Source organism: Kocuria sp. CPCC 205258 (assembly GCF_040981005.1).
Lineage (GTDB): Bacteria > Actinomycetota > Actinomycetes > Actinomycetales > Micrococcaceae > Kocuria > Kocuria rosea.
The window spans coordinates 56,785-168,869 of record NZ_JAVKPS010000001.1 but is presented as its reverse complement, the minus strand read 5'-3'; the positions used below and the strand labels follow the sequence as shown (position 1 = coordinate 168,869).

Below are 112,085 nucleotides of genomic sequence, written 5' to 3'. Positions count from 1 at the left end.
GCCTGGCCGAGAACCGCATCGTCGCGATCATGTGCGCGGAGGCCGTCTGGTGGCGCTGCCACCGCTCGCTCGTGGCCGAGGCCCTGCTGGTGCGCGGGCACGACGTGCAGCACATCATGGGCCCCGGCAAGCTGACCCCCGCGACGCTGCGGGACTTCGCCGTGGTCGACGGAGACCGGATCACCTACCCAGGAGGAGAACCATGCAGCACCTGAACGAGATCGCCCTGCAGCACCTGAACGAGGCACGCCACGCCCCGCACGGGCGCAGCGCCGAGCAGCTCCTGCACCAGAAGGTGCTGCGCCAGACCCTCCTGGCCCTCAAGGAGGGGGCGGTGCTCGCGGAGCACAACGCCCCCTACGCCGGGAGCCTGCAGGTGCTGCACGGGCGGATCCGGGTCTCCTCGAGCGAGGACCTGGTGCTCGGGGCCGGACACCTGCACGTGATCCCCGCGGAGCGGCACTCCGTGGTGGCCCTGGAGGACTCGGTGTTCATCCTCACCGCCGTGACCGGCATCGAGGACGCCGCCGAGTAGACCCGCAGCGGCCCGGGGGAGGAGCGGGGCGCTCAGCGCCGGCCCAGGTGCTTCTCCCGGCGGTAGGCGATGAACACGCCGGACACCGCGATCATCAGCATCATGGCGGCGATGAGCGCGAGCGTCCACGCGCCGTCGATCAGGGCGACGACCAGCAGGACGAGGGCGATCGCGGTCAGCAGGAGCTGGAAGATCAGCACGGGGCAGCCTCCGGTCGGGAACACGGGTCCCGTCGAGGCTACCCGAGGCGTCCGCGGCGCCGGACGCCGGGGCCGGGCGCATTCCCGGTTTCGCCCTCCGCGTGAGCCGTGTCCCTGCGGCCGGGAGGGGGCTAGCGTCGGGGGAGAACACCACGTCCCCTCACCACCCCAAGGAGCACATCCATGTCCCGCACAGCCATCATCGGCGGCCACGGCAAGGTCGCCCTCGTCCTCGCCCAGCTGCTCAAGACCGGCGGCAACGACGTCACGAGCATCTTCCGCAACCCCGACCACACGGACGACGTCGAGAACACCGGCGCGTCCCCCGTGGTGGCCGACGTGGAGCAGCTGTCGGTCGCCCAGCTCGCGGACCTGCTCGAGGGCCAGGACGCCGTCGTGTGGAGCGCCGGCGCCGGCGGCGGCAGCCCCGAGCGCACCTACGCCGTGGACCGGGACGCGGCGATCCGCGCGATGGACGCGGCCGTGATGGCCGGTGCCAAGCGCTTCGTCATGGTCTCCTACTTCGGCGCCGGCCAGGACCACGGCGTCCCCGAGGACGACCCCTTCCACGCCTACGCCCAGGCCAAGGCCGACGCCGACGACCACCTGCGCGCCTCCTCGCTCGACTGGACGATCGTGGGCCCCGGCGCCCTCACGGAGGACGAGGCGACCGGCAGGATCGACGTGTCCGCGGGCGAGCGGGACGGCGAGCACCGGACCTCGCGGGCCAACGTGGCGCTCGTGGTCGCGGCCGTGCTGGACGACCCCTCGACCATCGGGAAGACCATCGAGTTCTCCGACGGGCACACGCTCATCACCGAGGCGCTCGAGGTGCAGCCGTGACCGCCTGAGCGCACCGCACGAGGGGCGGCCGCCGCGCACCGGGACCCCGGGCACGGCGGCCGCCCCTCGTCGCAGGGCCCCTGACCAGCAACGGCGCAGGGTTCCTAGGCCAGGAAGTCGGCCGTCCCCAGGACGCGTGCGGTCGCGCCGGGCGCGGTCGTGCCGGGTCCGGGCGCGTCCAGGGCGGCGATGCGGCGCTCGGCGATCCGCCAGCCGTCCGGGGTGCGCACGAACAGGTCCAGCTGGTCCCCGCCCAGCGCGGTCCCGTCGGCGCACACCACCAGCCACTTGCTCCAGGCCCGCACCCGGTCCGGGGCGAGCCGGCGCAGCACCGTGTCGGTGACCAGGTGGGGGTCCCGGGTCTCGGCCAGGGTCCGCTCGGCGATCTCCGCGGGCCCGCGCGCGGTCCCGCCCGGGGAGACGACGACGGCGTCCCCGGTGAACACCCGGTCCAGGTCCGGCCAGGCGCGGGCGTCCACCACCCGGGCGCACCGGCTCAGGACGGTGCCGATCTCGAGCGCGTCGGCGGCGGGCACCCGGTCCCATCCCGCGCCCGGTGCGGGGCTCACCGGCGGGCCCGGTCGGCGGCCGCGAGCACGGCGTCGTCGAACATCGCGTAGGCGTACGGGGCCGGTGCGTAGCCGCCCTCGGCGAGCGCCGCGGAGGCGGAGTCGTTGCGGGGCGCCACGGTGCGCCGCTCGATCCGCCACCCGTCGGCGGTGCGCCGGAACGTGTCGATGTAGTCGCCGCAGGCCACCCTCCGGTCCCACGTCAGCAGCAGCATCCTGGACCAGCACACGGCGGTGTCCGCGTCCACGGCCTCCACGATCGAGTTCAGGGTGTGTGTGGCGGGGAAGCGGGCGAGATCGACGGACTCGACGAAGCGCCGCACGCCCGCCGGGCCGTCGAACTCCCCCTGCGGTGCGCTGAGGCGGACTCCCGGCACGAACACCTCCCCGAACATGTCCCACTGGCGGTTGTCCAGCAGGTGCGAGGAGAAGCTCAGGATCTCGGCGATCTCGATCCGGTCCTGGGCGCTGAGCGCCCCGGTGGTGCTCTCCGTCGTGCTCTCCGCGGTCTGCTCCGAGACCTGTGTGTCGTCCATGGTCCTGCTCTCGTCCTCTCGTCCTTCTCGTGGGCCGACCGGCCGGGCCGTTCCGGCGCGCCGGCGCACGACAAGCGGTTCCGCCCATGATGAATTCCCGGGCCCGGCCGTGCCACGAGGCCCGGTCGTTCCCTAATCTGACCACATGAGCACCCACCAGGATGACATCCAGCACATCGTCGAGTTCGTGAACCGCACCCGCGTCGGCATGCTCAGCACCCGCGAGGCCACCGGCAAGCTCGTCAGCCGCCCGATGACCGTGGTCGACGTGGCCCCGGGGGAGGACCTCAACTTCTTCACCAGCCGGGACACCTCCTCGGTCCGGGACGTGGCGGCCAACGACGCCGTCAACGTCGCATTCGTGGGGGACCACGAATGGGTCTCGATCTCCGGCGCCGCCGAGGTGGTCGAGGACCGGCAGGTGCTCGAGGGGCTGTGGTCCGACGCGCTGAAGGCGTACTACCCGGACGGGCCCGCCACCCCCGGGCTCGTGGTGCTGCGCGTGCGCACGGAGACCGCCGAGCACTGGCGCAGCCCCGGGACGGTCGCCACCGCGCTGCGCTGGGCCAGGGCCCGCGCCACCGGGGAGCAGATCGACCCCGGCCAGTCCACGGTGGTGGACCTGTGAGCCTGCCCCCGATCCACCAGGGAGCCACCGCCGGCCGGGACCCCGAACGGCTGGACCTCGAGGAGGTCCTGCGCCTGACCGCCGTGGTGCACGGCTCCGTGCAGGGCGTCGGGTTCCGCTGGTGGACCGCGCGCCACGCGGAGCGGCTGGGCCTGCACGGCTCGGCGGTGAACAACGCGGACGGCACCGTGGGGGTGATCGCCGAGGGCCCCCGGCACGCCGTGCGGGACCTGCTCAAGGCCCTCAACGGCGGCGGCACGCCCGGCGCCGTGATGAAGGTGGACTCCCACTACGGCCCCGCCACCGGGGAGTTCCGCGGGTTCGTCACCGGCTGAGCCGCGACGCCGCGCCCCCGCCCGCGTTCTACGATGGGGGCATGGCTCACGACCACGCCGGGGACCGCGGACGCGCGGAGCACGACCACGGGCCCGGGCACTCGCACGCCGGCCCCGGGACCGACCGGTGGCGGATCGCCACCGCCCTCGGGATCACCGCGGCGCTGTTCGTCGTCCAGCTGGTCGGCGCCCTGTGGACGGGCTCCCTGGCGCTCCTTATCGACACCGCCCACGTGCTCACGGACGCGGGCGGGCTGCTGCTCGCGCTGATCGCCGCGCAGCTGACCCTGCGCCCGCCCAGCGCCCGGCGCACGTGGGGCTGGCGCCGCGCGGAGATCGTGGCCGCGGCCCTGCAGGCCGGGGTGCTGCTGGCCGTCGGGCTGTTCGTCCTCGTGGAGGGCGTGCGCCGGTTCCTCGAGCCGCACCCGGTGGCCTCGGCCGAGATGCTGGTCTTCGGCGCCCTGGGCCTGGCCGGCAACCTCGTGGCGATGGCCGTGCTCTTCGGGGGCCGGCGCTCGAACCTGAACCTGCGCGCGGCGATGCTCGAGGTGCTCAACGACGCACTGGGCTCGGTCGCCGTGATCGTCGCGGCCGTGGTCATCACCCTCACCGGCTGGGTGCAGGCGGACGCCGTGGTGGCGCTGCTCATCGGGGCGCTCATCGTGCCCCGCACCATCCGGCTGCTCGTGGAGTCCCTGTCCGTGCTCATGGAGAGCGTGCCCCCCGGGCTCGACATGGACGAGGTCCGCGGGCACATCCTCGAGCTCCCGCACGTGGTGGAGGTCCACGACCTGCACGCGACCCGGATCTCCTCGGACCTGCCCGTGCTCACCGCCCACGTGGTGCTCGAGGAGGAGTACTTCTACTCCGGCGGCTCCGCGGAGGCGCTGGGCCGGATCCAGCAGTGCGTGGCCGAGCACTTCCCCGTGTCCGTCCAGCACTCCACGATCCAGCTGGAGCCCGCGGACCACGACGAACCGGAGGTCTGCGCCCCCCATGAGCACTGAGCCCCCGAGCGGCGAGCAGCACTGCCTGGTCGTCTTCGTCCCCGCCACCCACGCCGAGCAGGTCCTGCAGGCCCTGGGCGAGGCCGGGGCGGGACGGGCCGGGAACTACTCCCACACCGCGTTCGTGAGCCGCGGCACCGGGCGGTTCACGCCGCTGCCGGGGGCGCACCCCGTGATCGGGGAGGTCGGCCGGCCCCAGGAGGTCGACGAGGTCCGCATCGAGACGCTGTATCCGGCCGCCGAGCGCGAGCGCGTGCTGCGGGCGATGGCCGGGGCCCACCCCTACGAGGTCCCGGCCTTCACCACCTTCCCGGTCCACGACCGGGGCCCGTCCTTCGACGAGCAGGGCCGGCTCAGGAGCCGGCCGGATCCTGCATGAGCGCCGAGCGGATCAGGAAGCGCTTGCCCTCCGGCGCCTCCACCGAGAACCCGGAGCCGCGGCCCTCCACCACGTCCACCGTGAGGAGGGTGTGCTTCCAGTACTCGAACTGCTCGCGGGACATCCAGAACTCGAGCTCGGCCGTGGCCGGGTCACCGGGCAGCGTGAACACGCCCAGCAGCACGTCCGCCGGGCCGGTGAGGAAGTCCCCGGCCGGGTAGCACATGGGCGCGGAGCCGTCGCAGCACCCGCCGGACTGGTGGAACATCAGCCGCCCGTGGATCCCCCGCAGCGTCCCGAGCAGCTCCACGGCGGCCGGCGTCAGGGCCACCCGGGAGAACGTCTCGCCCTCGACGGCGGGGACGGACTCCAGGACGGCGGTGTCCCCGGCGGCGCCCCCAGCGGTGTTCCCGGGGATGTTCGCGGTGGCATTCGCGGTGGTGCTCTCTGCGGTGTTCTCGGCGGTGCTCACAGCACGCTCCTCGGCTCGGCGGTGTGATCCACGCTACAGGCGGTGGAGCAGTTCCTCCAGGCCGAGGCCGTCCAGCACGCCCGCCGGGTGCGGTCCGGCGGCGGCGAAGGCGTCCGCCCACTCCCGGGGCAGGGCCCGGCACCCGCCCACGAGGACCAGGTTGCCCGGGTAGCGTCCCGTGAGCAGCCGCTCCTCGGCCAGGCACCACACGTCGGCCAGCGCCTCCCGCATCGCCCGCGCCTGCCCGGCGAAGAACGCCAGCCCGGGGTCGTCGCCCACGTTGACGACCAGCACCCCGCCGGGCGCCAGCAGCCCGGCGGCCTCGGCGTAGAAGGACGGCTCCGTGAGGTGGGCGGGGGCGTCCCGGCCCGAGAAGACGTCGAGGACCACGAGGTCCGCGGTCCCGGGGGCGACGACGTCCGGCAGGGCCGCCCGGGCGTCGTCGATCACGACGCGCACGTCCGCCCCCGCGGGCAGGGGCAGCGCCTCGAGCACGAACGCGGGCAGCTCCCGCTCGAGCTCCACGGCGACCTGCGCGGAGCCGGGCCGGGTCGCGGCCACGTACCGGGCGAGCGTCAGGGCCCCGGCGCCCAGATGGACCGCGGTGACCGGCGCACCCGGCGCCGCCACCACGTCGACGACGCCGCCGATCCGCCGCAGGTACTCGTAGAAGATCTCCCCGGGGCGGGCAAGGTCCACGTGGGACTGCTCGGCCCCGCCGATGGAGAGCACGAACCCGCCCTCGGTGAAGCCGTCCGGGGTGATCTCGGCGTGCACGCCGGCGTCCTTGAGGTATCTGCGCATGAGCCCATTGTCACTTCCTGGACGGGAATGAAGCGGGGGCCGGGACGGCTCTACCGGTGAACCACTGCTGCGTCCCGAAGGATCCCCCGCCCATGGCACCCGACGTCCCCGTGTCCGAGACCCCTCCCGTCCCCGCCCCCGCGCCCTCCACCGGGCTCCCGGACACCGGCCCCCCGGCCGTCGTCGCGGACACCGACCACTCCGCCCGCAACCGCCTGGTCATCGGGCTGCTGCTGGTCTCCACGTTCGTGGTGATCCTCAACGAGACGATCATGGGCGTGGCGCTGCCCCGCCTCATGGCCGACCTCTCCGTCACGGCGGTCGCCGGCCAGTGGCTCACCACCGCCTACATGCTGACCATGGCCGTGGTCATCCCGGTGACGGGGTTCCTGCTCCAGCGCCTGCACACCCGGCCCGTGTTCCTGACCGCCATGACCCTGTTCAGCCTCGGCACCCTCGTCTGCGCGGCCGCGCCCGGGTTCGGGACGCTGCTCGCGGGGCGGGTGGTGCAGGCCGGCGGCACGGCCATCATGATGCCGCTGCTGATGACCACGGTGCTGACCCTGGTGCCGCCGGCCGGGCGCGGGCGGGTCATGGGCAACATCTCGATCGTCATCTCGGTCGCCCCGGCCGTGGGGCCCACCATCTCGGGCGTCATCCTCAGCGTGCTCGAGTGGCGGTGGATGTTCATCCTGGTGCTGCCGATCGCGGTGGGCTCCCTGCTGCTCGGCGCGTGGCGGATGCAGAACGTCACCGAGCCCCGCCCGGCGCCGCTGGACGTGGTCTCGGTGGTGCTCTCGGCCCTGGGCTTCGGCGGCCTCGTCTACGGCCTGAGCACCCTCGGCGAGGGCGGGGACGCCGCGCTCCCGGCGTGGGTGCCGCTCGTGCTGGGCGTGGCCGCGCTGGCCGTGTTCGTGCGGCGCCAGACGCGGCTGCAGCGCGCGGACCGCGCGCTGCTGGACCTGCGGACCTTCCGGTCCCGGGTGTTCACGATGTCCACGGCGGTGCTCGCCGTCAGCATGATGGCCCTCTTCGGCACGCTGATCGTCCTGCCCATCTACCTGCAGACCGTGCACGGCCTCGACCCCCTGGGCACGGGCCTGCTGCTGCTGCCCGGCGGGCTCGTCATGGGACTGCTGGCGCCCTTCGTGGGGCGGGTCTACGACCGCTCGGGTCCCACCGTGCTGCTCGTGCCGGGCTCGATCCTGCTGAGCGCGTCCCTGTGGTACCTCGCCTCCACCACGGGGGCCACGCCCGTCCCGATGGTGCTGCTCGCCCACGTGGTGCTCAGCACGGGTCTGGCCCTGATGTTCACCCCGCTGTTCACCGCGGGCCTGGGCGCCCTGCCGACACGGCTGTACTCGCACGGCTCCGCCATGGTGGGCACCCTGCAGCAGGTGGCGGGCGCGGCGGGCACGGCCCTGTTCGTCACCGTGCTGACCCTCTCCGCCGCCGGCGCGGCGGCCGCCGGGGCCTCGGCTCCCGAGGCCACCGAGGCGGGCGTGCGGAGCGCCTTCCTGTGCGGCGGGATCATCTCGCTGCTCGCCGTCGTCGGCTCCTTCGGGGTGCGCCGCCCCGCGGGCACGGCGGGCACGGAGAGCGCCGCGGGCGCGGAGGACTGAGGCCCGCGGGCCCGGTCCTCAGCCCCGGACGCGCTCGCGGATCAACCGCGTGAGCTCCGCGGCGTCCTCGACGGCCCGCTCGCCCTCGGCCAGCCCCGCACGCAGCTCCTCCCGGGTCGCGGCGTCCTTGAGGGCGCGGACGTTGATCTCGAGCGTGACCATGGCCGTGGCCACCGCGGCCCGGGCCGCCTCGGAGGCCGCCGCCACGTCGCTGAGGACGTTGGGGTTGCACCAGCCGGTCAGCTCGCGCGCGAGCCCGACCACCTCGGTGCCCACGCCGATCAGCTCCCGCGGGGGACGCGCGGCGCCGGCCGTGGCCTCCTGGACCGCCCGCGAGCGCTCCGCCTTCTCCTCGGCGGTGTCCTTCGGCAGGGTGTAGGCGGCCGAGAGCGCGCCGAAGGCCTCGGCGTCGGCGTCCGCCAGGCCCAGCGCGCGCGGGATCAGCTCCTCGGCCCGGTCGGCCGCGCGCCGGGCACGATCCGCGTGCTCGGACGCCGTGGAGTAGCGGGCGGACATCGCGATCAGGGCCGCGCCCAGCGCCGCCTGCAGGGCGCCCGCGGCGCCGCCGCCGGGGGCGGGCTCGTCCGAGGCCATGCGCTCCACGTAGGCCCTGACGTTCTCCGAGCTGATCACAGCGGCTCCTTCCGGTGGCGGGACCTGCCGCCCGCCGCGGGGCGGGCGCAGGCGGTGGCGTCCGCACGAGCCTAGCCCTCCGCCGGTCCCCGTGGTGAGTCTCACAGCCCCCGCGGGACGAATGCACGGCCCGTCCATCGGACGGAAACGTGCCGGCCACATCCGCGGACGATCCTGGAGGTGTCCGAGGGCTCCCTCCCCGGACGCCGACCCCCGAGAGGACGTGCCGCCATGACGACCCTCCGAGCGACGACCGTCGACGCGACCACCGATGACACCTGGGTCCAGGACCCCGCCCGGATCCGCCCCGGCGACCGGATCGAGGTGTGGGAGCAGGACCACCTCCGCCACGTCGGCACGGTGGGCCAGTGCGCGCCCCACCTGCGGCTGCTCTGGATCCTGGAGGCCGGCACCGGCTCCCGCCGGCTGATCCCCGTCCACGGCTACCGCCTGCGCCGCTCCCCGTTCGCCCGCCCCGCCTGAGGCCCCGTCGCCTCGTGTTCAGCCGCTGTTCGCCCGGGGCGGGTACGGTCGGCGCTGACAGCCGGGCGGACGAGGAGGATCATGGGGAGTCAGCAGGTCGACGGCGGTCGCGGCGGGGCAGCTCCCGGCCGGGACCGCAGGAGGGAGCACGGCATGGCGGCGACCGCCCGGCAGGAGTGCGCCGCGCGGCTGCACGACCGGGTCGCGGCGCTCGTCGACGTGGTGCTCCGGGCCCGCCGGGCGGCCGTGCCGCAGCTCGAGCGCGTGAACCCCCGCCACCGCGGGTCCGCGCTCAACCTCGTGGACTACGTGGCCGTGCGCAGCCAGGACGTGCGGGACCTGCAGCGGGACCTCAGCGGCCTGGGCGTGTCCTCCCTGGGGCGGATGGAGGCCGGGGTCATGAGCCACCTCGGCGCCGTGCTGGAGACCCTCCGCGTGCTCGCCGGCCGGCCGGAAAAGGACATCGGGGCGCCCGGCCCCGACGAGCCCGGCGAGCCCGGTGCGGAGGTGCTGCGCCGCAACACCGCGGCCCTGCTCGGCCCGGGCCGGGAAGGGCGCAGCACCCGGATCATGGTCACCTTCCCCTCGGAGGCCGCCGCGGACCCCCGGCTCGTCCAGGACATGGTCCGCGCCGGGATGGACGTGGCCCGGATCAACTGCGCGCACGACGGCCCCGAGCAGTGGGCGGCCATGATCGGGCACGTCCGGGCGGCCGGGCAGGCGCTCGGCCGCGAGGTCCGCGTGGCCATGGACCTCGCGGGGCCCAAGCTGCGCACCGGGCCGATCGAGCCCGGTCCGCAGGTCGAGAAGATCAAGCCCACCCGGGACAGCGGCGGCCGGGTGACCGCCCCGGCCCGCCTCTGGCTGGGCGAGGCGGACCCGGCGGTCGACGACGACGCCCCGGCCGTCCCCGTGGCCGGCGCCGCCTGGACCGCGGCCCGCACCCCGGGGGAGCGGCTGCGGCTCAAGGACGCGCGCGGCTCCGGACGGACCCTGCGGGTGATCGAGGCCACCGGGCCCGGCGTGCTCGTCGAGTGCGCCAAGACCGTGTACTTCGCCACGGGCCTGGCCGTGCGGGCCGAGGACGGCACGGAGGGCGTGCTCGGCGAGCTGCCCGCCGTCGAGCAGTCCCTGCGCGTGCGCGCGGGGGACACCGTGGTGCTGACCCGGGACCTCGCACCCGCCCCGGTCCGGTCCGAGAGCCCCTTCCGGATCGGCTGCTCCCTGCCCGAGGTGTTCACGGACGCCCGGGAGGGGCAGCCGGCCTGGATCGACGACGGGAGGATCCGCTGCCGGATCACCTCCGTGGGGCCCGACGAGATCGTGCTGGAGGTGCTGCAGGCGGGCCCCGGCGGCACCAAGCTCAAAGCGGGGAAGGGCATCAACCTGCCCGAGACGGACCTGCGCATCTCCTCGCTCACCGACGAGGACCGCTCGCATTTGCCGTTCGTGGCCGAGCACGCCGACATCGTCAACATGTCCTTCGTGCGCTCGCGGGAGGACGTGACCGACCTGCTGCGGGAGCTCGAGCGGATCGGCAACACCGCCCTGGACGTCACCCTCAAGATCGAGACCGTGGGCGGCTTCGAGTCCCTGCCCGCGATGCTGCTGGAGGCCATGCGATGGCAGGACGTGGGCGTCATGATCGCGCGCGGGGACCTCGCGGTCGAGGCCGGGTTCGAGCGGATGGCCGAGGTGCAGGAGGAGATCCTGTGGCTGTGCGAGGCCGGGCACGTGCCCGTGGTCTGGGCCACCCAGGTCCTGGAGTCCCTCGCCAAGAAGGGCCTGCCCTCCCGGGCGGAGGTCACGGACGCGGCGATGGGCCAGCGCGCCGAGTGCGTGATGCTCAACAAGGGACCGTTCGTGGTGGACGCGATCGAGGCCCTCGACGACATCCTCGTGCGGATGGAGGGGCACACCCGCAAGAAGTCGGACATGCTCCGCCGGCTCAACGCGTGGGCGCCCGTCGTCGAGTGAGCGGGCGAGCGGTCGGGTGAGCCGCGGGGCGGACCGCGCGGTGACCCGTGCCACACTGGGGGCATGGCCGCACGCGACACCGCCGTTCTCCGCTTCCTCGCCGCCCCGACCGACGCCGGGCGCACCGGCACCGTGGACGGCGGGCGCGTCCTCGAGTGGATCGACAAGGCCGCCTACGCGTGCGCCGTGGGCTGGTCCCGGGCCTACTGCGTGACGGCGTACGTGGGCAACATCCACTTCGACCGCCCGGTGTGCGTGGGGGACATGGTGGAGGTCTCCGCGAAGATCGTGCACACCGGACGGTCCTCGATGCACATCCGGGTGGAGGTCGCCTCCGCGGACCCCCGCGAGCACGGGGTGACCCTCAAGGACACGTGCCTGATCATCATGGTGGCCGTGGACGGGGACGGCCGCCCCACCCCCGTCCCGCAGTGGGCGCCCGAGACGGAGCACGAGCGCCAGCAGTCGGCCGTCACGCAGCGGCGGATCGAGCTGCGCAACAGCATCGAGGAGCTGATGGCGGAGCAGCGGTACACGGACGAGGGCACCGCCGAGGAGACCGTGCTGCGCTTCCTCGCCGCGCCCACGGACATCAACTGGGGCGGGAAGGTGCACGGGGGCACGGCCATGCGCTGGATCGACGAGGCCGCGTACGTGTGCGGGGCCCGGTGGGCGGGCCGGCCGGTCATCGCCGTCTACGCCGGGGGCGTCCGGTTCTACCGGCCCATGCACATCGGCCACCTCGTGGAGGTCCGGGCGCGACTCATCCACACCGCGGCCCGCGGCCTGCACATCTCCGTGAACTGCTGGTCGGGAGACCCCGCAACCGGGGAGCTCGCGCTGACCACCAACTGCCTCATGGTCATGGTCGCCCTCGACGACCAGGGCCACGCCCTGCCGGCCCGGCAGTGGCAGCCGGTCAGCCAGGAGGACCGGGACCTGGACGCCTTCGCCCGGGAGCTGGTCCGGCTGCGCGCCGAGTTCCCGGACTCCTTCCAGCAGGTCGACCCGTCCGTCTCCCGGCTGCCCGGGAGCTGACCGCGACCCCTCCTCAGCCGTCGGCGAATCCCGGGACCCGATCAGCCTGCTGTGCATATAGTGGGCCGAGACCCACCGTCCCGGCACCCCACAAGGAGAGCACGCCATGGACCTGAATCCCCTGAACAACGCGTTCGACGACGAGGGCAAGCCCAAGCCCGCCATGAACAAGCTCCTCGACACCGTGCTGCGCGTGCAGCGGCCCGTGGTCCTTGGCTTCGTGAAGAAGGAGCGCGCCGACCACCCCGACGAGACGCCCGAGCAGATCGCCAGGCGGCTCGAGAAGATCTACGTCCGGTCCGTGACCATGGGCGGCGGGGCCGTCGGCGCCACCGCGGTGGTCCCCGGCATCGGCACCGTCGCGTCCCTCGGCCTGTCCTCCTTCGCGGTCGTCGGCTACCTCGAGGCCACCGCCCTGTACGCCCAGGCGATCGCCGAGCTGCACGGGGTGCACACGGAGGACCCGGAGAAGACCCGCACCATGGTCATGGCCCTGATGCTCGGCGAGGACGGCCGCCAGGTCATGAACCAGATCCTGGCCAGCGGCACCAAGGGCCGCGGCATGATGTCCTCCTGGGGCCTGATGATGGGCAAGGACGACTCGAAGACCTTCGACGTCAGCAGGATCATCCGCAACATGTTCGTCAAGCGCTTCCTGCTCAAGCAGACCGGCGCCGTGTTCGGCCGCGCCCTGCCGTTCGGCGTGGGCGCGATCGTCGGTGGGGGAGCAAACCTGGCCATGTCCAAGCAGGTCATCGCCGCGACGCACGAGGCGTTCGGGCCGCTGCCCACCACGTTCCCGGCCGAGCTCGGGCCCGAGGAGCGGGCCCCCCGGTTCGGCGACGGCACGTCCCGGAAGGGCAGGCGGGGCCGGAAGGCCGACACGGCCGCCGCGGCCCGCGGCGAGATCACCGGCGAGCAGTAGACCCCGCGCCGCGCTCCCGCGCTGACGTTCGACGACGCCCCGCGCCCGGCGGGGCGTCGTCGTCGTTCACGACAGGTCCGCCGGGGCGTGGCCCCGCGTTCACCGCGTCTCCCTAGCCTGGTGCACGAGCGGGGCGCACCGCGCCCCGACCGACAGCCGAGGGAGCGCCGTGCGGCCGATCGTCTACGCGCACCGGGGGGCCAGCGCGGACCTCCCCGAGCACACCCGGGCCGCCTACGTGCAGGCGCTGCTGGACGGCGCCGACGGGGTGGAGTGCGACGTCCACCTCAGCCGCGACGGCCACCTCGTCCTGCACCACGACGCCCAGCTGGGCCGCACGAGCGACGGCCGGGGCCCCGTCTCCGCCCGCACGCTCGCCGAGCTGCGCCGCCTCGACTGGACCTCCTGGAAGGGCGTGCGCATCCCGCCGGGCCACGGGGCGCCGGACCGTCAGCTGCTCACCCTGCCCGAGCTGCTGGACCTGCTGCGGGGAGCGGGCCGGCCCGTGGGCCTGGCCGTGGAGACGAAGCACCCCAGCCCGTTCGGCCACCGGCTCGAGGAGGAGGTCCTCGGTCTGCTGATGCGGGAGGGCTGGGACCCCGAGACCGGGCGGCTGGACGACGTCACGGTCTCGCTGATGAGCTTCCACCCCGACGCCGTCCGGCACTTCCTGGAGACGGTGCCCGCCCGGCACGTGTGCCAGCTGGTCGGGACGACCACCCGCCGCACGGTCGGGGACAGCCTGCGCGTCGGCCGCACGGCCGCGGCGGTGCTCCACGCCGGGATGCGGTTCGTGGTGCCGCCGGCGCTGCCCGTGATCTCGGCGGGCCTCGTGGACCTGGTGGGCCCGGGGCTGGACTTCGTCCGGGCCCGCCCCGACCTCGTGCGGCAGTGGCGGGCGGAGGGACGCGTGCTGCGGGTCTGGACGGTCGACACCGCACGGGACGTGGACCTGTGCCGCGCGCTGGGCGTCCAGCAGTTCACCACGAACCGCCCGGCCGACGTGCTGCGCTGGGTGCGGGCGCCCTCCGGGGCCCCGCTCGGCGTCCCGGCCGGCGGCCCGGCGGCCGTCACGGGCCGGTCCCGGTGCGCGAGCACGACGGTCGGGTAACGGGGGGTCACGTCACCGCCGGCCGGGCCCGGCGCGCGTATGCTCGACAGCAGCTGTCCGTGTCCCCCCGCACGCCGTCGTCGCCCGCCTCTCCCCCCACCACCAGGAGACGGTCATGCCCACCCCGATCCCGCCCCGCGCCCCGGACGCCGGCGCCGTGCGCGCCCCCGCCCCGGACCTCCAGGCCGAGGCCGTCCGGCTCGCCGAGCACGTGCGCCGCGAGACCGCCCGCGCCGTCGCGCCCGAGCGCATCGACTCGGAGCTGTCCCTGCTGAACCGGTTCGCCGAGCACGAGGACGTCGACGTCGTCCTCGGGCCCGTGCTCGCCGGGATCGTCGCGGCCGCCCTGCTCTCCGCCCGCCTCACGAGCGGGCTCACCGATCCCACCACCGGCGGGGCGGCCTGGCGGGCCCTGGACGGGCTCGAGCCGCACCCGGCGCCCGGGATCGGACGCCTCGACCTGGACGTGGCCACCCGGCGGCTGCGCATGGGCCGCGGCACGGTCCTGGACCTCGCGCCGGTCGCGGACGCGTGGGCGGCGGACCGCATCGTCCGGGTCTTCACGGAGACGCACCCCGGCGTTGCGCTGGTCGCCGAGGTCGGCGCGGCGTGCGCCGTGGGCGGGCCGGCCGCCGCGGCCGCCGCCCTCGTGGGCGCCGCCCCGGCGGCACGGAGCGCGGACCCCCGGACCGCCGCACCCCGGGCCGGTGTGGAGCCCGGGGTGCGGGCGGCCCTCGTCGAGCGCGGCCGGCGGGGCCTCGCGGTGGTGGAGAGCCCCGGGAGCGTCCTGGTCAACCCGGTGACCGGCGCCGCCGCGGCGAGCCCGTGGGACCGGGTCGTGGTCGCCGCGCAGAGCGCGGTGGAGGCCCAGGCCTACGCCCGCGCGGCGCACGTGCTGGGACGGGACGCGCCCGGCTGGGTCGCGGCGTGCGGGGCCGACGGCGAGTTCACCGGTTCCCGGCCCGGCAGCACCCTCCGGCGCCGCCTCAGGACACCGGGCTGGCCGGAGCGGGCGGGCCGCGCGGCGGCCTGAGCGGCGCCGGTAGCATGACCGCATGAGAATCGTCATCGTGGGCGGCGTCGCCGGCGGAATGTCCGCGGCCACCCGTCTGCGCCGCCTGCTGGAGGACGCCGAGATCACGGTGTACGAGCGCAGCGGCCACGTGTCCTTCGCCAACTGCGGCCTGCCCTACCACGTGGGCGGCGTCATCGAGGAGCGCTCCGCGCTGCTGCTGCAGACCCCGCAGTCCCTGGGCGCCCGGTTCGGCCTCGACGTCCGGGTGGGGCACGAGGTCGTCGGCGTCGACCGGGACCGGCACGTGCTGCGCGTCCGGGACCTCGCCTCCGGCCGGGAGGAGGAGCGGGGCTACGACGTCCTCGTCCTCTCCCCGGGGGCCGTCCCCGTCCGCCCGCCCGTGCCCGGCATCGAGCGCGCCCTGGTCCTGCGCGACATCGAGGACACCGACGCGGTCGTGGCCGCGGTCGAGGGCGCCCGCTCCGCCGTGGTCGTCGGCGGCGGCTACGTCGGCCTCGAGGTCGCCGAGCAGCTCGTCCACCGCGGCCTGCAGGTCTCCCTCGTCGAGGCCGCCCCCCAGGTCATGGCCCCGCTCGACCCCGAGATGGTCGAGCCCGTGCACACCCTGATGCGCGAGCGCGGGCTCGACCTGCGGCTGGGGACCACGGTCACCGAGGTGGGGGAGCGCACCGTGACGCTCGACGACGGCACCGAGCTGCCGGCCGACGTGGTCCTCGCCGCGGTCGGCGTCCACCCCGACAGCACGCTGGCCCGGGCCGCGGGGCTGGAGGTCGGGGCGCGCGGCGGCATCGTCGTCGACGAGCACCTGCGGACCTCCGACCCGGACGTCTACGCCGTGGGGGACGCCGTGGAGAAGCGCGACGCCCTCGACGGGTCCGCCACGCTCGTCGCGCTGGCCAACACGGCCAACCTCCAGGGCCGGCTCGTCGCCGACGTGATCGCCGGCATGGACGTCTCCGACCGGCCGGTGCTGGGCACCTCCGTGGTCGGCGTCTTCGGCCTCACGGCCGCGGCCACGGGCTGGAACGAGAAGCGGCTGCGCGCCGCGGGCCGGTCCTACCGCGCGATCCACACGCACCCCGCGAACCACGCCGGCTACTACCCCGGGGCGGAGGGGATGACCCTCAAGCTGCTCGTGGACCCGGAGGACGACGCGATCCTCGGCGCCCAGGGCGTGGGCGGGGCGGGCGTGGACAAGCGCATCGACGTCCTCGCCACGGCCATCACCGGCGGCATCGCGGCCGCCGACCTCGCCGAGCTCGCGCTGGCCTACTCCCCGCTCTACGGCTCCGCCAAGGACCCCGTGAACATGCTCGGCTACATCGACCGCAACCACCGGGACGGGCTCGTCGAGACCGTCCAGTGGCACGAGCTCGACGACCGCCTCGCCTCCGGCGCCACCCTGCTGGACGTCCGCACCCCGGGCGAGCACACGGCGATGCCGATCCCCGGCGGGATCAACATCGAGCTGGACCAGCTGCGGGACCGCCTCGACGAGCTGCCGGAGGGCGAGCTCGTGGTGCACTGCCAGGCCGGCCTGCGCGGCTACCTCGCGGCCCGGGTCCTGGCGCAGCACGGACGGGACGTCGTCAACCTCGACGGCGGCTACCTCACCTGGGCGGCCCGGCCGGACGGCGCCGCGGCGACGCCCTCCGGCGACGACGAGGACCGGGGCTCCCCGGCCGGCTGAGCGGCACCCGGGGCGCGGCGCAGCACGAGGCCCCCGCACGGGAACAGGGACGAGACGGTCCTGTTCCCGTGCGGGGGCCTCGTGCGTGCCGGGACGGCCCGACGCTCGTTCACGAAAGGTAACACGGGGAATTCTCCTGTCCCCGGAGCTGTGGCCGGGACGGGCGACCGGCCACCCAGCTCCCGGCGCCCGGCGCGCCCCGGGGGAGCGTCCCCGACCGTCGACCCCCGGCCCGGGAACCGCACGATTGCAGTCGAAAACGTCTCGCAGAGCGAGATGCGAGCTGTGATCTTTACCACTGGAAACCCATCGGGCGGTCGGCATCGCCCCTGGCAGCTCCACCGACGAACGCATCGATAACGGAGGAATAACGCCGCCGTGACGGATCCGTGAGGAGGCCATAACACCCCGCTCCGTAGAACGGACGTGCCGGTAACACCGGTGTTACGTGCATCGAAAGGAGTTGGACATGACCTCAGTGCCACATCGCTCTCACCGCCGCGAGGAGACTGCGGCGGCAGAGCGAGTGCTGTGGGACGAGGCCGCCGCGAAGGGAGGCCCCGCCGGAGCAGCTCCGTGGACGGAGCCCTCGACCCGGGGCGTCCGGAGCACGGAGACCAAGCCCACCCGGCTGCACCACTTCTTCGAGCGCAGCTGCGACCTGACCCCCGACGCCCAGGCGCTGCACGCCGACGGCCGGGCCTACACCTACGCGGAGCTCGACGAGCTCGCCAACCGCCTGGCCCACCTGATCACCGGCTACGGCCTGAGCGCGGGCGACCGCGTCGGGATCCTGCTCCAGCGCTCCACGATGCTCTACGCGTCCCTCCTGGCGATCCTCAAGACGGGCGCCACCTTCGTCCCGATCGACCCGAACCTGCCCGCGGACCGCGTGCAGTTCATCGCCGAGGACTCCGACCTGTCCCTCATGCTGACCTCCGCCGAGTTCGTGGCCCTGGTCGAGGACGCGCCCGCCGACGTCGTCGACGTCGGCCGGATCGGCGAGCGGCTCGAGGAGGCGCCCGCGCACCGCCCGGTCGTCCGCCACGAGGGCGACCCCACGTGCTACATCATCTACACCTCGGGCTCGACCGGCCGCCCCAAGGGCGTCGAGGTCGCGCACTCGAGCATCTGCAACTTCATCGAGATCGTGCCCGAGGTCTACGACGTCCGCGCCGAGGACCGCGTCTACCAGGGCATGACCATCGCGTTCGACTTCTCCATCGAGGAGATCTGGCCGACCTGGGCCGTGGGCGCCTCCCTGGTCGCCGGCCCCACCGACGACGCCCGCCTGGGACAGGGGCTCGCCGAGTTCCTGCAGCGCATGGAGATCTCCGTGCTCTACTGCGTGCCGACCGTCCTGGCCACCCTGGAGCACGACCTGCCCCGCATCCGCAGCATCCTGGTGGGCGGCGAGGCCTGCCCCGCCGACCTCGTGGAGCGGTGGTCCACCCCCGAGCGCCGGATGCTCAACACCTACGGCCCCACCGAGGGCACCGTGACCGCCACGTGGGGCGAGCTCGCCCCCGGGCGGCCCGTGACCATCGGCAAGCCCCTGCCCACCTACGAGGTGCGGATCCTCGACGAGGAGATGAACGAGGTCGCCGACGGCGAGCCCGGCGAGATCTGCATCGCCGGCCCCGGCGTGGCCCGCGGCTACGTCAACCTGCCGCACGTCACCGAGGAGCGCTTCCGCCCCCACCCGGACGGACCCCGGGCCGGACGGATCTACCGCACCGGCGACCTGGGCCGGTTCATGCCCGACGGCGAGATCGAGTACCTCGGCCGCGCCGACAGCGAGGTGAAGATCCGCGGTCACCGCGCGGACCTGCAGGAGATCGAGAACGTGCTCCGCCGGGAGGACGCGGTGGCGGACGCCGCCGTGAAGCTCACCTCCGGCGGCGACGACGTCGCGGCGTTCCTCACCCTGCGCGCCCCGGTGCGCGACGAGCGCGCCCTCTTCGAGCTGCTCCACGACTCCGTGGTCGCGGCGCTGCCGCCGTACATGGTGCCGTCCTTCTACGAGATCCTGCCCGCGATGCCGATGATGGTCAGCGGCAAGGTGGACCGGAAGAACCTGCCGGACCCCAGCACGCCCCGCTTCGTGACCACGATGGGGCTGGTCCCGCCGGCGACGGACGCCGAGTGGGGGATCACGGAGGTGTGGTCGAAGGTCTTCCGCATCCCCGAGGACCAGCTCTCCGTGGAGGCGGACTTCTTCATGGAGCTCGGCGGGCACTCGCTGCTCGCCGCGACCGCCACGTCCGAGCTGCGCCGCGCGCACCCGGACCAGGACATCTCCATCGCGGACATCTACACCTACCCGACCGTCCGGGACCTGGCGCGCCACCTGGACGCCGCCCCGGCGTACGTCCCCGCCGCGGCCGCCCCGGACGACCGCCCCGCGCCGCTGCACCACACCAGCGGCCGCGTGGCGCTGTGCGGCCTCGCGCAGGTGACGACGATGGTCCTGGCGGCCATGCTCGTCGGCTCCCCGCTCGCCGCGGTCCTGTACTCCTACGGCGGTCAGTTCAGCTACGCCCTGATGTGGGACATGCTCCTGGTGGGCGTCCTGGTCTCCGTGCTCGCCCGCGTCCTCCTGCCGTTCCTCGGCTCCCGCGTGCTGGGACGCTTTGTCAGACCGGGGCACCACGCCCTCTGGGGCCGGCAGTACTACCTGCTCTGGTGCATCGACGGGCTGACCCGGCTCTCGCCGCTCAACCTCCTGACCGGCACCCCGATGGCCGCCGTCTACCTGCGCCTGCTGGGCGCCAGGATCGGTCCGGACGCCCACGTGGGCACCGCCGCCATCGGCCTGCCCTCGCTCGTCACCGTCGGCGCCCGCGCCAGCATCGGCTACAACTCCTCCGTGCAGACCGCCCAGGTCGAGGAGGGGTGGGTGACCATCGCGCCGGTGCACATCGGCGACGACGCGTTCGTGGGGGCCAACGCCCTCCTGCAGCCGGGCACCCGGATCGAGGACGGTGCCCGCCTGGCCGAGCAGTCCCTGGCCTCCCGCAACCAGACGATCCCCGCCGGCGAGCACTGGCTGGGCTCCCCGGCCCGGCCCGGTGACGGGGACGACGAGCTGCTCGAGCGGATGGAGCGGCGCCCGCTGCCCAGCGGCCGCTGGCCCGCCCCGCTGGCGGCCGGCCTGCTCCTGGGCTGGCTGGTCCTCGAGCTGATGCCCTTCGTCCTGGTGCTCCCGTCCTTCCTGATGATCTGGGCCGCGGCCCTGGAGTTCGGCCTCCCCGTGGGGCTCGCCCTCACCCCGGCGGTCGGCGTCGTCTACGTGCTCACGGTCTGCGCCGTGGTCGCGGGCGGCCGGAAGATCGTCCTGCGCCGCACGCCCACCGGCATCCACCCCGTGCGCAGCGGGCTCGGCGTGCGCAAGTGGATGGCGGACCAGCTGCTCTCCACCAGCCTGGAGAGCACCAACGCCCTGTACGCCACGATGTACACGGTCCCCTGGCTGCGCGCCCTGGGCGCCAAGGTCGGCCCCCGCTCCGAGGTCTCCACGGTCGGCCACATCGACCCGGACCTCCTCACCCTCGGCGAGGGGAGCTTCGTCGCGGACATGGCCAGCGTGGGCAGCGCCGTCTACCACCACGGTCACCTGTACATGGAGCGCACCGTGGTGGGCGACCGCTCGTTCGTGGGCAACGCCGCGTTCGTGCCCTCGGGCACCCGGATGGGCGAGGGCTCCCTGGTGGGCGTCGCCTCGGTGCCCCCGGCCGACGTGCCGGACGGCACGTCCTGGCTGGGCTCGCCCGCCATGTTCCTGCCCCGCCGGCAGGACAGCGGCAACTACGACGAGAGCCTCACCTTCCGGCCCTCGCGCGGCAAGGTGGCGGCCCGCCTCGTCATCGAGGCGCTGCGCATCACGGTCCCGCCGGCGCTGATCGGGCTGATCGGCTACCTGGGCCTGCTCTCGTCGGTCGCCCTGGTGCCCGAGCTGACGCTGCTCGGCTTCGTGGCCGTGCTGCCCCTCGTCGCGCTGGCCACCGGCCTGACCGTGGTCCTCGCCGTCGTCGTCCTGAAGTGGGCGATCGTGGGCCGGTACCGCCAGCGCGTCGAGCCGCTGTGGGACAACTTCGTCCGGCGCAGCGAGTTCGTCACCGGCGTGTACGAGTCCGCGGCGGTCCCCGCCCTCATCGGCGGTCTCGTGGGCACGCCCCTGATCGGCCCGGTCCTGCGCCTGTTCGGCGCGCAGATCGGCCGGCGGACGTACATCGGCACCACCTACCTGACCGAGTTCGACCTCGTCCACATCGGCGACGACGCCGCCGTCTCGACGGACGTGTCGCTGCAGACGCACCTCTTCGAGGACCGTGTGATGAAGATGTCCCACGTGGAGATCCTGCCTGGGGCCTCCGTCGGTGCGCGCTCGATCGTGCTCTACGACACGACGGTCGGCGCGGGTGCCTCGGTGGACGCGCTGTCGCTGGTGATGAAGGGCGAGCAGCTGCTGCCCCACACCGCCTGGCGCGGCATCCCGGTGCGGTCGGCCACGGCCGCCCTGACCTCGGGACGATGACCCGGCCATGAACGCCCGGTGGACGTCCCCGCGACCCGGCCGCGGGTCGCGGGGACGTCGTTGCCCCGCCGCCGGGCACGCACCGGCCGGGACGGCCCCGGGCGGGAGCGCGTCAGGCGCTGCGCATGTGGCCCATCAGTTGGGTGATCTGGGGGGAGGGCGGCGCTCCGAGCTCGTCGGCCATCGTGCTGCAGAAGCTGCGGAACGTCTGCAGGGCCGGGGCGTTGTTGCCGAGACCCAGGTCCGCCTCGATCGACACGCGGACCGCGCTCTCCCGCAGCGGGTCGAGGGCCCGGACGTTGTCGGCGAGCACGTGGGCCCGGTAGAAGTCGCGGTGCTCCAGGGAGAGCCGGGCGAGGTGCTCCACGGCGTTGACGTACAGGGTCCGCAGCCGGTCCTGCTCGGCCATCACCCAGCCGTCGTACCAGCCGGGCAGCAGCTGGGCGCCGTCGGGGGACAGGAACCAGGGGTCCTCCGTCACGGGCACCGTGGCGGTGGCCGCCCGGTCCAGGGACGCGTGCAGCTCGTGCAGGTCCACGGTGACCGTTTCGGCCAGGGCGATGTTGTTGCCGCGGGCCCCGACGGCTCCGGGCACCTGGCGCGAGATGTTGAAGACGGTGGTGCGCAGGCTGCCCATCGCGCGCTCCGCGGTCCGGTCGGGCCACAGCAGCTCGCCGAGGAACCGGCGCGGCTTGGGACCGAGGACGGCGAGCGCGGCCAGCAGGCGCTGCTGCCGGTGGCCCAGGGCCAGCACGGTGCCGTCGAGCTCGACCTCGACGTTGCCGAGAAGCCGCAGCCTGATCGAGTGTTCCCCATCCATTGTCATGATCCCCCACTGTCATGATCACTGTCCCCGGTGCGCCCGGAGCCTGCCTTCCCCCGAAGGCCGTGGTCCGAGCACCGTCCTCTCCGGTCCCGCGGACCAGGATCCAGGTCCGCCGCGAGAGAGGGTTCAGGCACCGATGATCCCGGGCAACGCCCCGTGAGTCAAAAGCGAACGCCCGGAGTGCGTCAAAAGCAAACGAAAACCCAGGCGGCCGGCACACGACCCCGGTGGAGGGTGGTGCACAGGACCGCACCGTGGTATACGACTGATCCCCGGACCGGCGGTGCCGGCCGGGGCACGAGCTCAGGAGTTCTACCGATGACCGACCAGCGACCCGTCACGGGCGTCCGCACGGACCCCCTCGGGAACATCGTCGCCCTGTGCAATCCCGCGGAGGTGTGGTCCCCGCGGTCGACCACCCGGATCATCCGGGACATCGAGAGCGAGGTCCACCTCTACTACGTCCCGGGGTCGTCGGGACAGCTGCGGGTCCGCGTGGTGTCCGCCGGGTGCGAGAAGCGGCTGTGGGCCGCCCCGGAGGACACCGTGTGCAACAACCTGCACGACCTCCCGTCCGTCTGATCCGCACGGACTGATCCGAACGGGCCGGTCCGCACGGGCTGATCCGAACGGGCCGGTCCGCACGAGCCGATCCGCGCGGCACGGGGTGCCCGGGCCCGGGCGCGTCCCGGCGCCCCGTGCCCGGGCACCCCGTCGTCACGCGGGGCGCGGGCTCACAGGAAGCGCACGAGGTCCGCCGCGATGCCCGTGTAGGTGGCCGGGGTCAGCCCGGACAGCCGCCGCTCCGCGGCCGGGGACAGGCCCAGGCCCGCCACGAACTCCTGGAGCCGGGCGGCGTCCACCCGGCGGCCGCGGGTCAGGTCCTTGAGGCGCTCGTAGGGGTTGTCCATGCCCTCGACGCCGGCGATCGCCTCGGCGCGCATGACCATCTGGACCGCCTCCGCGAGGACCTCCCAGTTCGCGTCGAGATCGGCGGCCAGGACCGCCTCCGCCACGTCGAGGCGGGCCAGGCCCTTGCTCACGTTGGAGACCGCGAGCAGGGAGTGCCCGAAGGCCACGCCGATGTTGCGCTGGGACGAGGAGTCGGTGAGGTCGCGCTGCCACCGGGACGTCACGAGCGTGGCGCCGAGGGCGTCCAGCAGGGCGTTGGAGAGCTCGAGGTTCGCCTCGGCGTTCTCGAAGCGGATGGGGTTGACCTTGTGCGGCATGGTGGAGGAGCCGGTGGCGCCCTCCACCGGGATCTGCTGGAAGTAGCCGATCGAGATGTAGGACCACACGTCGGTGCAGAAGTTGTGCAGGATCCGGTTGAACCGGGCGAGGTCGGCGTAGAGCTCGGCCTGCCAGTCGTGGGACTCGATCTGGGTGGTCAGCGGGTTCCAGGACAGGCCCAGACCCTCCACGAACTCGCGCGAGACCTCCGTCCAGTCCGCGTCCGGGACGGACGCGTAGTGGGCGGCGTAGGTGCCCGTGGCGCCGTTGATCTTCCCCAGGTACTCGGTGCGCTCGATCCGGGACAGCTGGCGGCCCAGGCGGTGGGCGACCACCGCCATCTCCTTGCCCAGCGTGGTGGGCGTGGCCGGCTGGCCGTGGGTGCGGGAGAGCATGGGGGTCTCCGCCGCGGACCCGGCCAGCGCCGCGACGTCGGCCACGAGCGCCCGGGCCGCGGGCAGCCACACGTCGGTCGTGGCGTCCTTGACCCCCAGGGCCCACGCCAGGTTGTTGATGTCCTCGGAGGTGCAGCCGAAGTGCACGAGGGGGACCAGGTGCTCCAGTCCCAGGGCGGGCAGCCGGCGGCCGATGTAGTACTCCACGGCCTTGACGTCGTGGACCGTCACGGCCTCGATCTCCGCGAGCTCCGCGACCGAGTCCGTGTCGAAGTCCGTGACGATCCGGCGCAGCCCCGCGGTCTGCTCCTCGGTCAGGGGCGCCAGCCCCGGCAGCACCGACCGCTCGGCGAGGTGCACGAACCACTCGACCTCCACGTGCACGCGGTTGCGGTTGAGGGCGGCCTCGGAGAGGTGGTCGACCAGGGGCGCGACCACGGGCTGGTAGCGGCCGTCGAGGGGCCCCAGCGCGACGGGCGGGACGGCGGCGGCGAGCGCCGCGCGCCCTGAGGACAGGATGCGATCGGTGTTGGGCATGGGCACATTCTTCCACGGCCCCCGCGCGCTCCCGGGCGGACGAATTGTCGTCCGCCGCCAACTTTCGCGGAACCCGGTTGTAGCTTTCGCCCCGAAAAGCAGCGGGTCGTCCGGAGGGGCGTCATCGACCGGGGGAACCGCGGGGGCGCGGGGATAGCATGACCTCCATGAGTACCAGCGACGCTACCCGCACCCTGGCCGGCACCGCCCCGGCCTCGGGCCCGGCCACCGCCACCACCCCGGCGGTCCGGCCGCGCCCGGCTCTGTCCCGACTTCCCCGCTACGCGGCCGGCAAGCCTCCGGTCGTGGTGGACGGGCTCGTGTCCTACAAGCTGTCCTCCAACGAGAACCCGTTCGGGCCCGTGCCCGCCGTCAAGGAGGTCCTCGCCGGCTGGGACGCGGTGCACCGCTACCCCGAGACGACCTCCGCGGAGCTGCGGGAGGTGCTCGGCGAGTTCCTCGGCGTTCCCGCCGAGGACATCGTCACCGGCGCCGGCAGCCTCGGCGCGCTCAACCAGCTGCTCGGCGCCTTCGTGGGCGCCGACGAGGACGGCACCCCGGACGAGGTGGTGCACGCCTGGCGCTCCTTCGAGGCCTACCCGATCAGCATCGGGCTCTCCGGCGGGCTGGGCGTCCCGGTCCCGAACCGCCGGGACGGCTCCCACGACCTCGAGGCCATGGCCGCCGCGGTCACCGCCCGGACGAAGGTCGTGCTGCTGTGCACGCCGAACAACCCGACGGGCCCCAGCCTCACCACCGCGCAGGTCGAGGAGTTCCTCGCCGCCGTGCCGCGCGACGTGGTCGTGGTGATCGACGAGGCGTACCAGGAGTTCCAGCGCCGCGACGACCTCGTCGACGGCGTCGACCTGTACCGCCGGCACCCCAACGTCGTCGTGCTGCGGACGTTCTCCAAGGCCCACGGTCTGGCCGGGCTCCGGATCGGCTACTCCGTGGCCCGCCAGGAGATCACCCAGTACCTGCGCCAGGCGTCCCCCGCGTTCTCCGTGACCGACCTCGCCCAGCGCGCGGCGATCGCGTCCGTGCGCCACTACGACCAGGTGGCCGAGCGCGTCCAGCGGGTCGTCGACGAGCGGGAGCGGGTCCTCGCCGGGCTCGACGGGCTCGGCTGGCCGTACCCGCAGACGCAGGCCAACTTCGTGTGGCTGAACCTGGGCGAGCACAGCGGGGGCTTCGCCGAGCTGTGCGACGCCCACGCCCTGTCCGTGCGCCGCTTCGGCGACGAGGGCGTGCGCGTGACCATCGGGGAGCCGGAGGCCAACACCCGGTTCCTGGAGCTGTGCGCGCAGTTCCCCCACCCGCCCGTGCTCTGATCCGCGGCCGCGCCGGCCCGGCTCCCTCCCGAGCAACCCGAAAGGACGTCCTGCCCATGGATGCCGCCCCATCGTCCCCGGCCGCCCCCGTGCCGGCCCGCACCGTGCCGACGCCGGAGGTGCGCACGCGCCTGGTGCGGCTCCTCGACCGGGACGGCCGGCTGAGCGAGGACCCGGTCCTGTCCCCGTACGTGCGCGACGTCGACGCCGAGCAGCTGCGCGGGCTGTACCGCTCGATGGCGCTGGCCCGCCGCTTCGACGAGGAGGCGACCAACCTCCAGCGGCAGGGGCAGCTGGTGCTGTGGGCGCCGATGCGCGGGCAGGAAGCAGCCCAGGTGGGCTCCGCCCGTGCGCTGCGCCCGGCCGACCACGTGTTCCCGACCTACCGGGAGCACGCCGTGGCCATCGAGCGGGGCGTCGAGCCCGCCGAGCTGCTCACCGTGTTCCGCGGGCACAGCGCCGGGGGCTGGCGGCCCAGCCGGCACCACATGAACGTCTACTCCATCGTGCTCGGCTGCCAGGTCCCGCACGCCGTGGGCTACGCCATGGGCATCGACCTGGATCGGCGGACGGCCGAGGCGGAGGGCCGGGAGGCCGAGCCGGCGGCCGCGGTCGTCTACTTCGGGGACGGCACCTCCACCCAGGGCGAGGTCCACGAGGGCATGGTCTTCGCCGCGTCCTACGACGCCCCGGTGGTCTTCTTCGTGCAGAACAACCAGTGGGCCATCTCGGTGCCGTTCCGCACCCAGTCCCGCGTGCCCCTGGCCGAGCGCGCCGCGGGGTACGGCTTCGAGGGGATCCGCGTGGACGGCAACGACGTGCTCGCGGTGCTGGCGGCCTCGCGGTACGCGCTCGAGAAGGCCCGCGCCGGCCAGGGCCCGGTGCTCGTGGAGGCCGAGACCTACCGGCTCGGGGCCCACACCACCGCGGACGACCCCACCAAGTACCGCCTGCGGGAGGACGAGCAGCACTGGAGCGAGCTCGACCCGCTGCTCCGTCTCGAGGCGCACCTGCGCGAGGCCCACGGCACCGGCGACGACTTCTTCGCCGACGTCGCGGCCGACGCCCAGGCGTTCGCCGACCAGGCCCGCGCCCTCGTGCTGGCCATGGACCCGCCCGCGTTCGAGGACTTCTTCGACCGGCCCTACGCCGAGCCGCACGCCCTCGTGGAGGAGGAGCGCGCCTGGTACGCGGCCTACCAGGCGGGCTTCGCCGACACCGACACCGACACCGACGACGACGCCGGGCCGGGCACCGCCGGACCGGACCGGGGCACGCAGGCCGCGGGACTGACCGTGGCGGCCGACCCCGTGGCCGGGGCCCCCGACCCGCAGACCGCCGGCACCCAGGAGGACCTCGCATGAGCACCGCACCGGACCTGACGATCGCGAAGGCGGTCAACGCGGGCCTGCGCCGGGCCATGGAGGAGAACCCCCGGGTGCTGCTCATGGGCGAGGACATCGGCTCCCTCGGCGGCGTCTACCGCGTCACCGAGGGGCTCAAGGCGGACTTCGGCGCCCACCGGGTGATGGACACCCCGCTGGGGGAGGCCGGGATCGTGGGCACCGCCATCGGGCTCGCCCTGCGCGGCTACCGGCCCGTGTGCGAGATCCAGTTCGACGGCTTCTCCTTCCCGGCGTTCAACCAGATCACCACGCAGCTGGCCAAGATGCGCAACCGCACCAACGGGGACGTCACCGTCCCCGTGACGATCCGCATCCCGTACGGCGGGGTCATCGGCTCCGTGGAGCACCACTCGGAGTCCCCCGAGGCGCTGTTCGCGCACACGGCGGGGCTGCGCATCGTCACGCCGTCCAACGCCCAGGACGCCTACTGGATGACCCAGCAGGCCATCGCGTGCGAGGACCCCGTCATCGTCTTCGAGCCCAAGCGGCGGTACTGGCTCAAGGGCGCGGTGGACGTCGAGCGCCCGACCGCCGACCCGTTCTCCGCGCAGGTCGTCCGCCACGGCGAGGACGCCACCGTGGTGGCCTGGGGCCCCCTCGTACCGGTCGCGCTCGCCGCGGCGCAGGCGGCGGAGGAGGACGGGCGCAGCGTCGAGGTGATCGACCTGCGCTCGCTGTCGCCGATCGACTTCGACACCCTCGAGGACTCCGTGCGCCGGACCGGCCGCCTCGTCGTCGCCCACGAGGCCCCGACCTTCGGCGGCCTCGGCGGGGAGATCGCCGCCCGCCTCACCGAGCGGGCGTTCTACTCCCTGGAGGCACCGGTGCTGCGGGTGGGCGCCTACCACCTGCCGTACCCGGTGGCCGCGGTCGAGGACCAGTACGTGCCGGACCTCGACCGCATCCTCGAGGCCCTGGACCGGTCCTTCGCCTACTGACCCCGCCGACCCGGTCGCCGGCCCCCGGGCCGGCGGCACCGCCGCCGGCCCGGGGGCCGCGCGCGAGAGAGGAAGTACTGACATGCCCCAGATCTTCAACCTGCCCGACGTCGGCGAGGGCCTGACCGAGGCGGAGATCCTCGCGTGGAAGGTCGCACCGGGGGAGACCGTCACGGTCAACCAGGTGCTCGTCGAGATCGAGACCGCGAAGTCCGTGGTCGAGCTTCCGTCCCCGTACGCCGGCACCGTCCTGGACCTGCTGGCCGCCGAGGGCAGCACGGTCGAGGTCGGCACCCCCATCATCGCCGTGGGCTCCCCGGGCGAGTCGGCGGAGCCCGCCCCGGCCTCCGGCGTCCCCGGGATCCTGGGGGAGGGCGGGGAGCCCGGTGCGGACCGGCCGCTCGTCGGCTCCGGGCCCAAGGCCGACCCCGTGCGCCGGCGCCGCCGGGCGGCCCCGCCGACGGCGCCGGAGGCCGAGCCGGAGCCGGCCCGGCCCGCGGGCTGGACGGAGAAGCTGTCCCGGGGCCCGCTGGGGGCCGGGCTCGGCGGGGGGATCGGCACGGCGGCCCAGGGCATCGCCGGGCGCGCCGCCCGGCTGGCCGAGGACAGCGGCGTCTGGCGCCGGCCCGGCCGCGGCGACGTGCCCCCGGCCGTCGAGGTCGTCCCGCGCCGCCCCGCGCTGGCGAAGCCTCCCGTCCGGAAGGCCGCACGGGACCTGGGCGTCGACCTCGCCGACGTCCCCGCCACGGGCGCCGCCGGACAGATCACCAAGCAGGACCTGCTCGCCCACGTGGCGCGGCTCGGCGAGGCCGTGGACCGGCGCCGCCCCGCGGCCCCGGAGGAGCGGATCGAGCGGATCCCCGTCAAGGGCGTGCGGAAGGCCACGGCGCAGAACATGGTGCGCAGCGCCTTCAGCGCCCCGCACGCCTCGGTCTTCGTGGAGGTCGACGCCACGCGCACCATGGAGTTCGTCCGGCGGCTCAAGGCCGCCCCGGACTACGAGGGCGTCAAGGTCACGCCCCTGCTGGTGCTCGCGAAGGCCGTCGTGTGGGCCGCGGCCCGCAACCCGATGGTCAACGCGACGTGGACGGACGAGGAGATCCTCGTGAAGCACTTCGTCAACCTGGGCATCGCGGCGGCCACGCCGCGCGGGCTCATGGTCCCGAACGTCAAGGACGCCCAGGACCTCTCGCTGCGCGAGCTGGCCGTGGCCCTCGACGAGCTCTCGCGGACCGCCAGGGCGGGGCGCACGCAGCCGGCCGACATGCAGGGCGGCACCCTGACCGTGACCAACATCGGGGCCCTGGGCCTCGACACCGGCACGCCGATCATCAATCCCGGCGAGGTGGCGATCATCGCGTTCGGGAGCATCAAGCAGAAGCCGTGGGTCGTGGACGGCGCCGTGGTGCCCCGCTGGGTCACCACGCTGGGCGGGTCCTTCGACCACCGCGTGGTCGACGGGGACCTCGCGGCCCGCTTCACCGCGGACGTGGCCCGGATCCTCGAGGAGCCGGCGCTGCTGCTGGAGTGAGCCCCGGCCCGTGCGATCCGCGGCACGAGCGGCAGGGCAACGGCCCCGCACCGATCGGTGCGGGGCCGTGTGCTGCGTCGTCGACGCGCGTGCCGCCACGTCTCACGGCTCTCCCCGCCGGGCCGTGGCCCGACGCCGCACCGACGTGGAACTGGGCGGTTGCGTCCCGTGCCCGGCGCCCCATCTCCTGTGGACCCGTGATTGAAATCCCCCCAGACACAATCACACATCTCATTCACGATGGATCACTCGTGCGACGCCGGCCGCGGTGGCAACCTGCCCGTCGGCCCCCGGCACTGCTGCCGGAGACCTGTCCCTCACGACCGGAGGACCGCCTCAGTGCGGCCTCCTGACGTCCAGGACTGGGTCCAGTATTGCGGAGGCCTGGACAAAAGTCTGTCCCCCGATGTGCGCATGACGGGGCATGGCCGGGATCGCGCCGGACCGCGGCGGCCGTAGGCTGGGCGCATGCCTGCGCACCTGCCGCCCCGTCCCTCCGCACGCTCGGCGGTGCCGCCGTTCCGGGTGATGGAGATCCTTGCCGACGTCGAGCGCCTGCGCGCCGCCGGCCGGGACGTCGTCTCCCTCTGCGCGGGGGAGCCCTCCGGCGGCGCCCCGGGTCCCGTCGCGCGGGCGGCCGCCCGGGTGCACGCCCGCAACGAGGGGCTGGGCTACACCCCCGCCCTCGGGATCGAGCCGCTGCGCCGGGCGGTGGCCGGCCACTACGCCCGGTGGTACGGGCTCGACGTCCGTCCCGAGGACGTCGCGATCACCACGGGGGCCTCCGGGGCGCTCGTGCTCACCTTCCTGGCGGCGTTCGACGCGGGGGACCGGGTGGCGGTGTGCCGGCCGGGCTATCCCGCCTACCGCAACACCCTGGCCGCCCTGGGCGCCGAGGTGGTCGAGCTCGACTGCGGGGCGGCGACCCGCTTCCAGCCCACGCCCGGGATGCTCGACGCCGCGGTCGCCGAGCACGGGCCCCTGCAGGGACTGGTGGTGGCGGGCCCGGCGAACCCGACCGGCACCGTGCTGGAGCCCGGGGAGCTGGCGGCGCTGGCCCGGTGGTGCGCCGAGCACGGGACGCGCCTGATCAGCGACGAGATCTACCACGGGATCGTGCACACCGCCCCGGAGGGCGGCGCGCCCCGCGACGGCGGGCCGTACCGGGGCACCAGCGCGTGGGAGCACGACCGCGACGCCGTGGTGATCTCCTCCTTCTCCAAGTACTGGGGGATGACGGGGTGGCGGCTGGGGTGGGCCCTGCTGCCCCGGGACCTCGCGGCCGCGGTCGACGCGCTGGCCGGCAACCTGAGCCTCTGCCCGCCCGCCGCCGCGCAGCACGCCGCCGTGGAGGCCTTCACCCCGGACGCCTACGCCGAGGCGGACCGGGCGGTCGAGCAGTTCGCGCGCTCCCGGAGCCTGCTCCTGGACGCGCTCCCGGCGCTCCGGTGGGGGGAGGTCGCGCCGGCGGACGGGGCGTTCTACCTCTACGCCGACCTCGGGGAGCAGCTCGAGCGGCACGGCAGCTCCCTGGAGTGGTGCCGGCGGCTGCTGGAGGCGGAGGCCGTCGCGGTCGTCCCGGGCCTGGACTTCGACGCCGCGCGCGGCCACCGCGCGGTGCGGCTGTCCTTCGCCGCGGGGCCCGACCGGGTGGAGGAGGCCCTCACCCGGATCCTCCGGTTCCAGTCCCGTCCCTGAAGCACCCGGCCAGGTGCCCGGGGAGCACCCCGGTGCGGAGCAGGAACCGGTGCGCGGTGGTGCGCCCCACGAACACGAGTCCCTGCTCCTTGAGCCGGGCGGCCAGCCGGTCCCCCTCGGGGGAGCGGCTGGACTCCTCCAGGACGGTCAGGGGCGGCTCGGCGGCGGCCGGGTGGAGGTCCCGGACGTGCTCCGCCCAGTCCTCGGGACCGAGTCCGCGGCAGGCGCGCGCGTTGTGCACCACGGCCTCGATCTTGACCCGGTTGCGGATGACCGCGGGATCCAGGAGCAGCTCGTCGACGTCGTCCTCGGTCATCCGGGCGATCTCCTCGGGGACGAAGTCCCGCAGCGCCCGGCGCAGGCCCTCCCGCCGCTGGGCGATGCTCCAGCGGGCCAGGCCCGCCTGGAAGATCTCCAGGCCGAGGGCCTCGAACCAGCCGGAGGAGTCCGCGGGCCGTGCGCCCCAGCGCCGGTCGTGCTCCTCGAGGGCGGCCGGGCCCGTGGGCGCCCAGGGGCAGCGGCGCAGGCCGTCCCCGCAGAGCACGGCGCGGAAGGCGTCGTCGGGGGAGCGGTCGGCGCCGCCCCGGAGGGCGGTGCCGGGCGGGCGGTCGCCGGGGCGGTCGTGGGCGCCGCGGGAGCGGCGGGCGTCGGGCGGGCGGTCGTCCGTGCCGGGGCGGGAGCGGTCGTCGGCGGGGTGCGGGTCGTGCCCGGCGGAGGCGGTGTCCATGGGACCACGGTAGGAGCGCCGGGCCGGCGGACCGCAGGGACGCGGCTCCCTGTGGACGGTGCCGCCGGTGCCCGGGGCGCCGGGGCGCCGGGTGCAGTGCGGGTGCCCGCACCGCGGGCGGTGGCGCCGGTCAGAACCGGGAGACCGCACCGGTGCCGTCGGCGATCTCGATGGCCACGGGCTCCTCGTCCCCGGCGTTGCCGTCGTGGACGATGAACACCGCGGCGGGCTCTCCCTCCGGGAAGGCGCGGATCGTGACCGACCCCGAGGTCGCGGCGTTGAGCACCTCCATGGCCTGGCGGGTGGCCGCGCGCAGCACCGCCGTGGGCAGGGGCTTGCCGCGCTCGTCCAGGATGTCCACCAGCACGCCCCGGGCCCGCGCCGCCCGCGTGACCTCGAGCAGGTAGGGGGTGGCGATCGACCGGCCCCGGATGGAGTCCCGCAGCTGCGCCTCGGTGAGGCGGAACTGCTCGATCTCGTACTCGGAGACGGGGGAGGGGTCGTGCGCGATCCGCTCGAGCAGTCCGCCCGCGAGGCGGCGCACCTCGTGCACGCGCTGCACGGAGGCGTTGACCGTGTCCTGCTCCGCCTCGTCGTGGGAGCGCGCCGAGATCACCATGTCCCGGGCCTCGGCGAACGCGGCGGAGGCCCGGTCGTACTCCCGGGCGATGAGCTGGCTCGCGAGCAGCAGGGCCGCGGCCGCGGCGTTCGTCAGCGCCGCGTCCCAGAGGCCCAGGGCGGAGCGGGCGCCCCACGTCATGGACACGGCGACCGCGATGACGAGCGTGGCCCAGCCCCACCCCGCGCGGCGCCGGATGCCCAGGACCACGAGGAAGCCGTCGAAGCCCAGGGTGAACCACTGCCCGCCGAACAGCTCCGCCTGGGGGTTCAGGGCGTCGTAGGAGCGCTGGATCGACACCAGCATGAGGAGCACGCCCAGGGCCGCGGGCAGATCGGGCAGCCGGCGCTGCCCGTACGGGTAGACGACCAGCGCCACCGCGACCACGTAGGTCACGAGCGCGGCCTGCATGAGGTCCGGCTTGTCCATGCTGGGCGTCTGCAGGATCCCGAGCACCACGGGGATCAGGAAGAACACCGTGGCGGCGACCAGGCTCAGGGGATGGAAGAGGGTGCGGGAGATCACGGCTGCGCGTCCCGGGGCCAGAGGATCGTGACGCGGGTGCCGCGGCCCGGTGCGCTGTCGACGTCCACCGCGCCGCCCACGTGGCGCACGTTGCCCAGGATGGACACGCGCACCCCGAGCCGCCGGGAGTCGATGCTGCGGACCTGGAAGCCGCGGCCGCGGTCCACCACCTGGAAGCGCAGGAAGAAGCCCTCGGGGTTGAGGGGGGTGGGCGGGCACACGCCGCCGTCCATGGTCACGAAGGTGACCTCGGTGCCGGCGTGGCGGGCGCTGTTGGAGACCGCCTCGGTGACCGCCTGCACGAGCGCCTGCGCCGTCTCCACGGGGATGAGCGGGCGCGGCTGGCCGGGGGGCCTGATGTAGGGGGTGATGCTGTTGAAGCGCACCCGGTTGCGCCACGGGGACAGGGACTCGAGGAGGTCGTCGAGCAGGGTGTGCACCATGGTGGTGCCCTTGCCCTCGGCGCGGCGCTCCTCGAAGGCGAGGACCTCGAGGGCCCGCTGGGCCAGCTCCCGGGTGCGCCGCTGGACGGGGCCCGGGGCCCGTCCGGCGTCCAGCAGGGCGGCCATGACGTTGTCGTGGATGAGGCGGTCCAGCCGCTCCTGCTCCTCGGCCTGCGAGCGCGAGCGGTTCAGCTGCAGCTCCTGCGCGATCGCGGCCGCGTACACCTGGTCCGCGTTCTGCCCGCCCTTGTAGACCAGGCTGATCAGCACCACGAGGACCACGCCGAACGCGATCCGGCTCGTGGCGTCGAACAGCACGCCCATCACGTCCGCCGACTCCGTGGTGCGCACCATGACCAGGACGTAGAAGACCGTGACGGACGCCAGGTACGCGACGGCCAGCTCGATGCTCCACGCCACCACGGTGGCGGCGGCCGCCAGCAGGATGAACGGCTCCACCCACGGGTCCTGCGGCGGAGCGGCGCCCGTCCAGGCGAGCGGGAGGGTCAGGACGGTGAGGGCCACGAGCACCGGGGCCGCGAGCACCGGCCACATCCGCACCTGCCGCCTGGCGCCCTGGAGGAGCATCGCGCCGCCGTTGACCAGGAGGGCCAGCAGGAACACCAGGTGCCACCGCTCGAAGGCGCGCAGCTGGTCCTCGACGATGGTGAGGGCCTCCAGGAACAGCGCGACGACGACCAGCCCGTGGCAGATGTTCGCGAGCAGGTGGATGCGGTAGGAGTTCATCCCCAGCTCCTGCGGCGAGGTCGGCACCAGGAGGCTGCTGCGGCGCCGCCGGGCGGGGACCTTCCGGTAGGCGAGCGGGGGCCGGTGCGCGGCGTGGCTCACGGAGCGGCGGCCCTCACCGGGGCGAGGGGCGGATCACAGATGCTTCTCCGCCGTGGTGATGTCCGCCGTGGGCTCGACCAGGCCGTCCTCGATCGCCCGGATGCGCAGGTCGATCTTGGTGGGCGCCGGGCGCCCGACGCGCGCGTACTTCTCCCGGATGCGGTCGATGTTGGTCTTGACGGCGCTCTGCTTGATGCCCATCCGGCGTGCGACCTGGACCTGGGCGAAGCCGGAGGCGTAGAGCCGCAGGGTCTCCTGCTCCCGCGGGGAGAGGCTGGCCCGGGAGAACTCCACGTCCCCGTCGATCGCGGCGGCGAGCTCCTTGGTGATCACGGGCTTGCCCTCGGCGATGTTGCGGGCCTCCTCGATCGCGTGCTCGAGCGGGTCCGACTTGCGCACCAGGCCCAGCGCGCCGGCCCGCAGCGCCTCGCGGATCAGCGCGGCGTTCTCGCCGATGCTGAAGATGAGCACCTTCATGCCGGCGGCGCGCAGCAGCTCCACGTTGGTGGCGGGGCGGGACATGTCGTCGAGGGACAGGTCCAGGAGCACGACCTCGCACTCGATCCGCTTGGCGCCCTGGGCGGTGAGGGCGGGGTTCTCGGGGTCCCGGCCCAGCTGGTCGAGGAGTCCGGGGACGCTGGAGGCCGATCCGACGAGCTTCACGTCCGCCTGCGAGGTCATGGAGACGAGGCGGACGCCCTCCCGGACGACCTCGTGGTCATCGACGACGGCGACAAGGGTGGACGGCATGGGTGTTTCCTCCGGGTGCTGCTCGGTGGGCCGGTCCGCAGATTTCCGCGTGGGGGTGACGGATCTCACCGAGGTGCTCCGATTGTCCCCTCTTTGGTGGTCGGATGCGAACCCGACACGGTGCCGGGACGCAAAGTTACCGGGCCCGGTCCTCCGGTCCGTCCCCCCAGCGATCGACCCTGCGGTGGTAGCGGACGCCCCACAGCCCGCCGAGCACCGCCGCGAGCAGGTCGACGGCGAGCACGGCGAGGACCGCGAGCAGGCCCGGGACCAGCAGGTCGCCGATCAGCGCCTGGGCCGAGACGCCCACGGGCGCCAGGCCGACGGTGTCGGCCCACACCAGTCCCGCGACGGTGGCCACGGAGCGGCCGAACAGGGACCACAGCCACACGGACACGCCCTGCCGGGCCCCGGAGAACCGCGCCATCCGGCCCGCGGCGTAGCCGCCGCCCAGGAACGCGAGGAACTCGACCAGGCCGAGGGCGGCCGCGCCCGTCCAGGCCGCCGCGGACCCGGCGGCGAGGTCGTCCACCACGCCGCCGACCCCGTCCACGAGGCGCAGCCCCAGCGCGGCCGCGGTCAGGCCCGCCAGGGCCAGGAGCAGCCAGGTCAGGGCCATGGCGCTGAGCCAGCCGAAGAAGCCGGGGACCAGCTGGAGGCCCCCGAACTCCTCCCGCTGCCGGGCGAGACGGGTCGCGGCGTCGCCCGGGACGCCGGAGGACGGGTCGCCGGAGAACGGGCCGTCGGATCCGGCGCCGTAGCCGGGCGCGGGGCCGTAGCCGGCCGCGGCGCCGGGGGCCCCGACCGCGGGCGTCGGATCCGTGCGCGGCCGCGGGTCCTCCGGCACCGGGCGCTGGGCGGTCACCGCCGGCAGCGGCCGGGTGTGCTGGTCGTCCTCGTCGTCGTACCAGGACCAGTCCTCGGTCCCGCCGCTCCCGGCGCCCCCCTCGGGGGCGTCGTGCGGCGAGCCGCCGCCGGCCGGGGCGGCGAACCGGCTGACCGGGGGCAGCGGCCGGGTGGCGTCCGGGGAGTCGTGCGGACCGGTGTCCGACCAGGGCGTCGGGTCGTCGGGGGAGGGCGAGCCGGGAGTCGAGGAGGGCGTCATGGCACCGGAGTCTACGGCCGGTCCCCGGGCCGGTCCCGGTGAGCCGTCCCGTCCGGCACGGGGTGTCGCCGCGGCCGGGCGGCCGGGCGCCGCCGCCGAGTAGGGTCGGGACCATGCCTGTCGACACCGTCCGCGAGTTCCTGCGTGCCCGCCCCTGGACCGCCAGCTACGACCCGGGCGTCCCCGCGGACCTGGACCTGCCGGAGACGTCCCTGGTGCACATGCTCGAGCGCGCCGTGGCCCGCCACGGCGCGAGCACCGCGCTCGAGTTCTTCGGGGCCACCACCTCCTACGCCGCCCTGGGCCGGCAGGTCGACCGCGTGGCCGAGGGCCTGCGCCGGCTGGGCGTGGGCCGCGGCGACCGGGTCGCGATCGTCCTGCCCAACTGCCCGCAGCACGTCGTGGCGTTCTACGCGGTGCTGCGCCTGGGTGCCGTCGTCGTCGAGCACAACCCGCTCTACACGGCCCAGGAGCTGCGCCACCAGTTCGAGGACCACGGGGCACGCGTGGCGATCGTCTGGGACCGGGCGGCCGAGCGGGTGCGCTCCCTGCCCGCGGACCTGCGGGTCGACGCGGTCGTGTCCGTGGACATCACCGCCGCGATGCCGCGGCCGAAGCGGCTGGCCCTGCGCCTGCCGCTGCCGGGCGCACGCGCCTCCCGCGCGCAGCTCACCGGCCCCGCCCCGGGCACGATCCCCTGGCGGGAGCTGCTGGCCTCCGACCCGATCGCCGCGGAGCACCCGCGGCCCGCCGCGCACGACCTCGCGCTGCTGCAGTACACCTCCGGCACCACCGGGCTGCCCAAGGGGGCGATGCTCACGCACCGCAACCTCGAGTCCAACGCCCTCATGGGCCGGCACTGGCTCGGCTCCGGCGAGCGCGAGGTGGTGCACGGCGTGCTGCCGCTCTTCCACGCCTTCGGACTGACCCTGGGCGTGACGTTCGCGATGTCCCTCGGCGCGCGGCTCGTGCTCTTCCCGACCGTGCGCGCGGACCTGATCCTCGGGGCGATGAAGCGCGCCCGCCCCACGGTGCTGCCCGCGGTGCCGCCGGTGTACCAGAAGCTCCTCGACGCCGCACCGGAGCAGGGCGTGGACCTGCGCGGCATCCCGGTGGCCGTCTCCGGGGCCATGAGCCTGCCGGTCCCGCTCGTGGAGCAGTGGGAGCGGGCCACCGGGGGGATCCTGATCGAGGGCTACGGGCTGACCGAGTGCTCCCCGCTGGTGGCCTGCAACCCGCTCAACGACTCCCGCCGGGCGGGCTCCATCGGGATCCCGTTTCCGTCCACCGACATCCGGCTCGTCGACCCGGACACCCTCGAGGACGTCCCCCGGGACCACCCCGGGGAGCTCTGGGTGCGGGGCCCGCAGGTCTTCCAGGGGTACTGGGGGCGCCCCGACGAGACCGCCCGGACGCTCACGGAGGACGGGTGGCTGCGCACCGGCGACATCGTCACGGTCGACGACGACGGGTTCCTGCGGGTGGTCGACCGGCTCAAGGAGGTCGTGATCACCGGAGGGTTCAACGTGGCCCCCAGCGAGGTCGAGGACACGCTGCGCCGGCACCGCGCCGTGGCGGACGCCGCGGTGGTGGGGCTCACCGACCCCAACGGCAGCGAGGTGGTCGTCGCCGCCGTGACCCTCGTGCCGGGCGCCGAGCTCGACGAGGCGGCCCTGCGCGAGCACTGCTGGGCGGGCCTGGCCCGCTACAAGGTCCCCCGGCGGATCGTGGCCGTGGAGGAGCTCCCGCGCACGATGCTCGGCAAGATCCAGCGCCGGGAGGTCCGCGAGCAGCTGCGGCGCACGGGCGTGCGGCCCTGAGCCCGGGGGCTCAGGGCAGGTCCGCCTCCGGGGCGACGTCCCGGTAGGGGGTCCGCCGGATCGACCGGATCCGGCCCAGCTCGCCCCACTCGTCGCGCCCGAGCCGCGCGATCGGGCGCAGCGTCCGCACGACCGGGCCCCGCTCGTCCATGTCCTCCTCGTCCACGACCACGTGCGTGACCTCGCCGAGGACCAGGAAGCAGTTGCCCACGGGGATGGGGTCCGTGTGCAGCCGGCACTCGATGGCGGCGGGGGACTCGGCCACGCGGGGGACGGCCACGGTGAGCGAGGGCTCACGGGTCAGGCCCACGGCGTCGAACTCGCTGATCTCGGGAGGGTAGTCGGTGCTGGTCGCGTTGATCCGCTCGAACAGCCCCTCGCGCGCGAAGCTGACCACGAACTCCCCGGTCTGCCGGATGTTGCGGAGGCTGTCCTTCTCGCCGACCGAGACGAACTGGACGACGGTGGGGTTCTCCGAGGCGACCGTGAAGAACGAGTGCGGGGCCAGGTTGTCGACGCCTGCGGCCGAGCGGGAGCTGACCCACGCGATGGGGCGGGGGACCACGAGGGACTTGACCGCCCGGGCGAAGGAGCCGTGCCGGTCGGCGGTGATGTCGGTGCGCATGGGCCCATTGCACCACCTCGACGGGCCGGGGGCACAGGGCGCGGCCCCGGTGTGCACGGCGGCAGCGGAGTCGATTAGGGGTCACCGATGTCCTAATGGAGCATTTTGGGTGTACTCTGTGGATCAATACGACGGGTGGCGGTCGACGACGACCCCTCCGACCGAGCGGAAGGGCCAGGTGCCACGATGGAGATCCGGCAGCTCAACTACTTCATCGCCGTGGCCGAGGAGCGCCACTTCGGCCGCGCCGCCAAGCGCCTGCACATGGCCCAGCCGCCGCTGTCCCAGCAGATCCGCCAGCTCGAGGAGCAGCTCGGCGTGCGGCTGCTGGACCGGACCACCCGGCGGGTGGACCTCACCGCCGCCGGCCAGGTGCTCCTGGACCGGGGGCGGCGGATCATCAACGAGATCGAGGCTCTCAAGGCCGACGTCTACCAGGTGGGGCAGGGGGCCACGGGCGTGCTGCGGGTCGGCTTCTCCGGCTCGGCCACCTACGGGGTGATGCCGCGGGTCGTGCGCCGGGCGAAGGAGAAGATGCCCGGGCTGTCCCTGGCGCTGCACGGCGAGATGCTGACCCCCGCCATGGAGGAGGGGCTGCGGGAGCACACCCTCGACGCCGCCCTCCTGCGCCCGCCCGTGGCCTCTGCGGACGTCGAGTACCGGGTGGTCGCCCGCGAGCCGCTCGTGGTGGCGCTGCCCTCCTTCAGCGCCCTCGCCGTGGACCTGCCCGTGGCCGTGCACGAGCTGCAGGACCAGGAGTTCATCACCTACCCGCCCGACTCCGTGCTCTACCGCACCGCCGCGGACCTCTGCCGCCAGGCCGGCTTCCAGCCGCGGATCGCCCAGGTGGCGGGGGAGACGTCCACGCTGCTGTCCTTCGTGGCCGCCGGCGGCGGGGTGGCCGTGGTGCCCGCCGGGGTGCGCGCCTTCCAGCTCGAGGGCGTCGTCTACCGCGACATCGAGCACTCGCCGCAGATCGAGCTCGCCGTCGCGTGGCGGCGCGAGGACCGCTCCGCGCTCCTGCACAACTTCATCGACCTCGTCGTCGACGTCCAGGCCGCCCCCGGGTCCCCCGGCGGCACGCCCGTCCCGCCCGCTCAGGAAAGGCCCGCCCGCCCATGAAGATCGCGACCGTCGAGGCGATCCCCTACTCGATCCCCTACGTCCACCCGCTGCACTTCGCCTCGGGCGCCGTCCACGAGGCGGACCACGTGCTGGTGCGGATCACCACCGACGACGGGATCGTGGGCACCGCCGACACCCCGCCGCGGCCCTACACCTACGGCGAGACCCAGAAGTCCATCGTGGCTGTCGTCGAGGACCTCTTCGCCCCGCAGCTGGTGGGCCTGGACGTCCTCGACCGCGAGAAGGTCCAGGCCGTGCTGGCCCGCACCGTCCACAACCAGACCGCCAAGGGCGCCGTGGACATCGCCCTGTGGGACGTCATCGGCCAGTTCCTCGGGCAGTCGGTGACCAGACTGCTGGGCGGGTTCACCGACTCCATGCGGGTCTCCCACATGCTGGGCTTCAAGCCGGCCCAGGAGCTGCTGGACCTCGCCCTTCAGTTCCGCGAGACCTACGGCATCACCACGTTCAAGCTCAAGACCGGCCGGCACCCGATCGGCCTCGACGTCGAGGCCGCGGCCGTGCTGCGCGAGGGCCTGGGCGAGGACGCCGAGCTCTACATGGACGCCAACCGCGGCTGGTCCGCCAACGAGGCCATGGAGGTGCTGCGCCGCACGGCCGACCTGGGCCTGCAGTTCCTCGAGGAGCCCGACGACGCCCGCGAGGTGCTCGGCCGCCGCCGCCTGGTGGAGCGCTCGACGATCCCCATCGCCGCCGACGAGTCCGCCCCGAACCTGGGGGAGGCCGCCAGGGAGATCCTCACCGGCGGGGCGAACCTGCTGGCGGTGAAGACCGCCCGCTCCGGCTTCACCGAGGCCGCGAAGATCGTGGGCATGGCCGAGGGCATGGGGGTGGACGTCTACGTGGGCAACCAGATCGACACCCAGGTCGGCACGATCGCCTCCGTGGTCTTCGGCGCAGCCCTGGCCCACACCTCGAAGCGGGCCGGGGAGCTGTCCAACTTCCTGGACATGTCCGACGACCTCCTCGCCGAGCCCGTGGTCATCGCCGACGGCCGGATCCGCGTGCCGGACGTGCCCGGGGTGGGCACCGCCGTGGACGAGGACAAGCTCACCCGCTACCGCACCGACCGGTAGACCCGGCCCGGTAGACCCGGCCCGGGAACCCAGCCCGAGATCTCAGCCCGAGAACCCATCCCGACGGAAGGACGCACCGTGAAGTACCTGGTCCACATGGACATCAACCTCCCCACCGACATGCCCGCCGAGGAGGCCGCGGAGATCAAGGCCACCGAGAAGGCCTACTCGCAGGAGCTGCAGCGCTCCGGGAAGTGGCCCGAGATCTGGCGCGTGGTGGGCGAGTACGCCAACTACTCGGTCTTCGACGTCGACTCCCACGACGAGCTGCACGACATCCTGCAGAACCTGCCGCTGTTCCCCTACATGGACATCACCGTGGTGCCCCTGGCCAAGCACCCCTCCGACGTGAAGTAGCACCGGCCCGCCCCGCGAGGTGGCGGACGACGGCGACCCGGCCACCGGCTGTCGCCGTCGTCCGCCACCTCGCGGTCGTCCGGGGGCCGTCAGTCGGGGGAGCGGTAGCGGGCGGCGAGCTCGCTGCGGGAGCGGATCCCCAGCTTCCCGTAGATGCGCGTCAGGTGGTACTGGACGGTCTTCTCCGCGAGGAACAGGGCCCGCGCGGTCTCCTTGTTGGTGGCCCCGCCCGAGACCAGCTCCGCCACCGCCTGCTCCTGGGCGGTGAGCTGCACGGCGGTGCGGCCCACGGCGGCGAGCACCGGGTCGGAGGGGTCCGGCAGGTTCCCGACGTCGAGACCGGTGGCCTTCAGCTCGCGGTCGCAGCGCTCCACGTACGTGGCGGCGCCCAGCGAGTCGTAGAGGTCCCGCGCGGTCCGCAGCACGGTGGACGCCAGGCGCCGCTTGCCCGCACGGCGCATGCTCTGCCCGAAGGCGAAGCTGATCCGGGCGCGCAGGTACGGGCGGTTGAGCCCGCGCAGGTGGCCCAGGGCCGCCTCGAAGTGCTCCCGCGCCGTGTCCGGGTCCCCCTGCGCGGCGAGAATCCGGCCCCGGGCCCAGGAGATGCGGGCGTCGTCGGAGGGGATCCGCCGCTCGCGGCGCACGCGCTCGAACACGGTGAGGAACGCGTCCGCGTCCTCGAGCCGGTCGGTCATCACGAGGGCGTTGACGTAGGTGTCCTGCCACGGCCAGAAGGAGACCCGCTCGTCGGTCCACGGGTCGAGGTCCGTCAGCGGCTGCAGCACCCCCAGCGCGCTCTCGTAGTCGGCGCGGGCCTCGTGGAAGCGGGCCCGCGCGAGACTGGCCGGGACCTGCATGGCCCGGTAGGTGCCCGGCTGCACGGCGGCCTGGGAGACGTAGTGGCGGGCCCGGTCCCAGTCCCCGCGCATCGACCACAGCTCCGCGGCGGTCCAGTACAGGAGCGGGCGGATGAGCGGCATCTGCGAGGTCTCGAGGCGCACCGAGGCGCGGGAGACGGTGGCCGCCGCGGCGTCCCAGTCGCCCAGCACCAGCTGGGTGCGGGCCAGCCAGGCCTCCGCCCACAGGGAGATCCGCAGGGACCCGCCCCGGTACTCGGTGGGGGCGGCCGCCTGGAAGTTGACGAGCGCCGTCTCGACGTCGTCGGCGCGCAGCGCCAGCCACCCGGCGCCCATCTGGACGCGCTGCTTCTGGGCGTTCTCCGCCGCGTGCTCGAAGGCGCGCTCGTAGGAGGCCTCGGCCTCCCGCAGCCGCCCCTGGGCGAAGAGGCCCAGTCCGTAGATCGCCTCGGACTCGATGTGGGCGGGGGTGCCGGGGGCGGTGAGGGACATCGCGGTCTCCGCCCACCGGGTGATGACGGGTCCGTCCCAGGAGGCCACGCCGTGCAGCACGAAGCGCTGGGCGATCTGCGCGGCGGCCGCGGGGTCCCGCTGCCGGTTGCTCGTGCGCCAGGCCATCTCGAGCTGGGTCTGCGCGCTGCGGTTCTGTCCGGACACCGTGGACAGGTAGCCGAGCACTGACGAGCGCAGGGGGGAGGACGGCATGGCGTCCACGGCGGCCGCCCACATGCCGGCCTGGGCGATGTCGCCCGAGCCGACCAGGGCGTCCACGGCCCGGAGCAGACGGTCGTTGCGGGCGCGCGTGTCCGCGGAGAGCCGGGACGCCGAGAACAGCGCCGTGGCGACGTCCTGCCAGGCGCCCACCATCGCCTGCCGCGCGGCGAAGGCCTCGAGCTCCACGGCCAGCGACTCGTCGGGCCCCGGGGTGGCCGAGACGCGGTGGCCGAGCCGCTCGCCCTCCTCGTGCACCACGGTCGCGGACCGCCGGTGCAGCGCGATCCGCCGGCTCGGCACGATCAGCCCGTAGACGGCCTCCGCGGCCCCCGGCTCGAAGAACTGCACGACCGAGCGGGCCTGGTCCACGGAAAGGTCCAGCAGCCCGGCGCGGTGGCCCTCGTCGAGGGCGTCCATCAGGGCGTCCACCCCGCTGACGTGGGCCACCTCGGACAGGCCCGCGCTGCGCCCCAGCACGGAGACGGCCTCGGCCGTGCGGATCAGGCCGGGCGAGGCCCCGGTGAGGACGCTGTGCACGCGGGCGCGCACCCGGGAACTCGCCGGCAGGTCCGCGAACCAGGAGTGCCAGGTGTCCTCGGGCAGCTCGCGCAGCAGCTCGAGCACCTGCTGGGGGAGCCCGCCGGTGTGCCGGACGAGCCGGTGCGCGGCGGTCGCGCCGAGGTCGAGGCCGAAGAACTGCCGGGCCGCGGCCCGGACCTCCTCCGCCCCGAGGGGCTCGAGGGGGAGGCGCTGGACCTGGTGGCCGGTGAGGAAGTCCAGCACCCCCGCCGGGACGTGCCACGCCTGCGCCGGGTCGAGGGTCAGCACGAACATGACCCGCTTGCCGTGCAGCCGGCGCATCACGAACACCAGGATCCGCAGGGTCTGCTCGTCCAGCCGGTGGGCGTCGTCGACGGTGACCACCACGCTGCCGCGGGTCTGCAGGCTCTCGAGGTGGGTGCTCAGGGTGGCGGCGTAGTTCACGGCCTGCGCGGGGCTCAGCTCCGCGACCGGGGCCGAGGGCGGCGCGGGCTCGCCGTCGAAGCCCCGGGAGGAGCGCAGGGGCGTGGCGAGCATGAGCTGGCTGTACCCGGCCAGGGCGAGCTGGGACTCCCACTCGTCGCCGGTGGCGCTGAGCACGCGGACGCCGCGCGCGGCGGAGCGGCAGTGGTCGAGGAACAGCTCGAGCAGGGCCGTCTTGCCCGAGCCCAGCGGGCCCTCGAGCACCACGGTGCGGACGTGGCCCTTGCGCACGGTCCGCAGGACCTCGAGGAGCTCCTCGAGCGCGGCCGCCCGCCCGACCAGCGGGAGCTCCTCGCCGGGTTCTCCGTGGTGCAGGCCCGCCGTCATGGCCGCGAGTCTACCCGTGGAGGGGGCGCGGCCACGGCGGCGGGCGTCCGCCCGGAGACGGCTCAGCCGAGGTCCCCGCCGGCGACCGGCAGGACGCTGCCGGTGACGTAGGAGGCCTCGTCGGAGGCGAGGAACACGATGGGCGCGGCCTGCTCGTCGAGCGTGCCGTAGCGCTTCACGAACGAGGAGTCCACGGTCTGGTCGACGATCACCTGGTACCAGGCCCGCTCCTGGGCGCTCTCGGCCTCGGGCCCGCGCTTGACCCTGCGGGGCGGGGCCTCCGTGCCGCCGGGGGCGGTGGCGACCACGCGGATCCCGCGGCCGGCGACCTCCATGGCCAGGGACTGGGTCAGCGCGTTCACCCCGCCCTTCGCCGCGGCGTAGGGCACTCGGTGCATGCCGCGGGTGGCCACCGAGGAGACGTTGACGATCGTGCCCGAGCCCTGCTCGAGCATGGCCGGGAGCACCGCGCGGCAGGACCACAGGGTGGGGAAGAGCGAGCGGCGGATCTCCTTCTCGATCTTCTCCTCGTCGTACTCCTCGTAGGGGCGGGCCCAGATGGTGCCGCCCACGTTGTTGACGAGCACGTCCACCCGGCCGTGGGCCGCGAGCGCGGCCTCGACGGCCTGCTGGGCCCCGGCCCAGGTCTCGAGGTCGGCGGTCACGGACGTGGCGGCACCGTCCGAGCCCGAGGCCTCGGCGGCGCGGACGATGCCCTGCGCCACGTCGTGCACCAGCTCGGCGCGGTCCACGAGGACGACGGCGCCGCCCTCGGCGCCGATCCGCTCGGCCACCTTCTGCCCGATGCCCTGCGCGGCGCCGGTCACGACCGCCACCCTGCCGGCGAAGCGGCCCGGGGTGAGGAACTGTCCCGCGTACGGTGCGCCCATCAGCGGCCGGCCTCCTTGGCGTCGATCGCCGTGGACATGGTCTGCTTGGCGTCGCGGGCGTGGGCCATGATGACCTCGCGGGCGCGCTCCTTGTCGTTGCGCTCGAAGGCCTCGACGACGTCCAGGTGGTCCTGGGCGACCCGGGCGAAGATCTCCGTGCCCCGCTCGAAGGTCGCGGCCATCTGCTCGCGCACGTCGAGCCGGCGGTAGGACTCCAGCAGCGTGGGGTTGTCGCAGACCATGAAGAGGTACTCGTGGTACTCCTCGTTGGTCCGCACGTACTCCTCGGGGTCCTGCACGGTGCCCGCGCCCACGGAGCGCGTGGTGGCCTCGGCGAGGCGCCGGAACTGCTCCAGCTGCTCCTCGGTCAGCCGGCCCATCACGAGCTCGGTGACGGCGAGCTCGAGGCCCATGCGGGCGTCGAGGTGGGCGAAGCTGTCCTCCTTGCGGAACTCCAGCCGGCCGGTCTCCAGCGAGGAGAGCGCCTCGGAGCGGGTCATGGTGTCCCCCTCGGCGGCGATCGTCTCGGGGGAGGGCGGCGCGCCGGTCTCGGCGTCGCCGCCGGTGGTCTCCTTCGGCGCGAAGCGCTCGAAGTAGAAGTTGGCGGGCTCGATCCCCTCGCGGTCCAGCCACGCGGAGACGGCGTTGACCATGGGGGGCGGGCCGCACAGGTAGATGTCGACGTCGCCGTCGTTGAGGTGGGCCGGCTCGATGATCTGGGTGACGTAGCCGGTGTGGGGGGCGGAGGTGCCCTCCTCGGAGGCGATGTGGTCCCAGGTGAAGTGCGGCAGCTTCGCCTCGTAGGCGCGGAGCCGGTCGAGGCCCACGATGTCGGCCTCGCGGGTCACGCCGTAGATGAGGTGCACGGGGGTGCTGGGCGGGTTCTCGGCGAGCTTCTCGAGGATCGACAGGAGCGGGGCCAGGCCGGTGCCCCCGGCGAGCAGCAGCAGGGGGCGCTTGGGCTCGCGCAGGAAGAACGAGCCGTAGGGGCCGCTGAACTCGACGGTGTCGCCGACCTGGGCGCGGTCGCGCAGGTACTCGGACATCGCGCCCTGCGGGGTGATGCGGACCATGAAGGCCGCGCCCTCCACCTCGGGGCCGCTGCTGAAGGAGTAGGAGCGCTCGGCGTCGGTGCCGGGCACCTTGATGTTGACGTACTGGCCGGGCAGGAACGCGAGGTCCTCCCGCTTCTCGACGTCGAGGGTGAAGGAGATCGTCGTCTCGGAGTGCTTGTCCAGCTCCTGGAGCGTGGAGGTGTACGTGGCCGCGGAGGTCTTCGCGGACTCGGCGGTCGCCGGGATCTGGATGGCCATGTCGGACTCGGGGACGGCCTGGCAGGTCAGCAGGTAGCCCTTCTCGAGCTCCTCCTCGGTCATGGCGTCGTCGATGAAATCCCCGGGGTCGAAGGAGCCGGAGTCGCAGAAGGCCTTGCAGGTGCCGCAGGCGCCGTCCCGGCAGTCCGCGGGAATGTTGATGCGCGCCTTGTAGGCGGCGTCGAGGACGGTCTCGTAGTCGCCGATCTTGACGACCTTCGTGACGCCGTCCTCGAAGCTGAGGGCTACCTGGTGGCCCATGATTTCCTCCTGGGTGGGGGGCCGCGTCGTCGCGGCCCGTGGGAAGTGCGGGGGTGCTCGGTGAGCACGGAGTGCGGACGGTCCGTCGTGGCCGGCCCCGGCGCGGGACCGGCCACGGCCGGCGTCAGATCATGTAGACGTCCACGACGTGGTGGATGTAGTCGTTCTTCAGGACGACCTTCTTCTTCAGGATCAGCGGCTCGTCGCCCGAGAGGTCGATCGTGTAGAAGCTGGTGCCGAAGTACGTGTCCGTCGTGTTGTAGCGGAAGTACAGCGTGAACCAGTTGAAGCGGACCTGCACCCGGTCGCCGTCGTGCTCGAGGACCTCCACGTCGGTGATGTTGTGCCCGGTGCGGGGGTCCGGCAGGGACGTGGCGGAGGAGCGGTCCGTCTTGATGCGGAACACGCGGTCCTCGATGCCGCCGCGGTTGTCGTAGTAGATCAGGGAGATCTCGTTCTGGGGGTCCTCGGTCAGCCGGTCGTCGTCGTCCCAGGACGGCATCCAGAACTCGGAGTCCGGGTGGTAGCACTCGAGCCACTCGTCGAACTGCCGGTCGTCCAGCAGGCGTGCCTCCTTGTAGAGGAACGCGCGCACGGTCTCGAGGGTCGCGATCTCCTCGGCGGTCTTCAGCGCCGCCAGGGGGTTCAGCAGGTTGGTCATGGTGTTCTGCACTCTTTCTGTGGTTCGGGGAGTCCGGGTCAGGCGGTCACGGGAGCGGACTGCGCGGCGGCGCGCTCCTCCGCGGCCAGACCCTTGTCCATGACGTCCTTCCAGAAGCCGTGCTGGACGGGGTACAGGCCCTCGTCCTCGGTGCGCACACCGGAGGCGATGACCTTGGTCATGCCGAGGGCCTGGGCCTGCTCGTCCGGGCCCTGGATCTCGTGCGCGGCGCCGCGGGACATGTCGTTCCACGGGGCGGAGGTGGCCCAGTAGGTCTTGTTGCAGGAGCGGAACTCCTCGAGGTCGTCCGGGGTCGCCATGCCCGTCGCGTTGAAGAAGTCCTCGTACTGGCGGATGCGCTTGGAGCGGTTCTCCTGGGACTCGCCCCTGGGGGCGATGCAGTAGATGGTGACCTCGGTCTGGTCCGCGGAGATCGGCCGGAAGTGGCGGATCTGCGAGGAGAACTGGTCCATGATGTACACGTTCGGGTACAGGCACAGGTTGCGCGAGATGTTGATCATGAAGTTCGCCATCTCCTCGCCGTACTTGTCGACGAGCTCATCGCGGCGGTCCCACAGCGGGCGGTCCTGCGGGTTGGTCCACTCCTGCCACAGCAGCAGGTGGCCGTGCTCGTAGGAGTAGAACCCGCCCTTGACCTTGCCCCACTTGCCGGCGTCCATGGCCTTGGTCTTGTTGGCGGAGTCGCCGGCGGTGCGGCGGGCGGTGGTCGCGGCGTAGTTCCAGTGCACCGAGGTCACGTGGTAGCCGTCGGCGCCGTTCTCCGCCTGGACCTTCCAGTTGCCGTCGTAGGTGTAGGTCGAGGCACCGCGCAGCACCTCGAGGCCCTCGGGGGACTGGTCCACGATCGAGTCGATCACCGTGGTGGCGTCGCCCAGGTGCTCCTCGAGGGGCAGCACGTCCGGGTTGAGGGAGCCGAACAGGAAGCCGCGGTAGGAGTCGAAGCGGGCGACCTTGGTCAGGTCGTGCGAGCCCTCCTTGTTGAAGTTCTCCGGGTAGCCGCCGTTGCGGCCGTCCTTGACCTTGAGCAGCTCGCCGGAGTTCTTGAACGTCCAGCCGTGGAAGGGGCAGGTGAAGGTGGTGCGGTTGTCCGTCTTGCGCCGGCAGAGCATCGCACCGCGGTGGGAGCACGCGTTGACGATGCAGTTCAGCTTCTCCTCCTTGTCACGGGTGATGACCACCGGGGTGCGGCCGATGTAGGTGGTGAAGTAGTCGCCCACGTTGGGGATCTGCGACTCGTGGGCCAGGTACACCCAGTTGCCCTCGAAGATGTACTTCATCTCCAGTTCGAAGATCTCCTGGTCGGTGAAGATCTCCCGCTTGGCCCGGATGAGCCCGTTCTCGCGGTCGTCCACCACGGCGTCGGAGAGGACCTCGCGGACGTGGGTCAGGTTCTCGGTCATGACGTGCTCCTTCTGGTCGGGCTGCCTGGTCGGGCTGCCTGCTCGGGATGTCTGGGCGGGACGTCTGCTCGGGACGTGCGGGCCGAAGTCTGCGACCGGCTCCTGCCGGACGGTACGGAGCCAGTCTGGCGCGCCGTGACTCCGCTCACATCAGGCAAACCCCTAGGAGTAACCCAGGGGGTGTTTATGCCGTATTGGGTGCAGAAAAGACGCCCAATTGATATTTGTCGCGTCCTGATCGCGCCCCTAGGCTGATGGAGACGTCGACGTGTCCGGTGTCACAGCCGGAGGGCCCGAGCCGGCGGCCGCGAGCCGCGTCGGGAGCGGCGGGCACGAGGGGCGTCCCTGATCACCGTTCAACGAGGAATGTGGAGCACACCATGACGGAGACCCACGCGGCAACGCGCAAGGAGAACGAGGGCACCGCGGTCGAGGCCGGGTCCAAGGCGACCGAGCGGTTCACCGCCTCGGGCAAGCTGGCGAAGCTGGACGTGCCGAAGGAGCGGGTGTCCCTGCTGGCCGGTGCGGCGATCAAGGCGATCAACGACATCGCGGTCCAGCACCAGGTCACCTACGAGGAGTACAACGCGCTGAAGGCGTGGCTGATCAAGGTCGGCACCGACGGGGAGTGGCCGCTGTTCCTGGACGTGTGGCTGGAGCACACCATCGAGGACGTCAACTCCCAGGAGCGCCCCGGCGCCGTCGGCACCATCGAGGGCCCCTACTACGTGCCGGACTCCCCGGTGCTGCCCACTCCCGCGACCCTGCAGATGCGCGAGGACGAGCCGGGCACCCCGCTGCTGTTCAAGGGTCGGTTCACCGACACCGACGGCAACCCGCTGCAGGGCGCCCAGGTGGAGATCTGGCACGCCGACGCCAACGGCTTCTACTCCCAGTACGCGCCGGAGCTGCCCGAGTGGCTGTTCCGCGGCACGGTGAAGGCCGACGAGAACGGGTACTTCGAGATCAACACCAAGCGCCCGGCCCCGTACCAGATCCCCACCGACGGGGCCTGCGGGCAGCTCATCGGTGCGGCCGGCTGGCACGCCTGGCGCCCCGCGCACATCCACATCAAGGTCTCGGCCCCGGGCCACCAGCTGGTCACCCAGCAGCTGTACTTCCCCGGCGACCCGCACAACGAGGACGACATCGCCTCGGCGGTCAAGCCCGAGCTGATGCTGGACCCGAAGCCGCGCACCGACGGCGGCGCGGGCGAAGAGGTCGTCTACGACTACGTCCTCGCCAAGGAGGGCCAGACCAAGTAGGACGCCGGCCCCGGGCGCAACGCCCGCGGCGCACGGGAGCACCCCCGCAGGCCTCGGCCCGCGGGGGTGCTCCTGTGTCCCGGCCGGGCCGTCCGGTCGCGCCGCCGAGCGCGCCCGTGGTCGCCTCCCGGGCCGCCGCGGCCGTCGAGGACACAAAACGCACAGGCGGCTTGCTCATGCAGATCACTGGGTCTAAGGTAAATCTGTCGTCGGCGATGGCCCGGAGGTGATCCCCCCATCTGCCTCCGGATGGTTCCTGCCGGCGACTGGTGTCCCATTCCCCCGATCGGGATGCCTGACAGGCCCTGCCGATCCCCCCATGCGGCAGGGCCTGTCCCCTGCCCGGGGCGGTTCCGGGCCGCGGACGGCCTCGGCCGGTGGGCGGCTCAGGCGCCCGGCGTCAGCACAGCCCCAGCTCCTCGAGCCGGGGGAGCACCTTGCCGGAGACGGAGAGCAGCGCGTCCATCTCCTCCCGGGTCAGGTGGTCGATCAGCGCCGCCCGCACGAGCTCCAGGTGGCCGGGGGCGGAGGCCTCGATGGCACGCCGCCCCTCCGGGGTGATCCGCACGTCGAGGCCGCGGGCGTCGCTGTCGCACGGCAGGCGTTCGAGCAGCCCGCGCCGGGCCATGCGGGAGAGCAGGTGGGAGAGGCGGCTGCGCTCCCAGCCGAGCTCGTGGAGCAGGTCGCGGGAGCGGATCACGCCGGTGCTGCTCTCGGACAGCTGGACGAGGACCTCGTACTCCGAGCCGGACAGCGCGCTGTCCCGGGAGAGCTGGCGGTCCACCGCGGTCTGCATGCCGCGGCTCAGGGCCAGGAAGCCGCGCCAGACGCGCTGCTCCTCGTCGGACAGCCAGTTGACCTCGTCGGTCTCCGGGTGGCTCATGCGGCGGTCCTCTCGTGGCGCGGGAAAGCCCCCACTATAAATTGACGTGTCAACAAATGTCAACCGCCGACAGGGTCCTCCGGCGGGTCCGGGCGGTCGCCGGCGTCGCGGCCGTACCGTGCCGGGCGGCGGTGGATCCACTCCGAGTCGTAGAGGTCGCCGGGCCCGCGCGCGGGCCGCCGGAGCCGCTCGGCGTAGCCGGTGGGGCGCAGCGGGGAGTCGTCGTCGTCGACCGGGGTGAACGAGGCCATGGCGACGAGTCCGAAGCCCAGGCCGGCCGCGACGACCAGCGTCATCCCCGAGACGACCAGGACGCTGACGTACTCGTCGGCCAGGTGCGCACCCGTGGTGCCCGCCAGCAGCGGCTGGACAGCGAACACCCCGGCGAGGGGCAGGAGGCCCAGCAGCAGCAGGGCGGCGGGGATGAGCCACAGCTTCGAGCGGCTCCGCAGCGGGGGCACCGAGGCGTCCCGGAGGGCCGGGTGCAGCTGGGCCTGGACGACGACGAAGCCCGCGAGCCCGGGCAGCCCGAGCAGCGCTCCGACCGCCCACCCCCACGCGTGGCCCAGGGCGGCGAGTCCGCCGCCGAGCAGGAGGCCCAGCAGGACGAGGGTGAAGGAGAGCCCGCGCGCCATCCGCCGGGCGGCCCGGGGCGAGGCCGCAGGCCCGCGGGCCGCCCGGGGCGCGGTCCGGGGCGGGACGTGCTGCGGGGGGAGGCGCTGGCCGTACTCGGGCTCGTTGCCGTGGGTGCTCATGGGCGGGCTGTTTCCGTGGTGGGAGGGTGCCGGACGCCTCCACTGTAGACCTCGCCTCCGACGGGAGCTCCCGCTGGCGCCCTCTCTGTGATTGACATATCATCAAAACGGAGGGGCGGGAGGTGCGGCCGTCCCGCCGCCGACCGCCGTCCCGGCCGGTGGCGCCCCGTCCCGCCGCACCGCGAGGAGCCACCATGTCACAGCGCAGCCCCCAGCGGTCCGAGCACAGCACCGCCGGCGCCTACGTGCATCCCGGCGAGGAGTTCACCCGGGACACCGCCTACATCGAGGACCGTATCGTCCGCGACCCGGCGCGCGCCGACGTGCCCGAGGGGGCGCGGGCCTGGCCCGTCGAGGCCGGCCGCTACCGGCTCGTCGCCGCGCGGGCCTGCCCCTGGGCCAACCGCACCCTCATCGTGCGACGGCTCCTGGGGCTCGAGGACGCCCTCTCCGTGGGGCTGCCCGGTCCCGTCCACGACGTCCGGTCGTGGACCTTCGACCTCGACGCGGACGGCAGGGACCCGGTGCTGGGCATCGAGCGGCTCCAGGAGGCGTACTTCGCCCGCTACCCCGACTACCCGCGGGGCATCACCGTGCCGGCGGTCGTGGAGATCGCGAGCGGCCAGGTGGTGACCAACGACTTCCCGCAGATCACGGAGGACCTCGCCAAGGAGTGGGGCGCCTTCCACCGCGAGGGCGCCCCCGACCTCTGGCCGGCACATCTCGAGGACGAGATGCGCGAGGTCATGCAGCGGGTCTACACCGAGGTCAACAACGGGGTCTACCGGTGCGGCTTCGCCGGCTCCCAGCGCGCCCACGAGAAGGCCTACGAGCGGCTGTGGGTCGCCATGGACTGGCTCGAGGACCGCCTCTCGACCCGCCGCTACCTCATGGGGGAGCACATCACCGAGGCGGACGTGCGGCTGTTCACCACCCTGGTGCGCTTCGACCCGGTCTACCACTCGCACTTCAAGTGCTCGCGCAACAAGCTCACCGAGATGCCCCACCTGTGGGGCTACGCCCGGGACCTCTTCCAGACGCCGGGCTTCGGCGACACCGTGGACTTCGAGCAGATCAAGCAGCACTACTTCGTGGTCCACGAGGACATCAACCCGAACCAGATCGTGCCCGTGGGCCCGGACCTGGCCAACTGGGTGTCCGCGCACGGCCGGGAGGCCCTCGGCGGCTCGCCCTTCGGGGCGGGGACCGCGCCGGGCCCCGTCCGGCCGGAGGAGCGGGTTGACGGACGTCACACGCCCCTGACCGTCTGAGCGTTCCGCCGGATCGGCGCGCGGCCTAGACTGGACAGCTCCTACGGCCCGGGCCCGTTCACGGGGACGGGTGCCCAGGGGGCCTCCCGTCCCCGCTGACCTCCTCCCGGAAAGGACCCTCACGTGGCCCCCTACCGCAACCAGCGCGCCGCCGCGCTGCCCGCCCGCCTGTCCCGCTCCTGGCTGCTCACCTCGGCCGCCGACCCGTCCGTCTTCCCCGCGGCCCTCGCCTCCGAGGCGGACTCCGTGGTCTTCGACATCGAGGACGCCATTCCCGCCGAGGGCAAGGACCAGGCCCGGCAGAACGTCGTCGAGGCCTTCCAGGCCGGGGCGAGCGCGTGGGTGCGGATCAACGACATCACCACGCCGTACTGGGAGCAGGACCTCGCCGCGCTCAGCCGGGTCGGCCACCTGCGCGGGATCATGCTGGCCAAGACGGAGCACCCCGACCACATCACCAAGACGGCCATGATGGCCCCGGCCGGCACCCCCGTGGTGGCGCTCATCGAGTCGGCGGTGGGGATCATGAACGCCAACGACATCGCCCGCGCCCCGGGCGTGTTCCGGCTCGCCTTCGGGGTCGGCGACTTCCGCCGGGACACCGGTGTCAGCGCGGACCCCCTGGCGCTCGCGTTCGCGCGCTCGAGCCTCGTGGTGGCCTCCCGGGTGGGGGAGCTGCCCGGTCCCATCGACGGGCCCACCCTGGGCGCCTCCGAGGAGGGCCTCGCCGAGGCGTGCGCCGTGACGCAGTCCATGGGCATGACGGGCAAGCTGTGCCTGGACCCGCAGCAGACCGACGGGATCAACCGCCACCTCGCCCCGAGCGAGCAGGAGATCACCTGGGCCCGCGAGCTCATCACGCAGCACGACTCCGGGCACGTGGTGGGCGACGGCAGCTATCTGCCCCGCCTGGCCCGGGCCCGAAAGGTCTCCGAGCTGGCGCAGACCTACGGTCTCTGGAACCGCTGAGCGCTCCGGGCGCCCGGCTCAGCCCAGCCAGCGGGTCATGAGCTCCCGGAACACGGGGTCCGTCAGCGTCGCGGCCCGGTGGTGGGCGGGCACGGGGTCCCCGTCCGGGACGGACGGCACGGCCACGACCACCAGTCCCGCCGCCACGGCCGAGGTCGCGCCCACCACGGAGTCCTCCACGGCCAGGGCCTCGCCCGGGGCGAAGCCCAGCCGCCGCACCGCCTCGGTGTAGATGTCCGGGGCCGGCTTGCCGCGCGGCACGTCCTCGGAGGAGACCCAGGTGCTGAGGTGGGGGGCGAAGCCGGCCTCCTCCAGCTTCACGCCGAGGATCGTGCTCGTGGAGTTGCTGGCCACGGCCACGGGCAGCCGCTCGGCGAACGCGCGCACCGTCTCGAGCGCGCCCGGCAGGGGCACGATGTGCCCGGTCAGCGTCTCCTCCTCGGTGCGCAGCACGTCGGCGTGGACCGCGGCGCGGTCGGCCCGGGCGGCCTCGGCGATCGCCGTGGCGACGTCCGCCGCGGACCAGCCCATCATCCGGCGCTCCATGGCCTCGGTGAACTCGAGCCCGTAGCGCTCCGAGACGGCGCGCTGGACCCGGGCCCAGTTCGCCTCCGTGTCCATGAGGATGCCGTCGCAGTCGAAGACCACGCACGCCGGGGCCCACCCGGGGGCGGGCGCCGGCAGCTCGGGGGAGGACGTGGGCGGCGACGGCGTGGGGGCGGGGAAGGACGTCATGCTCCCATGGTGCCCCACCGGGCGCCGTCCGGGGCGGGGGTGTGAGCAGGACAACGCCCGGGGGGACGCCCGGAATAAGCACCCCGGCCGGGGGTGTTGCCGCCACCGAACCCCTTCGTGCCATCCCCGACGGAAGAAGCCCCGCCCTTGCCCGCCACGCCCCGCGTCCCGCTGTCCGCCCTCGACCTCGTGCCCCTCTCGGAGGGCCGCTCCACCGCGGACGCCCTCCGCGAGGCGCTGGACCTCGCCCGCCGGCTCGACGCCTCCGGCTACCGGCGCCTGTGGTACGCCGAGCACCACAACACGGAGGCGTTCGCGTCCTCCGCCACGGCGGTGCTCGTCGGGCAGGCGCTCGCCGCCACGGAGCGTCTCAGCGTGGGCTCCGGCGGGATCATGCTGCCCAACCACGTGCCGCTGACCGTGGCCGAGGCCTTCGGCACGCTCGCCAACCTCTACCCCGGCCGCGTGGAGCTGGGCCTGGGCCGGGCGCCCGGCACCGACATGCGCACCGCCCTGGAGCTGCGGCGGGGCCACGCCGGCCACGACACCTTCGAGGCCGACGTGCGCCGTCTGGTGCGGCTGTTCGGCGGGCAGGAGCAGGAGGTCGTCCGGGCGCCCGTGGCCCGGGACACGGACGTTCCCCTGTGGATCCTCGGCTCGTCGACGGGCGGCGCGGAGGTCGCCGCCCGGCTCGGCCTGCCCTACGCGTTCGCCTCCCACTTCGCCCCGGCCAGGATCATGGACGCCATCGCCCTGTACCGGCAGCGCTTCGACGCGCACGCCCCGACCGCCACGGTCGAGCGCCCGCACGTGATGGTCGCGGCGAACATCCTCGCCGCCGACACCGACGAGGAGGCGCGGCGCCAGTTCAGCACCCACCAGCTGCTGGTGCGCGGGATCGCCCGCAACGACCGCCGGCCGCTCCAGCCGCCCGTCGAGCGGGTGGAGCTCACCGCGGCGGAGGCGGGCATGGTGCAGGAGCACCTCGCCGTCTCGGCGGTCGGCACGCCCGAGCGGGTGGTCGCCGACCTCGAGCAGATCGTCGAGCTCACCCGGGCCGACGAGCTGATGCTCAACAGCTACGCCCACGACCCCGAGGTGCGCGCCCGGTCCTACGAGCTCGTCGCCCACGCCTGGTGAGCGCACCGTCCCGGCGCCGGCCGTCCCGGCCGAACGTCCCCGGACCCCACGACCACCGCCCGGCGACCCCCGCCGGGCGTCATCCGCACCACGACAGGAGCACCCCATGACCACCGTCCCCGCCCTCGAGGCCGTCTCCGCCGACTCGGGCTTCCGCCGCACCACGATCGAGCGCCGCCCGGTCGGCCCGGGCGACGTCGAGATCGACATCCACTTCGCCGGCATCTGCCACTCCGACATCCACGTCGCGCGCGACGAGTGGGGCGGCACGCACTACCCCGTCACCCCGGGGCACGAGATCGTCGGCCGCGTCCGCGCCGTCGGGGAGTCCGTGACCGGCTTCGCCCCCGGCGACACGGTGGGCGTCGGCTGCTTCGTCGACTCCTGCGGCCGCTGCGAGCACTGCACCGGCGGCCAGGAGCAGTTCTGCACGGAGGGCGTGACCGCCACCTACAACACGCCCCAGGCCGACGGCACCCCCACCCGGGGCGGCTACAGCGGCGCGATCGTGGTCGACGAGCGGTTCGTCCTGCGCGTCCCCGAGGCGCTCGACCCCGCCCGGGCCGCCCCGCTGCTGTGCGCCGGGATCACCACGTACGCCCCGTTCAGGCGCTGGGGCGCCGGACCGGGCCGGCGGGTGGCCGTCCTGGGCATGGGCGGGCTCGGCCACGTCGCCGTGAAGATCGCCGCCGCCATGGGCGCCGAGGTCACCGTCCTGAGCCAGAGCCTGTCCAAGCAGGAGGACGGCCTGGCCTTCGGCGCGACCGACTACTGGGCCACGAAGGACCCCGAGACCTTCGAGCGCAACAAGGGTCGCTTCGACCTGATCCTCAACACCGTCTCCGCGGACCTGCCCGTCGAGCAGTACCTGTCCCTGCTGCGGGTCGACGGCGTGCTGTGCTCCGTGGGGCTGCCCACCGAGCCGTACAGCGTCCGCCCGGGCGCCCTGATCGGCCCCCAGCGCGTGCTCACCGGGTCGATGGTCGGCGGGATCCCGCAGACGCAGGAGATGCTGGACTTCTGCGCCGAGCACGGCGTGGAGGCCGAGATCGAGCTGATCGGCGCCGACGACGTCGACGCCGCCTACGACCGGGTGGTCGCCTCGGACGTGCGGTACCGCTTCGTCGTCGACGTCGCCGGCACCCTGGCGTAGCCGCCCGGATCATCAGCAGCCTGCGGCTCCGGCCGCGCCGGTGGTTAGAGTGGGGTCCATGGCCCACACCACCACCACCGACGGCGCGCTGCGCCGGCTCGCCGAGGCCTACCGGGTCTCCACCACCTACTCCGGGTTCGACGGACAGGAGCGGGAGGTCCCGGAGCCGACGCTGCGCGCCGTGCTCGACGCGCTGGGCGCGGACGCCGGGGACGACGCCGCGATCGAGGCGTGCCTCGCCCAGCGGGAGCTGGCGCCCTGGCGGCGGGTCCTGCCGCCCGTGGTCGTCGCCGTCGCGGGGGAGCGCACCCGCTTCGCCGTGCACGTCCCGCACGGCTCCACCGTCCGCGTGACCCTCGTGGCGGAGGACGGCGCCCGGACCACCGCCTCCCAGGTCGACAACTGGCGCTCCCCGCGGGACGTGGACGGCGTCCTCACCGGCCAGGCCACCTTCGAGGTGCCCGAGGGCCTCGCCGTGGGCTGGTACGAGGTCCGCGCCGAGTGCCCCGAGGTCGACGGCGGACGCGCGGTCACGACGCCGCTGGCCGTGACCCCGCGGCACCTCGCCAGCACCGACCGGCTGCACGGCCGGCACCGCTGGGGCTACATGGCGCAGATCTACTCGGTGACCTCCGGGCGCTCGTGGGGCGTGGGCGACGCCTCGGACCTCGCGAGCCTCGCCGCGATCTCGGGCGAGCAGGGGGCGGACTACCTGCTGGTCAACCCGCTGCACGCCGCCGAGCCCGCACCGCCGGTGGAGCCCTCGCCGTACCTGCCGACCAGCCGCCGCTTCTTCAACCCCCTCTACCTGCGCATCGCCGAGGTCCCCGAGTACGCCTACCTGCGCCCGGGCGACCTCGAGGTGGTCAACACGCTGGCCGCGATCCAGCGCAAGGACAACCTCGACACCAGCACCATCGACCGGGACAAGGCGTACGCGGCCAAGCTGAAGAGCCTCGAGCTGCTGTTCACCGTCCGCCGCTCCCCGCACCGCCAGCAGCAGCTGCGCCGCTTCGTGGCCGAGGGCGGGCAGGGCCTGCAGGACTTCGGCCTGTGGTGCGCGCTGCGGGAGGAGCTCGGCGAGGACGCCCCCGAGTGGGACGACGCCGCGGCGCGCCCCGACGCCCCGTACGCGGTGGAGGCGCGGACCCGGCTGTCCGACCGGATCGACTTCCACGTGTGGATGCAGTGGCTGCTGGACGAGCAGCTCGAGGCCGCCCAGCGCGCGGCGCACCTGGCCGGGATGGACATCGGCGTGATCCACGACCTCGCCGTGGGCGTGCACAAGCAGGGCGCCGACGCGTGGACGCTCCAGGACGTGCTGGCCCTGGGCGTCAGCGTGGGCGCGCCCGCGGACATGTACAACCAGAAGGGCCAGAACTGGTCCCAGCCCCCGTGGCACCCGGAGCGCCTGGCCGAGGCCGGCTACCTGCCCTGGCGGGACATGCTGCGCACGATCTTCCGGCACGCCGGCGGCATCCGGGTGGACCACGTCCTGGGCCTGTTCCGGCTGTGGTGGATCCCGGACGGCCAGGAGGCCTCGGAGGGCGCCTACGTCTACTACGACCACGAGGCGATGGTCGGCATCCTCGCGCTCGAGGCGGAGCTCGCCGGGGCCGTGGTGGTCGGGGAGGACCTGGGCACCCTCGAGCCGTGGGTGCGGGAGTACCTCGCGGAGCGCGGCGTGCTGGGCACCTCGATCCTGTGGTTCGAGGTGGACGGCGACGAGCCGCTCCCCCCGGCGCAGTACCGGGAGCTGAGCATGGCCTCGGTCAGCACCCACGACTTCCCGCCCACGGCGGGCTTCCTGGAGGGCGTGCAGGTGGACGTGCGCCAGGAGCTGGGCCTGCTGGCCCGGCCCGTGGAGGAGGAGCGGGCCGAGGCCCGCCGGCAGCTCGACACGTTCTTCGCGGCCGTCGCCGCGGACGGGCTGCTCCCCGACGGGGACGCCACGGACGAGCAGGGCCTGGTCGAGGCGCTGCACCGCTACCTCGCCCAGTCCCCGGCGCTGCTGTTCAACGTCTCCCTCGTGGACGCCGTCGGCGAGCGCCGGATGCAGAACCAGCCGGGCACGGGGGACGAGTACCCGAACTGGCGCGTGCCCCTGGCCGACTCCGCGGGCAACCCGGTGCTGATCGAGCAGCTGCCGGACAACGCGCGGGCGAACTCCCTGGTGCGCGCCGTCAACGAGGCGCTCGGCAACCGCTCCCGCCTCCGGTCCGTGGGGGAGCCGGGGCAGCCCGAGCACACCGACCGCACGGCGCCCTGACCGCGCCCCCGCGGCCCCGCCCGCAGCACCCCCCTGCCCCGAACGGAGGACACACCGCATGACGGAGCCGACGACGCCCCGCCCGGCCGCCGTGCCGCTCGCACCGCCCATCCGCTACGTGGCCCTCGGCGACTCCATGACCGAGGGCGTGGGCGACCCCGACCCCGCCCGCCCCAACGGGGTGCGCGGCTGGGCCGACCTCGTGGCCGAGCAGCTGACCGCGGCCCACCCGGACACCCGCTACGCGAACCTCGCGGTCCGGGGGCGGCTGCTCCGCGGGATCGTCGAGGAGCAGCTCGAGGCGTGCCTGGCCCTGGAGCCGACCCTGGTGAGCCTCTACGCCGGGGGCAACGACCTGCTGCGCCCTCGCGGGGACGTGGACGCCCTCATGGGGGTCTACGAGCAGGCGGTCGCCCGGCTGCGGGGCTCCGGCGCCCAGGTGGTGCTGTTCACGGCCTTCGACCCCGGCCGGGACGCCCCCACGTCCTGGACCCGTCCCCGGCAGGCGCTCTACAACGAGCACGTCCGGGAGATCGCCGACCGGCACGGGTGCCTGGTCCTCGACTACTGGCGGATGCGCACCCTGCAGGACTGGCGCTACTGGGCGGTGGACCGGCTGCACATGTCGACCGCGGGGCACACCCGCGTGGCCGCCCGGGTGCTCGAGCTGCTGGGCGTGGAGCACGCCCTGGAGCTGCCGCCCACCGACCGGCTGCCGGTCACGGCGAGCCCGGGGGTGCTGAAGGAGGACCTCCTCTGGGCCCGCGAGTACCTGCTGCCCTGGGTCGGGCGGCGGCTGCGCGGGACCTCCTCCGGGGACGCGGTCGCCGCCCGCCACCCCGGGTACACGACGCTGCTCCCGCGCCCGGTGCTCCCCGCCGGTCCCGCGGCCCCCGCGGAGCCGTCGGCCGCCGCCCGGTGCGGCTGACCGGGGAGTCCCCCGGTTTGCGGGGTTCCGGGGAGCCGGTAGACTGACCCGAAGCTGGTCACACCTGACGTCAGGTTGCGGGGAAGTCCGTCCGGGCCTAGACTTCAAGGCTGTCGTGTGGTGGAGTCCACCTTCCGGCACCTTGATCTTCACCGTCTTCATCGTGGCGAGGCCTTCGCCGGTTCCGGCCGCGGGCCTTACGAGAGGGCCCGGTTGGCGAACGGTGGCAATTCTGAAGGTGGCGGGACGCCCGTTGCCGCAGCTGAGTGATCAACTGCGGCACCCACTGCGTGCCGTCATTTCGTCAACATTGGAGGAGAACACTATGGCAGCGCACTGCCAGGTGACCGGAGCTCAGCCGGGCTTTGGGCACAGCATTTCGCACTCGCACCGCCGTACCAAGCGCCGGTTCGACCCGAACATCCAGAAGAAGCGGTACTGGGTGCCGTCGCTGCGCCGCAGCGTGACGCTCAACGTCAGCGCCAAGGGCATCAAGGTCATCGACGCCCGTGGCATCGATTCCGTCGTGACCGACATTCTCGCACGTGGGGAGAAGATCTAGCATGGCCAAGGACAAGGACGTTCGTCCCATCATCAAGCTGAAGTCCACCGCCGGCACCGGTTTCACCTACGTGACCCGCAAGAACCGCCGCAACGACCCGGACCGCATGGTGCTCAAGAAGTACGACCCGGTCGTCCGCAAGCACGTCGATTTCCGCGAGGAGCGCTGAATCCATGGCCAAGAAGTCCAAGATCGCCAAGAACGAGCAGCGCAAGGTCGTCGTCGAGCGCTACGCCGCGAAGCGTGCCGAGCTCAAGAAGACCCTCGTCGACGAGAACGCCACCGACGAGGCCCGCGAGGAGGCCCGCCTGGGCCTGCAGAAGCTGCCCCGGGACGCCTCCCCGGTCCGGCTGCGCAACCGGGACCAGATCGACGGCCGCCCCCGCGGCACCCTCCAGAAGTTCGGCATCTCCCGCGTCCGGTTCCGCGACATGGCTCACCGCGGCGAACTGCCCGGCATCACCAAGTCCAGCTGGTAATTTCTGACGCAGGAGCGCGATCGGTCCCCCGTGCCGCGCTTCCCCACGACCCCAAGTCCAGGAGGACATGAACATGGCTAAGAACCGCAGTGAACTCGTCGCAGAGGTCGCCGAGAAGGCCGGCACCACCAACGCCGCCGTGAACGGCGTCCTGGACGCGATGTTCCAGGTCTTCGAGGAGTCCGTCTCCGCCGGTGAGAAGATCACCATCCCGGGCTGGCTGGCCGTCGAGCGCACCGACCGTGCCGCTCGCACCGGTCGCAACCCGCAGACCGGCGAGACCATCGAGATCCCGGCCGGCCACGGCGTCAAGCTGACCGCTGGTTCCAAGCTCAAGGCGGCCGTGTCCAAGAAGTAAGGACACCCGCGGGTCCGTTCCGGACCCCGTCCCATGGCTTCGTCCGAAGGGGCGGCCCCCGCACCGGGGCCGCCCCTTCGGCGTGCCCGGGGCCCGCGCCGGGCACGCCGCGCCGCGGAGGCGACCGGCCGCGCGGCTCCCGGGCACCGCAATTGGTCCGGCGCCGGGGGCGGCGCGCATAATGGGACCACCGGGCCGAGCGGCCGGCGATCCAGACGGGAGGTGCGGCGTGAGCCCACGTGCACGGCGCCTCGCCCGCGGCTGGGCCGGAGCGGCCATCGCCACCTCCGCCGCCGCGATCTCCCACGCGGCCGCCGGCGGGCAGGCCCCGCCCGTCGTGCTCGTGCTCCTCTCGCTGGCGGTGTCCGGGCCGCTGTGCATGGCCCTGGCCGGCCGGGTGCTCTCGCGGTCGTCCCTGCTGCTGGGCGTGCTGCTCAGCCAGTCCGTCCTGCACGCCCTGTTCGCGGCCTCCGGCGGTGCCGGCACGGTGGCCCACGCCGCCCACCCCTCCCTGCACCACGCCGCGCAGCACGGCGCCGCAGGGGGTGCGCCCGGCCCCGCCCTCGTGCTGGACGTCCAGTCCCACGCCGAGCACGGCGGGACCGCCATGCTCGTCTCCCACGTGCTCGCCGCACTGGCCTCCTACGTGCTCATGCGCCACGGCGAGGTCGCGGCCGTGGTCCTCCTGGAGGCGCTGCGGCTGCGCGTGCGCCGCCGGCGGCAGGTGCTGCCGGCCCCCGTGGTCGTCGGCCGCCCGCGCGCCGTGCGGGCCGGGCGCCCGCACGTGCTGACCGACCAGACGCTCCTGCGTCCCGTGCGCTCCCACCGCGGGCCGCCGCGCGCCCGCCGTCGATCCCTGCTGCCGGTCCTCCTCCCGGGACCCGCCACGCTTCCCGCCGGCTGAGCCGGACGGCCGCGGGGCGCCGCCCGGGCCACCGACCTCGGCAGGACGTCCGACGGCCCGTGCCCGCCGCCCGGCCCTCCCGGCCCGGCGGCCCCGCCCACCGCCGCCCGGCCCTCCGAGGAGACCCCATGCCCACGAACACCACCCGCCGCACCGCCGCCCTGCTGGCAGCGGGAGCCCTCACCCTCCTGCCCCTGCTGCCCGCCGCCGCGCACGACGAGCTGACCGCCGTCACGCCGGAGCCCGACTCCGTCCTGACCACCGCGCCGGAGGAGCTCGAGCTCACCTTCTCCGGCGAGATCATGGACATCGGCCACCAGATCCTGGTCACCGACTCCGAGGGGCGCTCCGTGACGGAGGGCCCGCTCGAGCCGGAGGGGAACACGGTCGTCCAGCCCCTGGCCGCGGTCGGCGCGGAGGACGAGACCTACCGCGTGGTCTGGCGCGTGGTCTCCGGCGACGGGCACCCCATCGAGGGGACGTTCAGCTACGACGTCGGCTCCGGCGGCGAGCCCTCGGCGGACCCGAGCGCCGCGGTCGAGGACGCCGCCGCGAGCGCCCAGGACGCCGCGGACCGCGCCTCGTCCGGGGACGTCCCGCTCTGGCTCGTCGCGGTCGCGGGCGGGGCCGTGGCCCTCGCCGTGCTCGGCGTGGTGAGCCTCGTCTCGAGCCGGCGCCGCAAGGGCTGAGCTCCCGGGGTCCGCCCCGCTCCCGCACCGTCCGCACCTCCCGGCCGCAGCCCGCCGGGCGCCGCCGCGCCCCCGGGAGCTGCCGCCGTGCACCCTTCTGCGCGTGCCCCGCCCCGCGCACCTTCGTCATCGACTCCCAGGAGCACCCATGCCCACTTCCCTGAGCACCTCCCTGCCCGCCGCGCTGCTGCGCACCGGCACCGTCCTCGCCCTCGGCGCCCTCGCGCTCACGGGCTGCGCGTCCTCCGCCCAGGAGCCGGCACCGTCCGCCGCGTCCACCGCCGCCTCCGGCGCCCCCTCCCCGCACGACGCCGGGGGCGCCGCCGCGCACGAACCGCTCACCGTGGAGCGGCCCTGGGCGAAGGCGGCCCCCGCCGGGGGCATGACCGGGGTGTTCGGCACCCTCGTCAACGAGGGCGACGCCCCGGTCGTGCTCACCGGCGCGTCCGCCGAGGGCGTCGCCGGGGCGGTCGAGCTGCACGAGACCGTGCTCGACCCCGAGACCGGCAGCACGGTCATGCAGCGGATGCAGGACCCGGTCGGCATCGCGCCGGGGGAGTCCTATGCCCTCGAGCCCGGGGCGGACCACCTCATGCTCCTGGACCTGCGCTGCGGGCTCCGTGCCGGGGACGACATCGAGCTCGTCCTGCGCTTCGAGGACGGGACCCAGCAGACGGTCACGGCGGCCGTCCGCGACTACGCGGGCGCCCAGGAGGAGTACGCCCCGGGCCACGGCGAGGGCGAGGACGCCGGCGAGGACGACCACGCGGGCGACGGCGGGGGGCACGCCGGGGGCCACGCGAGCGGGACGGGGTCGCCCTCCGGGGCCACGCCGGCGGCGGACCTGCCGGGCTGCCGTGGGTGAGGCCCGCGGCCTGGACCGGCGGCGCCTGCTCGTGGCGGGCGGCGCCGCCGGCGTCGGCGCCGCCTCCGCCCTGGGCCTGGAGTCGGCCCGCCGCGCCGGGGCCCCCGCCGCGGCCCCGCAGGACACCGCCCGGGCGGCACCGCAGGGGCACGGGCAGGCCGTCGAGCCCTTCCACGGCCCCCGGCAGGCCGGGGTGGCGACCGCGCCGCAGGCGTTCACCGCTTTCGTGGCGCTGGACCTGAACCGGGACACCACCCGGGACGCGGTGCGGCGCCTGCTGCGGGTGCTCTCCGAGGACGCCGCCGCCCTGACCCAGGGGCGGGCGCCGGTCGCCGACCAGGAGCCGTGGCTCGCCGAGCACCCCGCGCGGCTCACGGTCACCCTCGGCTTCGGGCGGCGGCTGCTCGGACTGGTCGCCCCGGACCGCGTGCCGGCCTGGCTGCGGCCCCTGCCCCCGTTCTCGATCGACCGGCTCGAGGAGCGGTGGAGCGACGGCGACCTGCTGCTGCAGATCTGCGCCGACGACCGCCTCGCGGTCTCGCACGCCCAGCGGGTGCTGCTCAAGGCCGCCCGCTCCTTCGCCGCCGTGCGCTGGGTGCAGGACGGCTTCCGGCACACCGTGGGCTCCGTCCCGGACGGGCAGAGCATGCGCAACCTCTTCGGCCAGGTGGACGGCACCGTCAACCCCCGGGGCGGCAGCGAGGAGTACGAGCGGGTGGTCCACGGCTGGGACGGCTTCGCGCCGTGGGTCCCGGACGGCACGGCCCTGGTCCTCCGCCGGATCGCCATGAACCTGGACACCTGGGACGAGGCGGACACGCCGGCGCGGGAGGACGCCGTCGGGCGGCGCCTGCGCGACGGGGCCCCGCTGACGGGCGGCGCCGAGCACGACGAGCCGGACCTCTCCGCGCGGGGGCCGCTGGGCTTCCCCGTCATCGCCGACTACGCCCACGTGCGCCGCTCCCGCTCGGAGGACCCCCTCGAGCGGATCCACCGGCGGGTCTACAACTACGACCTGCCCGTGGCGGGCGCCTCGGGCACCCGGGGCCGGGGCGCGACCACCGGAGGGGTCAGCGACGCGGGGATGGTCTTCGCGGCGTACTGCGCGGACGTCGACCGCCAGTTCGTCCCGATCCAGCGCCGGCTCGACGAGCTCGACATGCTCAACGCCTGGACCACCCCGGTCGGGTCCGCGGTCTTCGCCGTGCCCCCGGGCTGCGCGGAGGGAGGGTTCGTGGGGGACGTGCTCTTCGAGGACTGAGGACCGCCCGTGTGGGATCCGGCACACGCGCACGGGCCGGTGCGCTCGGGGAGGGACAATGGAGACGGGCCGCCCCGTCGTCGTGGGGCGGATGAAGGAGACTGACCATGAGTTCGAGGACGGCCGAGCGCGCCGACCACGGCACCGCCGCCCGGCCGGGCGACCGGGGGATCGACCCCTGGTGGCTCGCGGCCGTGCCCCTCGTGGCCCTCGCGGCGCTCATCGCGGCGATGCTGTGGACCGGCTCCGGCGCGGCCCGGCTCGCCGCCGACCCCGGGGCGCTGGTCCGCTGGGGGCTGCCCGCCGCGGAGCTCGTGCACAACGGCGCGCTGGTGGTGGTCATGGGGGCCCTGCTGTTCGCGGTGGGCGTCGTGCCGACCACCGTCGACGGGCGCCGCCGGGGCGCCCGGGACCGCGCCGCGGCCCCCGAGCACCCGCTGTTCCGCCGCACCCTGCGCCTCGCCGAGGCCGCGGCCGTGGTCTGGACCGTGGCCGCCGTGGCCGTGCTCGTCCTGTCCTACTCCGACGTCGCGGGCGTGCCCGTGGGCGGGGACGGGACCTACACCCAGCAGCTGCTGCACTACACCACGGACATCCCCACCGGGCAGGCCCAGGCGGCGATCGTCGTGGTGGCCGCCGTCGTGACCACCCTGGTCTTCGGCATCCGGGCGCTGCTCGGGCTGCTGCTCACCCTGGCCCTGTCCTGCGCGGCCCTCGTCGCCATGGCCCTCAACGGGCACTCCGCCGGCGGCAACGACCACATGGGCGCCGTCAACTCCCTGGGCCTGCACCTGCTGGGCGCGGGGCTGTGGACGGGAGGGCTCGTGGTGCTCGCCTGGCTCTCCCCGCAGCTGAGCGCCCCGGACGCCGGCACCGGCACGCTCCCCGAGGGCGCCGCCCGGGGCCGTCCGTCCGCCGGCCCGCGGCGGCGAGTGCCGATCGCGGCCGTGGTCCTGCGCCGCTTCTCCGCGGTCGCCCTCGGCGCCTTCCTCCTCGTCCTGCTCTCCGGGACGGTCAACGCGGCCGTGCGCATCGGCTCCTGGGAGCAGCTCTTCAGCGGCTACGGGTGGCTCGTGCTGGTCAAGTTCGTCCTCACGCTGGGCCTGGGCCTGGCGGGCCTCGCGCACCGCCGGTGGCTGGTGCCCGCGCTCGAGGCCGGCCGGCTCACGGCCCGCCGCGCCGTGTGGCAGCTCGTGCTCGGGGAGCTGCTGGTGATGGGCGCCGTCATGGGCGTCGCCGTGGCCCTGTCCCGGACCGCCCCGCCGGTGCCCGAGGAGATCGCCCCGGACGCCTCCCCGGCGCTGATCCTCACCTGGTACGAGCTGCCGCCCGAGCCCACCGCGGCCTCGTGGTTCACCACGTGGCGCGTCGACTGGCTGTGGCTCGCGGTCTGCGTGTTCCTCGCGGCCGTCTACCTGTGGGCGTTCGTGCGCGTGCGCCGGCGCCGGGACTCCTGGTCCGTGCTGCGCACCCTCTCGTGGCTCACCGGGGTCGGGGTGCTGTTCTTCATCACCTCGGGCGGGTTCGCCGTCTACGGCCGGGTCCTGTTCTCGGCGCACATGGTCGAGCACATGGCACTGACCATGGTCGTGCCGATCTTCCTGGTCCTGGGCGCGCCGGTCACCCTGCTGCTCAAGGCCCTGGAGTCCCGCCCGGACGGCACCCGCGGGCCCCGCGAGTGGATCCTGCGGCTCGTGCACTCGGGGTTCGGCAGGGTCGTGACGCACCCGATCTTCGCGGCCGTGAACTTCGCCGGCTCCATCGTCGTCTTCTACTTCACCCCGCTGTTCCACTTCACCCTGCACTACCACGTGGGCCACGTGTTCATGGTCGTGCACTTCCTGATCACCGGGTACTTGTTCATGCTGGTGCTGATCGGTACGGACCCCATCCCGTACCGCCCCGGCCACATGATGCGCCTGGTCCTGCTGCTGGCCACGATGGTCTACCACGCCTTCGTGGGGGTCGCCCTCATGGGCTCCGACACCCTGCTGCAGGCCTCCTGGTTCGGCAACACCGGCCGGGACTGGGGCCGCACCGCGATCGAGGACCAGCAGCTCGGCGGGGCCCTCATGTGGGGGATCGGCGAGTTCCCCACCGTCGTCGTCGCCGTCGTCGTCGCGATCATGTGGGCGATCGAGGGCACCAAGGAGAACCGCCGTGCGGACCGCAAGGCCGACCGCACGGACGACGCCGAGCTCAAGGCCTACAACGAGATGATGGCCGGGCTCGCCGAGCGCGACGACCGCGCCGCCCGGCCCTGAGCCCCGCCGCCCGTCCTGCCGCCTGGTCCGCCCCGGTCCACCCCGTCCTGCTCCGCCCCGAAAGGATCCCCCTCCATGCGCCTCACCTCCCGCGTCCGCGCCTCCGAGCTGCAGGGCCGTGCCTGGCTCAACACCGGCGGCAGGGACCTCGACCTCGCCGCGCTGCGCGGCAAGGTCGTGGTCCTGGACTTCTGGTCCTTCTGCTGCATCAACTGCCTGCACGTGCTCGACGAGCTGCGCCCCCTCGAGGAGCGCTTCTCCGACGTCCTCGTCACGGTGGGCGTGCACTCCCCGAAGTTCGAGCACGAGGCCGACCCGGACGCGCTCGCGGCCGCCGTGGACCGCTACGAGGTCCACCACCCCGTGCTCGACGACCCCGAGCTGACCACCTGGGACGCCTACACGGCCCGCGCGTGGCCCACGCTCGTGGTGGTGGACCCGGAGGGCTACATCGTGGCGCACCTCTCGGGGGAGGGCCACGTGCAGGGCCTCGTCACCCTCGTGGAGGAGCTCGTGGCCGAGCACGAGGCCCGGGGCACCCTGCACCGCGGCGACGGGCCGTACGTGCCCCGGCCGGCGCCCGAGGGGGACCTCCGCTTCCCGGGCAAGGTGCTGCCGCTGCCGGACGGCTCGTTCCTGGTCTCCGACACGGGCCACCACCGCCTGGTCCAGCTCGACAACGACCTCGAGACCGTCCGGCGGGTGATCGGCGCGGGCAAGGGCCACGCGGACGGCGACCCGGGGACCGCGCGCTTCACCGAGCCCCAGGGGCTCACGCTGCTGCCCGAGGAGGTGCGCGCGGCCGCCGGCTACGACGTGGTCGTGGCGGACTCCGTCAACCACCGGCTCCGGGGCGTGGACCTCGCCACGGGGCAAGTGCGCACGGTGGCCGGCAGCGGGGTGCAGCGGCTGCTCGACGAGGAGCGCGCGCGGGGGGCGGAGCCGAACCACATCGACCCCGAGGCCGACCCGCTGGAGGTCGCGCTGTCCTCCCCGTGGGACGTCGTGTGGTCCGCGCGGGCCGACCGGCTCGTGGTGGCCATGGCGGGCACCCACCAGCTGTTCTCGTTCGACCCCCGGACCGGCCGGCTCGCCGTGCTCGCGGGCACGGGGGACGAGGGGCTCAAGGACGGGTCCGGCGCCGAGGCGTGGTTCGCGCAGTCCTCGGGGCTCGCGGAGGACCACGAGGGCAACGTGTGGATCGCCGACTCGGAGACCTCCGCCCTGCGCGTGCTCCGGTTCGACGACGACGGGGCCGTCGCGGTCGAGACCGCCGTGGGCGAGGGGCTGTTCGACTTCGGCTTCCGCGACGGCGACGCCGGCGGGGCCCGCCTGCAGCACTGCCTCGGCGTGGCCCAGCTGCCCGACGGGTCGGTGGCCGTGGCGGACACCTACAACGGCGCCGTGCGCCACTACGACCCCCGGACCCGGCAGGTGGCCACGCTGGCCCGCGGCCTGGCCGAGCCCTCCGACGTGCTGCTGGACGTCTCGGGGGAGGAGCCGCTGCTCGTCGTCGTCGAGGCCAACGCCCACCGCCTGGTGCGCGTGCCGATCCCCGCCGCCGCCCAGCGCGTCGACGAGGGGGCGTCGCGGACCCAGCGGGCCCGCACCAGGCTCGCCCCGGGCGCGCTCGCGGTCGAGGTGCGCTTCGCGGCGCCGACCGGGCAGAAGCTCGACGACCGGTGGGGGGACCCGACGCAGCTGAGGATCTCGTCCTCCCCCGAGGAGGCACTGTCCGAGGGTGCCGGCACGGCCCAGGGCCTGCGCCGGCAGCTCGTGCTGGCGGACGGCGTCACCGAGGGCGTGCTGCACATCACCGCGCGCGCCGCGGCGTGCGACGGCGAGCCGGGCGGGGAGATCCCCGACCACGCGGCCTGCCACCTCTACCAGCAGGACTGGGGCATCCCCTTCGTGCTGGACGCCGACGGGGAGAGCGAGCTGGTCCTGGACCTGCGCGGCGTCAACTGAGCGGGCTCAGCCGCGCGGGTCGACCCGCACCGTCGAGCCGTCGATGTCGAGGTCGGCGGCGACCTCGAACGGCACGGTGCGCTCGAGCCGTTCGACGTCCCCGGTGAACAGGTCGAGGGAGTCGAAGGCGATCCGCGCGGTGCCCTGCGCGGGCTCCAGGGCCCAGCCCCGGCCGCCCTCGGCACCCACGACGATCTCCGGGTCCGGATAGGACTCGATCGTCCACTCCACGTCCCCCGAGACCCGGCCGTCGAACTCGAAGGAGAACGGGCAGCCGGACGGGAAGAGGCTGCCCTGCCCGGCGCAGCCGTCCAGGTGCTCCTTCAGCTGCCGGTCCACCTCCTGCTCGAGGGCCTCGGTCGGCCGGGCCTCCAGGACGATCTCCGCCTGCTGGCCCGGGTCGGTCAGCACGGTGCGCACCGGGTCGGCCGCCACGAGCTCGGACGTGTAGGAGGCCGTGTAGACGCCCGGGAAGAAGGCGGAGAACTCCGCGGAGGACTCCGGCAGGGCCACGGACATGCCGTTCACGTCGACCGAGGTGGCCCCCGGCAGACTGACCGTCACCGTGGGCAGGGGGGTCTCGTCGAACGCCCACACCGTGAAGAAGCCCCACTGGGTGTCCACGGGGTGGAGGGCGAACTCGGAGCTGTGCGGCTTGCCGTCGAGGGTGTAGTCCGCGCGGACCACGGCCCGCTCGCCGTCCTCCGAGACGGTGGAGACCTCCAGGTCCTCGAGGTCCTCGGCCGCGGCCTCGAGCGGGTCGCCGTCCAGCATCGCCGCGTTGGCCTCCGGGACGCGGGCGTTGAGCAGCCCCAGGGCCTCACCGCCGTCCCCGTCCCGCAGGTCCTCGACGTAGGCCCGCACGTCCGTCTCCGGGCCGTACATGTACTTGTTCACCAGGGCGATGGTGACGGCGGCGGCCGCCACCCCGAGCAGCACGAGGAACAGCCAGGCCCCGAGGGCTTTCAGCACGCGGACGTTGGACTCCATCCGATCACGCTAGCCGATCGCCCCCCGGCCTGCGCGTGCACCGGGCCGGGTGGGGCCCGTCCGGGGCGCGGTCCGCCCCAGGACGGGTACGCTACGTGCCGCACCCCTTCCCCCGCCCGATCGTCCCCCGTCTGGAGCTGACTCCCCATGGCCGACTCCGTCCGCCAGGTCCCCGAGAAGTACGGACCCGTCCGCGCCGTGCTGCGTCCCCGGCTGGGCTCCTACGGCCGCCGCCTGCTCTCCTGCCTGGGCCCGCTGCTGGTGGTCGTGGTGCTCGTGCTGTTCCTCTGGGCGCGGCGCCCGGCCCCCGGCGTGGCGGCGGTGGTGCTCGTGCTCGTGCTCGCCGCCGCCGCCGCGTGCTGGGTCCGGCTGCGTCCCGTGCTGGTCGTCCGCACGGACACCCACGTCCTGCGCTCCCGCACCGTGGGCTTCGCCGCGACGCCGCTCACGGAGGTGGAGCACGTCGTCACGGTCGGGGCCCTGCACCGGGCGGCCGGCGCCCCGCGCTCGGCCGCCCGTCCCCACCTGTGGGCGGCGGGCCGCTCGGGCCGCCGGGTCCTGGGCCTCGACGGCGCGGTGTGGGACGCCCGCGCCCTCGAGGACGTCGCCGTGGCGCTGGGGGCGCCCCGCACCCATCTCGAGCGCGCGACGGCGCGGGAGGCCGCGGCCCGCTGGCCCCGGCTCGTGCCCTGGGGGCTCCGGCACCCGCGGCTGCGCTCGGCCGCGTCCTCCGCGGGTCTGCTCGCCGTCCTCGCCCTCGTGGGGTGGTTCTCGCTCGGCCTGCCGGGCACCGGCTGAGTTCCTGGGCTCGCCGGTACCAGCCGCGCCTCTGGGCTCGCCGGAACCTGCCGCGCCCCGGACGCGCGGGAGCCCGCCGCCCCGGCAGCGGGCGGCGGGCTCCTCGGGCACCGGGCGGAGCGCCCTGTGCTCAGCCGGCGGCGGCCAGCTCCTGGCGGGCCCGCTCGATCTCGGCCTTGCGCTCCTCGACGGCCTCGCGGGTCAGCTCAGCGCCGGCCTCCTCGTCCCGGGTCAGGTTCGCGCCGGTCTCGGGGTCGAAGACGTGCATCCGGCGGGTGTCGACCCAGATCCTGCCCTTCGTCCCCCCGCGGATGCGGGAGGTGGCGTCGAGGGAGACCACGATCTGCGGGTGCATCTCGTCCCCGTCCAGCTCCTGCGCCAGCTCGTCGAGCTTCGCCTTGACCGAGTCGTCCTGCCGGTAGTTGATGTAGCCGTACTGCTCGTTGCCCATCCACTCCGTGTGGGTGAACTCGGTGTCGAAGACGGTGCCGCGGGAGGCGATCGCCTCGTCCACGAACTTGGCGTCGTTGAAGTGCTCGGGGCGCAGGCCGAGCAGCACGATCGACCCGTCCGCGGGCAGCTTCCCGGCGGCCTTCTCGGGGACCGGGATCTCGCCCAGCGGGGTGTCGAACACGCTGCCCTTCACGTGCGCCGGGAGGAAGTTCATCGACGGGGAGCCGATGAACCCCGCCACGAACAGGTTCGCCGGCTGCTCGTAGAGCTCACGGGGCGAGGCGATCTGCTGCAGGATGCCCTTCTTGAGCACCGCCACGCGGTCGCCGAGGGTCATGGCCTCCGTCTGGTCGTGGGTCACGTAGACCGAGGTGATGCCCATCCTGCGCTGGAGCTGGGCGATCTCGGTGCGCATCTGGCCGCGCAGCTTCGCGTCCAGGTTGGACAGGGGCTCGTCGAACAGGAACGCGTCGGCGTCCCGCACGATCGCCCGGCCCATCGCCACGCGCTGGCGCTGACCGCCGGAGAGGTTGGCCGGCTTGCGCTCGAGGTGGTCGTCGAGGTCCAGGGTCGACGACGCCGCGCGCACCTTGCGGTCGATCTCCTCGTCGGAGAACTTGCCCTTGGACAGCCGCAGCGGGAACGCGATGTTCTCGTACACGGTCAGGTGCGGGTAGAGCGCGTAGTTCTGGAACACCATGGACAGGTTGCGCTCGCGGGGCTCCTTCTCGTTGACCCGCTGGCCGTTGATCAGGAGGTCCCCGGAGGTGATGTCCTCGAGGCCCACGATCATCCGCAGCAGCGTGGACTTGCCGCAGCCGGAGGGCCCCACGAGGATGAGGAACTCGCCGTCGGCGATGTCGATCGACACGTCGTTGACGGCCGGGAAGCCGTCGCCGTACTTTTTGACGAGGTGGTTGAGGGTGATGGATGCCATCTGGGACTCAGTCCTTCGTTCGGTTCGGAAGATGCGGGAGGCGGCGCGGGCTCAGCCCTTGACCGCGCCCTGGGTGAGGCCGGAGACGATCTGGCGCTGGAACAGCAGCACCAGCAGCACCACCGGGATGGTGACGACGATGGCCGCCGCGGAGATCGCGCCCGCCGGGTCCTCGAACTGTGAGGCGCCGGTGAAGAACGCGAGCGCCGCCGGGACGGGCCGGGCCGCCTCGGTGGAGGTGAGGCCGATGCCGTAGACGAAGTCGTTCCACGCGATGAAGAACGCGATGATCGCCGTGGTGAAGACGCCGGGCAGGGCCAGCGGCACGATGACCTTGCGGAACGCCTGCCACGTGGTGGCGCCGTCCACCTGGGCCGCCCGCTCGAGGTCCCACGGGATCTGCTGGAAGAACGCGGTCAGCGTCCAGATGGAGATCGGCAGGGTGAGCGAGAGGTAGGGGATGATCAGGCCGGGCCAGGTGTCGTACAGCCCGATCTGGCGCCACAGGTTGAACAGCGGGGTCACGATCGAGACCACGGGGAACATGGACACCGCCAGGGCGACCGTCAGGATCATCTTCTTGCCCGGGAAGTCCAGCCGGGCGATCGCGTAGGCGCAGAGCGTGGCGAGCACCACGGCCACGGCCGTGGCGATCAGGCAGATGCCGATCGAGTTGATCAGGGAGGGCACGAACAGTTCGCGCGCCTGCCCCACGAAGATCGAGGAGTAGTTCTCCCCGACCCACTGCGTGGGCAGGAACTTCCCGGAGGTCAGATCCGCGGGCGTCTTGAAGGACGTCATGAGGATCGAGGCGACGGGGAACAGGGCGTAGACGAGGACCAGGACCGTGACGACGCCCCATCCGACCTTCTGCTTGGTGGTCATGGGTTACCTTCCCTTCCCGGCGCCGGCGAGGTCGACCTTGAACACCTTGATGGCGACGAAGGCGATCAGCAGCACGCAGACGAACAGGATCACGGAGATCGCCGAGCCGAGCCCGATCTCCAGTCGGCCGATGGAGGTGCGGTAGGCGAGCAGGGACAGGGTCTCCGTGCCGTACTGCCCCTGGGTCATGATGAAGATGTTGTCGAAGATGCGGAACGCGTCCAGGGCGCGGAACACGACGGCCACCATGATCGCGGCCTTCATGTTGGGCAGGACCACCCGGGACATCCGCTGCCACCACGTGGCGCCGTCGACCCGCGCCGCCTCGGTGTACTCGCTCGGCACCTGGGCCAGGCCGGCGAGCAGCAGGAGCGAGATGAACGGCGTGGTCTTCCAGATCTCGGAGGCCATGATCACGAACAGGGCCGGCCACTGGGACGCGAACCAGTTGAAGTCCGGGCCGATGCCCGGGACCCAGGAGAACCAGTTGTTGATGTAGCCGGTCGTGATGTCGAACGCGTAGAACCAGGCGAACGCGGAGACCACGGTGATGATGCCGTAGGGGACCAGGATCGCGGTGCGCAGCAGCCCCTTGGTGTTGCGGATCGCGTTGTTCATCACGAGCGCCAGGGCGAAGCCGAGGACGAGCTCCACGACCACGGTGACGATCGTGATGAGCACCGTGATCCACAGGTCCCGCCAGAACACCCCGTCGGTGAGGACCGTGGCGTAGTTGCCGAGGAAGACGAACTCCTTCTCCCCGGGGGCGGTGAGCCGGAACGAGAAGAAGGAGTCCCACAGCGCCTGCAGGATCGGGTACATCGTGACCAGCAGCATCACGATGAACGCCGGACCGGCGAGCATCCAGCCGAGCTTGCGCTCCGACCGGGCCCGGTCGGACATCAGCGGCTTCGCGCTGCGGCGGCCGGTCACGGGGGCCGGGGAGACCTCCCGGGGCCCGGTGCCGGGGGCGTTGGGGTTGACGACGGTGCTCATAGCAGCCGCTCTCCTCTCAGGACGGACTCGATGAACTCGGCGGTGAGCCGGGGCGTGTCCTCGGTGACGGACGCCGGCGGGGTCCACTCCTGCTGGATGGCGGTGGAGACCTCGTTGTAGAACGGCGTCTGCGGGCGCGGGGCCGCGTTGTCCAGGGACTCGCGGATCGTGGCGTACATCGGGTAGGCCTCCCGGACCTCCGGGTCCTCGTAGGCGGCCTCGGACGCCGCCGGGTTGCCGTTGCTCACGAAGTAGTAGGCCTGGTTCTCGGGCTGGACGATGCACTCGACCGCCTCCCACGCCAGCTCCTGGTGCTCGGACGTGGCGCCCACGCCGATGTTGATCCCGCCCAGCGGGGGAGCGGAGGGCTCGTCCGGGTCCACCCGCGGCCACAGGGCCCAGCCGATGTCCTCGTACACGGACCGGTCGACCGTCCCGCCCTCCACGGCGGCGGCGGTCGCCGCGTAGATGAAGGGCCAGTTGACCATGAAGGAGCCGTCGTCGGACTGGAACTGGATCATCGAGGCGTTCTCGTCGGCGGTCGGCAGGCCGGGGCCGCCGAGCCCGTCCTGGCCGATGGTCCCGACGATCTCGGCCGCCTTCCGGCCGGCGTCGGAGTCCAGGCCGATCGAGATCTCGTCGGAGGGGGCCTCCGGGTTCTCCACGATCGAGCCTCCCGCGGACGCCACGAGGGCGTTCACCCACACGGTCATCGACTCGGCCGACGTGCCCTGCACCCCGAGGTACTTGTCCTGCTCCCGCGCGGCGTCCATGATCTGGTCCCAGGTTACCGGCTCGTCCATGTTCAGACCGGCGGCCTCCGCCACGGACTCCCGGTACCACAGCAGCTGGGTGTTGGCCCAGAACGGCACCGAGACCAGCTCGTCCTTCCACTTCGCGCCCTCGAGGGGCCCCGCCAGGACGTCCTGGGTCGTGGCCTCCTCCACGTCCCCCGGCACGGGGGACAGGAAGCCCGGCTCGGCCAGTTCGGGGATGAAGGGCGGGTCCAGGCTCATGATGTCCATCGAGCTGTCCCCGGCGGCCAGGCGCCGGGCGAGCTGCTCGCGCTGCGACGCGGCGTCGCGCGGGAGCAGCGAGGTCTCGATGTTGTACCGGCCTCCGGACTCCTCGGAGCACTGCTGCGCGAGCTCCGCCTGACCGCCGGCGTCGGGGTTGATGTACCAGGTCAGGGTGGGGGTGGCGCCGGCGTCGGCGTCACCGCACCCCGTCATGAGCAGGGCACCCACGGCACCGAGGGCCGCGGCGGCGCTGAGCCGCCGCCTGCCCGGTGCTCTGTGGGGGTGTGAGGTGGTGGTCAACGGTCGTTCCTCCCCTTCGGCGATGTGGCGGTCCGCGAGGGGCGTCGAGGGGATCCTGTGGGACCCGGTCGGCGGGACGGTCGGCGGCGGGTGCTGCCGGTCGACCACCCCTGCACGGAGCCTTCAGTCTATGAGTGCGCTACCTCACAGACCAGTAACCTGACGGTTTGCATCGGTGTGCCGCCGTGGGCCCGGGCGTGTCCCGGTGCGCCCGGCTGTTCCCGCCCGGAACGGCGCCGGGTGCGGCCCCGCCCCGGGAGGTTCTGGGGCGCGGCGGGGCGGCTCAGGAGAGCAGCAGGGCCACCACCGCCATGGTCAGCATGGCGACCACCGTGGTGACGAGCACGGTGTCCCGGCACAGCTGCTCCGCCCGGCCGTAGCGCACGGCCGCCACGTAGATGTTCTGGGCGGTCGGCAGCGCCGCCATCACCACCACGGCGTAGAGGAGGTGGCCGTCCAGGCCCAGCACGAACCGGGCGAAGAGGAACGCCAGCGCCGGGTGGAGCAGCAGCTTGAGCGTGCTGGCCAGCACCACGTCCCGGCGCGGCCCGGCACCCCGCCGCAGCGGGGAGGCGCCCACCAGGGAGATGCCGAAGGCCATCAGCATCGCCGGGATGGAGGCCCCCGCCACCAGCTCCACGGGCTCGTGCACCACCTCCGGCAGCCGCCACCCGGTGACGGCGAAGAGGATCCCCAGCCCGGAGCCCACGATCATCGGGTTGGTGACCACATTGCCCAGGACGCTGCCGAGGCTGGGACGGCGGCCGTCGGTGAGGGTGTCCATGACGGTCAGGTAGACGGGGGTGTTGAGCGCCAGCTGGAACAGGATGACGGGGACCACCTGGGACGCGTCCCCGAGCACGAAGACGGCGATCGGGATGCCGAGGTTGGCCGAGTTCACCTGGGAGGCGGCCTGGGCGCCCATCACGGTGGTGGCCGCGTCCCGGCGCAGCACCCACCGGGCGATCCCGGCGTAGACGAGGGTCGTGGCCACGGCGGACACGGCGGCCACCAGCAGCGGCGCGGAGAGGATCCGGGCGATGTCCGCCTCGGAGATGGTGAGGAACAGCAGCGGCGGGCTGGCCACGTAGAAGGCGAACTTGCTCAGCACGAGCTGCCCCTGGGGGCCCAGCACGCCCCGCCGGCCCACGGCGTAGCCGGTCAGGATGACGGCCCAGACGATGAAGAACCCCGAGAACACTCCGGTCACGGGACCCTCCCTCGCGCTGCTGCGGGTCCGCGTCCGCGGGCCCCTACAGTTCTATCCCATTCCCGGACCGTCCGCGGTCGGGCCGGGGCGGGTCACGCGGCGGGCAGGTCGGCGCGGGCGGCGCTCAGCGTCCGGGAGTGGGGCGGGCGGGCGACGCCGTCGAGCAGGGCCTCGGCGGGATCCGACCCGAGGTCGACGATCCGGTTGTCCGCGTCCACGTGGACCACGGACGGCACGTGGGCGCGCGCCTCGGCGTCGTCCATCTGCGCGTAGCTGATGAGGATGACGAGGTCCCCGGGGTGCACGAGGTGGGCGGCGGCCCCGTTGATCCCGACGACGCCGGAGCCGCGCTCGCCGGCGATCGTGTAGGTCTCCAGCCGCGCGCCGTTGGTGACGTCCACGATGGAGACGAGCTCGCCGGGGAGGATGTCGGCGGCGTCGAGGAGGTCCTGGTCGACGGTGACCGAGCCGACGTAGTGGAGGTCGGCCTGGGTCACGACGGCACGGTGGATCTTGGCCTTGAACATGGTGCGCAGCATGACGGGAGATGTGCTCCTCGTGAGCGGGGTGCGGGTGACGGGCGCAGGGCCCGGGCGGTCGCCCCGGTGCGGATGCGGGGAACGGGGCGCGGGAACATCCTACCGCGCGGTCCCGGGAGACGACGAACGCCCCGGCCGGGTGGGCTCGGGGCGTTCGGTGCGAGAGCGGCTGACGGGAATCGAACCCGCGTATCAGGCTTGGGAAGCGTGCGCTCTACCATTGAGCTACAGCCGCGCATCCGTGGTCCGTCCGGCGCGAGCACCGGACGAGGACAGCACACACTCTACACCACCCGCCGGGACGGGGGTGGGCACGGGGCGGCGGCGCGGCGCGGTCCGGCGCCCGGCCGTGCGATACCTTGGGGACCGTGCTGATCTCTGACCGCGACATCCGCCGGGAGCTCGACGGCGGCCGGGTCGTCCTCGAGCCCTACGATCCCGCCCTGATCCAGCCCGCCAGCATCGACGTGCGGCTGGACCGCTGGTTCCGGCTCTTCGACAACCACAAGTACGCGCACATCGACCCGTCCGTGGAGCAGCCGGAGCTCACCCGGCTCGTGGAGGTCGACCCCGAGGAGGCCTTCGTGCTGCACCCGGGGGAGTTCGTGCTCGGCTCCACCTACGAGAAGGTGACCCTCCCGGACGACATCGCCGCCCGTCTCGAGGGGAAGTCCTCGCTGGGGCGCCTGGGCCTGCTGACCCACTCCACGGCGGGGTTCATCGACCCGGGCTTCTCGGGGCACGTCACGCTCGAGCTGTCCAACATGGCCACGCTGCCGATCAAGCTGTGGCCGGGCTCCAAGGTGGGCCAGCTGTGCTTCTTCCGGCTGTCCTCGCCCACGGAGCACCCGTACGGCTCCGGCGCCTACGGCAACCGGTACCAGGGGCAGCGCGGACCCACGGCCTCGCGCAGCCACCTCGGGTTCTCCCGCACCCGCATCTGACCCCGCACGGCCCGGCCGCGGCCGGCGGTGTGCCGGCGCCCCGCGGCCCGTGAACCGGCGGCCCCACGAACCGGCGGGCCCACGAAGCGGTGGGCTCACGAAGCGGTGGGCTCACGAAGCGGCGACGCCGTGGTGGGGGGACGCCGCGGTCTTCGGGTCGCGCGCGCGCAGCAGCAGGAGCAGGCCGGCGCCGACCACCAGGAGGATCCCGAGGATCCCCCAGCGCTGCGCGCCGAGCACGGAGACGAACACCGCGAACAGGGTGGGCGCCAGGAAGCTCACGGCCCGGCCCGTGGTGGCGTAGAGGCCGAACAGGGCGCCCTCCTCGCCGGTCCGCGTGAGCCGGCCGAGGAACGTGCGGGAGGCGGACTGGGCGGGGCCCACGAACAGGCACAGCAGCAGCCCGCAGACCCAGAACGCCGCCGTGCCCTCGAGGAACAGCAGCGGGGTCCCGGCCAGCAGGATGCCGACGAGCGACGCCACGATGACGCGCTTGGGCCCCACCCGGTCGTCGAGCCGCCCGCCCACGAGGGCGCCCGCCCCGGCCGCCACGTTGCCGACGATCGCGAAGACGATGACCTCGCTCAGGGTGAAGCCGAACGTGCCGGCCGCGATGACGCCGCCGAAGGTGAACACCGCGTTGAGCCCGTCCCGGAACACGGCGGAGGAGAGCAGGAACCACAGCGTCTGCGGGGCGTCCCGGTACAGCTCCCGCAGGGTCTGCCACAGCTGGCGGTAGGAGCGGGCCACGGACGGGCGCGGTCCCCGGCGGGTGGGGCGGATCTCGGGCACCACCAGCAGGACGGGGATCGAGAACAGCGCGATCCACAGCCCCGAGAACAGGGCCACGGCCCGCACGTTGAGGGCGTCCTCCTCGGGGATGCCGAGCAGGCCCGGGGTGATGAACCCGAACAGCACGATCGTCAGCGCCACGATCCCGCCGAAGTAGCCCATCGCCCAGCCCTGGCCGCTCACCCGCCCGATGTGCTCGCGGCCCGCGATCCCCGGCAGCATCGCGTTGTAGTTGACCACCGCGAACTCGTCGAAGACGTTGGCCAGCGCCAGCAGGCCCACCCCGAGGTAGAGGTACGGCTGGTCGGGGAGGACCAGGAAGCACAGGGCCGTGAGCAGCGCCGTGAGCATCGTGTTGATCCCTAGCCACAGCTTGCGCCGCCCCGCGCCGTCGCTGCGCTGGCCCACCACGGGGGCCAGCAGGGCCACCACCACGCCGGCGGCCCCGATCCCGTAGCCCAGCACCTCCGAGGCGTGGTCCTCCCCGCCGAAGGGGTCGCTCGTGAGATAGACGGTGAACACGAACGTGGTCATCACGGCGTTGAAGGCGGCGGATCCGGCGTCCCACAGGCTCCAGGCCCACACGTGCGAGCGGCGCGGCACGAACGCCGTCGCGGGGAGGGAGGGGGCGGGGGCGGAAGGGCCGGGGGGCGTGGCGTCCATGGCAGTCATGCTAGGCCCGCGGTGCCCGTCGCGGAGGGCGGCCTCGCCGGAGGACCGCCCGGCAATCCGGGTCCCGCCCAGGAAACCGTCCGGGAACGTACAGGTGCTGTCAGGACATGCGGGCGGGGGCGGCAACACCCCTTTGATAGGGTGGAACACCCGGGTGCGCCCCGGCCACCCCGTGCTCGCACAGGTTCTCCGTGCCCGCGTCCGGGCCCCTCGACGCCCGCCCGCCGATCTCTTCCCCGACCTCCGGAGGCGCCTGATGACCGCTGTGCTCCTGCTCCACGCAGTGGTGGCCGCGGTCGCGCCCCTGCTGTTCGCACGGATGGGACGCAGCGCCTTCTACCTCCTGGCGGCGGTCCCGTTCGCCGGCTTCCTGTGGCTGCTGGGCTCCGGCCCGCGGGTCTACGGCCCGGAGGGCGGCTGGACCGAGGGCGGGGAGTGGATCCCGTCCCTGCGCCTGGACCTGGTGCTGCGCATGGACGCCCTCTCGTGGACGATGTCCCTGCTCGTGCTCGGCGTGGGCTCCCTGGTGCTGTTCTACTGCGCCCGCTACTTCAAGTCCGGCGCGATCGGCATCGGCGGCTTCGGCGCGCAGCTGCTCGCCTTCGCGGGCGCCATGTTCGGCCTGGTGACCGCCGACGACATGCTGGTGCTGTTCGTCTTCTGGGAGATCACCACGGTCCTGTCGTTCCTGCTCATCAGCTACAGCCGGACCCGTCTGTCCGCCCGGCGCGCGGCGCTGCAGGCCCTCGTGCTCACCACCGCCGGCGGCCTGGCCATGCTGGTCGGCATCGTGATGCTGGGCCAGGCCGCGGGCACCTACCGGATCTCCGAGGTGCTCGCGGCGGCCCCCGAGCTGGCGCAGCGCGGGACCGTGGTGGACGTGGCGGTCCTCCTGCTCCTCGTCGGCGCCGTGACGAAGTCCGCGCTGATCCCGCTGCACTTCTGGCTGCCGGCCGCGATGGCCGCGCCCACCCCGGTGTCCGCGTACCTGCACGCCGCCGCGATGGTCAAGGCCGGCATCTACCTGGTGGCCCGCTTCGCCCCGGGCTTCGCCGAGACGGCGCTGTGGCAGCCGACCATCGCGGTGCTGGGGCTGGGCACCATGCTCTTCGGCGGCTGGGCGGCACTGAAGCAGTACGACCTGAAGCTGATCCTCGCCTACGGCACCGTCAGCCAGCTCGGCTTCCTCATGGTGATCGTGGGCCGCGGCTCCGCGGACACGGCGCAGGCGGGCATGGCCATGCTCCTCGCGCACGGGCTGTTCAAGGCGACGCTGTTCCTCGTGGTCGGGATCATCGACCACCGGGCGGGCACCCGGGACATCCGCCGCCTGTCGGGGCTCGCCGGGCGCGTGCCCGTCCTGTTCGCCGTCTCGCTCGTGGCCGCGGCGTCCATGGCCGGGCTGCCCCCGCTGGCCGGCTTCGTGGCCAAGGAGTCCGTGCTGACCGCGTTCGCCCACGACGTCGAGGGCGCGGCGGGGACCGTGGTGCTCGCAGGGCTCGTGGTCGGCTCCGTGCTGACCTTCGCCTACAGCGCCCGGTTCGTGTGGGGCGGGTTCGCCCACAAGTCCGCCGAGTTCTCCGAGCTCGACGCCGGGGTCGGCGGCAGGGCCGTGGTCAGCGACATGCAGCGGGTCGAGCCCGCGTTCCTCGCCGCGCCGCTCGTGCTCTCCGTCCTCACCGTGGTGTTCGGCCTGTGGCCCCAGCCGGTCGACGCGATGCTGCAGCCCTACGTCGAGCAGTTCCCGGCCGTGGAGCACGACTTCTACCTGGCCCTGTGGCACGGGTTCACCCCGGCCCTCGGGTTCTCCGCCCTCATCGTCGCGGGCGGGATCGTGCTCCACCTCCTCCGGCGCCAGGTCGCGGACCTCCAGCGGGCCCTGCCGTCCCTGCCCCCGGGGGAGCTCGTCTACCGGCGGGTCGTCAACGTGCTGGACCTCGCCGCCGTGTGGATCACCGGCCGCACCCAGCGCGGTTCGCTGATGTTCTACCTCTCCGTCATCCTGATCACGGCCATCGTCGTGCCGCTGGTGGCGCTGATCGCGGAGGAGACCCCGCCCCTGGGGTCGCTGCGGGTCTCCGACGGCCCGGGCCAGCTGATCGCCGGCGCGGCCATGGTCGTCGCGGCCCTGCTGGTACCCCTGGCCCGCAAGCGCTTCCTCGCGGTGCTGCTCGTGTCGGTCACCGGCTACGGGCTGGCCCTCATCTTCGCCCTGCAGGGCGCGCCGGACCTCGCCCTGACGCAGACGCTCGTCGAGACCGTGCTGCTCGTGGCGTTCGTGCTCGCCCTGCGCTCGCTGCCCGCGCCCCTGTGGCACCGCAACCCGGCCGGGCGCCGGCTGCTGCGCGGCACCATCGCGGTGACCTTCGGGCTGTTCATGATGGCGCTCGCGGCGTTCAGCATCTCCTCCCGCACGGCCGACCCGATCTCCCTGGAGCTGCCCCGGATGGCCTACGAGCTCGGTGACGGCCAGAACGTCGTCAACGTGATCCTCGTGGACATCCGTGCGTGGGACACGTTCGGGGAGATCTCGGTGCTCGTGCTCGCCGCCACCGGCGTGGCCTCCCTGATCTTCGTCACGGGGCGCGGGGACCGCATCGTCCGCTCCGGGGACGATCCCACCACCGACCAGCTGCGGGTGATCCGGCGGCGCAACGCCGCGGCCGTCTCGCCCGGCGGCGAGCCCCTGGACGTGGGCCTCGCGCGCCGCGACGACGACCTCGAGGACCCCTACCTGCTCGCCGGGAGGACGATGGCCCCCGAGCGGCGCTCGATCGTCTTCGAGGTGGTCACCCGGCTGCTGTTCCACACGTTCATGATGGTCTCGCTCTACCTGCTGATCGCCGGGCACAACGACCCCGGCGGAGGGTTCGCGGGCGGCCTCCTGGCCGGCCTCGCCCTCACCGTGCGCTACCTCGCGGGCGGGCGCTACGAGCTGGAGCTGGCCACGCCGATCAACGCGGGCACGATGCTCGGGACGGGCCTGGCGCTCGCCGCGCTCTACGCCGTCACCCCGGTGTTCTTCGGCGGGTCGGTGATGCAGAGCTACACCTTCGAGGCGGAGCTGCCGCTCTTCGGGGCGGAGAAGTTCGTGACCGCCCTGATCTTCGACATCGCGGTCTACCTCATCGTGGTGGGGCTCATCCTGGACATCCTGCGCTCGCTCGGCGGCCGGATCGACCAGCGGATCGAGGAGGACGCGGTCCGCCGGCGGCGGCGCACCCCGGGGCGCGGCACGCGCATCCGCGTCACGCGGCAGCGGAAGGTGTCCGCCGGCGCCCCCGCGGGAGCGACCGCGGCGGCCTCCGCGACATCGCCGACCGCGATCGCCCGGATCCGCACCGACGGAGGGAACGAGCACCGATGACCGTGAACCTGACCCTGCTGGTCGTGATGGGCGTGCTCTACGCCGTGGGCGTGTACCTGCTGCTCGAGCGCTCGCTCACCCGCGTGCTGCTCGGGCTGATGCTGCTGACCAACGGCACGAACCTGCTGATCCTGCACGCCGGCGGGGCCGCCGGGTCCGCGCCCCTGTACGAGGGGTCGATCGCCGCGGAGGACTACAGCGACCCGCTGCCCCAGGCCCTCATCCTCACCGCCATCGTGATCTCCCTCGCCGTCACCGCGTTCCTGCTGGGCATGATCTACCGGTCCTGGGTCCTCGGGCGCCGGGACGAGATCCAGGACGACGTCGAGGACCGGCGCGTGGCGCGGCAGTCCTCCTACGACATGGAGGACGACGCCGACGTCCCCGCCGACACCACGGAGTTCGACGACGCCCCACGGCCCCAGGACCCCGGTGAGTCCCTGGAGACCCCGGGTGTGCGCGGCGTCGACGAGTGGGGAGGGAGGCGGTGACCGTCAACTTCGCCCAGCTGGCCCCCCTGGCCGTCATCATCCCGTTCCTCGGGGCGGCCCTGAGCCTCCTGCTCCTGCGGCGCAACGCCCTCCAGCGGACCGTGGCCATCGGCTCGCTCGTGCTCACCCTCGCGGTCGAGGCGCTCATCCTCGGGACCACGTGGAACCTCGGCCCGCAGGCCGTCCACCTCGGCGGCTGGGAGGCGCCCTGGGGCATCGTCATGGTCGTGGACCAGCTCTCGTCCCTGATGCTCGTGGTCTCCACGGTCGTCTCCCTCGCCGTGCTCGTCTACGCGAGCGGGCAGGGCGTGGCCGACGGCGACGAGGAGGGGCCGATCTCGATCTTCCACCCCTCCTTCCTGATCCTCGTGGCGGGGGTCTCCAACGCCTTCCTCGCCGGGGACCTGTTCAACCTCTACGTGGGCTTCGAGATCCTGCTGACCGCGTCCTACGTGCTCATGACGATGGGCGGGACCGTGCAGCGGATCCGCACCGGCGTGACCTACGTGGTGGTCTCGGTGATCTCCTCCGTGCTGTTCCTGATCACCATCGCGATGATCTACGCGGCCACGGGCACCATCAACATGGCCGATCTCTCGGTCAAGCTCGAGGGCCTGCCGGTGGGGACGCAGATGCAGCTGCACCTGATGCTGCTCATCGCGTTCGGCATCAAGGCCGCGGTCTTCCCGCTGTCCTTCTGGCTCCCGGACTCCTACCCGACCGCCTCCGCGCCCGTGACCGCCGTGTTCGCCGGCCTGCTGACCAAGGTGGGCGTGTACTCGATCATCCGCACCGAGACCGTGCTCTTCCCCGGGGAGCGGCTCGACGACCTCCTGATGTGGGTCGCGCTGCTCACCATGGTGGTCGGCATCCTGGGCGCGCTCGCGCAGATCGACATCAAGCGCATGCTGTCCTTCACCCTGATCAGCCACATCGGGTACATGATCTTCGGGGTGGCCGTGGGCACCCAGGAGGCGCTCTCCGCCACGGTCTACTACGTGGCCCACCACATCGTGATCCAGACGAGCCTGTTCCTCGTGGCCGGGCTGATCGAGCGCCGCGGGGGGTCCACCAACGTGGACCGGCTGGCCGGGATGGCCAAGATCTCGCCGCTGCTCGCGCTGCTCTACCTCGTGCCCGCGCTCAATCTCGGCGGGATCCCGCCGTTCTCCGGCTTCCTGGGCAAGACCGGTCTGCTGCAGGCCGGCGTGGACCAGGGCGACGGGCTGGCCTACGCCCTCGTCGCCGGCTCCGTGGCGGTGTCCCTCCTGACCCTGCTCGCCATGATCCGGGTGTGGAACCGCGTGTTCCTGCGCGCCCCGGAGGACGCGGAGTACCCGGACCCCATCCTGCTGGCCCCGGTGCCCGCCGGCTCCCGGTTCCTGCTGACCTCGGGCGCCGTCGACGACCAGGCGGGCCGGTTCGCGGGCAAGGGCGACGTGCGCCTGATGTCCCCCTCGATGCTCGGCGGCGCCTCGGCCCTCGTCGCCGCGGGGGTGGCCCTGACCGTGTTCGCCGGGCCGCTGTTCCAGCTCGCGGACAACGCCGCGGAGAACCTCGTCCGCCCCGAGCGCTACGTCGAGGCCGTGCTGGACCCCGCGTCCGCGCCGCGGCCCGTCGTGGAGGAGGCGCCGTGACCCGTCCCAAGAACTCCCTGCTCGTCGAGCTGCCGCTGCTGGTGTGGCTCGTGGTGGTGTGGGGCGCCCTCTGGGGCGACTTCGGCCCCGGCAACCTGCTGGTCGGGTTGGTCCTGGCCCTGCTCGTGACGTGGGTGCTGTACCTGCCGCCGGTGCAGCTGTCCGGCCGGTTCAACCCGTTCCAGTTCGCCGTCTTCGCCGTGACGTTCGTGTGGCAGGTCGCCAAGGCGAGCTTCGAGGTGATGCTCATCGCGATCCTCGTGGGTCCGCGCGCGCGCAACGCCGTGGTCGGCGTCCAGCTGCGCACGCGCTCCGACCTGCTCCTGACGGCCACCGGACACACCATGACCCTGATCCCGGGCTCGCTCGTGGTGGAGGTGGACCGGGCCTCCGGCACGCTGTACTTCCACGCGCTCAACGTCCGCAGCGCCCAGGAGGCCGAGGACTTCCGCCGGTCCGCCCTGCAGGTGGAGGCCGCCTGGATCCGGATCATGGGCACCCCGGAGGAGCTCGCCGCCCTGCGGGCCGAGCGGGGCGGCGGACGGACCCCCGGCACGGACCGGCGGGACAGCGCCGCGCTCAGCTCCCCGGTCACCGCGAGCCAGCAGATCGTGGGCCGCCGCCGGGACGAGGTGCCCACCGGGTCCCCGGGCGACACCCCGGGATCCACCGCCGCCGACGCCCCCCAGGAGGACCGCCCGTGATGCAGATCGCCGTGGCCGTCGCGGCCGTGCTGCTCAGCGCGGCCGCCGCGGGCACCCTCTACCGCCTCGCCAAGGGGCCCTCCCTGCTGGACCGCGTGGTGGCCACGGACGTGCTGCTGGCCATCGTCGCGGCCGCCCTCGCCGTGGACATGGCCTACCACGGCCACCTCAACAACCTGATCCTCATGGTGATCGTCTCGCTGGTCGGGTTCATCGGCTCCGTGACGGTGGCGCGCTTCGCCACCCAGACCGCCGAGCACGGGCGGTGAGCGCCGTGCTGGACACCGTCCTGGACGCCGCCGCGGCCGTGTGCCTCGTGGTCGGCGCGCTCATGTCCCTCGCCGCCGCGATCGGCCTGGTCCGCTTCCCGGACCTGCTGACGCGCATGCATGCCGGCACCAAGCCCCAGGTCTTCGGGCTGCTCCTCATGCTCACGGCCGTCGCCCTCGAGAACCGCCAACCCGTCATGATCCCGCTCATCGCCCTGGGCTGGATCTTCCAGCTGCTCACCGTGCCCGTCTCGGCGCACATGGTGGGACGCTCGACGTACCGCACCAAGCACCTGAACCGGACCACGCTGACCCAGGACGACCTGCAGAAGGTCCTCAACCGCGCCGCGGAGGGCGGGGCGGAGGGCTCCGCGGAAGGCGCTGCCGCGGGTCCGCCGGTGCCGAGCCCGGACGGCCGGCGGGCGGACGGACAGCAGACTGACGGATCGCCGGGGACGCGTTAGGCTGGGCAGGATCGACAGGGCGCACCCGCGTCCCCCTCGGACGACAAGGAGCAGCACTCCATGAACACCAAGGTCCTCGAACTCGTGGGCACCGGCCTCTCGCTCGGCGGCGTGGCGCTCTCGCACAAGGTGCTCGGCGCGGCGTGGACGCGCATCACCGGCGACCCGCCCCCCGCCAAGAACCCGGACCCGGACGAGGCCTGGACGGGCATCATCATCTGGTCGCTCGTGACCGGTCTCGTGGGCACCGTCATCAAGGTCGGCATCTCCCGCCAGATCGCGAAGATGGAGAACAAGCCGCAGACCAACCCCAAGGCCTCGAGCCAGGCCGAGGTCTGAGGCCCGGCGAGCACCTCGCGCAGGGGCCCGTCCGGCCGGACACCGCACCGGTGTCCGGCCGGACGGGCCCCTGCGTCGTTCACCGGCCGTGCGTCGGCAGTGCACGGAGCGGGCGAGGGAGGGGTAGACTCGGTGCCACTGAACGACAGGGGAGCGCCCCGCCGGTGAGACCGGCGCGGCGCTGAGAGTGCGGATCGCCGCAGACCCTCGAACCTGCTCCGGTTAGCACCGGCGAAGGGAGTCGAGCATCTCAGGGGTGCTTCCCCGGGAACGCGCCACCGGCGCGGCCCGCGGAACCCCGTCCCCTCCTGGCACCGACGGCTCGCTGAGCCCAGGAGGAACCCACCGTGAACACCACCACCCACCGCCCCGCCCGCCGCCCCGGCACGTCCCGCGCGTCGTCCTGGCGCGTCGTCGACATCGTCATGGCCGCCGTCCTCGCCGCCGTGTGCGCGGTCGTCTTCTGGGCGTGGTCGAACCTGCTCTACCCCGTGGTCGGCACGGCCGCGGTCGCCTACCCGCCCGCCGTGGGGCTGATCGCCGGCGGCTGGCTCGTGGCCGGCGTGCTCGGCGGGCTGATCATCCGCAAGCCCGGCGCCGCGCTGTTCTGCGAGCTGCTCGCCGCCGTGATCGAGAGCTTCCTGGGCACCCACTTCGGCCTGCTGGTCGTGCTCTCCGGTCTCGTCCAGGGCATCGGCGCGGAGCTGGCCTTCGCCGCCTTCCGGTACCGCCGGTTCGACGCCCTCGCGGCGGCCGTGGCGGGCGCCGTGAGCGGGATCTTCCTCGGCGTCCACGAGAACATCGTCTACAACTACGAGTGGGCGCTGAGCCACCAGGTGGTCTACGTGGTCCTGGCGGCCGTCTCCGGGGCGGTGCTCGCGGGCCTGCTGATGCAGGCCGTGGTGCGGGCCCTCGCGGCCACCGGCGTGCTGCAGGGTCTCGCGTCGGGTCGGGCCGTGCGGCGATGACGGCTCCCACGACCCCGGACCCCGTGGTGCCCGCCGGCCGCGGGGCCCGGGTCGAGGCCCGCGGCTTCGGCTGGCACCACCCCGGGCGGGACGCGGCGGCGCTGCGCGGCCTCGACCTCGTGGTGGAGCCGGGGGAGCGCGTGCTCCTGCTGGGACCCAGCGGGGCGGGCAAGTCCACCCTCCTGCACGCCCTGGCGGGAGTCCTCCACGACGACGACGGGCAGTCCGCCTCCGGCGAGCTGCTGCTCGACGGCATGCCGCCGGAGCAGGCGCGCGGCCGGGCCGGTCTCGTGCAGCAGGACCCCGAGTCCCAGGTGGTGCTGTCCCGGATCGGGGACGACACCGCCTTCGGCCTCGAGAACCTCGCGGTGCCCCGGGAGCAGATCTGGCCGCGGGTGCGCGCGGCGCTCGACGACGTGGGGCTGGACCTCCCCCTCGACCACTCCACCGCGGCCCTGTCCGGCGGGCAGAAGCAGCGCCTGGCGCTCGCGGGCGCCGTGGCCATGAGCCCCGGGCTGCTGCTGCTCGACGAGCCGACCGCCAACCTGGACCCCGCCGGCGTGCGGCAGGTCCGCGACGCCGTGGTGTCCTGCCTCGACCGCAGCGGCGCCACGCTCGTGGTCGTGGAGCACCGTGTCGCCGTGTGGGCCGAGGTCGTGGACCGCGTCGTCGTGCTCGGCCGGGACGGGAGCATCACCCACGACGGCGCGCCGGGCCGGGTGCTCGGCGCCGCGGCCGACGAGCTCAGCGGCGCGGGGGTGTGGGTGCCCGGCCGGGTGCCGGCCACGCGTGCGCCCGCTCGCCCCGCCGCGGGTCCCCGTGCAGGCTCCGGTGCACATCCCGCCGGGGGTCCCGCCGGAACCCGGGCCGCCGGCTCCGGGGCGGACGGCGCACCGCTGCTGAGCGCCACCGGTCTGGGCGTCTCGCGCAGCCAGCCCTCGGCGCGGCAGCTGCGCGCCCGGCGGCGGGCGCGGCGTCGCGGCCGCCCGGTGGACGACGCCGCCGCGGGCCGGGACCTCCCCACGGCGGTGGCCGGCGTGGAGCTGACCCTGCGCCGCGGCCGCGCGCTCGCGCTGACCGGGCCCAACGGCGCCGGCAAGTCCACGCTCGCGCTGACGCTGGCGGGTCTGCTCGCCCCCGTGCGCGGCACCGTGCGGGCCCACCCGGTCCTCGACCGAGGCGCGGGCCCCGACCCGCTCGAGTGGAGCGGCCGGGAGCTCGTGGCCCGTGTGGGGACGGTCTTCCAGGAGCCCGAGCACCAGTTCCTGCGCGCCACCGTGCGGGCCGAGCTCGAACTGGGCCCCCGGCTGGCCGGCACGCCGGTGGCCGAGCGGGAGCGCCGCACGGACGAACTGCTCCGCCGGCTGCGGCTCTCGCACCTGGCCGACGCCAACCCGTTCACCCTCTCCGGGGGCGAGAAGCGGCGGCTGTCCGTGGCCACGGTGCTCGCCACGGACCCGGACGTGCTGGTGCTCGACGAGCCGACGTTCGGTCAGGACGCCCTGACGTGGGCGGAGCTCGTGGACCTGCTCGTGGAGCTCGTCGACGCCGGCACGTCGGTCCTCGCCGTGACCCACGACGAGGACTTCGTGCGGGCGCTCGGCGCCGAGGTGCTGGCGCTGGGCACCCCGAGCGAGCGGGGCCGCGCCGCTCGCACGGCACCGGCGGCGGGAGGGGCGCCGGCCGTTCCTGTCGTGCGGTCCGCGTCCGCGGCGGGGAAGACCGCGGCTGCTCCTGCCGTGCGGTCCGCGGCCGCGGCAGGGAGTGCCCCGGCCGCTCCGGCGGCGCCGGGGGCCGGCGCGGTGCGGGTCGTCCCCGTCCGGCGGGAGCCCGTCCGGTGAGCGCCGCCGCGATCGCGCCGTCGGCCCGGACCTCCCTGCTGGGGCGCACGAACGCGGTGGTCAAGCTGGCCGGGGCGCTGCTGCTGACCGTGGTGCTGCTGCTCAGCGCGGACCCCGTGACGTCGGGGACCGTGCTGCTGGGCGAGGTGCTGCTGCTGGCGCTGGCCGGTCAGCGCCCGCTCGCGCTGCTGCGCCGGGCGTGGCCGGTGGTCGTGGCGGCGCTCGTGAGCGGGTGGGGCACGGCCCTGCTCGCCGAGGACTCCGGGCCGGTGCTGCTCGACCTGGGGGTCACCGGGATCTCGTCCGGCTCGGTGGCCGCGGGGGCGGCGATCGCCCTGCGCGGGCTGGCGCTGGCGCTGCCCGGGCTGATGCTGGTGCTCACCACGGATCCCACGGATCTCGCCGACGGCCTCGCCCAGACGCTGCGCCTGCCGGCCCGCTTCGTGCTCGCGTCCCTGGCCGCGCTGCGGCTGGTGGGGGTGATGGTCTCCGAGTGGGCCACCCTGGCGATGGCGCGGCGGGCGCGCGGGGCGGGGTCCGGGCACGGTCCGGTGGGCGCGCTGCGGGAGTTCGGCGGCCAGGCCTTCACGCTGCTGGTGCAGTCCCTGCGACGGGCCACCCGGCTGTCGGTCACCATGGAGGCCCGCGGCTTCGGTGCGGGTCCGCGCACGTGGGCCCGCGTCCCGGGGTACTCCTGGCGGGACGCGGCGGTCCTCACGGGTTGCGCTGCGGCCGCCGCGGCGGGCCCGGCGGTGTCCGTCCTGCTCGGGACGCACCGGTTCATCTGGGCCTGAGCGAAGGATCAGGCCCGCTGGACCCAGCTCGTGACGAGCCTCGTCAGGTCCGGGTCCACCGGCAGCGGCTGGTGGTCGAGCCGGCGCACCGGCACCGCGAGCCGGACGCTGGAGACCAGCCACACGGCGTCGGCCTCCATGAGGTCCGCCGGGTACAGGGGCCCGTAGCCGAGCTCCCAGCCGTCCCGGCGGGCGGCGGCGAAGATCTTGGCCTGCGTGGTGCCCGGCAGGATCCCGTGCGAGGGCTCCGGCGTCAGCAGGGTGCGGCGGCCGGCGCGCACCCGGGCGCAGACCACGGAGGACGTCGCGCCCTCCAGGACCCTGCGCCCCTCCGTGGTGAAGACCGCCTCGTCCGCGCCGAGGGAGCGGGCGTGGCGCAGGGCGGCCATGTTGATCGCGTAGGAGAGCGTCTTGGCCCCCGGGAGCAGCCACGGGTACCCGGCGTCCTGGGCGGGGTCGTGGCCGCGCGGCAGCAGCACCGCGGTCACGCCGTCCCGGCGCTGCCGGAACGTCGTCTCCGGCACGGGAGTCACCACGATCCAGGACCACGGGCCGTCCGCCGGGGTGCCGCGGCTGATCACCACCTTGACGGCGTGCTCGGCCCCCAGGCCGCCGTCCCCGCCGGGGGCGGCGTGGGCGAGCGCCAGCTCCACCGCCCCGCGCACGTCCCGCGCCGACGGCACGGGCAGCTGCGCCAGCCGCGCGGAGGCCGACAGCCGCTGGTGGTGGGCCTCGAACTTCTGCACGAGCCCGTCGACGGCGCGCATGGTCTCGAAGACGCCGTCCCCCCGGGTGAGCCCCTGGTCGTCGATCCGCACGAGCGGGACGGACGGATCGGCGAGGACGCCCTCCGGGTGGGCGGCGTCGAGGACGACGACGGTGCTGGTCACGGATCCTCCTGTCGGTGCGGCCGCGGGGCTCAGCAGACCGGGCCGGGGTGCAGGATGTCCACCTGTTCCCAGACGTGGTCCTCCGCCAGATAGGCGTCCTCCTGGGCGGCCCAGCGGTCCCAGTGCTCGGCGTAGTAGGAGCCGTCACGGCTCAGCGCGCGGTCGTAGCGCAGGGCGGTGGGCAGCTCGACCCACACGGAGACGTCCAGCAGCTCCCGGGCCTCGGCGCTGCACGCGCCGACGCCCTCCAGGATCACGACCTCCGCCACGCGGGTCAGCCGCGGGGTCCCCGGGGAGCCGGTGACCCAGTCCCAGGCGCTCCACTCGGCGTCCCGGCCCTGGTCGAGGGGCGTGAGGACCTCGTCCACGTAGGTGCGGCGGCCGGGGCCGAGCCCGTCCCAGCCCGGGTAGAGGTCCTCGAGGTGGAAGAGCGTCACGTCCCGCACCGGGCGCAGCACCGCGGCGAGCTGCTCGGCGAGGCTGGTCTTGCCGGCCCCCGAGCGCCCGTCGATGCCGATGAGGTAGGGGCGGCGGGTGGGGGAGGGGAGCAGCCGCGCCAGGTTGGTGCCGGCGGGATGGGCCGCCGCGAGCGCCGGATCCAGCTCGAGCTCGATGTCGATCACGCGCGCCCGGCGTCCTGCGCGGATCCCCGGTCGGCGCCGAGCTCCCGGGCGACGGCGCGGACCACGCCCGGCACGGCGGCGTCGATCATGCCCCAGGTGGACTCGAAGTCCTCGGGGCCCCCGTACCAGGGGTCGTAGATCCCCAGGTCGCCGTGCTCGAGGTCCTCGACGGCGGGGTCGAACTCCCGCAGCAGCCGCACCTTGGCGGCGGCGGAGCGGTCCGGTGCGAGCGCCCGCAGGCGCTGCCAGTGCACCACGTCCAGGGCGAGCACGAGGTCCCGGTCGCCGAAGCGGACGGGGTCGAAGACCTGGGCCGCGTGCGCGGAGGCGTCGAGCCCCTCGCGGCGCAGGAGGTCGCCGGCGCGGGGGTCCACGGGGTTGCCGAGCTCCTCGTCGCTGACGCCGGCCGAGTCGATCCGCACGCGCCCGGCCAGTCCTGCGGCCTCGAAGGCGCGGCGCAGGGCGAACTCCGCCATGGGCGAGCGGCAGATGTTGCCGGTGCACACGGCCACGATCGAATACATAGCGCGCAGTCTAAGCCGTCCGGTCCCGGCACGAGAAGTGCGGCCGCCGCCCGAGGGGGCGACGGCCGCACGGCGCGGGTCCGGTCAGGGCCGGCGGACGGTCGGGTCGAGCGGTCGCTGCTCGTCCGGGTCCAGTCGTTTCTGACCGGCGTCCGGGCGCTCCGGCTCCTGGTCGGCCTGCTGGCCGGAGCTCGAACCGGTCTCCGCGGCGAGGTCGATCTCCTCGCCGTTCTCGTCGACCCGCCGGTACCAGTCGGTGACGGCCGGGTCGTGGGAGTCGAAGGTCTCGCCGGCGGCACGGGCGCCGGGGGCGTGCTCCACCTGCAGGGCGAAGTCGTCGCCGTGCTCCTCGATGCCGTGGATCACGGCCTTGCGCACCGCCGTGAGGGCGAACGCGTGGCGGATCGTGGCGGGGTCGCTGCGCAGGTCCTTGTAGAAGGAGACCATCAGGAAGGCGACGATCACCGCGAACGGCAGGGCCGAGACGGTCACGAGGTTCTGCATCCCGGTCAGGGCGTCGTCGCCGCCCACGAGCATCATGACCGAGGCGATGCCGCCGAGGCACAGGCCCCAGAACACGACGATCGGCCGGTTCGGCTCGGGCTGGCCCCGCTGGGACAGCGTGCCCATGACGATGGACGCGGAGTCCGCGCTGGTCACGAAGAAGATGCCGATGACGACCATGGCGAGCACCGACGTGATCGCGCCGAAGGGCAGGGCGTCGAGCATGCCGAACAGTGCGGCCTCCTGGCCGCCCGCGGCGGCCAGGTCGGTCCCGGTGCGCTGCAGGTACATGGACGTGCCGCCGATGACCACGAACCAGAGCACGCACATGGAGGAGGGGACCACGAGCACCACGGTCACGAACTGCCGCAGCGTGCGGCCGCGGGAGATCTTGGCGATGAACATCCCGACGAACGGGGACCAGGACAGCCACCAGGCCCAGTAGAAGACGGTCCAGCCGCCGGCGAAGGCGGTGGCGTCCTCGCCCCAGCCGCCGGTCTGCCCGGTCATCCAGAGGTACTCCTGCAGGTAGGTGCTGAACACGGCGGGGACCAGGTCCAGGATCAGGACGGTGGGCCCGGCCACGAACACGAACAGGGCGAGCAGGAACGCCAGCAGCAGGTTCGTGTTGGAGAGGTAGCGGATGCCGCGGGCCACGCCGGAGACCGCGGAGACCACGAAGGCGGCGGTGAGGACGGCGATGATCGCGATGAGCCCGCCGTTGCCGAGCGGTCCCCAGCCGGCGACGATCTCGAGGCCCCGGGAGATCTGCAGCGCGCCGATCCCGAGCGAGGCGGCGGTGCCGAAGAGCGTCGCGAAGATGGCGAACACGTCGATGAGCCGGCCCAGGCCGCCCTCGGCGCGCCGCTGGCCGATCAGCGGCACGAAGATCCGGCTGATGAGCGGGGAGCGTCCGCGCCGGTAGGCGCCGTACGCGACGGCCGCGCCGACCACGGCGTACATGGCCCAGGGGTTGAGACCCCAGTGGAAGGCGGTCTGGACGAGGGCGTAGACGGTCATCTCCTCGGAGCCGGGCTCCGCCCCGAAGCCCGGGACGCCCGCGCCGAAGTGGCTCAGCGGCTCGGAGGCGCCGTAGAACATCAGGCCGATGCCCATGCCGGCGGCGAAGAGCATGGCGAGCCACGAGAAGAAGGAGTACTCGGGCTTCTCGTCGTCCATGCCCAGGGGGATCCGCCCGGTCCGGGTGAAGCCGACCACGAGCATGAACAGCACGGCGGCCGTGGACAGGGCGGTGAAGAACCACCCGGTGTTGCCGGTCACCCAGCCCAGGGCCGCGGTGGAGGCGGCCGTCAGGGACTCGGTGGAGAGCACGCCCCAGGCGATGAACCCCACGATCAGCGCGGCGGTGACGGTGAAGACCACCTTGTCCGTGCCGTAGTGCAGCTTCTGGTCCTCGACGGCGATGCCGGGGACGAGGGCGGGGTGGATGCCGTGCGGGTAGTTGATCTCGCGCAGCACCTCCCGCGGCTTCGGCCGGCGGGAGCCGTCGGCCTCACTGGACGGATGCGGCGAATGGGGTGGCGTGGTGCTCACGGTGGCTCCTGAGGTGTCGGGGTGCGTGCGGTGTCGTGTCGGTGCGTGCGGTGACGTGCGGGGCGGACCCGGGGGTGTGGCGGTGGCCCGCGGGAACGGGCACAAACACTCCACGGTATCCGACGTCCCGACCCAGCGGGAGGGAGTGCGCGGCGTCTCACATCCCCGGCACCCCGGGTTGAGTCGATGTGGCTCAACTTAAGTTGACATCAGCGGCTCACGTGGCAGACTTGAGCCAGGAAAACTCAAGAACTGAGACCTCCGGGACCCCAACGGGGCCGGTACGGCCCGCCCGGTTCAGCTCGACCCGAAGGAGAACACGCCCATGTCTCGTGCAGTAGGAATCGACCTCGGCACCACCAACTCCGTGGTGTCCGTACTGGAGGGCGGCGAGCCCACCGTCATCGCCAACGCCGAGGGCAACCGGACCACGCCGTCCGTCGTCGCCTTCTCCAAGGACGGCGAGACCCTGGTGGGTGACATCGCCAAGCGCCAGGCCGTCACCAACGTGGACCGCACGATCGCCTCGGTGAAGCGCCACATGGGCACCGGGTGGTCCACCGACATCGACGGCAAGAAGTACACGCCGCAGGAGATCTCGGCGCGCATCCTGATGAAGCTCAAGACCGACGCCGAGTCCTACCTCGGCGACAAGGTCACCGACGCCGTGATCACCGTCCCGGCGTACTTCAACGACGCCGAGCGCCAGGCCACCAAGGAGGCCGGTGAGATCGCGGGCATGAACGTGCTGCGCATCGTCAACGAGCCCACCGCCGCGGCGCTCGCCTACGGCCTGGAGAAGGGCAAGGAGGACGAGCTCATCCTCGTCTTCGACCTCGGCGGCGGCACCTTCGACGTCTCCCTGCTGGAGGTCGGCAAGGACGAGGACGACTTCTCCACCATCCAGGTCCGCTCGACCGCCGGCGACAACCGGCTCGGCGGCGACGACTGGGACCAGCGCGTGGTCGACTGGCTGCTGGCGCAGGTCAAGTCGAAGACCGGCGCGGACCTGTCCAAGGACAAGATCGCCCTGCAGCGCCTGAAGGAGACCGCGGAGCAGGCCAAGAAGGAGCTGTCCTCCGCGACCAGCACCAGCATCTCCCTGCAGTACCTGTCCGTGACCCCCGAGGGCCCGGTGCACCTGGACGAGCGCCTCACCCGCGCCAAGTTCGAGGAGCTCACCCGGGACCTGCTCGAGCGCACCGAGAAGCCGTTCAAGGACGTCATCGCCGAGGCCGGCATCTCCGTGTCCGACATCGACCACGTGGTGCTGGTGGGCGGCTCGACCCGCATGCCCGCCGTCGCGGAGACCGTCCAGCGCCTGGCCGGCAAGGAGCCCAACAAGGGCGTGAACCCGGACGAGGTCGTCGCCGTCGGCGCCGCGATCCAGGCGGGCGTGCTCAAGGGTGACCGCAAGGACGTGCTGCTGATCGACGTGACCCCGCTGTCGCTGGGCATCGAGACCAAGGGCGGCGTGATGACCAAGCTCATCGAGCGCAACACGGCGATCCCCACCAAGCGGTCCGAGACCTTCACCACCGCCGAGGACAACCAGCCGTCCGTGTCCATCCAGGTCTTCCAGGGCGAGCGCCAGTTCACCCGGGACAACAAGAACCTGGGCACCTTCGAGCTGACCGGCATCGCCCCCGCCCCGCGCGGGATGCCGCAGATCGAGGTCACCTTCGACATCGACGCCAACGGCATCGTGCACGTCTCCGCGAAGGACAAGGGCACCGGCACCGAGCAGTCGATGACCATCACGGGCGGGTCCTCCCTCTCCAAGGAGGACATCGACCGGATGGTCAAGGACGCCGAGGCCAACGCCGAGGCGGACCGGGTGCGCCGCGAGGCGGCCGACCTGCGCAACAACGCGGAGCAGCAGGCGTACTCCGTCGACAAGCTCCTGAAGGACAACGACGAGAAGCTGCCCGCGGACGTCAAGTCCGAGGTGCAGGCGGACGTCGACGCCCTGAAGAAGGCGCTCGAGGGCGAGGACGAGGACGCCGTGAAGTCGGCCTACGACAAGCTGCAGCAGTCCCAGACCAAGCTCGGCGAGGCCCTCTACGCGCAGTCGCAGACCGAGGGCGCCGAGGGCGCCCCGGGTGCGGGCGCCACCGGTGACGAGGACATCGTCGACGCCGAGGTCGTCGACGACGAGGACGAGAAGAAGTGAGCATGCCCGACCACACGCCAGGACCCGACGAGAACGCGGACGACCACGGCGCCGGGAGCGTTCCCGGCGACCCCGCCGCGCACCCCGGCGAGCAGTTCCCGCAGGACTCCGGCGCCGGCCCCCGCGAGGAGGCCGGGCCGGAGGGCCTGACGGTGGACGACATCCTCTCGACGCCACAGTCGACGGACGCGGAGGCCGGGGACGCCGCACCGGCGCCGGCCGCCGCGGAGGAGTCCCCAGCGGCCGCCCTCGCCGAGGAGCGGCTCGAGGAGCTGCGCCGGCTGCAGGCCGAGTTCGTGAACTTCAAGCACCGCACGGCGCGCGAGAAGGAGCAGCTGCGGACCTTCGTGACGGGCGACCTCCTGCAGACGCTGCTGCCGGTGTTCGACGACATCGACGCGGCCCGGCAGGCGGGCGACCTCACCGACGGCCCGTTCGCGGCGATCGCGAACAAGCTCGAGGAGACCCTCGTGCGGCACGGGCTGGTGCGCCTCGGGGAGGTCGGGGAGAAGTTCGACCCGAACGTCCACGAGGCGGTGCTGCAGCAGCCCACGAGCGAGGTCGAGCCGGACCAGGTCTCGATGGTGCTGCGCTCCGGCTTCCGGATCGGCGAGCGCGTGGTGCGGCCGGCCCAGGTCGCCGTCGCGGTCGCCGAGTGAGGCCGGACACGGCCTGATCCCGGCGACGTCAGGGGAGGCCCGTCCCTCGGGCCTCCCCTGACCCGTCCACCCGTCCCCGGCGCCGCGGCGCCGGGGACGACCCCCGGACCACCACCGGGTCCTGCTCCGCAGGACCCCGACCGGCCCCACAGAAAGGAGGCGTCATGGCCAGCCAGGACTGGATCGACAAGGACTTCTACAGCATTCTCGGCGTCTCCAAGGACGCGTCCGCCGCCGACGTCAAGAAGGCCTACCGCAAGCTCGCCCGCCAGTACCACCCGGACCAGAACCCGGGGGACACGGAGGCCGAGCAGCGGTTCAAGGACATCACCGAGGCGAACTCCGTGCTCTCCGACCCCGAGGAGCGCAAGCAGTACGACGCGATCCGCGCGATGGGCTCCGGGGCGCGCTTCACCGCCGGCGGCCCCGGCGGCGCCGGGGGCTCGGCCAACTTCGAGGACCTCTTCGGCGACATCTTCGGCGGAGGCGGCGGAGGACGCCGCCGCCGCACGACCTACTCCACCGGCGGCGCGGGCGGCCCGGGCGGGTTCGAGGACCTGTTCGCCCAGTTCGGCGGTCAGACCGGGTACGGGGCGCCGGGCGGCTACGGCGGCTACCAGGCCCCGCCGGCGCGCGGGGAGGACATCCGGACGGAGACGACCATCCCGTTCCGCTCCTCGGTGCACGGCACCACGGTCAAGCTGCGCCGGGGCAACGGCCAGGAGACCACGGTGCGGATCCCGCGCGGCGTGCGCGACGGGCAGAAGCTCAAGCTCGCCGGCAAGGGCCACTCGGGTGCCGGCGGGGCCGGCGATCTCTACGTCACCGTCCACGTGACCCCGCACCCCTTCTTCCGGCGCGTCGAGGGCACGGACGACGTCGAGGTCACCGTGCCGATCACGTTCCCCGAGGCGGCCCTGGGCGCCACCATCGAGGTGCCCGTGCTGGACGGCGGCACCGTGCGCGTGAAGGTCCCGGCGGGCACGTCCTCGGGCCGGCGCTTCCGCGTCAAGGGGCGCGGGTTCGGCACGGCCAAGGGCACCGGCAACCTGATCGTGACGGTCGAGGTGCATGTGCCGGCCGAGCTGGACGAGCAGGCGCAGGCCGCCGTCCGGGCGTTCGCCGAGGCGACCGCGGACGAGGACCCCCGGGCCCGCCTGGCCGAGAAGGCACGGGTGTGAGATGGCACTGGACGCCGACCAGCCGCTGTTCGTGATCTCCGTGGCCGCGGAGATCGCGGAGATGCACCCGCAGACCCTGCGCCAGTACGACCGGCTCGGCCTCGTCAGGCCGTCCCGGGCCCCCGGCCGCGCCCGCCGCTACTCGCAGCGCGACATCGAGAAGCTGCAGCAGATCCAGGTGCTGTCCCAGCAGGGCGTGTCCCTCGAGGGCATCCGGCGCATCCTCCAGCTGGAGAACCAGGTCGCGGCCCTGCGGTCGCGGGTGGCGGAGCTGTCCCGGGAACTCGAGGACGCCCGGGACCGGGCCGAGGAGTCCTCGCGGATCTTCGCCGCCGGCGTCGGCGGGGACGTGGTGCGCATGGCCCGCGGCGCCCGCCCCCGGGCCCGCAAGATCTCGCAGGCCGTGGTGCTGTACCGGCCCCCGCGCCAGCAGGAGCGCTGAGCCGCACCGGCGCCCGGGCCGGGCGGTCAGCGCAGGTGCTTCTCGAAGCCCACGTCGTACACGCCGCCCGGATAGACGCGGGCGGTCCCGGGCAGCAGGACGTACCCGCTGCTGCGGTACAGGGCGGCCGCCTCCGGCTGGCGGCTGCCCGTGGTGAGGTGGATGCGCCGGTACCCCGCCGCGGCGGCGAGCCGCTCGAGCTCGGCCAGGACCCGCCGCGAGATCCCCCGCCGGCGGTGCGCCGGGGCGGTCCACACCCGTTTGAGCTCCGCCGTGGCGTCGTCGTGCCGGCGGAACGCGCCGCCGCCCACCGTCGTGCCGCCCTCGAGGAGGAGCAGGAGCGCTCCGGCGGGGGCGGTGAAGTCGTCGACGGGGTGCTCGGCCATCTCCTCCGCCCCGATCTCGGGACCGTAGCGCTCCACGTACTCGTGGTGCAGGCCCTCGAGCAGCGGCTGCGTGCGGGGATCGCCCGGGGGCACGACGACGAAGCCGTCCCGCTCCGGGCCGGGCAGTGCGGGCACGCCGTTGCGCTCCGCGCCGGGGACGGCGCTCACGCCGTCCGGCGGTAGACGAGGTCGCGGGGGACGCGGCCCGCCTCCTGCGCCTTGCGCTCGAAGCTCGTGAGGACCCGTCCCTCCCAGCGCGGGGCCCATCCGGTGTCCGGGTGCTCGTCGTCGGCGAGCGGGCCCGGGTGGACGTTCTCGAACTGCGGGGACGCGTCGAGGACCTCACGCATCACCAGGGCGTACTCCTGCCAGTCCGTGGCGAGCCGCCACAGCCCGCCCGGGACGAGCACCCGGGCGGCGAGCTCGGCGAACGCGGGGGAGACCAGGCGCCGCTTGTGGTGGCGGGTCTTGTGCCAGGGGTCCGGGAAGAACACCCACAGCTCGTCGACCGAGGCCGGGGCGAGCATGTGCTCCAGGACCTCGGGGGCGTTGGCCTGCGCCACACGGACGTTGTCCACCCCGGCCTGGGCCGCCTTGAGCAACAGATCCGCGATCCCGGGCTTGTACACCTCGACGGCGAGGAAGTTCCGCGCCGGGTCCTGGGCGGCGGCGTGCACGACCGCCTCGCCGAGCCCGGAGCCGACCTCCACGACCAGCGGCGCCTCGCGCCCGAAGGCCGCGGCCGCGTCGAACTCGTGGTCGGGGTGCACGGAGGTGTCCGTGCGCACGCGCGGGACGTCGAGCACCCGGGTGGGCGCCCAGTCGTCCCAGGCCTTCTGGCGGCGGGCGGTGAGGCGGTCGCCGCGGCGCACGAAGGAGTACGGCCGGCGGTGGAACGCCTCGGGGACGGGGCCCTGTGCGGGGCCCTCGGCGGGGGAAGGGGTGTGCTCGCTCATCGCCCTACATCCTAGGGGCTGGGCGGACGGCGGGCGCGTCGGCGCCGGGAACGGGCGGCTCGGACCAGCGCCGGCGGGGCGCCTCCCACGCCGCGAACCGGGCGAGCAGCTCGTCGGCGTCCTGGGCGACCACGGCGGCGTCCCGGTACTCGGGACGCACGAGGCCGGCCGCGGACATCGAGGCCACCGCGTCCAGCAGGGGCCTCCAATAGCCGGCCACGTCCAGGAAGCCGACCGGCTTGGCGTGCACCCCCACCTGCAGCCAGGTCCACGCCTCGAAGATCTCCTCGAGGGTGCCCAGGCCGCCGGGCAGGGCCACGAACCCGTCGGCGAGGGCGGCCATCTCCGCCTTGCGCTCGTGCATCGTCCGGACGATGCGCAGCTCGGTCAGCCCCGTGTGGGCCGTCTCGTCGTCGACGAGCGACTGCGGCATGACCCCGACCACCTCGCCCCCGGCGGCCAGGGCGGCGTCGGCGACGACGCCCATCAGCCCCACATGGCCGCCGCCGTAGACGACGCCCACGCCGCGGCGGGCGAGGGCGGTGGCGAAGGCCCGGGCGGCCTCGGGGAACAGGGGGTCGAAGCCGAGGGATGCCCCGGTGTACACGGCGAGTCTCATGAGGACATTGTCGCTGTCGCTGTCGCTGTCGCTGTCGCAGTCCCTCGTCCTCGCCCCTGTCCCTCGTCCTCGTCCTGTCCCGCGTCCTCGCCCCTGTCCCTCGTCCTCGTCCTGTCCCGCGTCCTTCTCACGTCGCGGCGTCGATAGCATGAGGCGCGCCCCGCGCCCCGCGCCCGCCCTGCCGACCCGTGCCGAAGGACCTTCCGTGAGCTCATCGCCGCCCGACGACCCCGTGCGCTCCCGCCTGCGCCTCTCCGGCGGCAAGGACCGGGTGGTGCTGGTGGCGGCGCTGGGGATCCTCAGCGCGGTGAGCCCGATGGCCACGGACATGTACCTGGCCTCGATGCCTGCCATGGCCGGGCACTTCGGGGCGTCGGCCTCCGCGGTGCAGCTGACGCTGACCACGTACATGGTCGGCATGGCCGTGGGGCAGTTCCTGCTCGGGCCCGTGTCCGACGTGCTGGGCCGGCACCGGCTCATGGTGGCCGGCAACGCGCTGTTCCTGCTCAGCTCCGTCGCCGTGGTCCTGGCCCCGACCATCGGGACGGTGCTGGTCCTGCGCGCGGTGCAGGGACTCGCCGGGGCGGCCGGCGTCGTGATCGCCCGCGCGGTGGTCTCGGACATCGCCTCCGGCCGCGGGGCCGCGAAGCTGTTCTCGGTCCTCGCGACCATCACCTCCCTCGCCCCGGTGGTGGCCCCGCTCCTGGGCGGAGTGATCGCCACGGTGGCCCCGTGGCAGACCGTGTTCTGGGTGCTCGCGGCGTTCGGGCTGCTGATGCTGGCGTGCTCCGTGCTCGTGGTCCCCGAGACCCTGCCACCGCACCGGCGGCACCGCGGCGGGGTCGGCGCCGTCGTCACCGGGTCCTGGCGGGTGCTGCGCACCCCGTCCTTCATGGCCTACGCCCTCGCCTTCGGACTCGCGTTCGGCGCCCTGTTCTCCTACATCTCCGCCTCCTCCTTCGTGCTGCAGAACGTGCTCGGCTACTCGGCGCTCGGCTACTCCGTGGTGTTCGCCATCAACGCGGGCGGCTCCATCCTGGGCGCGGTCGTCAACACCCGCCTCGTCGACCGGGTCGAGCCCGGCACGATCCTCCGCACCGCGATCGTGGTCATGGCCGCCGTCAACGTGGTGGGCCTGGGCCTCGTGCTGGCCGGGATCACCGGGTGGACCACGCTGGCGCACCTCTTCGTGAGCCAGACCTGCATCGGCTTCGTCATGGGCAACGCCGTGGCCCTCGCCCAGGGCCGGGTCCCGGGCCGGGCCGGGGCAGGGTCGGCGGTGCTCGGACTGGTCCAGTTCCTCCTGGGCGGGCTCGTGAGCCCGCTGACCGGCCTGGCCGGTCAGCACACCGCCGTCCCAATGGCCGTGTCCATGGCGGTGTGCTCGCTGCTCGCCGCGGGAGCCGTGCTGCTCGCGCGCCGCCTCTCGCGGCGGGCGCCGGAGGGCCCCGCCGCCCCGTCCGGCCCGTAACCGGGCGGAAACGGGCAGGAGCCACACTGTAGCCGATCCATCGGTCCCTGACCGGGGGAGCAGCGGACCTGTGATTAGATGCCTTCTGCCGAGACCGAGGTCACAGTCCCGTTTCGGCCCGATTCCTGATCCACCCGACACCCACGGGAGAACACATGCTCCAAACCATCGAGACTGCCCTCGGCGAGCTGGGCGGCATCATCTGGGGGCCCTACGTCCTCATCCCCCTGCTGCTGCTCACCGGTCTGTACCTGACCGTCCGGCTGGGCGGGCTGCAGTTCCACAAGCTGGGCTCCGCGCTGCGACTGGCCCTGTTCGACCGCAAGGACGCGGACGCCCGCGGCGGCGACGTCTCCCAGTTCCAGGCGCTGACCACGGCGCTCGCGGCCACCGTGGGCACCGGCAACATCGTGGGCGTGGCCACCGCGATCTCGATCGGCGGGCCCGGCGCCCTGTTCTGGATGTGGGTCACCGGCCTGCTCGGCATGGCCTCCAAGTACTCCGAGGCGTTCCTGGCCGTGCGGTTCCGCACCACGGACGCCAAGGGTGAGATCTCCGGCGGCCCGCAGTACTACCTGGAGCGCGGCATCCGCAACGGGTTCGGCAAGTTCCTGGCGATCTTCTTCGCCGTCGCCGCCGCGCTGGCCGCGTTCGGCATCGGCAACATGACCCAGGGCAACTCCATCGCCTCCAACCTGGAGAGCTCGTTCAGCGTCCCCACCTGGATCACCGGTGTGGTGCTCGCCGTGCTGACGCTCGCTGTGCTCGTGGGCGGGATCAAGTCCATCGGGAAGGTCACGGCGGGCTTCGTCCCCGTCATGATCCTCTTCTACGTCCTGGGCGCCCTGTTCATCCTCATTGTCAACGTCGCGGCCATCCCGCAGGCGGTCGTCCTGATCTTCACCGACGCCTTCTCCGGCACGGCGGCCGTCGGCGGGTTCGCCGGATCGGCGATCATGCTGGCCGTGCAGATGGGCGTGGCCCGCGGCATCTTCTCCAACGAGTCCGGCATGGGATCGGCCGCGATCGCAGCGGCCGCGGCCCAGACCACCCACCCGGTCCGCCAGGGGCTGGTCTCCATGACCCAGACCTTCATCGACACCATCATCGTGGTGACCTGCACGGGACTCGTGCTCATCACCACCGGGGTCTGGGAGCAGGGGGCGGACTTCGCCGCGACCATGACCGGCGACGCCTTCAGCCAGGGCCTGCCCGGGCAGTGGGGCCACTACGTGGTCACCATCGGGCTCGTGATGTTCGCCTACTCGACGATCCTCGGGTGGGCCTACTACGGCGAGCGGTGCATGGAGCGGCTCTTCGGTCGGCCGGCCGTGATGCCCTACCGGGTCGTGTTCTCCCTGGTCGTGTTCGTGGGCTGCACCGTGCCGCTGGCGGTGGTGTGGAACTTCGCCGACGTGATGAACGGCCTCATGGCCCTGCCCAACCTCCTCGGGCTGCTGCTCCTCTCCGGGCTGGTCGTCCGCGAGACCAGGCACTACCTGGACCACGACCCCAAGCTGCGGGCGGACCGCCGCCAGGTCGACGCGTTCATGGAGGGCCATCCCGGAGCGATCGACTCGTACGAGCGCACCGGCGTCTGACGGCTGTCGGCGCACGAGGGCCCGGCCTCCTGACGGGGACCGGGCCCTCGGTCTAGCCTGATGGGCATGAGCGAACTCCCCGAGCCCCGCCTGTTCTCCTGCGCGGACGCCACCGGCGCCGTCCACGACCAGGGCGCGCACGTGATCGACTGGATCCCCACGGGCCACGCCCCGGTGCTGTGGCTGTCCCCGAGCACCGCGCTCGAGACGGGCAAGCCCGTGCGCGGGGGTGTCCCGATCTGCTTCCCCTGGTTCGCGGACGGGGCGGAGGGCGGGCGCGAGCCCAAGCCCAAGCACGGCTTCGCCCGCACGCTCCCGTGGCACGTCGAGTCGCGCGAGTCCTCGGACCACGAGGCGATGATCGTCTACCGGCTCTCGGACGCGGACGTCACCGATCCGGCGCACCGGGAACAGTTCCCGTACCAGTTCGAGGCCTACTGCGTGGTGCGCTTCGGCACCGAGCTGTCCCTCGAGCTGAGCGTCACCAACACCGGTGAGCGCCCGTTCGACTTCGAGGAGGCCCTGCACGCCTACCTGGTGGTGGGGGACGTGCGGAAGATCCGGGTCGAGGGGCTGGACGGGGCGTCCTACCGCGACAAGGTCCTGGACCGGGAGGACTGCGTCCAGGAGGGGGACCTCCGGTTCGACGGCGAGACCGACCGGGTGTACCGCTCGACCGGCGACGTCGCCGTGGTGGACCCCGTGCTGGGGCGGGTGCTGCGGATCCGGAAGAAGAACTCCGGCACCACCGTGGTGTGGAACCCCGGGGTGGAGACGGCGGCGGCGATGCCCGACGTGGGGTCGGACGGCTGGACGGACTTCGTGTGCGTGGAGGGCGCCAACACCCACGCCGACGCCGTGCACCTCGAGCCCGAGGAGACCCACAGCATGGGCTACCGCCTGTCGGTGGAGACCACGGCGGAGGACCCGGGCCGCCCACCCGCCTGATCCTCGGCACCGTCCGGCGCTCGGCGCAGCGCTGTCGGAGGGCCGGTCCGCGCCCGTGTCCCGCGGCAGCACCGACCGGGAGGCCGCACGCCCAGCGCCACCCGCATCGTCCGTGCGCTCGGTCGGACGGTCAGAAGGGAGGAGGGTCTGCGTCCTCGGGCACGGAGCTGCCCTGATCCCCGACGTCCGCGAAGGGCCCGCCCGATGTGGCACCGGCCGAGGGGTCCGGCACGGTCCGATAGGTCCGTCCGGCCGGTGAGGTCCACTCGAGCACTCCGCCGGCGGGTGCCGGCCCCGGCTGCCGCACCGACCAGCGGCCGAGGGCACCGTGGCGGTGCTTGACGAGGTGGTGGTGGCGGCACAGGTGGGCCAGGTTGTCCGCAGCCGTCCGGCCGCCGTCCTGCCACGCCACCGTGTGGTCGAGGTCGCAGCGCTCGGCCCGCCGCCGGCACCCCGGAAAACGACAGGTCCCGTCGCGCAGCCGCAGCCGGCGGCGCAGATCCGCGGGCACCGCGTAGGTGGTGCGGTCGTGGTCGAGAACGGCGCCGGTGACGGGATGGGTCAGCACGCGATGCCACGAGGAGGCACCGGCGGCCAGCTCCCGGGCGACGTCCGCGCTGATCGGGCCGTGACCTTCGAGCACCGGGGCGTCCGCGGGCACGCCGGCGGCCGGGCCGCCGAGGCGGCACCCCAGCAGCGTGAGCACGGGGACCGTCACGCAGACCCGGCCGCGCACACCGGGCGGGAACGCGGGGTCGTCGGGGAGCTCCCCCTCCAGCAGGAGATCGGTGAGGACGTCCGCCCGCAGCTGCGCCTCCGTCCGGGCAGTCCTGGCACCCGGCGCGAACCCGTCCGGGCCGCATTCCTCCTGACCGAACTGCACCGGACGGCACCCGTCCGGCTCTCGCCCCGTCCCCGCGCGGGCGGTCTCCTCCACGGGCCCGAGTAGCGACGCGAGGGTGTCGAGCCGGTCCTGGACCGCGAGCGCCGTGGGCGCGTCCAGCAGGGCGTGCAGCCACGTCATGCCGTCCTCACCGTGCTCGACCCACACGCGGCGTCCGGCCCGGGCCGCCCGGTGCCTCGCCTCCTGCGTCCCGGCCAGCAGCGCCGCGCGCCGGCGCCGGGCCCACGCGCGCAGCTGCGCCACCGTGCAGTGCGGAGCCCGCTCCACCAGTTCGGCGGCGAGCCGCTGCACGACGACGGACGGTGCCTCCTGGCCCGCCGGGACGTCCTCCACCAGCTCGCGCCACTGGTCGGCGATCACCGAGGCGTGCCGGGCGCTGAAGAGGCCCGCCTCCAGCGCCTCGAGGACCTCGGGCAGGTGCAGTCCGAGCACGAGGGCCTCGCGGACGCGCCCGAGGGCCGTGCCCGCGGGCAGGCGCAGCGCCGGGCCGATCTCGTCGGCGAGATCACGCACCATCTGGTCCTCGGTCTCGAGGAGGGAGCAGACGAGCTCATCGGCCTCGTAGGGCATCAGTCCCGCCGAGGAGACCCAGTCGATCTCGCGGTCCTCCCAGGCCAGCAGCCACAGCCGGACGATGCAGCGCAGCTGGCGCCCCGCCTCCCGCGCCTGTGCGGCCGCCGAGTCCACGAGCTCCCCGACGACCGCCCGCACCTCGGCCCGGACGCCGGCGTCCAGCACCCGCTCCCCGGCGGGAGCGGCTCGGTGCGGACCCGGAGCAGGACGGGCCCGGCGGTGCGCCGTCGTCGTCATGGACCCATTCTCCCGGGCACCTCGGACGTCCTAGGACTTCGGAATAGGACTCCGGAAGGGCCACCGGGAATGCAGAACGGGTGCCGCCCGTCCGTGCGGACGGGCGGCACCCGTGGGGTCCTGCGGGGCCGTGCCTACTTGGAGACGACCAGGGCCGCGGCGATCGCAGCCAGGAAGGCGTCCTTCGAGAGGCCCGTGCCGGCCTCGGACGGGCGGACGCCGTCCTCCTGGGTCATCTCGGGGTTGCGGAAGTACATCGCGAGCAGCCCGGCGGAGAACGCGCCCAGGGCCAGGCCCGCGAGGCGCTTGTTGACGAACGGGGTCAGCAGGGCGGCGCCGATGCCGATCTCCGAGTACGCCACGAACTTGCCGAAGGTGTCGGCGTCCCACTCCTCGAACTGGGGGACGCCGGTGGCGGCGAACTGCTGGAGACCCGCGGCGGCCTCCGTGGGGAGGTCCTTCTTGCCGTAGCCGGACTGCAGCAGGTAGGCGCCGGAGACGCCGCGCAGGATCGCGTTGGAGAGGCTCATGGTCGGTCCTTTCAGGAGGGCGAACAGGGTCATTGAGTCGTCAACGACCCTATCAGGGGAGGACTCGCGCCCTCCGTGCAGGAGGGGCCGGGAGCGAACACCGGCCCCGGGAGCGGCCCCCGCCGCCTAGGCTGGCCACCCGCTCGCAGGACGCCCTCCGCGTCCCGCCACCCGACGGAAGGACAGACATGGACATCGAGACCATGAAGAAGGTTCTGCTCGTTCTCACCAGCCACGACACCCTCGGCGACACCGGGGAGCCCACCGGCTACTTCGTGGGGGAGGCGGCCCACCCGTGGAAGGTGTTCCGGGACGCCGGCTACTTCGTCGACTTCGCCTCGATCGCCGGCGGGCAGCCCCCGCAGGACGGCAAGGACGAGGAGGACGAGGTGCAGCGGCAGTACCTCGAGGACGAGACCGTGCGGGCCTCCCTCTACAACACCCCGCGGATCAGCGTGGTCGACCCGGCCCAGTACGACGCGGTCTACCTCGTGGGCGGGCACGGCACCATGTGGGACTTCGCGGGCAACGCGGACCTGCAGGCGCTGGTGGCCGCCGTGCACGACGCCGGGGGAGTCGTCGGCGCCGTCTGCCACGGACCCGCCGGGCTCGTGGACGTCGAGCTCGCCAACGGCCTGCGCATCGTCGAGGGGCGCCGGGTGGCCGCGTTCACCAACGCCGAGGAGGACGAGGTCGGCAAGTCGGACGTCGTCCCGTTCCTGCTCGAGGACAAGCTCGTCGAGCAGGGCGCGGACGTGCGGACCGCGCCGAACTGGACCGAGAACGTCGTCGTGGACGACCGCCTCGTCACCGGGCAGAACCCGCAGTCCGCGGCCGGCGTGGCCAAGGAGATGACCAAGCTCCTGACCGAGGTGGTGCGCGAGCAGAAGGCCGCCCAGGAGGCGGACTCCGCCGCGCTGCGCCAGGCGCACGACGCCGAGAAGTCCGAGGACGCCGAGGGCTGAGCCTCCGTCCGGTGCGAGAGGCGGCACGTCCGGCGGCGCCCGTGCCACCCCTCGCGGGCCCCGGCGTTTCCGGACAGACTGGGAGCGTCGGGCCGTCCGGCCCGGCCCAGCGGACACACGGCAGGAGAACCACATGGCTGACCTCAGGGACAAGGTCGCGCTCGTCACCGGCGCCGCCTCCGGCATCGGCGAGGCCTGCGCGAAGGACCTCGCGGCGCAGGGCGCCAAGGTCGTCGTCACGGACATCGACACCCGGCGGATCGACGACGTCGTCCAGGCGATCATGGCCGCCGGCGGCGACGCCGCCGGCTTCCGGCAGGACGTGGCGAAGCCCGAGGACTGCGAGGCCGCGGCCGAGTTCGCCCAGCAGACCTACGGCGCCCTGCACCTGGCGGTGAACAACGCCGGGGTCGCCGGCGCGGCGGACGCGGTGGGGGAGTCGGACCTCGACGCGTGGGTGCGCACCGTGCAGATCGACCTGCACTCCGTCATGTTCGGCATGCGCTACCAGCTGCCCGCCATCGAGCAGGCCGGCGGCGGGGCGATCGTCAACATGGCCTCCGTGCACGGCACCGTGGCCGTGGCCGCGGGCAACAGCGCCTACACCGCCGCCAAGCACGGTGTGGTCGGGCTCACCAAGCAGGCCGGCGTGGAGTACGGCCGGCGCGGGGTGCGGATCAACGCCGTCGGCCCCGGCTACATCGACACCCCGCTGCTCAGGACCGCGCCGACGTCCGTCCTCGAGGGGCTCACTGCCAAGCACCCGCTCGGCCGGCTGGGCCGCGCCGAGGAGGTCGCCGCCCTGACCACGTTCCTCCTCTCGGAGAAGGCCTCCTTCATGACGGGCGGGTACTACCTGGTCGACGGCGGCTACACCGCGCTGTAGCCCCCGCACCGCGGACCCACCGCACCGGCGCCGGATGCGTGCACGCGTCACCGCCTCCCGCACCGGCGCGGTGGGCCCGGCGCCGTCGGGGCGCGGCCGTGCCCTCCGCCACATCCGGGTGGTGGCGTGCCGCCGGTGCTGTAGGGTAAGTCGTATTGCATATGGCACTGCTCCCCGTTCCCGGGTGAGCAGGCAGGCGTCGAGCACCCCGTTCTTCTTCCAGCGTGGCACCGTTCCAGACGGTCTCAGCCCGCTCGCAGGGGCTCCAGGAGTCATTCGGCGCAACCCGGCGCGCTACCCCCTTGCCGGGACATCCGATCGAAAGACGTATCCCAGTTTTGGCTACTTTCACCGACCTTGGCGTGCCCAAGGCCCTTTCCGCCGTCCTCGCCCAGCAGGGCATCGAGCAGGCGTTCCCCATCCAGGAGAAGACCCTCCCCGACTCGCTGGCCGGCCGTGACGTGCTCGGCCGCGGCAAGACCGGCTCGGGCAAGACCGTGGCGTTCGCGCTGCCGCTCGTGTCCCGTCTCGCCGGACTGACCGGCAACGGCGCCCGCGCCGCCCGGCGTGCCAACCGGCCCACCGGCCTGGTCCTGGCCCCCACCCGCGAGCTGGCCACCCAGATCGACCGCGCGATCGCCCCGCTGGCCGAGGCCGCCGGGCAGACGACCACCGTCATCTTTGGCGGGGTCTCCCAGCGCAACCAGGAGAAGGCGCTCGCCAAGGGCGCCGACATCGTCATCGCCTGCCCCGGCCGGCTCGAGGACCTGCTGAAGCAGAACGTCCTCACGCTCGACGACGTCCGCGTGACGGTCATCGACGAGGCCGACCACATGGCCGACATGGGCTTCCTGCCCGTGGTGACCCGCATCCTCAAGCGCACCCCCCAGGGCGGCCAGCGGCTGCTGTTCTCCGCGACGCTCGACGGCGGCGTGGACAAGCTCGTCAAGCAGTTCCTGTCCAACCCGGTCAAGCACTCCGTGGACGCCCCGCAGGCGTCCGTGTCCACCATGGACCACCACGTGCTCGTCGTGGACGCGGACGAGAAGCAGGAGCTCATCGAGGCCCTGGCCTCCGGCACCGGCCGCCGCGTGATGTTCACGCGGACCAAGCACCGCGCCAAGAAGATGGCCCGCAAGCTCAGCCAGATGGGCATCCCCGCCGTGGACCTGCACGGCAACCTGTCCCAGAACGCCCGCGACCGCAACCTGGCCCAGTTCTCCGCCGGTGACGTGCGCGTGCTCGTCGCCACCGACGTCGCCGCCCGCGGCGTGCACGTGGACGAGGTCGAGCTGGTCGTGCACATCGACCCGCCCACCGAGCACAAGTCCTACCTGCACCGCTCCGGGCGCACCGCCCGCGCCGGCGCCTCCGGCTCCGTGGTCACGGTGGCCACCAAGGAGGAGCGCCGCGAGGTCACGCAGCTCATGAAGGCCGCGGGCGTCACCGCGAACTTCGACACCGTGACCGTCGGCTCCCCGGCCGTCACGGCGCTCGTGGGCGAGCTCGCCGACAAGGTCGCCTACGTGGCGCCGCCCGTCCAGGCGCAGGGCCGCCCGGCGAGCGGTCAGCGCTCCGGCGCCGGCCGTTCCGGTGGCCGTGCGGGCTCCGGCGGCAACCGCGGCCGCGGCGGACAGAACCGTTCCGAGCAGCCGCGCGGCGCCTCCCGCGACCAGCGCGGCGGGACCGGCAGCCGCGGCGGCTCCCGCCCCGGCAACGGCTCGGCCTCCCGCTCGGCGGCACCGGCCCGCTCGGCCGCGCCCAGCCGTTCCGCGGCGCCCGCGTACTCGACCGAGTCCGCGCCGGACCGCTCCACCCAGGCCGCGGCCCGTCGCCGCACCCGGAGCCCGCGCCGCGCGTCCTCCCCCCAGGGCACCGCGACCCGCTGAGCCCAGGCACCTCGCACGAGGGCCCGTTCCCTGCCGTCCCGCATCGCGCGGACGGCAGGGAACGGGCCCTCGTCGTCGTGGTGGCCCTCGTCAGGCGGTCGGACCCAGCCCGCGCAGGAACTCCAGGGTGACGTCCGTGTGGGCGTCCACGAGCACCAGGCCGGGGGCGGCATCCACGGGCAGCTCCCCGGGCACCACCACCACGGGCATCCCGGCGGCCGCCGCGCTCGCCGCCCCCGTCTGCGAGTCCTCGACCGCCACGCACCGTGCCGGGTCCACGCCCAGCCGCCGCGCCGCGAGCAGGTAGGGCTCCGGGTGCGGCTTGGCGTGCTCCACGTCCTCCTGCGAGACGACCACCCGCAGCACCTCGGGCGCCCCGGACGCGGTGCCCTCCGCGACCACGGTCAGGGCGTTCGTCACCACGGCGCCGGGGATGCCGGCCCGCTCGAGCTCGGCCAGCAGGTCGCGCATGCCGGGCAGGAACGGGACCTCGCCCGTGAGCGAGGCCGCGACCTCCCGCCCGAGCTCGGCCGTGATGGCCTCGACGGTCCCCTCGGCGCCGCGCTCGACCATCAGCCGCGCCGACGTGGGCACCGTCCGGCCCAGCGTGGCGAGGTCGTCCTCGGTGCTCCAGCCGACGCCGTACCGGCCGGCCACCGCCCGCTTGGCCACGGCCCACTGC

At 73.6% G+C, this 112,085-nt stretch carries 105 protein-coding genes, 1 tRNA gene and 1 riboswitch (2 of these 107 only partly in view); of the genes, 65 read left to right on the top strand and 41 right to left on the bottom strand.

Features of this window, described 5'->3' with window-relative positions:
* On the top strand, positions 1-215 hold the 3' portion of the coding sequence (locus RF644_RS00810) for a DUF488 family protein (protein ID WP_368794969.1). The gene continues 325 nt to the left of window position 1, outside the view; 215 of the gene's 540 nt are visible here — the last part of the coding sequence; the start codon falls outside the window, past its left edge; its stop codon occupies positions 213-215.
* A complete protein-coding gene (locus RF644_RS00805; RefSeq protein WP_017833474.1) occupies positions 203-535 on the top strand; it encodes a hypothetical protein in 333 nt (110 codons plus the stop codon). Before RF644_RS00810 ends, RF644_RS00805 begins: the two co-directional genes overlap by 13 nt.
* Before the next feature lie 32 nt (positions 536-567).
* Here the strand turns inward: RF644_RS00805 and RF644_RS00800 are convergent, their stop codons facing one another.
* Positions 568-735, bottom strand: coding sequence for a hypothetical protein (locus RF644_RS00800; RefSeq protein WP_017833475.1), 168 nt, complete (start codon positions 733-735; stop codon positions 568-570).
* A gap of 183 nt (positions 736-918) precedes the next feature.
* Between RF644_RS00800 and RF644_RS00795 the strand changes: the two genes are divergently transcribed.
* Positions 919-1,578: an SDR family oxidoreductase gene (locus RF644_RS00795; protein ID WP_017833476.1), complete on the top strand. Its 660-nt coding sequence runs from the start codon at positions 919-921 to the stop codon at positions 1,576-1,578.
* Positions 1,579-1,682: 104 nt separating this feature from the next.
* Here RF644_RS00795 and RF644_RS00790 read toward each other — a convergent pair whose 3' ends face one another.
* Entirely contained in the window at positions 1,683-2,147 is a 465-nt protein-coding gene (locus RF644_RS00790) for a nuclear transport factor 2 family protein (RefSeq protein WP_052133002.1), read from the bottom strand.
* Positions 2,144-2,683, bottom strand: a complete 540-nt coding sequence (locus RF644_RS00785) for a nuclear transport factor 2 family protein (RefSeq protein WP_052133003.1) — start codon at positions 2,681-2,683, stop codon at positions 2,144-2,146. The genes RF644_RS00790 and RF644_RS00785 overlap by 4 nt, the downstream gene beginning before the upstream one ends.
* Before the next feature lie 145 nt (positions 2,684-2,828).
* Here RF644_RS00785 and RF644_RS00780 point away from each other — a divergent pair, with 145 nt between their 5' ends.
* The 4 genes from RF644_RS00780 to RF644_RS00765 are packed head-to-tail and all read left to right on the top strand — an operon-like array spanning position 2,829 to position 5,032.
* Positions 2,829-3,311, top strand: a complete 483-nt coding sequence (locus RF644_RS00780) for a pyridoxamine 5'-phosphate oxidase family protein (RefSeq protein ID WP_017833479.1) — start codon at positions 2,829-2,831, stop codon at positions 3,309-3,311.
* Positions 3,308-3,646 (top strand): acylphosphatase, encoded by a 339-nt coding sequence (locus tag RF644_RS00775; RefSeq protein WP_017833480.1) that lies wholly within the window; start codon positions 3,308-3,310, stop codon positions 3,644-3,646. Before RF644_RS00780 ends, RF644_RS00775 begins: the two co-directional genes overlap by 4 nt.
* A gap of 41 nt (positions 3,647-3,687) precedes the next feature.
* Positions 3,688-4,653 carry a cation diffusion facilitator family transporter gene (locus tag RF644_RS00770; protein WP_207307532.1) on the top strand — a complete coding sequence of 322 codons (966 nt, stop codon included), beginning with the start codon at positions 3,688-3,690 and terminating at the stop codon, positions 4,651-4,653.
* Positions 4,643-5,032, top strand: a complete 390-nt coding sequence (locus RF644_RS00765; protein ID WP_017833482.1) for a hypothetical protein — start codon at positions 4,643-4,645, stop codon at positions 5,030-5,032. The genes RF644_RS00770 and RF644_RS00765 overlap by 11 nt, the downstream gene beginning before the upstream one ends.
* Here RF644_RS00765 and RF644_RS00760 read toward each other — a convergent pair.
* Entirely contained in the window at positions 5,007-5,450 is a 444-nt protein-coding gene (locus tag RF644_RS00760; protein ID WP_242630460.1) for a DUF779 domain-containing protein, read from the bottom strand. The genes RF644_RS00765 and RF644_RS00760 overlap by 26 nt on opposite strands.
* Before the next feature lie 87 nt (positions 5,451-5,537).
* On the bottom strand, positions 5,538-6,308 hold the full coding sequence (locus RF644_RS00755) for a spermidine synthase (RefSeq protein WP_368794968.1): 771 nt from the start codon (positions 6,306-6,308) through the stop codon (positions 5,538-5,540).
* Positions 6,309-6,400: 92 nt separating this feature from the next.
* Here RF644_RS00755 and RF644_RS00750 point away from each other — a divergent pair, with 92 nt between their 5' ends.
* Positions 6,401-7,930 carry an MDR family MFS transporter gene (locus RF644_RS00750; RefSeq protein WP_368794967.1) on the top strand — a complete coding sequence of 510 codons (1,530 nt, stop codon included), beginning with the start codon at positions 6,401-6,403 and terminating at the stop codon, positions 7,928-7,930.
* Positions 7,931-7,948: 18 nt separating this feature from the next.
* Here the strand turns inward: RF644_RS00750 and RF644_RS00745 are convergent, their stop codons facing one another.
* Positions 7,949-8,563 carry a cyclodeaminase/cyclohydrolase family protein gene (locus RF644_RS00745; RefSeq protein ID WP_035928155.1) on the bottom strand — a complete coding sequence of 205 codons (615 nt, stop codon included), beginning with the start codon at positions 8,561-8,563 and terminating at the stop codon, positions 7,949-7,951.
* Positions 8,564-8,794: 231 nt separating this feature from the next.
* On the opposite strand from RF644_RS00745, the gene RF644_RS00740 reads away from it, so the two are divergent.
* The 8 genes from RF644_RS00740 to RF644_RS00705 all read left to right on the top strand — a co-directional run bounded on the left by RF644_RS00740 (position 8,795) and on the right by RF644_RS00705 (position 21,360).
* Entirely contained in the window at positions 8,795-9,046 is a 252-nt protein-coding gene (locus tag RF644_RS00740) for a hypothetical protein (RefSeq protein WP_017833487.1), read from the top strand.
* A gap of 81 nt (positions 9,047-9,127) precedes the next feature.
* Positions 9,128-11,023: a pyruvate kinase gene (locus tag RF644_RS00735; RefSeq protein ID WP_368794966.1), complete on the top strand. Its 1,896-nt coding sequence runs from the start codon at positions 9,128-9,130 to the stop codon at positions 11,021-11,023.
* A gap of 63 nt (positions 11,024-11,086) precedes the next feature.
* The gene (locus RF644_RS00730) at positions 11,087-12,061 is read left to right on the top strand and encodes an acyl-CoA thioesterase (protein ID WP_017833489.1); all 975 of its coding nucleotides are present in this window, start codon (positions 11,087-11,089) and stop codon (positions 12,059-12,061) included.
* 106 nt (positions 12,062-12,167) lie between these two features.
* Positions 12,168-12,986, top strand: coding sequence for a di- and tripeptidase (locus RF644_RS00725; protein ID WP_368794965.1), 819 nt, complete (start codon positions 12,168-12,170; stop codon positions 12,984-12,986).
* Between the two features lie 169 nt (positions 12,987-13,155).
* The gene (locus RF644_RS00720) at positions 13,156-14,097 is read left to right on the top strand and encodes a glycerophosphodiester phosphodiesterase (protein WP_368794964.1); all 942 of its coding nucleotides are present in this window, start codon (positions 13,156-13,158) and stop codon (positions 14,095-14,097) included.
* Positions 14,098-14,212: 115 nt separating this feature from the next.
* Positions 14,213-15,130, top strand: coding sequence for an FAD:protein FMN transferase (locus RF644_RS00715; RefSeq protein WP_368794963.1), 918 nt, complete (start codon positions 14,213-14,215; stop codon positions 15,128-15,130).
* Between the two features lie 22 nt (positions 15,131-15,152).
* On the top strand, positions 15,153-16,823 hold the full coding sequence (locus RF644_RS00710) for an FAD-dependent oxidoreductase (RefSeq protein ID WP_368794962.1): 1,671 nt from the start codon (positions 15,153-15,155) through the stop codon (positions 16,821-16,823).
* A gap of 469 nt (positions 16,824-17,292) precedes the next feature.
* A complete protein-coding gene (locus tag RF644_RS00705; RefSeq protein ID WP_368794960.1) occupies positions 17,293-21,360 on the top strand; it encodes a Pls/PosA family non-ribosomal peptide synthetase in 4,068 nt (1,355 codons plus the stop codon).
* A 112-nt stretch (positions 21,361-21,472) separates the two neighbouring features.
* Here RF644_RS00705 and RF644_RS00700 read toward each other — a convergent pair whose 3' ends face one another.
* Positions 21,473-22,180, bottom strand: a complete 708-nt coding sequence (locus RF644_RS00700; RefSeq protein WP_368794959.1) for a BTAD domain-containing putative transcriptional regulator — start codon at positions 22,178-22,180, stop codon at positions 21,473-21,475.
* A gap of 324 nt (positions 22,181-22,504) precedes the next feature.
* Here RF644_RS00700 and RF644_RS00695 point away from each other — a divergent pair, with 324 nt between their 5' ends.
* Positions 22,505-22,768 carry a hypothetical protein gene (locus tag RF644_RS00695; RefSeq protein WP_017833496.1) on the top strand — a complete coding sequence of 88 codons (264 nt, stop codon included), beginning with the start codon at positions 22,505-22,507 and terminating at the stop codon, positions 22,766-22,768.
* A 152-nt stretch (positions 22,769-22,920) separates the two neighbouring features.
* Here the strand turns inward: RF644_RS00695 and purB are convergent, their stop codons facing one another.
* Positions 22,921-24,348, bottom strand: coding sequence for an adenylosuccinate lyase (gene purB, locus RF644_RS00690; protein ID WP_368794958.1), 1,428 nt, complete (start codon positions 24,346-24,348; stop codon positions 22,921-22,923).
* A gap of 167 nt (positions 24,349-24,515) precedes the next feature.
* Between purB and RF644_RS00685 the strand changes: the two genes are divergently transcribed.
* The 5 genes from RF644_RS00685 to RF644_RS00665 all read left to right on the top strand — a co-directional run bounded on the left by RF644_RS00685 (position 24,516) and on the right by RF644_RS00665 (position 31,252).
* Complete coding sequence (locus RF644_RS00685; RefSeq protein WP_368795363.1) at positions 24,516-25,679, top strand: histidinol-phosphate transaminase; 1,164 nt, start codon at positions 24,516-24,518, stop codon at positions 25,677-25,679.
* Between the two features lie 56 nt (positions 25,680-25,735).
* Entirely contained in the window at positions 25,736-27,043 is a 1,308-nt protein-coding gene (locus RF644_RS00680; RefSeq protein ID WP_251356497.1) for a thiamine pyrophosphate-dependent enzyme, read from the top strand.
* Positions 27,040-28,023, top strand: coding sequence for an alpha-ketoacid dehydrogenase subunit beta (locus tag RF644_RS00675; protein WP_035928182.1), 984 nt, complete (start codon positions 27,040-27,042; stop codon positions 28,021-28,023). The genes RF644_RS00680 and RF644_RS00675 overlap by 4 nt, the downstream gene beginning before the upstream one ends.
* Positions 28,024-28,105: 82 nt before the next feature.
* Positions 28,106-29,554, top strand: a complete 1,449-nt coding sequence (locus RF644_RS00670; protein WP_336649649.1) for a dihydrolipoamide acetyltransferase family protein — start codon at positions 28,106-28,108, stop codon at positions 29,552-29,554.
* Positions 29,555-30,022: 468 nt separating this feature from the next.
* A complete protein-coding gene (locus tag RF644_RS00665; protein WP_035928190.1) occupies positions 30,023-31,252 on the top strand; it encodes an aminotransferase class I/II-fold pyridoxal phosphate-dependent enzyme in 1,230 nt (409 codons plus the stop codon).
* Here the strand turns inward: RF644_RS00665 and RF644_RS00660 are convergent.
* The 5 genes from RF644_RS00660 to RF644_RS00640 form a co-directional block, all read right to left on the bottom strand.
* Positions 31,218-31,979 carry a DNA-3-methyladenine glycosylase I gene (locus tag RF644_RS00660; protein ID WP_368794957.1) on the bottom strand — a complete coding sequence of 254 codons (762 nt, stop codon included), beginning with the start codon at positions 31,977-31,979 and terminating at the stop codon, positions 31,218-31,220. The genes RF644_RS00665 and RF644_RS00660 overlap by 35 nt on opposite strands.
* A gap of 130 nt (positions 31,980-32,109) precedes the next feature.
* Entirely contained in the window at positions 32,110-33,123 is a 1,014-nt protein-coding gene (locus RF644_RS00655) for a hypothetical protein (RefSeq protein WP_368794956.1), read from the bottom strand.
* Complete coding sequence (locus RF644_RS00650; protein ID WP_017832666.1) at positions 33,120-34,415, bottom strand: sensor histidine kinase; 1,296 nt, start codon at positions 34,413-34,415, stop codon at positions 33,120-33,122. The genes RF644_RS00655 and RF644_RS00650 overlap by 4 nt, the downstream gene beginning before the upstream one ends.
* 33 nt (positions 34,416-34,448) lie before the next feature.
* Complete coding sequence (locus RF644_RS00645) at positions 34,449-35,165, bottom strand: response regulator transcription factor (RefSeq protein ID WP_017832665.1); 717 nt, start codon at positions 35,163-35,165, stop codon at positions 34,449-34,451.
* Between the two features lie 136 nt (positions 35,166-35,301).
* The gene (locus RF644_RS00640; protein WP_368794955.1) at positions 35,302-36,270 is read right to left on the bottom strand and encodes a hypothetical protein; all 969 of its coding nucleotides are present in this window, start codon (positions 36,268-36,270) and stop codon (positions 35,302-35,304) included.
* 113 nt (positions 36,271-36,383) lie between these two features.
* Between RF644_RS00640 and RF644_RS00635 the strand changes: the two genes are divergently transcribed.
* Entirely contained in the window at positions 36,384-38,090 is a 1,707-nt protein-coding gene (locus RF644_RS00635; protein ID WP_368794954.1) for a long-chain-fatty-acid--CoA ligase, read from the top strand.
* A gap of 10 nt (positions 38,091-38,100) precedes the next feature.
* Here RF644_RS00635 and RF644_RS00630 read toward each other — a convergent pair whose 3' ends face one another.
* Positions 38,101-38,715, bottom strand: a complete 615-nt coding sequence (locus RF644_RS00630; protein WP_368794953.1) for a flavin reductase family protein — start codon at positions 38,713-38,715, stop codon at positions 38,101-38,103.
* 186 nt (positions 38,716-38,901) lie between these two features.
* Between RF644_RS00630 and RF644_RS00625 the strand changes: the two genes are divergently transcribed.
* The 3 genes from RF644_RS00625 to catC all read left to right on the top strand — a co-directional run bounded on the left by RF644_RS00625 (position 38,902) and on the right by catC (position 41,294).
* Positions 38,902-39,837, top strand: coding sequence for a LysR substrate-binding domain-containing protein (locus RF644_RS00625; RefSeq protein ID WP_368794952.1), 936 nt, complete (start codon positions 38,902-38,904; stop codon positions 39,835-39,837).
* Positions 39,834-40,937 carry a mandelate racemase/muconate lactonizing enzyme family protein gene (locus RF644_RS00620; protein ID WP_368794951.1) on the top strand — a complete coding sequence of 368 codons (1,104 nt, stop codon included), beginning with the start codon at positions 39,834-39,836 and terminating at the stop codon, positions 40,935-40,937. Before RF644_RS00625 ends, RF644_RS00620 begins: the two co-directional genes overlap by 4 nt.
* 78 nt (positions 40,938-41,015) lie before the next feature.
* The gene (gene catC, locus RF644_RS00615) at positions 41,016-41,294 is read left to right on the top strand and encodes a muconolactone Delta-isomerase (protein ID WP_368794950.1); all 279 of its coding nucleotides are present in this window, start codon (positions 41,016-41,018) and stop codon (positions 41,292-41,294) included.
* A gap of 89 nt (positions 41,295-41,383) precedes the next feature.
* On the opposite strand, the gene RF644_RS00610 is transcribed toward catC, so the two are convergent.
* The 5 genes from RF644_RS00610 to benA form a co-directional block, all read right to left on the bottom strand.
* Positions 41,384-44,215, bottom strand: coding sequence for an AAA family ATPase (locus RF644_RS00610; RefSeq protein WP_368794949.1), 2,832 nt, complete (start codon positions 44,213-44,215; stop codon positions 41,384-41,386).
* A 62-nt stretch (positions 44,216-44,277) separates the two neighbouring features.
* Positions 44,278-45,105 (bottom strand): 1,6-dihydroxycyclohexa-2,4-diene-1-carboxylate dehydrogenase, encoded by an 828-nt coding sequence (locus RF644_RS00605; RefSeq protein WP_368794948.1) that lies wholly within the window; start codon positions 45,103-45,105, stop codon positions 44,278-44,280.
* Positions 45,105-46,679, bottom strand: coding sequence for a benzoate 1,2-dioxygenase electron transfer component BenC (gene benC / locus RF644_RS00600; protein ID WP_368794947.1), 1,575 nt, complete (start codon positions 46,677-46,679; stop codon positions 45,105-45,107). Before benC ends, RF644_RS00605 begins: the two co-directional genes overlap by 1 nt.
* Before the next feature lie 124 nt (positions 46,680-46,803).
* Positions 46,804-47,340, bottom strand: a complete 537-nt coding sequence (gene benB / locus RF644_RS00595; protein ID WP_017832655.1) for a benzoate 1,2-dioxygenase small subunit — start codon at positions 47,338-47,340, stop codon at positions 46,804-46,806.
* Between the two features lie 38 nt (positions 47,341-47,378).
* Positions 47,379-48,761 (bottom strand): benzoate 1,2-dioxygenase large subunit, encoded by a 1,383-nt coding sequence (gene benA / locus RF644_RS00590; protein WP_368794946.1) that lies wholly within the window; start codon positions 48,759-48,761, stop codon positions 47,379-47,381.
* 380 nt (positions 48,762-49,141) lie between these two features.
* Between benA and catA the strand changes: the two genes are divergently transcribed.
* Positions 49,142-50,026 (top strand): catechol 1,2-dioxygenase, encoded by an 885-nt coding sequence (gene catA / locus RF644_RS00585; RefSeq protein WP_368794945.1) that lies wholly within the window; start codon positions 49,142-49,144, stop codon positions 50,024-50,026.
* A gap of 400 nt (positions 50,027-50,426) precedes the next feature.
* On the opposite strand, the gene RF644_RS00580 is transcribed toward catA, so the two are convergent.
* Complete coding sequence (locus RF644_RS00580; protein ID WP_017832652.1) at positions 50,427-50,909, bottom strand: MarR family winged helix-turn-helix transcriptional regulator; 483 nt, start codon at positions 50,907-50,909, stop codon at positions 50,427-50,429.
* 59 nt (positions 50,910-50,968) lie between these two features.
* A complete protein-coding gene (locus RF644_RS00575) occupies positions 50,969-51,664 on the bottom strand; it encodes a hypothetical protein (protein WP_368794944.1) in 696 nt (231 codons plus the stop codon).
* A gap of 194 nt (positions 51,665-51,858) precedes the next feature.
* Between RF644_RS00575 and RF644_RS00570 the strand changes: the two genes are divergently transcribed.
* Entirely contained in the window at positions 51,859-52,935 is a 1,077-nt protein-coding gene (locus RF644_RS00570; protein ID WP_368794943.1) for a glutathione S-transferase family protein, read from the top strand.
* Between the two features lie 123 nt (positions 52,936-53,058).
* The gene (locus RF644_RS00565) at positions 53,059-53,904 is read left to right on the top strand and encodes a CoA ester lyase (RefSeq protein ID WP_133409133.1); all 846 of its coding nucleotides are present in this window, start codon (positions 53,059-53,061) and stop codon (positions 53,902-53,904) included.
* Between the two features lie 18 nt (positions 53,905-53,922).
* Here the strand turns inward: RF644_RS00565 and RF644_RS00560 are convergent, their stop codons facing one another.
* The gene (locus tag RF644_RS00560; RefSeq protein ID WP_017832648.1) at positions 53,923-54,639 is read right to left on the bottom strand and encodes an HAD family phosphatase; all 717 of its coding nucleotides are present in this window, start codon (positions 54,637-54,639) and stop codon (positions 53,923-53,925) included.
* Positions 54,640-54,786: 147 nt separating this feature from the next.
* Between RF644_RS00560 and RF644_RS00555 the strand changes: the two genes are divergently transcribed.
* The 14 genes from RF644_RS00555 to RF644_RS00490 all read left to right on the top strand — a co-directional run bounded on the left by RF644_RS00555 (position 54,787) and on the right by RF644_RS00490 (position 69,479).
* A complete protein-coding gene (locus RF644_RS00555; RefSeq protein WP_368794942.1) occupies positions 54,787-55,779 on the top strand; it encodes an LLM class flavin-dependent oxidoreductase in 993 nt (330 codons plus the stop codon).
* Positions 55,780-55,885: 106 nt separating this feature from the next.
* Positions 55,886-56,932 carry an NAD(P)-dependent alcohol dehydrogenase gene (locus RF644_RS00550; RefSeq protein ID WP_368794941.1) on the top strand — a complete coding sequence of 349 codons (1,047 nt, stop codon included), beginning with the start codon at positions 55,886-55,888 and terminating at the stop codon, positions 56,930-56,932.
* 58 nt (positions 56,933-56,990) lie between these two features.
* Positions 56,991-59,201: a 4-alpha-glucanotransferase gene (gene malQ, locus RF644_RS00545; RefSeq protein WP_368794940.1), complete on the top strand. Its 2,211-nt coding sequence runs from the start codon at positions 56,991-56,993 to the stop codon at positions 59,199-59,201.
* A 58-nt stretch (positions 59,202-59,259) separates the two neighbouring features.
* Positions 59,260-60,129: an SGNH/GDSL hydrolase family protein gene (locus tag RF644_RS00540; RefSeq protein ID WP_368794939.1), complete on the top strand. Its 870-nt coding sequence runs from the start codon at positions 59,260-59,262 to the stop codon at positions 60,127-60,129.
* 325 nt (positions 60,130-60,454) lie between these two features.
* Positions 60,455-60,691, top strand: coding sequence for a 50S ribosomal protein L28 (rpmB, locus tag RF644_RS00535; protein WP_017832643.1), 237 nt, complete (start codon positions 60,455-60,457; stop codon positions 60,689-60,691).
* A 1-nt stretch (position 60,692) separates the two neighbouring features.
* On the top strand, positions 60,693-60,860 hold the full coding sequence (gene rpmG / locus RF644_RS00530) for a 50S ribosomal protein L33 (RefSeq protein WP_017832642.1): 168 nt from the start codon (positions 60,693-60,695) through the stop codon (positions 60,858-60,860).
* Between the two features lie 4 nt (positions 60,861-60,864).
* Entirely contained in the window at positions 60,865-61,170 is a 306-nt protein-coding gene (rpsN, locus tag RF644_RS00525; RefSeq protein ID WP_017832641.1) for a 30S ribosomal protein S14, read from the top strand.
* 73 nt (positions 61,171-61,243) lie between these two features.
* Entirely contained in the window at positions 61,244-61,528 is a 285-nt protein-coding gene (locus tag RF644_RS00520) for an HU family DNA-binding protein (RefSeq protein WP_031282576.1), read from the top strand.
* Between the two features lie 229 nt (positions 61,529-61,757).
* Positions 61,758-62,432, top strand: coding sequence for a hypothetical protein (locus tag RF644_RS00515; protein WP_368794938.1), 675 nt, complete (start codon positions 61,758-61,760; stop codon positions 62,430-62,432).
* A 128-nt stretch (positions 62,433-62,560) separates the two neighbouring features.
* The gene (locus tag RF644_RS00510; RefSeq protein WP_368794937.1) at positions 62,561-63,121 is read left to right on the top strand and encodes a copper resistance protein CopC; all 561 of its coding nucleotides are present in this window, start codon (positions 62,561-62,563) and stop codon (positions 63,119-63,121) included.
* A 148-nt stretch (positions 63,122-63,269) separates the two neighbouring features.
* A complete protein-coding gene (locus RF644_RS00505) occupies positions 63,270-63,986 on the top strand; it encodes a copper chaperone PCu(A)C (RefSeq protein ID WP_368794936.1) in 717 nt (238 codons plus the stop codon).
* Complete coding sequence (locus RF644_RS00500; protein WP_368794935.1) at positions 63,979-65,247, top strand: Dyp-type peroxidase; 1,269 nt, start codon at positions 63,979-63,981, stop codon at positions 65,245-65,247. The genes RF644_RS00505 and RF644_RS00500 overlap by 8 nt, the downstream gene beginning before the upstream one ends.
* Positions 65,248-65,354: 107 nt before the next feature.
* Positions 65,355-67,511, top strand: coding sequence for a cytochrome c oxidase assembly protein (locus RF644_RS00495; RefSeq protein WP_368794934.1), 2,157 nt, complete (start codon positions 65,355-65,357; stop codon positions 67,509-67,511).
* A gap of 75 nt (positions 67,512-67,586) precedes the next feature.
* A complete protein-coding gene (locus RF644_RS00490) occupies positions 67,587-69,479 on the top strand; it encodes an NHL domain-containing thioredoxin family protein (protein WP_368794933.1) in 1,893 nt (630 codons plus the stop codon).
* 6 nt (positions 69,480-69,485) lie between these two features.
* Here the strand turns inward: RF644_RS00490 and RF644_RS00485 are convergent, their stop codons facing one another.
* The gene (locus RF644_RS00485) at positions 69,486-70,469 is read right to left on the bottom strand and encodes a hypothetical protein (protein WP_368794932.1); all 984 of its coding nucleotides are present in this window, start codon (positions 70,467-70,469) and stop codon (positions 69,486-69,488) included.
* 147 nt (positions 70,470-70,616) lie between these two features.
* Here RF644_RS00485 and RF644_RS00480 point away from each other — a divergent pair, with 147 nt between their 5' ends.
* Complete coding sequence (locus RF644_RS00480; protein ID WP_368794931.1) at positions 70,617-71,267, top strand: hypothetical protein; 651 nt, start codon at positions 70,617-70,619, stop codon at positions 71,265-71,267.
* A 130-nt stretch (positions 71,268-71,397) separates the two neighbouring features.
* Here the strand turns inward: RF644_RS00480 and RF644_RS00475 are convergent, their stop codons facing one another.
* The 7 genes from RF644_RS00475 to RF644_RS00445 form a co-directional block, all read right to left on the bottom strand.
* Complete coding sequence (locus RF644_RS00475; protein ID WP_133409144.1) at positions 71,398-72,657, bottom strand: ABC transporter ATP-binding protein; 1,260 nt, start codon at positions 72,655-72,657, stop codon at positions 71,398-71,400.
* Positions 72,658-72,708: 51 nt separating this feature from the next.
* Positions 72,709-73,542, bottom strand: coding sequence for a carbohydrate ABC transporter permease (locus RF644_RS00470; protein ID WP_095650364.1), 834 nt, complete (start codon positions 73,540-73,542; stop codon positions 72,709-72,711).
* A gap of 3 nt (positions 73,543-73,545) precedes the next feature.
* Positions 73,546-74,445, bottom strand: a complete 900-nt coding sequence (locus RF644_RS00465) for a carbohydrate ABC transporter permease (RefSeq protein ID WP_109268261.1) — start codon at positions 74,443-74,445, stop codon at positions 73,546-73,548.
* 89 nt (positions 74,446-74,534) lie between these two features.
* On the bottom strand, positions 74,535-75,857 hold the full coding sequence (locus tag RF644_RS00460) for an extracellular solute-binding protein (protein ID WP_017832628.1): 1,323 nt from the start codon (positions 75,855-75,857) through the stop codon (positions 74,535-74,537).
* A 283-nt stretch (positions 75,858-76,140) separates the two neighbouring features.
* Positions 76,141-77,067, bottom strand: coding sequence for an AEC family transporter (locus RF644_RS00455; protein ID WP_109268223.1), 927 nt, complete (start codon positions 77,065-77,067; stop codon positions 76,141-76,143).
* A 92-nt stretch (positions 77,068-77,159) separates the two neighbouring features.
* A complete protein-coding gene (gene panD / locus RF644_RS00450) occupies positions 77,160-77,606 on the bottom strand; it encodes an aspartate 1-decarboxylase (protein WP_017832626.1) in 447 nt (148 codons plus the stop codon).
* 164 nt (positions 77,607-77,770) lie between these two features.
* Positions 77,771-77,841, bottom strand: a tRNA-Gly gene (locus RF644_RS00445).
* A 133-nt stretch (positions 77,842-77,974) separates the two neighbouring features.
* On the opposite strand from RF644_RS00445, the gene dcd reads away from it, so the two are divergent.
* Positions 77,975-78,550, top strand: coding sequence for a dCTP deaminase (gene dcd, locus RF644_RS00440; protein ID WP_017832625.1), 576 nt, complete (start codon positions 77,975-77,977; stop codon positions 78,548-78,550).
* Between the two features lie 111 nt (positions 78,551-78,661).
* On the opposite strand, the gene RF644_RS00435 is transcribed toward dcd, so the two are convergent.
* The gene (locus RF644_RS00435) at positions 78,662-80,005 is read right to left on the bottom strand and encodes an MFS transporter (RefSeq protein ID WP_368794930.1); all 1,344 of its coding nucleotides are present in this window, start codon (positions 80,003-80,005) and stop codon (positions 78,662-78,664) included.
* Positions 80,006-80,270: 265 nt separating this feature from the next.
* Here RF644_RS00435 and RF644_RS00430 point away from each other — a divergent pair, with 265 nt between their 5' ends.
* The 10 genes from RF644_RS00430 to RF644_RS00385 all read left to right on the top strand — a co-directional run bounded on the left by RF644_RS00430 (position 80,271) and on the right by RF644_RS00385 (position 90,888).
* A complete protein-coding gene (locus tag RF644_RS00430) occupies positions 80,271-83,381 on the top strand; it encodes a Na+/H+ antiporter subunit A (protein WP_368794929.1) in 3,111 nt (1,036 codons plus the stop codon).
* On the top strand, positions 83,378-83,872 hold the full coding sequence (locus tag RF644_RS00425) for a Na(+)/H(+) antiporter subunit C (protein WP_017832622.1): 495 nt from the start codon (positions 83,378-83,380) through the stop codon (positions 83,870-83,872). Before RF644_RS00430 ends, RF644_RS00425 begins: the two co-directional genes overlap by 4 nt.
* Entirely contained in the window at positions 83,869-85,509 is a 1,641-nt protein-coding gene (locus RF644_RS00420; RefSeq protein WP_095650369.1) for a Na+/H+ antiporter subunit D, read from the top strand. The genes RF644_RS00425 and RF644_RS00420 overlap by 4 nt, the downstream gene beginning before the upstream one ends.
* Positions 85,506-86,213: a Na+/H+ antiporter subunit E gene (locus RF644_RS00415; protein WP_368794928.1), complete on the top strand. Its 708-nt coding sequence runs from the start codon at positions 85,506-85,508 to the stop codon at positions 86,211-86,213. Before RF644_RS00420 ends, RF644_RS00415 begins: the two co-directional genes overlap by 4 nt.
* On the top strand, positions 86,210-86,482 hold the full coding sequence (locus tag RF644_RS00410) for a monovalent cation/H+ antiporter complex subunit F (RefSeq protein WP_017832616.1): 273 nt from the start codon (positions 86,210-86,212) through the stop codon (positions 86,480-86,482). Before RF644_RS00415 ends, RF644_RS00410 begins: the two co-directional genes overlap by 4 nt.
* Entirely contained in the window at positions 86,479-86,946 is a 468-nt protein-coding gene (gene mnhG, locus RF644_RS00405) for a monovalent cation/H(+) antiporter subunit G (RefSeq protein WP_368794927.1), read from the top strand. The genes RF644_RS00410 and mnhG overlap by 4 nt, the downstream gene beginning before the upstream one ends.
* A gap of 60 nt (positions 86,947-87,006) precedes the next feature.
* Positions 87,007-87,285 (top strand): DUF4235 domain-containing protein, encoded by a 279-nt coding sequence (locus RF644_RS00400; RefSeq protein WP_368794926.1) that lies wholly within the window; start codon positions 87,007-87,009, stop codon positions 87,283-87,285.
* A gap of 137 nt (positions 87,286-87,422) precedes the next feature.
* Positions 87,423-87,542: riboswitch (TPP riboswitch) on the top strand.
* Between the two features lie 90 nt (positions 87,543-87,632).
* Entirely contained in the window at positions 87,633-88,253 is a 621-nt protein-coding gene (locus RF644_RS00395) for an ECF transporter S component (RefSeq protein ID WP_368794925.1), read from the top strand.
* On the top strand, positions 88,250-90,094 hold the full coding sequence (locus tag RF644_RS00390; protein ID WP_368794924.1) for an ABC transporter ATP-binding protein: 1,845 nt from the start codon (positions 88,250-88,252) through the stop codon (positions 90,092-90,094). Before RF644_RS00395 ends, RF644_RS00390 begins: the two co-directional genes overlap by 4 nt.
* A complete protein-coding gene (locus RF644_RS00385; RefSeq protein WP_017832611.1) occupies positions 90,091-90,888 on the top strand; it encodes an energy-coupling factor transporter transmembrane protein EcfT in 798 nt (265 codons plus the stop codon). Before RF644_RS00390 ends, RF644_RS00385 begins: the two co-directional genes overlap by 4 nt.
* A gap of 8 nt (positions 90,889-90,896) precedes the next feature.
* On the opposite strand, the gene RF644_RS00380 is transcribed toward RF644_RS00385, so the two are convergent.
* From RF644_RS00380 to RF644_RS00365, 4 genes are all read right to left on the bottom strand, one after another.
* Entirely contained in the window at positions 90,897-91,778 is an 882-nt protein-coding gene (locus tag RF644_RS00380; protein ID WP_368794923.1) for an aminotransferase class IV, read from the bottom strand.
* Positions 91,779-91,807: 29 nt separating this feature from the next.
* Entirely contained in the window at positions 91,808-92,401 is a 594-nt protein-coding gene (locus tag RF644_RS00375) for a uridine kinase (RefSeq protein WP_017832609.1), read from the bottom strand.
* Positions 92,398-92,925 (bottom strand): low molecular weight protein-tyrosine-phosphatase, encoded by a 528-nt coding sequence (locus tag RF644_RS00370; protein WP_017832608.1) that lies wholly within the window; start codon positions 92,923-92,925, stop codon positions 92,398-92,400. The genes RF644_RS00375 and RF644_RS00370 overlap by 4 nt, the downstream gene beginning before the upstream one ends.
* Before the next feature lie 84 nt (positions 92,926-93,009).
* A complete protein-coding gene (locus RF644_RS00365; RefSeq protein ID WP_368794922.1) occupies positions 93,010-94,983 on the bottom strand; it encodes a BCCT family transporter in 1,974 nt (657 codons plus the stop codon).
* A 325-nt stretch (positions 94,984-95,308) separates the two neighbouring features.
* Here RF644_RS00365 and dnaK point away from each other — a divergent pair, with 325 nt between their 5' ends.
* The 4 genes from dnaK to RF644_RS00345 all read left to right on the top strand — a co-directional run bounded on the left by dnaK (position 95,309) and on the right by RF644_RS00345 (position 99,438).
* On the top strand, positions 95,309-97,156 hold the full coding sequence (dnaK, locus tag RF644_RS00360; protein ID WP_368794921.1) for a molecular chaperone DnaK: 1,848 nt from the start codon (positions 95,309-95,311) through the stop codon (positions 97,154-97,156).
* Positions 97,153-97,815, top strand: a complete 663-nt coding sequence (locus RF644_RS00355; RefSeq protein WP_368794920.1) for a nucleotide exchange factor GrpE — start codon at positions 97,153-97,155, stop codon at positions 97,813-97,815. Before dnaK ends, RF644_RS00355 begins: the two co-directional genes overlap by 4 nt.
* Before the next feature lie 164 nt (positions 97,816-97,979).
* A complete protein-coding gene (locus RF644_RS00350) occupies positions 97,980-98,996 on the top strand; it encodes a DnaJ C-terminal domain-containing protein (protein ID WP_368794919.1) in 1,017 nt (338 codons plus the stop codon).
* A 1-nt stretch (position 98,997) separates the two neighbouring features.
* Positions 98,998-99,438: a heat shock protein transcriptional repressor HspR gene (locus tag RF644_RS00345; protein WP_017832603.1), complete on the top strand. Its 441-nt coding sequence runs from the start codon at positions 98,998-99,000 to the stop codon at positions 99,436-99,438.
* A gap of 26 nt (positions 99,439-99,464) precedes the next feature.
* Here the strand turns inward: RF644_RS00345 and RF644_RS00340 are convergent, their stop codons facing one another.
* Genes RF644_RS00340 through RF644_RS00330 form a run of 3 tightly spaced genes read right to left on the bottom strand, consistent with a single transcriptional unit; the run spans position 99,465 to position 101,399 of the window.
* Positions 99,465-99,992 (bottom strand): GNAT family N-acetyltransferase, encoded by a 528-nt coding sequence (locus RF644_RS00340; protein ID WP_368794918.1) that lies wholly within the window; start codon positions 99,990-99,992, stop codon positions 99,465-99,467.
* Positions 99,989-100,780, bottom strand: coding sequence for a tRNA (guanosine(46)-N7)-methyltransferase TrmB (gene trmB / locus RF644_RS00335; RefSeq protein WP_284563361.1), 792 nt, complete (start codon positions 100,778-100,780; stop codon positions 99,989-99,991). The genes RF644_RS00340 and trmB overlap by 4 nt, the downstream gene beginning before the upstream one ends.
* Before the next feature lie 4 nt (positions 100,781-100,784).
* Complete coding sequence (locus RF644_RS00330) at positions 100,785-101,399, bottom strand: TIGR00730 family Rossman fold protein (protein ID WP_368794917.1); 615 nt, start codon at positions 101,397-101,399, stop codon at positions 100,785-100,787.
* A 205-nt stretch (positions 101,400-101,604) separates the two neighbouring features.
* Here RF644_RS00330 and RF644_RS00325 point away from each other — a divergent pair, with 205 nt between their 5' ends.
* The 3 genes from RF644_RS00325 to RF644_RS00315 all read left to right on the top strand — a co-directional run bounded on the left by RF644_RS00325 (position 101,605) and on the right by RF644_RS00315 (position 105,419).
* Positions 101,605-102,870 (top strand): multidrug effflux MFS transporter, encoded by a 1,266-nt coding sequence (locus tag RF644_RS00325; protein WP_368794916.1) that lies wholly within the window; start codon positions 101,605-101,607, stop codon positions 102,868-102,870.
* A 155-nt stretch (positions 102,871-103,025) separates the two neighbouring features.
* Positions 103,026-104,471: an alanine/glycine:cation symporter family protein gene (locus tag RF644_RS00320; RefSeq protein ID WP_368794915.1), complete on the top strand. Its 1,446-nt coding sequence runs from the start codon at positions 103,026-103,028 to the stop codon at positions 104,469-104,471.
* Between the two features lie 66 nt (positions 104,472-104,537).
* A complete protein-coding gene (locus RF644_RS00315) occupies positions 104,538-105,419 on the top strand; it encodes a D-hexose-6-phosphate mutarotase (protein WP_368794914.1) in 882 nt (293 codons plus the stop codon).
* A 130-nt stretch (positions 105,420-105,549) separates the two neighbouring features.
* Here RF644_RS00315 and RF644_RS00310 read toward each other — a convergent pair whose 3' ends face one another.
* Together RF644_RS00310 and RF644_RS00305 are read right to left on the bottom strand one after the other, a co-directional pair.
* The gene (locus tag RF644_RS00310; RefSeq protein ID WP_368794913.1) at positions 105,550-107,133 is read right to left on the bottom strand and encodes a DUF222 domain-containing protein; all 1,584 of its coding nucleotides are present in this window, start codon (positions 107,131-107,133) and stop codon (positions 105,550-105,552) included.
* A gap of 134 nt (positions 107,134-107,267) precedes the next feature.
* Positions 107,268-107,663 (bottom strand): hypothetical protein, encoded by a 396-nt coding sequence (locus RF644_RS00305; RefSeq protein ID WP_017832595.1) that lies wholly within the window; start codon positions 107,661-107,663, stop codon positions 107,268-107,270.
* A gap of 188 nt (positions 107,664-107,851) precedes the next feature.
* Between RF644_RS00305 and RF644_RS00300 the strand changes: the two genes are divergently transcribed.
* From RF644_RS00300 to RF644_RS00290, 3 genes are all read left to right on the top strand, one after another.
* Positions 107,852-108,628 (top strand): type 1 glutamine amidotransferase domain-containing protein, encoded by a 777-nt coding sequence (locus RF644_RS00300; RefSeq protein ID WP_368794912.1) that lies wholly within the window; start codon positions 107,852-107,854, stop codon positions 108,626-108,628.
* Positions 108,629-108,761: 133 nt separating this feature from the next.
* Positions 108,762-109,514 carry an SDR family NAD(P)-dependent oxidoreductase gene (locus RF644_RS00295; RefSeq protein ID WP_368794911.1) on the top strand — a complete coding sequence of 251 codons (753 nt, stop codon included), beginning with the start codon at positions 108,762-108,764 and terminating at the stop codon, positions 109,512-109,514.
* A gap of 362 nt (positions 109,515-109,876) precedes the next feature.
* On the top strand, positions 109,877-111,403 hold the full coding sequence (locus tag RF644_RS00290; RefSeq protein ID WP_368794910.1) for a DEAD/DEAH box helicase: 1,527 nt from the start codon (positions 109,877-109,879) through the stop codon (positions 111,401-111,403).
* A gap of 90 nt (positions 111,404-111,493) precedes the next feature.
* Here the strand turns inward: RF644_RS00290 and RF644_RS00285 are convergent, their stop codons facing one another.
* A protein-coding gene (locus RF644_RS00285) for an HAD family hydrolase (RefSeq protein ID WP_368794909.1) crosses the window boundary here: on the bottom strand, positions 111,494-112,085 show its 3' portion. It continues 68 nt past the right edge of the window; only the last 592 of its 660 coding nucleotides appear in the window; its start codon lies off the right edge, out of view; the stop codon is at positions 111,494-111,496.

What these genes read in the sequence shown, in the direction of transcription:
- RF644_RS00805 (WP_017833474.1), top strand. Translation starts at nt 203, where the DNA reads ATGCAGCACCTGAACGAGATCGCCCTGCAGCACCTGAACGAGGCACGC.
- RF644_RS00795 (WP_017833476.1), top strand. Translation starts at nt 919, where the DNA reads ATGTCCCGCACAGCCATCATCGGCGGCCACGGCAAGGTCGCCCTCGTC.
- RF644_RS00785 (WP_052133003.1), bottom strand. Translation starts at nt 2,683, where the DNA reads ATGGACGACACACAGGTCTCGGAGCAGACCGCGGAGAGCACGACGGAG.
- RF644_RS00780 (WP_017833479.1), top strand. Translation starts at nt 2,829, where the DNA reads ATGAGCACCCACCAGGATGACATCCAGCACATCGTCGAGTTCGTGAAC.
- RF644_RS00770 (WP_207307532.1), top strand. Translation starts at nt 3,688, where the DNA reads ATGGCTCACGACCACGCCGGGGACCGCGGACGCGCGGAGCACGACCAC.
- RF644_RS00765 (WP_017833482.1), top strand. Translation starts at nt 4,643, where the DNA reads ATGAGCACTGAGCCCCCGAGCGGCGAGCAGCACTGCCTGGTCGTCTTC.
- RF644_RS00755 (WP_368794968.1), bottom strand. Translation starts at nt 6,308, where the DNA reads ATGCGCAGATACCTCAAGGACGCCGGCGTGCACGCCGAGATCACCCCG.
- RF644_RS00750 (WP_368794967.1), top strand. Translation starts at nt 6,401, where the DNA reads ATGGCACCCGACGTCCCCGTGTCCGAGACCCCTCCCGTCCCCGCCCCC.
- RF644_RS00740 (WP_017833487.1), top strand. Translation starts at nt 8,795, where the DNA reads ATGACGACCCTCCGAGCGACGACCGTCGACGCGACCACCGATGACACC.
- RF644_RS00735 (WP_368794966.1), top strand. Translation starts at nt 9,128, where the DNA reads ATGGGGAGTCAGCAGGTCGACGGCGGTCGCGGCGGGGCAGCTCCCGGC.
- RF644_RS00730 (WP_017833489.1), top strand. Translation starts at nt 11,087, where the DNA reads ATGGCCGCACGCGACACCGCCGTTCTCCGCTTCCTCGCCGCCCCGACC.
- RF644_RS00725 (WP_368794965.1), top strand. Translation starts at nt 12,168, where the DNA reads ATGGACCTGAATCCCCTGAACAACGCGTTCGACGACGAGGGCAAGCCC.
- RF644_RS00715 (WP_368794963.1), top strand. Translation starts at nt 14,213, where the DNA reads ATGCCCACCCCGATCCCGCCCCGCGCCCCGGACGCCGGCGCCGTGCGC.
- RF644_RS00710 (WP_368794962.1), top strand. Translation starts at nt 15,153, where the DNA reads ATGAGAATCGTCATCGTGGGCGGCGTCGCCGGCGGAATGTCCGCGGCC.
- RF644_RS00705 (WP_368794960.1), top strand. Translation starts at nt 17,293, where the DNA reads ATGACCTCAGTGCCACATCGCTCTCACCGCCGCGAGGAGACTGCGGCG.
- RF644_RS00700 (WP_368794959.1), bottom strand. Translation starts at nt 22,180, where the DNA reads ATGGATGGGGAACACTCGATCAGGCTGCGGCTTCTCGGCAACGTCGAG.
- RF644_RS00695 (WP_017833496.1), top strand. Translation starts at nt 22,505, where the DNA reads ATGACCGACCAGCGACCCGTCACGGGCGTCCGCACGGACCCCCTCGGG.
- purB (WP_368794958.1), bottom strand. Translation starts at nt 24,348, where the DNA reads ATGCCCAACACCGATCGCATCCTGTCCTCAGGGCGCGCGGCGCTCGCC.
- RF644_RS00685 (WP_368795363.1), top strand. Translation starts at nt 24,516, where the DNA reads ATGAGTACCAGCGACGCTACCCGCACCCTGGCCGGCACCGCCCCGGCC.
- RF644_RS00680 (WP_251356497.1), top strand. Translation starts at nt 25,736, where the DNA reads ATGGATGCCGCCCCATCGTCCCCGGCCGCCCCCGTGCCGGCCCGCACC.
- RF644_RS00675 (WP_035928182.1), top strand. Translation starts at nt 27,040, where the DNA reads ATGAGCACCGCACCGGACCTGACGATCGCGAAGGCGGTCAACGCGGGC.
- RF644_RS00670 (WP_336649649.1), top strand. Translation starts at nt 28,106, where the DNA reads ATGCCCCAGATCTTCAACCTGCCCGACGTCGGCGAGGGCCTGACCGAG.
- RF644_RS00665 (WP_035928190.1), top strand. Translation starts at nt 30,023, where the DNA reads ATGCCTGCGCACCTGCCGCCCCGTCCCTCCGCACGCTCGGCGGTGCCG.
- RF644_RS00660 (WP_368794957.1), bottom strand. Translation starts at nt 31,979, where the DNA reads ATGGACACCGCCTCCGCCGGGCACGACCCGCACCCCGCCGACGACCGC.
- RF644_RS00645 (WP_017832665.1), bottom strand. Translation starts at nt 35,165, where the DNA reads ATGCCGTCCACCCTTGTCGCCGTCGTCGATGACCACGAGGTCGTCCGG.
- RF644_RS00640 (WP_368794955.1), bottom strand. Translation starts at nt 36,270, where the DNA reads ATGACGCCCTCCTCGACTCCCGGCTCGCCCTCCCCCGACGACCCGACG.
- RF644_RS00635 (WP_368794954.1), top strand. Translation starts at nt 36,384, where the DNA reads ATGCCTGTCGACACCGTCCGCGAGTTCCTGCGTGCCCGCCCCTGGACC.
- RF644_RS00630 (WP_368794953.1), bottom strand. Translation starts at nt 38,715, where the DNA reads ATGCGCACCGACATCACCGCCGACCGGCACGGCTCCTTCGCCCGGGCG.
- RF644_RS00625 (WP_368794952.1), top strand. Translation starts at nt 38,902, where the DNA reads ATGGAGATCCGGCAGCTCAACTACTTCATCGCCGTGGCCGAGGAGCGC.
- RF644_RS00620 (WP_368794951.1), top strand. Translation starts at nt 39,834, where the DNA reads ATGAAGATCGCGACCGTCGAGGCGATCCCCTACTCGATCCCCTACGTC.
- RF644_RS00610 (WP_368794949.1), bottom strand. Translation starts at nt 44,215, where the DNA reads ATGACGGCGGGCCTGCACCACGGAGAACCCGGCGAGGAGCTCCCGCTG.
- RF644_RS00605 (WP_368794948.1), bottom strand. Translation starts at nt 45,105, where the DNA reads ATGGGCGCACCGTACGCGGGACAGTTCCTCACCCCGGGCCGCTTCGCC.
- benC (WP_368794947.1), bottom strand. Translation starts at nt 46,679, where the DNA reads ATGGGCCACCAGGTAGCCCTCAGCTTCGAGGACGGCGTCACGAAGGTC.
- benB (WP_017832655.1), bottom strand. Translation starts at nt 47,340, where the DNA reads ATGACCAACCTGCTGAACCCCCTGGCGGCGCTGAAGACCGCCGAGGAG.
- benA (WP_368794946.1), bottom strand. Translation starts at nt 48,761, where the DNA reads ATGACCGAGAACCTGACCCACGTCCGCGAGGTCCTCTCCGACGCCGTG.
- catA (WP_368794945.1), top strand. Translation starts at nt 49,142, where the DNA reads ATGACGGAGACCCACGCGGCAACGCGCAAGGAGAACGAGGGCACCGCG.
- RF644_RS00580 (WP_017832652.1), bottom strand. Translation starts at nt 50,909, where the DNA reads ATGAGCCACCCGGAGACCGACGAGGTCAACTGGCTGTCCGACGAGGAG.
- RF644_RS00575 (WP_368794944.1), bottom strand. Translation starts at nt 51,664, where the DNA reads ATGAGCACCCACGGCAACGAGCCCGAGTACGGCCAGCGCCTCCCCCCG.
- RF644_RS00570 (WP_368794943.1), top strand. Translation starts at nt 51,859, where the DNA reads ATGTCACAGCGCAGCCCCCAGCGGTCCGAGCACAGCACCGCCGGCGCC.
- RF644_RS00560 (WP_017832648.1), bottom strand. Translation starts at nt 54,639, where the DNA reads ATGACGTCCTTCCCCGCCCCCACGCCGTCGCCGCCCACGTCCTCCCCC.
- RF644_RS00550 (WP_368794941.1), top strand. Translation starts at nt 55,886, where the DNA reads ATGACCACCGTCCCCGCCCTCGAGGCCGTCTCCGCCGACTCGGGCTTC.
- malQ (WP_368794940.1), top strand. Translation starts at nt 56,991, where the DNA reads ATGGCCCACACCACCACCACCGACGGCGCGCTGCGCCGGCTCGCCGAG.
- RF644_RS00540 (WP_368794939.1), top strand. Translation starts at nt 59,260, where the DNA reads ATGACGGAGCCGACGACGCCCCGCCCGGCCGCCGTGCCGCTCGCACCG.
- rpmB (WP_017832643.1), top strand. Translation starts at nt 60,455, where the DNA reads ATGGCAGCGCACTGCCAGGTGACCGGAGCTCAGCCGGGCTTTGGGCAC.
- rpmG (WP_017832642.1), top strand. Translation starts at nt 60,693, where the DNA reads ATGGCCAAGGACAAGGACGTTCGTCCCATCATCAAGCTGAAGTCCACC.
- rpsN (WP_017832641.1), top strand. Translation starts at nt 60,865, where the DNA reads ATGGCCAAGAAGTCCAAGATCGCCAAGAACGAGCAGCGCAAGGTCGTC.
- RF644_RS00520 (WP_031282576.1), top strand. Translation starts at nt 61,244, where the DNA reads ATGGCTAAGAACCGCAGTGAACTCGTCGCAGAGGTCGCCGAGAAGGCC.
- RF644_RS00510 (WP_368794937.1), top strand. Translation starts at nt 62,561, where the DNA reads ATGCCCACGAACACCACCCGCCGCACCGCCGCCCTGCTGGCAGCGGGA.
- RF644_RS00505 (WP_368794936.1), top strand. Translation starts at nt 63,270, where the DNA reads ATGCCCACTTCCCTGAGCACCTCCCTGCCCGCCGCGCTGCTGCGCACC.
- RF644_RS00495 (WP_368794934.1), top strand. Translation starts at nt 65,355, where the DNA reads ATGAGTTCGAGGACGGCCGAGCGCGCCGACCACGGCACCGCCGCCCGG.
- RF644_RS00490 (WP_368794933.1), top strand. Translation starts at nt 67,587, where the DNA reads ATGCGCCTCACCTCCCGCGTCCGCGCCTCCGAGCTGCAGGGCCGTGCC.
- RF644_RS00485 (WP_368794932.1), bottom strand. Translation starts at nt 70,469, where the DNA reads ATGGAGTCCAACGTCCGCGTGCTGAAAGCCCTCGGGGCCTGGCTGTTC.
- RF644_RS00480 (WP_368794931.1), top strand. Translation starts at nt 70,617, where the DNA reads ATGGCCGACTCCGTCCGCCAGGTCCCCGAGAAGTACGGACCCGTCCGC.
- RF644_RS00475 (WP_133409144.1), bottom strand. Translation starts at nt 72,657, where the DNA reads ATGGCATCCATCACCCTCAACCACCTCGTCAAAAAGTACGGCGACGGC.
- RF644_RS00470 (WP_095650364.1), bottom strand. Translation starts at nt 73,542, where the DNA reads ATGACCACCAAGCAGAAGGTCGGATGGGGCGTCGTCACGGTCCTGGTC.
- RF644_RS00465 (WP_109268261.1), bottom strand. Translation starts at nt 74,445, where the DNA reads ATGTCCGACCGGGCCCGGTCGGAGCGCAAGCTCGGCTGGATGCTCGCC.
- panD (WP_017832626.1), bottom strand. Translation starts at nt 77,606, where the DNA reads ATGCTGCGCACCATGTTCAAGGCCAAGATCCACCGTGCCGTCGTGACC.
- RF644_RS00435 (WP_368794930.1), bottom strand. Translation starts at nt 80,005, where the DNA reads ATGGACGCCACGCCCCCCGGCCCTTCCGCCCCCGCCCCCTCCCTCCCC.
- RF644_RS00430 (WP_368794929.1), top strand. Translation starts at nt 80,271, where the DNA reads ATGACCGCTGTGCTCCTGCTCCACGCAGTGGTGGCCGCGGTCGCGCCC.
- RF644_RS00425 (WP_017832622.1), top strand. Translation starts at nt 83,378, where the DNA reads ATGACCGTGAACCTGACCCTGCTGGTCGTGATGGGCGTGCTCTACGCC.
- RF644_RS00400 (WP_368794926.1), top strand. Translation starts at nt 87,007, where the DNA reads ATGAACACCAAGGTCCTCGAACTCGTGGGCACCGGCCTCTCGCTCGGC.
- RF644_RS00390 (WP_368794924.1), top strand. Translation starts at nt 88,250, where the DNA reads ATGACGGCTCCCACGACCCCGGACCCCGTGGTGCCCGCCGGCCGCGGG.
- RF644_RS00370 (WP_017832608.1), bottom strand. Translation starts at nt 92,925, where the DNA reads ATGTATTCGATCGTGGCCGTGTGCACCGGCAACATCTGCCGCTCGCCC.
- dnaK (WP_368794921.1), top strand. Translation starts at nt 95,309, where the DNA reads ATGTCTCGTGCAGTAGGAATCGACCTCGGCACCACCAACTCCGTGGTG.
- RF644_RS00350 (WP_368794919.1), top strand. Translation starts at nt 97,980, where the DNA reads ATGGCCAGCCAGGACTGGATCGACAAGGACTTCTACAGCATTCTCGGC.
- RF644_RS00345 (WP_017832603.1), top strand. Translation starts at nt 98,998, where the DNA reads ATGGCACTGGACGCCGACCAGCCGCTGTTCGTGATCTCCGTGGCCGCG.
- trmB (WP_284563361.1), bottom strand. Translation starts at nt 100,780, where the DNA reads ATGAGCGAGCACACCCCTTCCCCCGCCGAGGGCCCCGCACAGGGCCCC.
- RF644_RS00330 (WP_368794917.1), bottom strand. Translation starts at nt 101,399, where the DNA reads ATGAGACTCGCCGTGTACACCGGGGCATCCCTCGGCTTCGACCCCCTG.
- RF644_RS00320 (WP_368794915.1), top strand. Translation starts at nt 103,026, where the DNA reads ATGCTCCAAACCATCGAGACTGCCCTCGGCGAGCTGGGCGGCATCATC.
- RF644_RS00315 (WP_368794914.1), top strand. Translation starts at nt 104,538, where the DNA reads ATGAGCGAACTCCCCGAGCCCCGCCTGTTCTCCTGCGCGGACGCCACC.
- RF644_RS00310 (WP_368794913.1), bottom strand. Translation starts at nt 107,133, where the DNA reads ATGACGACGACGGCGCACCGCCGGGCCCGTCCTGCTCCGGGTCCGCAC.
- RF644_RS00305 (WP_017832595.1), bottom strand. Translation starts at nt 107,663, where the DNA reads ATGAGCCTCTCCAACGCGATCCTGCGCGGCGTCTCCGGCGCCTACCTG.
- RF644_RS00300 (WP_368794912.1), top strand. Translation starts at nt 107,852, where the DNA reads ATGGACATCGAGACCATGAAGAAGGTTCTGCTCGTTCTCACCAGCCAC.
- RF644_RS00295 (WP_368794911.1), top strand. Translation starts at nt 108,762, where the DNA reads ATGGCTGACCTCAGGGACAAGGTCGCGCTCGTCACCGGCGCCGCCTCC.